Annotated in this window: 101 protein-coding genes and 5 pseudogenes (1 of these 106 only partly in view); 39 read left to right on the forward strand and 67 right to left on the reverse strand. The window is 61.4% G+C overall.

Annotation, left to right across the window (positions count from 1 at the left end; genetic code table 11):
• Window positions 1-132, forward strand: partial view of a tripartite tricarboxylate transporter permease gene (locus CQ13_RS07690; RefSeq protein WP_057842394.1) — the end only. 1,392 nt of this gene lie to the left of the window's left edge; only the last 132 of its 1,524 coding nucleotides appear in the window; its start codon lies off the left edge, out of view; it ends in the stop codon at window positions 130-132.
• Window positions 133-171: 39 nt separating this feature from the next.
• On the opposite strand, the gene CQ13_RS07695 is transcribed toward CQ13_RS07690, so the two are convergent.
• The 10 genes from CQ13_RS07695 to CQ13_RS42660 form a co-directional block, all read right to left on the reverse strand.
• Window positions 172-2,097, reverse strand: coding sequence for a potassium transporter Kup (locus CQ13_RS07695; protein WP_057842395.1), 1,926 nt, complete (start codon window positions 2,095-2,097; stop codon window positions 172-174).
• Window positions 2,098-2,254: 157 nt separating this feature from the next.
• Window positions 2,255-4,156: a potassium transporter Kup gene (locus CQ13_RS07700; RefSeq protein WP_057842396.1), complete on the reverse strand. Its 1,902-nt coding sequence runs from the start codon at window positions 4,154-4,156 to the stop codon at window positions 2,255-2,257.
• Window positions 4,157-4,309: 153 nt separating this feature from the next.
• Window positions 4,310-5,137, reverse strand: coding sequence for an OmpA/MotB family protein (locus tag CQ13_RS07705; RefSeq protein ID WP_057842397.1), 828 nt, complete (start codon window positions 5,135-5,137; stop codon window positions 4,310-4,312).
• Window positions 5,138-5,170: 33 nt separating this feature from the next.
• Window positions 5,171-5,944, reverse strand: coding sequence for a motility protein A (locus CQ13_RS07710; RefSeq protein WP_057842398.1), 774 nt, complete (start codon window positions 5,942-5,944; stop codon window positions 5,171-5,173).
• A 219-nt stretch (window positions 5,945-6,163) separates the two neighbouring features.
• Window positions 6,164-7,126, reverse strand: coding sequence for a Bug family tripartite tricarboxylate transporter substrate binding protein (locus tag CQ13_RS07715; RefSeq protein WP_057842399.1), 963 nt, complete (start codon window positions 7,124-7,126; stop codon window positions 6,164-6,166).
• A 39-nt stretch (window positions 7,127-7,165) separates the two neighbouring features.
• On the reverse strand, window positions 7,166-7,885 hold the full coding sequence (locus CQ13_RS07720) for an RraA family protein (protein ID WP_057842400.1): 720 nt from the start codon (window positions 7,883-7,885) through the stop codon (window positions 7,166-7,168).
• A 129-nt stretch (window positions 7,886-8,014) separates the two neighbouring features.
• Entirely contained in the window at window positions 8,015-8,896 is an 882-nt protein-coding gene (locus CQ13_RS07725) for a CDP-alcohol phosphatidyltransferase family protein (RefSeq protein ID WP_057842493.1), read from the reverse strand.
• Window positions 8,897-8,953: 57 nt separating this feature from the next.
• Window positions 8,954-9,652, reverse strand: a complete 699-nt coding sequence (locus CQ13_RS07730) for a phosphatidylserine decarboxylase (RefSeq protein ID WP_057842401.1) — start codon at window positions 9,650-9,652, stop codon at window positions 8,954-8,956.
• Window positions 9,653-9,709: 57 nt separating this feature from the next.
• Window positions 9,710-11,707, reverse strand: coding sequence for an ABCB family ABC transporter ATP-binding protein/permease (locus CQ13_RS07735; protein ID WP_057842402.1), 1,998 nt, complete (start codon window positions 11,705-11,707; stop codon window positions 9,710-9,712).
• The gene (locus tag CQ13_RS42660; protein WP_156433565.1) at window positions 11,700-11,921 is read right to left on the reverse strand and encodes a hypothetical protein; all 222 of its coding nucleotides are present in this window, start codon (window positions 11,919-11,921) and stop codon (window positions 11,700-11,702) included. Before CQ13_RS42660 ends, CQ13_RS07735 begins: the two co-directional genes overlap by 8 nt.
• Between CQ13_RS42660 and CQ13_RS07740 the strand changes: the two genes are divergently transcribed.
• On the forward strand, window positions 11,920-12,525 hold the full coding sequence (locus CQ13_RS07740; RefSeq protein ID WP_057842494.1) for an LOG family protein: 606 nt from the start codon (window positions 11,920-11,922) through the stop codon (window positions 12,523-12,525). The two genes, CQ13_RS42660 and CQ13_RS07740, sit on opposite strands and share 2 nt — an antisense overlap.
• A gap of 12 nt (window positions 12,526-12,537) precedes the next feature.
• Here CQ13_RS07740 and CQ13_RS07745 read toward each other — a convergent pair whose 3' ends face one another.
• The 4 genes from CQ13_RS07745 to cysS form a co-directional block, all read right to left on the reverse strand.
• Entirely contained in the window at window positions 12,538-12,915 is a 378-nt protein-coding gene (locus tag CQ13_RS07745; protein WP_057842403.1) for a VOC family protein, read from the reverse strand.
• A 155-nt stretch (window positions 12,916-13,070) separates the two neighbouring features.
• Window positions 13,071-14,669: a citramalate synthase gene (gene cimA / locus CQ13_RS07750; RefSeq protein WP_057842495.1), complete on the reverse strand. Its 1,599-nt coding sequence runs from the start codon at window positions 14,667-14,669 to the stop codon at window positions 13,071-13,073.
• On the reverse strand, window positions 14,666-15,178 hold the full coding sequence (locus CQ13_RS07755) for a GNAT family N-acetyltransferase (RefSeq protein WP_057842404.1): 513 nt from the start codon (window positions 15,176-15,178) through the stop codon (window positions 14,666-14,668). The genes cimA and CQ13_RS07755 overlap by 4 nt, the downstream gene beginning before the upstream one ends.
• A gap of 117 nt (window positions 15,179-15,295) precedes the next feature.
• Window positions 15,296-16,711: a cysteine--tRNA ligase gene (gene cysS / locus CQ13_RS07760; protein WP_057842405.1), complete on the reverse strand. Its 1,416-nt coding sequence runs from the start codon at window positions 16,709-16,711 to the stop codon at window positions 15,296-15,298.
• A gap of 303 nt (window positions 16,712-17,014) precedes the next feature.
• On the opposite strand from cysS, the gene CQ13_RS07765 reads away from it, so the two are divergent.
• Complete coding sequence (locus tag CQ13_RS07765) at window positions 17,015-17,323, forward strand: hypothetical protein (RefSeq protein WP_057842406.1); 309 nt, start codon at window positions 17,015-17,017, stop codon at window positions 17,321-17,323.
• 170 nt (window positions 17,324-17,493) lie between these two features.
• A complete protein-coding gene (locus CQ13_RS07770) occupies window positions 17,494-18,663 on the forward strand; it encodes a DUF2865 domain-containing protein (RefSeq protein WP_057842407.1) in 1,170 nt (389 codons plus the stop codon).
• 12 nt (window positions 18,664-18,675) lie between these two features.
• On the opposite strand, the gene CQ13_RS07775 is transcribed toward CQ13_RS07770, so the two are convergent.
• The 3 genes from CQ13_RS07775 to CQ13_RS07785 form a co-directional block, all read right to left on the reverse strand.
• On the reverse strand, window positions 18,676-20,424 hold the full coding sequence (locus tag CQ13_RS07775) for an NAD+ synthase (protein ID WP_057842408.1): 1,749 nt from the start codon (window positions 20,422-20,424) through the stop codon (window positions 18,676-18,678).
• 147 nt (window positions 20,425-20,571) lie between these two features.
• Entirely contained in the window at window positions 20,572-20,925 is a 354-nt protein-coding gene (locus CQ13_RS07780) for a diacylglycerol kinase (protein WP_057842409.1), read from the reverse strand.
• 1 nt (window position 20,926) lies between these two features.
• On the reverse strand, window positions 20,927-22,315 hold the full coding sequence (locus CQ13_RS07785; protein ID WP_057842410.1) for a class II 3-deoxy-7-phosphoheptulonate synthase: 1,389 nt from the start codon (window positions 22,313-22,315) through the stop codon (window positions 20,927-20,929).
• Window positions 22,316-22,486: 171 nt separating this feature from the next.
• On the opposite strand from CQ13_RS07785, the gene CQ13_RS07790 reads away from it, so the two are divergent.
• Window positions 22,487-23,398, forward strand: coding sequence for an alpha/beta hydrolase family protein (locus CQ13_RS07790; protein WP_057842411.1), 912 nt, complete (start codon window positions 22,487-22,489; stop codon window positions 23,396-23,398).
• A 7-nt stretch (window positions 23,399-23,405) separates the two neighbouring features.
• On the opposite strand, the gene CQ13_RS07795 is transcribed toward CQ13_RS07790, so the two are convergent.
• The gene (locus CQ13_RS07795; RefSeq protein WP_057842412.1) at window positions 23,406-23,669 is read right to left on the reverse strand and encodes a hypothetical protein; all 264 of its coding nucleotides are present in this window, start codon (window positions 23,667-23,669) and stop codon (window positions 23,406-23,408) included.
• Between the two features lie 75 nt (window positions 23,670-23,744).
• A complete protein-coding gene (locus CQ13_RS07800) occupies window positions 23,745-23,957 on the reverse strand; it encodes a hypothetical protein (protein WP_057842413.1) in 213 nt (70 codons plus the stop codon).
• Between the two features lie 191 nt (window positions 23,958-24,148).
• On the opposite strand from CQ13_RS07800, the gene CQ13_RS07805 reads away from it, so the two are divergent.
• Window positions 24,149-24,739 (forward strand): cysteine hydrolase family protein, encoded by a 591-nt coding sequence (locus CQ13_RS07805; protein WP_057842414.1) that lies wholly within the window; start codon window positions 24,149-24,151, stop codon window positions 24,737-24,739.
• 81 nt (window positions 24,740-24,820) lie between these two features.
• Window positions 24,821-25,897, forward strand: a complete 1,077-nt coding sequence (locus CQ13_RS07810) for a flavodoxin family protein (RefSeq protein ID WP_057842415.1) — start codon at window positions 24,821-24,823, stop codon at window positions 25,895-25,897.
• 130 nt (window positions 25,898-26,027) lie between these two features.
• Here CQ13_RS07810 and CQ13_RS07815 read toward each other — a convergent pair whose 3' ends face one another.
• The 5 genes from CQ13_RS07815 to CQ13_RS07835 form a co-directional block, all read right to left on the reverse strand.
• Window positions 26,028-26,879, reverse strand: a complete 852-nt coding sequence (locus CQ13_RS07815; protein ID WP_057842416.1) for a 3-hydroxybutyryl-CoA dehydrogenase — start codon at window positions 26,877-26,879, stop codon at window positions 26,028-26,030.
• 199 nt (window positions 26,880-27,078) lie between these two features.
• Complete coding sequence (gor, locus tag CQ13_RS07820; protein WP_057842417.1) at window positions 27,079-28,464, reverse strand: glutathione-disulfide reductase; 1,386 nt, start codon at window positions 28,462-28,464, stop codon at window positions 27,079-27,081.
• A 111-nt stretch (window positions 28,465-28,575) separates the two neighbouring features.
• Entirely contained in the window at window positions 28,576-29,121 is a 546-nt protein-coding gene (locus tag CQ13_RS07825; protein ID WP_028349790.1) for a DUF2059 domain-containing protein, read from the reverse strand.
• 24 nt (window positions 29,122-29,145) lie between these two features.
• Window positions 29,146-29,844 (reverse strand): ribose-5-phosphate isomerase RpiA, encoded by a 699-nt coding sequence (rpiA, locus tag CQ13_RS07830; RefSeq protein ID WP_156433566.1) that lies wholly within the window; start codon window positions 29,842-29,844, stop codon window positions 29,146-29,148.
• A gap of 94 nt (window positions 29,845-29,938) precedes the next feature.
• On the reverse strand, window positions 29,939-30,775 hold the full coding sequence (locus tag CQ13_RS07835; protein WP_057842496.1) for an SDR family NAD(P)-dependent oxidoreductase: 837 nt from the start codon (window positions 30,773-30,775) through the stop codon (window positions 29,939-29,941).
• A 71-nt stretch (window positions 30,776-30,846) separates the two neighbouring features.
• On the opposite strand from CQ13_RS07835, the gene CQ13_RS07840 reads away from it, so the two are divergent.
• The 6 genes from CQ13_RS07840 to CQ13_RS07865 all read left to right on the forward strand — a co-directional run bounded on the left by CQ13_RS07840 (window position 30,847) and on the right by CQ13_RS07865 (window position 37,575).
• Window positions 30,847-31,539 carry an HAD family hydrolase gene (locus CQ13_RS07840; protein WP_057842419.1) on the forward strand — a complete coding sequence of 231 codons (693 nt, stop codon included), beginning with the start codon at window positions 30,847-30,849 and terminating at the stop codon, window positions 31,537-31,539.
• A gap of 141 nt (window positions 31,540-31,680) precedes the next feature.
• Window positions 31,681-32,709, forward strand: coding sequence for a GTP 3',8-cyclase MoaA (gene moaA / locus CQ13_RS07845; protein ID WP_057842420.1), 1,029 nt, complete (start codon window positions 31,681-31,683; stop codon window positions 32,707-32,709).
• 214 nt (window positions 32,710-32,923) lie between these two features.
• Window positions 32,924-33,463 (forward strand): TRAP transporter small permease subunit, encoded by a 540-nt coding sequence (locus CQ13_RS07850; RefSeq protein ID WP_057842497.1) that lies wholly within the window; start codon window positions 32,924-32,926, stop codon window positions 33,461-33,463.
• On the forward strand, window positions 33,460-35,067 hold the full coding sequence (locus CQ13_RS07855) for a TRAP transporter large permease (protein WP_057842421.1): 1,608 nt from the start codon (window positions 33,460-33,462) through the stop codon (window positions 35,065-35,067). Before CQ13_RS07850 ends, CQ13_RS07855 begins: the two co-directional genes overlap by 4 nt.
• Before the next feature lie 241 nt (window positions 35,068-35,308).
• Window positions 35,309-35,890, forward strand: a complete 582-nt coding sequence (locus CQ13_RS07860) for a TRAP transporter small permease subunit (RefSeq protein WP_028349796.1) — start codon at window positions 35,309-35,311, stop codon at window positions 35,888-35,890.
• A gap of 29 nt (window positions 35,891-35,919) precedes the next feature.
• Window positions 35,920-37,575 carry a TRAP transporter large permease gene (locus tag CQ13_RS07865; RefSeq protein WP_057842422.1) on the forward strand — a complete coding sequence of 552 codons (1,656 nt, stop codon included), beginning with the start codon at window positions 35,920-35,922 and terminating at the stop codon, window positions 37,573-37,575.
• An 88-nt stretch (window positions 37,576-37,663) separates the two neighbouring features.
• On the opposite strand, the gene CQ13_RS07870 is transcribed toward CQ13_RS07865, so the two are convergent.
• The 4 genes from CQ13_RS07870 to CQ13_RS07885 all read right to left on the reverse strand — a co-directional run bounded on the left by CQ13_RS07870 (window position 37,664) and on the right by CQ13_RS07885 (window position 41,942).
• Window positions 37,664-38,752 carry a TRAP transporter substrate-binding protein gene (locus tag CQ13_RS07870; RefSeq protein ID WP_057842423.1) on the reverse strand — a complete coding sequence of 363 codons (1,089 nt, stop codon included), beginning with the start codon at window positions 38,750-38,752 and terminating at the stop codon, window positions 37,664-37,666.
• 172 nt (window positions 38,753-38,924) lie between these two features.
• Complete coding sequence (locus CQ13_RS07875; protein ID WP_057842424.1) at window positions 38,925-40,013, reverse strand: TRAP transporter substrate-binding protein; 1,089 nt, start codon at window positions 40,011-40,013, stop codon at window positions 38,925-38,927.
• 181 nt (window positions 40,014-40,194) lie between these two features.
• Window positions 40,195-41,328, reverse strand: coding sequence for an Mrp/NBP35 family ATP-binding protein (locus tag CQ13_RS07880; protein WP_057842425.1), 1,134 nt, complete (start codon window positions 41,326-41,328; stop codon window positions 40,195-40,197).
• 176 nt (window positions 41,329-41,504) lie between these two features.
• Window positions 41,505-41,942, reverse strand: coding sequence for a VOC family protein (locus CQ13_RS07885; RefSeq protein WP_057842426.1), 438 nt, complete (start codon window positions 41,940-41,942; stop codon window positions 41,505-41,507).
• Window positions 41,943-42,109: 167 nt separating this feature from the next.
• On the opposite strand from CQ13_RS07885, the pseudogene CQ13_RS07890 reads away from it, so the two are divergent.
• From CQ13_RS07890 to CQ13_RS07905, 4 genes and pseudogenes are all read left to right on the forward strand, one after another.
• Window positions 42,110-42,988 (forward strand): annotated as a pseudogene (locus CQ13_RS07890) (NAD(P)-dependent oxidoreductase); the annotation flags it as partial.
• Window positions 42,989-43,190: 202 nt separating this feature from the next.
• Window positions 43,191-44,795, forward strand: coding sequence for a sensor histidine kinase (locus tag CQ13_RS07895; RefSeq protein ID WP_057842428.1), 1,605 nt, complete (start codon window positions 43,191-43,193; stop codon window positions 44,793-44,795).
• A gap of 46 nt (window positions 44,796-44,841) precedes the next feature.
• Window positions 44,842-45,045, forward strand: coding sequence for a DUF1289 domain-containing protein (locus tag CQ13_RS07900; RefSeq protein ID WP_057842429.1), 204 nt, complete (start codon window positions 44,842-44,844; stop codon window positions 45,043-45,045).
• Between the two features lie 28 nt (window positions 45,046-45,073).
• Complete coding sequence (locus CQ13_RS07905; RefSeq protein WP_057842430.1) at window positions 45,074-45,628, forward strand: TIGR02281 family clan AA aspartic protease; 555 nt, start codon at window positions 45,074-45,076, stop codon at window positions 45,626-45,628.
• 38 nt (window positions 45,629-45,666) lie between these two features.
• Here the strand turns inward: CQ13_RS07905 and CQ13_RS07910 are convergent, their stop codons facing one another.
• Window positions 45,667-46,149: a MarR family winged helix-turn-helix transcriptional regulator gene (locus tag CQ13_RS07910; RefSeq protein ID WP_082637371.1), complete on the reverse strand. Its 483-nt coding sequence runs from the start codon at window positions 46,147-46,149 to the stop codon at window positions 45,667-45,669.
• 176 nt (window positions 46,150-46,325) lie between these two features.
• Between CQ13_RS07910 and CQ13_RS07915 the strand changes: the two genes are divergently transcribed.
• The 5 genes from CQ13_RS07915 to CQ13_RS07935 all read left to right on the forward strand — a co-directional run bounded on the left by CQ13_RS07915 (window position 46,326) and on the right by CQ13_RS07935 (window position 51,743).
• Entirely contained in the window at window positions 46,326-46,844 is a 519-nt protein-coding gene (locus CQ13_RS07915; protein WP_057842499.1) for a flavin reductase family protein, read from the forward strand.
• Between the two features lie 48 nt (window positions 46,845-46,892).
• The gene (locus tag CQ13_RS07920; RefSeq protein WP_156433567.1) at window positions 46,893-48,125 is read left to right on the forward strand and encodes an acyl-CoA dehydrogenase family protein; all 1,233 of its coding nucleotides are present in this window, start codon (window positions 46,893-46,895) and stop codon (window positions 48,123-48,125) included.
• Window positions 48,126-48,165: 40 nt separating this feature from the next.
• Complete coding sequence (locus CQ13_RS07925) at window positions 48,166-49,191, forward strand: amidohydrolase family protein (RefSeq protein WP_057842431.1); 1,026 nt, start codon at window positions 48,166-48,168, stop codon at window positions 49,189-49,191.
• 43 nt (window positions 49,192-49,234) lie between these two features.
• Window positions 49,235-50,611, forward strand: coding sequence for an MFS transporter (locus tag CQ13_RS07930; protein WP_057842432.1), 1,377 nt, complete (start codon window positions 49,235-49,237; stop codon window positions 50,609-50,611).
• 64 nt (window positions 50,612-50,675) lie between these two features.
• Complete coding sequence (locus CQ13_RS07935; RefSeq protein WP_057842433.1) at window positions 50,676-51,743, forward strand: maleylacetate reductase; 1,068 nt, start codon at window positions 50,676-50,678, stop codon at window positions 51,741-51,743.
• A 158-nt stretch (window positions 51,744-51,901) separates the two neighbouring features.
• On the opposite strand, the gene dusA is transcribed toward CQ13_RS07935, so the two are convergent.
• Window positions 51,902-52,897 carry a tRNA dihydrouridine(20/20a) synthase DusA gene (dusA, locus tag CQ13_RS07940; RefSeq protein ID WP_283807494.1) on the reverse strand — a complete coding sequence of 332 codons (996 nt, stop codon included), beginning with the start codon at window positions 52,895-52,897 and terminating at the stop codon, window positions 51,902-51,904.
• 133 nt (window positions 52,898-53,030) lie between these two features.
• Here dusA and CQ13_RS07945 point away from each other — a divergent pair, with 133 nt between their 5' ends.
• Window positions 53,031-54,125 (forward strand): site-specific integrase, encoded by a 1,095-nt coding sequence (locus CQ13_RS07945; RefSeq protein WP_057842434.1) that lies wholly within the window; start codon window positions 53,031-53,033, stop codon window positions 54,123-54,125.
• 63 nt (window positions 54,126-54,188) lie between these two features.
• On the opposite strand, the pseudogene CQ13_RS07950 reads toward CQ13_RS07945, so the two are convergent.
• Window positions 54,189-57,294 (reverse strand): annotated as a pseudogene (locus CQ13_RS07950) (DEAD/DEAH box helicase).
• 259 nt (window positions 57,295-57,553) lie between these two features.
• Here CQ13_RS07950 and CQ13_RS40665 point away from each other — a divergent pair.
• Window positions 57,554-57,965: pseudogene (locus CQ13_RS40665) on the forward strand (helicase HerA domain-containing protein); the annotation flags it as partial.
• A 322-nt stretch (window positions 57,966-58,287) separates the two neighbouring features.
• On the opposite strand, the gene CQ13_RS07960 reads toward CQ13_RS40665, so the two are convergent.
• The 4 genes from CQ13_RS07960 to CQ13_RS07975 all read right to left on the reverse strand — a co-directional run bounded on the left by CQ13_RS07960 (window position 58,288) and on the right by CQ13_RS07975 (window position 61,872).
• Entirely contained in the window at window positions 58,288-59,886 is a 1,599-nt protein-coding gene (locus CQ13_RS07960; RefSeq protein ID WP_057842436.1) for a trypsin-like peptidase domain-containing protein, read from the reverse strand.
• A gap of 261 nt (window positions 59,887-60,147) precedes the next feature.
• Entirely contained in the window at window positions 60,148-60,912 is a 765-nt protein-coding gene (locus tag CQ13_RS07965; RefSeq protein ID WP_057842437.1) for an ImmA/IrrE family metallo-endopeptidase, read from the reverse strand.
• Between the two features lie 4 nt (window positions 60,913-60,916).
• Window positions 60,917-61,345, reverse strand: a complete 429-nt coding sequence (locus CQ13_RS07970; RefSeq protein WP_057842438.1) for a hypothetical protein — start codon at window positions 61,343-61,345, stop codon at window positions 60,917-60,919.
• Window positions 61,345-61,872, reverse strand: a complete 528-nt coding sequence (locus CQ13_RS07975; RefSeq protein ID WP_057842439.1) for a hypothetical protein — start codon at window positions 61,870-61,872, stop codon at window positions 61,345-61,347. Before CQ13_RS07975 ends, CQ13_RS07970 begins: the two co-directional genes overlap by 1 nt.
• Before the next feature lie 144 nt (window positions 61,873-62,016).
• Between CQ13_RS07975 and mblB the strand changes: the two genes are divergently transcribed.
• From mblB to CQ13_RS07990, 3 genes are read left to right on the forward strand one after another with little or no spacing between them, the layout of a single operon-like run.
• The gene (gene mblB / locus CQ13_RS07980; RefSeq protein WP_057842440.1) at window positions 62,017-63,153 is read left to right on the forward strand and encodes an anti-phage 6A-MBL system MBL-fold protein; all 1,137 of its coding nucleotides are present in this window, start codon (window positions 62,017-62,019) and stop codon (window positions 63,151-63,153) included.
• A gap of 2 nt (window positions 63,154-63,155) precedes the next feature.
• Window positions 63,156-65,435, forward strand: coding sequence for an anti-phage 6A-MBL system cap2_3 protein (cap2-3, locus tag CQ13_RS07985; RefSeq protein WP_057842441.1), 2,280 nt, complete (start codon window positions 63,156-63,158; stop codon window positions 65,433-65,435).
• Window positions 65,436-65,442: 7 nt separating this feature from the next.
• Window positions 65,443-66,672, forward strand: a complete 1,230-nt coding sequence (locus tag CQ13_RS07990; RefSeq protein ID WP_057842442.1) for a patatin-like phospholipase family protein — start codon at window positions 65,443-65,445, stop codon at window positions 66,670-66,672.
• A gap of 244 nt (window positions 66,673-66,916) precedes the next feature.
• Here the strand turns inward: CQ13_RS07990 and CQ13_RS07995 are convergent, their stop codons facing one another.
• A complete protein-coding gene (locus tag CQ13_RS07995; protein ID WP_057842443.1) occupies window positions 66,917-68,620 on the reverse strand; it encodes a DUF262 domain-containing protein in 1,704 nt (567 codons plus the stop codon).
• Window positions 68,621-68,821: 201 nt separating this feature from the next.
• Between CQ13_RS07995 and CQ13_RS08000 the strand changes: the two genes are divergently transcribed.
• The 7 genes from CQ13_RS08000 to mauJ all read left to right on the forward strand — a co-directional run bounded on the left by CQ13_RS08000 (window position 68,822) and on the right by mauJ (window position 76,777).
• A complete protein-coding gene (locus CQ13_RS08000; protein WP_057842444.1) occupies window positions 68,822-69,430 on the forward strand; it encodes a hypothetical protein in 609 nt (202 codons plus the stop codon).
• Window positions 69,430-70,239, forward strand: a complete 810-nt coding sequence (locus tag CQ13_RS08005) for a hypothetical protein (protein ID WP_057842445.1) — start codon at window positions 69,430-69,432, stop codon at window positions 70,237-70,239. Before CQ13_RS08000 ends, CQ13_RS08005 begins: the two co-directional genes overlap by 1 nt.
• A 94-nt stretch (window positions 70,240-70,333) precedes the next feature.
• On the forward strand, window positions 70,334-70,828 hold the full coding sequence (locus tag CQ13_RS08010) for a hypothetical protein (protein WP_057842446.1): 495 nt from the start codon (window positions 70,334-70,336) through the stop codon (window positions 70,826-70,828).
• A gap of 699 nt (window positions 70,829-71,527) precedes the next feature.
• Window positions 71,528-72,433, forward strand: coding sequence for a hypothetical protein (locus CQ13_RS08015; RefSeq protein ID WP_057842447.1), 906 nt, complete (start codon window positions 71,528-71,530; stop codon window positions 72,431-72,433).
• On the forward strand, window positions 72,430-73,515 hold the full coding sequence (locus CQ13_RS08020) for a DUF3800 domain-containing protein (RefSeq protein ID WP_057842448.1): 1,086 nt from the start codon (window positions 72,430-72,432) through the stop codon (window positions 73,513-73,515). The genes CQ13_RS08015 and CQ13_RS08020 overlap by 4 nt, the downstream gene beginning before the upstream one ends.
• Before the next feature lie 421 nt (window positions 73,516-73,936).
• Entirely contained in the window at window positions 73,937-75,325 is a 1,389-nt protein-coding gene (locus tag CQ13_RS08025) for a hypothetical protein (RefSeq protein WP_057842449.1), read from the forward strand.
• 24 nt (window positions 75,326-75,349) lie between these two features.
• Window positions 75,350-76,777: a methylamine utilization protein MauJ gene (gene mauJ / locus CQ13_RS08035; protein ID WP_156433568.1), complete on the forward strand. Its 1,428-nt coding sequence runs from the start codon at window positions 75,350-75,352 to the stop codon at window positions 76,775-76,777.
• Between the two features lie 100 nt (window positions 76,778-76,877).
• Here the strand turns inward: mauJ and CQ13_RS08040 are convergent, their stop codons facing one another.
• On the reverse strand, window positions 76,878-77,951 hold the full coding sequence (locus tag CQ13_RS08040) for a UvrD-helicase domain-containing protein (RefSeq protein WP_057842452.1): 1,074 nt from the start codon (window positions 77,949-77,951) through the stop codon (window positions 76,878-76,880).
• Window positions 77,935-79,536, reverse strand: a complete 1,602-nt coding sequence (locus tag CQ13_RS08045; RefSeq protein WP_057842453.1) for an ATP-dependent nuclease — start codon at window positions 79,534-79,536, stop codon at window positions 77,935-77,937. Before CQ13_RS08045 ends, CQ13_RS08040 begins: the two co-directional genes overlap by 17 nt.
• 356 nt (window positions 79,537-79,892) lie before the next feature.
• Between CQ13_RS08045 and CQ13_RS08050 the strand changes: the two are divergent.
• Window positions 79,893-80,186, forward strand: a pseudogene (locus CQ13_RS08050) (DUF2130 domain-containing protein); the annotation flags it as partial.
• A 614-nt stretch (window positions 80,187-80,800) separates the two neighbouring features.
• Here CQ13_RS08050 and CQ13_RS08055 read toward each other — a convergent pair.
• Window positions 80,801-81,916, reverse strand: a pseudogene (locus CQ13_RS08055) (DUF2130 domain-containing protein); the annotation flags it as partial.
• Window positions 81,917-82,326: 410 nt separating this feature from the next.
• A complete protein-coding gene (locus CQ13_RS08060; protein ID WP_197427273.1) occupies window positions 82,327-83,019 on the reverse strand; it encodes a helix-turn-helix domain-containing protein in 693 nt (230 codons plus the stop codon).
• 247 nt (window positions 83,020-83,266) lie between these two features.
• Between CQ13_RS08060 and CQ13_RS08065 the strand changes: the two genes are divergently transcribed.
• Window positions 83,267-86,560, forward strand: a complete 3,294-nt coding sequence (locus CQ13_RS08065) for a DEAD/DEAH box helicase (RefSeq protein WP_057842456.1) — start codon at window positions 83,267-83,269, stop codon at window positions 86,558-86,560.
• An 11-nt stretch (window positions 86,561-86,571) separates the two neighbouring features.
• Here the strand turns inward: CQ13_RS08065 and CQ13_RS42670 are convergent, their stop codons facing one another.
• From CQ13_RS42670 to CQ13_RS08080, 4 genes are all read right to left on the reverse strand, one after another.
• The gene (locus CQ13_RS42670; RefSeq protein ID WP_156433569.1) at window positions 86,572-86,724 is read right to left on the reverse strand and encodes a hypothetical protein; all 153 of its coding nucleotides are present in this window, start codon (window positions 86,722-86,724) and stop codon (window positions 86,572-86,574) included.
• Window positions 86,725-86,736: 12 nt separating this feature from the next.
• Window positions 86,737-87,537, reverse strand: a complete 801-nt coding sequence (locus CQ13_RS08070; protein ID WP_057842457.1) for an HNH endonuclease — start codon at window positions 87,535-87,537, stop codon at window positions 86,737-86,739.
• Window positions 87,534-87,680 carry a hypothetical protein gene (locus CQ13_RS44290; protein WP_197427274.1) on the reverse strand — a complete coding sequence of 49 codons (147 nt, stop codon included), beginning with the start codon at window positions 87,678-87,680 and terminating at the stop codon, window positions 87,534-87,536. Before CQ13_RS44290 ends, CQ13_RS08070 begins: the two co-directional genes overlap by 4 nt.
• A 299-nt stretch (window positions 87,681-87,979) precedes the next feature.
• Complete coding sequence (locus tag CQ13_RS08080) at window positions 87,980-88,201, reverse strand: helix-turn-helix domain-containing protein (RefSeq protein ID WP_312010565.1); 222 nt, start codon at window positions 88,199-88,201, stop codon at window positions 87,980-87,982.
• Here CQ13_RS08080 and CQ13_RS08085 point away from each other — a divergent pair.
• Complete coding sequence (locus tag CQ13_RS08085; protein ID WP_156433570.1) at window positions 88,188-88,679, forward strand: hypothetical protein; 492 nt, start codon at window positions 88,188-88,190, stop codon at window positions 88,677-88,679. The genes CQ13_RS08080 and CQ13_RS08085 overlap by 14 nt on opposite strands.
• A gap of 32 nt (window positions 88,680-88,711) precedes the next feature.
• Here CQ13_RS08085 and CQ13_RS08090 read toward each other — a convergent pair whose 3' ends face one another.
• The 22 genes from CQ13_RS08090 to CQ13_RS08195 form a co-directional block, all read right to left on the reverse strand.
• The gene (locus tag CQ13_RS08090) at window positions 88,712-89,032 is read right to left on the reverse strand and encodes a DUF2274 domain-containing protein (RefSeq protein ID WP_057842460.1); all 321 of its coding nucleotides are present in this window, start codon (window positions 89,030-89,032) and stop codon (window positions 88,712-88,714) included.
• A 5-nt stretch (window positions 89,033-89,037) separates the two neighbouring features.
• Window positions 89,038-90,222, reverse strand: coding sequence for a TraB/TrbI/VirB10 family type IV secretion system protein (locus tag CQ13_RS08095; protein ID WP_347337017.1), 1,185 nt, complete (start codon window positions 90,220-90,222; stop codon window positions 89,038-89,040).
• 86 nt (window positions 90,223-90,308) lie between these two features.
• Window positions 90,309-91,334: a P-type conjugative transfer protein TrbG gene (gene trbG, locus CQ13_RS08100; RefSeq protein ID WP_057842462.1), complete on the reverse strand. Its 1,026-nt coding sequence runs from the start codon at window positions 91,332-91,334 to the stop codon at window positions 90,309-90,311.
• Window positions 91,331-92,035 (reverse strand): conjugal transfer protein TrbF, encoded by a 705-nt coding sequence (trbF, locus tag CQ13_RS08105; RefSeq protein ID WP_057842463.1) that lies wholly within the window; start codon window positions 92,033-92,035, stop codon window positions 91,331-91,333. Before trbF ends, trbG begins: the two co-directional genes overlap by 4 nt.
• Before the next feature lie 4 nt (window positions 92,036-92,039).
• Window positions 92,040-93,221: a P-type conjugative transfer protein TrbL gene (trbL, locus tag CQ13_RS08110; RefSeq protein ID WP_057842464.1), complete on the reverse strand. Its 1,182-nt coding sequence runs from the start codon at window positions 93,219-93,221 to the stop codon at window positions 92,040-92,042.
• Window positions 93,222-93,233: 12 nt separating this feature from the next.
• On the reverse strand, window positions 93,234-93,989 hold the full coding sequence (trbJ, locus tag CQ13_RS08115) for a P-type conjugative transfer protein TrbJ (RefSeq protein WP_063800046.1): 756 nt from the start codon (window positions 93,987-93,989) through the stop codon (window positions 93,234-93,236).
• 48 nt (window positions 93,990-94,037) lie between these two features.
• Complete coding sequence (gene trbE / locus CQ13_RS08120; RefSeq protein WP_057842503.1) at window positions 94,038-96,635, reverse strand: conjugal transfer protein TrbE; 2,598 nt, start codon at window positions 96,633-96,635, stop codon at window positions 94,038-94,040.
• The gene (locus CQ13_RS08125; protein WP_057842465.1) at window positions 96,629-96,886 is read right to left on the reverse strand and encodes a VirB3 family type IV secretion system protein; all 258 of its coding nucleotides are present in this window, start codon (window positions 96,884-96,886) and stop codon (window positions 96,629-96,631) included. Before CQ13_RS08125 ends, trbE begins: the two co-directional genes overlap by 7 nt.
• Window positions 96,886-97,257, reverse strand: a complete 372-nt coding sequence (locus CQ13_RS08130; RefSeq protein WP_063800047.1) for a TrbC/VirB2 family type IV secretion system protein — start codon at window positions 97,255-97,257, stop codon at window positions 96,886-96,888. The genes CQ13_RS08125 and CQ13_RS08130 overlap by 1 nt, the downstream gene beginning before the upstream one ends.
• A 20-nt stretch (window positions 97,258-97,277) precedes the next feature.
• Window positions 97,278-98,261, reverse strand: coding sequence for a P-type conjugative transfer ATPase TrbB (gene trbB, locus CQ13_RS08135; RefSeq protein ID WP_057842466.1), 984 nt, complete (start codon window positions 98,259-98,261; stop codon window positions 97,278-97,280).
• Window positions 98,254-98,808, reverse strand: a complete 555-nt coding sequence (locus tag CQ13_RS08140) for a CopG family transcriptional regulator (RefSeq protein WP_156433571.1) — start codon at window positions 98,806-98,808, stop codon at window positions 98,254-98,256. The genes trbB and CQ13_RS08140 overlap by 8 nt, the downstream gene beginning before the upstream one ends.
• Before the next feature lie 11 nt (window positions 98,809-98,819).
• The gene (locus CQ13_RS08145) at window positions 98,820-100,847 is read right to left on the reverse strand and encodes a conjugal transfer protein TraG (protein WP_057842468.1); all 2,028 of its coding nucleotides are present in this window, start codon (window positions 100,845-100,847) and stop codon (window positions 98,820-98,822) included.
• Between the two features lie 381 nt (window positions 100,848-101,228).
• Window positions 101,229-102,371 (reverse strand): nucleotidyltransferase family protein, encoded by a 1,143-nt coding sequence (locus CQ13_RS08150; RefSeq protein ID WP_057842469.1) that lies wholly within the window; start codon window positions 102,369-102,371, stop codon window positions 101,229-101,231.
• A 144-nt stretch (window positions 102,372-102,515) separates the two neighbouring features.
• Window positions 102,516-104,483 carry a relaxase/mobilization nuclease RlxS gene (gene rlxS, locus CQ13_RS08155; protein ID WP_057842470.1) on the reverse strand — a complete coding sequence of 656 codons (1,968 nt, stop codon included), beginning with the start codon at window positions 104,481-104,483 and terminating at the stop codon, window positions 102,516-102,518.
• A 295-nt stretch (window positions 104,484-104,778) separates the two neighbouring features.
• Window positions 104,779-105,318 (reverse strand): S26 family signal peptidase, encoded by a 540-nt coding sequence (locus CQ13_RS08160; RefSeq protein WP_057842471.1) that lies wholly within the window; start codon window positions 105,316-105,318, stop codon window positions 104,779-104,781.
• The gene (locus CQ13_RS08165; protein ID WP_057842472.1) at window positions 105,308-105,529 is read right to left on the reverse strand and encodes a helix-turn-helix domain-containing protein; all 222 of its coding nucleotides are present in this window, start codon (window positions 105,527-105,529) and stop codon (window positions 105,308-105,310) included. Before CQ13_RS08165 ends, CQ13_RS08160 begins: the two co-directional genes overlap by 11 nt.
• A gap of 153 nt (window positions 105,530-105,682) precedes the next feature.
• Complete coding sequence (locus CQ13_RS40670; protein ID WP_197427275.1) at window positions 105,683-106,312, reverse strand: DUF2285 domain-containing protein; 630 nt, start codon at window positions 106,310-106,312, stop codon at window positions 105,683-105,685.
• Between the two features lie 826 nt (window positions 106,313-107,138).
• The gene (locus tag CQ13_RS46395; RefSeq protein WP_283807496.1) at window positions 107,139-107,273 is read right to left on the reverse strand and encodes a hypothetical protein; all 135 of its coding nucleotides are present in this window, start codon (window positions 107,271-107,273) and stop codon (window positions 107,139-107,141) included.
• Window positions 107,274-107,545: 272 nt separating this feature from the next.
• Window positions 107,546-107,863 carry a DUF736 domain-containing protein gene (locus tag CQ13_RS08180; protein WP_057842475.1) on the reverse strand — a complete coding sequence of 106 codons (318 nt, stop codon included), beginning with the start codon at window positions 107,861-107,863 and terminating at the stop codon, window positions 107,546-107,548.
• A 1,160-nt stretch (window positions 107,864-109,023) separates the two neighbouring features.
• Complete coding sequence (locus CQ13_RS08185) at window positions 109,024-109,962, reverse strand: DUF2493 domain-containing protein (protein ID WP_057842476.1); 939 nt, start codon at window positions 109,960-109,962, stop codon at window positions 109,024-109,026.
• 351 nt (window positions 109,963-110,313) lie between these two features.
• Window positions 110,314-111,369 (reverse strand): DUF7146 domain-containing protein, encoded by a 1,056-nt coding sequence (locus CQ13_RS08190; RefSeq protein ID WP_057842477.1) that lies wholly within the window; start codon window positions 111,367-111,369, stop codon window positions 110,314-110,316.
• Window positions 111,369-112,325: an ArdC family protein gene (locus CQ13_RS08195; protein WP_057842478.1), complete on the reverse strand. Its 957-nt coding sequence runs from the start codon at window positions 112,323-112,325 to the stop codon at window positions 111,369-111,371. Before CQ13_RS08195 ends, CQ13_RS08190 begins: the two co-directional genes overlap by 1 nt.
• 563 nt (window positions 112,326-112,888) lie before the next feature.
• Between CQ13_RS08195 and CQ13_RS08200 the strand changes: the two genes are divergently transcribed.
• Window positions 112,889-113,137, forward strand: a complete 249-nt coding sequence (locus CQ13_RS08200; protein WP_057842479.1) for a hypothetical protein — start codon at window positions 112,889-112,891, stop codon at window positions 113,135-113,137.
• 48 nt (window positions 113,138-113,185) lie between these two features.
• Window positions 113,186-113,962, forward strand: a complete 777-nt coding sequence (locus tag CQ13_RS08205; protein WP_156433572.1) for an MFS transporter — start codon at window positions 113,186-113,188, stop codon at window positions 113,960-113,962.
• Between the two features lie 1,143 nt (window positions 113,963-115,105).
• On the opposite strand, the gene CQ13_RS40680 is transcribed toward CQ13_RS08205, so the two are convergent.
• Window positions 115,106-115,303: a hypothetical protein gene (locus tag CQ13_RS40680; protein ID WP_082637368.1), complete on the reverse strand. Its 198-nt coding sequence runs from the start codon at window positions 115,301-115,303 to the stop codon at window positions 115,106-115,108.
• Between the last annotated feature and the right edge of the window lie 40 nt (window positions 115,304-115,343).

The following is a 115,343-nucleotide window of genomic DNA, read 5'->3' on the forward strand; positions in this document are numbered from 1 at the left end:
CCGCTGCTGTTCTTCACGCGGCCGATTTCCGGCGCGTTGCTGCTCTGTGCGGCGCTCTCGGTCGCCTTGGCTGTCTGGCAGCACATGCGTCATCAGGCGCGAACACCGCGTGAGGGAGCGCCCGAGTTCTGATGCCGAGTTCGACTTTGCGATCGAGAGCTCGATGCCGTCCTAAATCGTGACCTGCGTTCCGACTTCGACCACACGTCCGGTCGGGATCTGGAAATAGTCGGTGGCGTCGTTGGCGGCGCGGCTGAGTCGGATGAAAAGCAAATCCTGCCAGCGCGGCATGCCGGAATGCGCGGCGGGCTTGAGCGCGCGGCGGGACAGGAAGAACGACGTCGACATGATGTCGAACTGCCAGCCGAGCTTGCGGGCGATCGCCAGCGTCTTCGGCACGTTGGGCGATTCCATGAAGCCGAACCGCAGCGTCACCTTCGAGAAGGTCTCGCTGAGCTGCTCCATCCTCACCCGCTCGGCATCGTCGATCCGCGGCGTCGGCGCGGTCTCGATGGTGAGGATGACGTTCTTCTCATGCAGCACCTTGTAGTGCTTCAGGCTGTGCATCAGCGCCGTCGGCGCGCATTCGGGGTCGGAAGTCAGGAACACGGCCGTGCCGGGGACCCGCTGTGGCGGACGCTTCTCCAGCATCGCTACCAGCTCGGCCAGCGGGAATTCCAGCTTGCGCGATTTTTCGAACAACAACCGGCTGCCGCGGCGCCACGTGTACATCAGGAGCATGACGATGCCGCCAAGCGCGAGCGGCACCCAGCCGCCCTCGAACACCTTCAACAGATTGGCGGCAAGGAAGGTGACGTCTAGAAACAGGAACGGGGCGATCAGGGTTGCGGCCGCGATCGGCGACCATTTCCAGACCCGCCAGATCACGACAAAGCCCATCATGGCCGTCACCACCATGGTGCCGGTCACGGAGATGCCGTAAGCCGAGGCCAACCCGCTCGACGAGCGGAACAGGACCACCAGCAAAATCACCGCGAGCAACAGCAGCAGGTTGATGCGGGGGATGTAGATCTGCCCGGAATGGGCTTCCGAGGTATGGCGGATCTCGAACCGCGGCAGCAGCCCGAGCTGGATCGCCTGGCGCGTCAGCGAGTAGGCGCCGGTGATGACGGCCTGGCTCGCGATCACGGTTGCCGCTGTCGCAAGCGCCACCATCGGGATCAGCGCCCAGTCCGGGAACATCAGGAAGAAGGGGTTTTCGATCGCCTTGGGGTCGGCGATCAGCAGCGCGCCCTGCCCCAGATAATTGATCGCCAGCGACGGCAGCACCATGAAAAGCCAGGCGGTCTGGATCGGCCGCTTGCCGAAATGGCCGAGATCGGCATAGAGCGCTTCCGCGCCGGTGACGGCAAGAAACACCGCCCCGAGGGTGATGAAACCGATCATGCCGTGATGGAACATGAAGGAAACGGCGTAGAGCGGATTGAGTGCGTGCAGCACTTCGGGATGCCGCATGATCTGCGGCACGGCTGCGACCGCGATGACAGCGAACCAGACGCACATCACCGGTCCGAAGAACGCGGCGACACGCGCGGTGCCGCGGGATTGCACGGCAAACAGCGCCACCAGAATGATGACCGTCAGCGGCACGACATAGTGTTCGAAGGTGACGGTGACGAGCTTGATGCCTTCGATGGCCGACAACACCGACAGCGCCGGCGTAAGAACCGCGTCGCCATAAAACAGCGCACCGGAGATGATGCCGAGCAGCACGATCGCCGCCCCGCCCTTGCCGACTGCGCGCTGCGCCAGCGCCATCAGTGCCAGCGTTCCGCCCTCGCCATTGTTGTCGGCACGCAAGAGGATGACGACATATTTCAGCGTCACCACCACGATCAGCGCCCACAGGATCAGCGAGAGCACGCCGAGCACGGCCTGCGGCGTGGCACCGGCCGCAGTCTCGCTGGCGGCGACCACCGCTTCGCGCAGCGCATACAAGGGGCTGGTGCCGATGTCGCCATAGACGACGCCGATGCTGCCGAGCATCAGCGCCTTGAAGGTGGCGGTGGAATGCGCTTCGCCATGACCATTGGCCGCGGGCGTTTCCGCCGCGGGGATCACAAACTGGACTGACATGAGATGGGGGGCCTCGGTTCCTTACCGCACTGCACAAGTGCAGAAGCGCAGCCCTATACTCCCGGGACGAATGGACAGGTTAGCCGGAATCCAGGCCTCCGGTATGCGCTTTCCGCATAGATGGCAGCAAAGGCTGCAGCCAATTTTCCATCTGAAATCAGATGGTTACTTGGGTACCCACTTCTACGACCCGCCCGGTCGGGATCTGGAAGTAGTCGGTGGCATCGTTCGCCGACCGGCTCATCGCGATGAACATATGATCCTGCCAGAGCGGCATGCCCGACTGCGCCGAGGGCTTGAGCGACCGCCGCGACACGAAGAACGAGGTCGCCATGATGTCGAACTGCCAGCCGAGCTTGCGCGCGATCACCAGCGCCTTGGGCACGTTCGGGGATTCCATGAAGCCGAACCGCAGGCGCACGGTAGAAAACTTCTCGCTGATGGCTTCCATCTTGACGCGCTCTGAAACGTCGACCCGCGGCGTTTGTGCGGTTTCAATGGTCAGGATCACGTTGTGCTCGTGCAGGACCTTGTTGTGCTTGAGGTTATGCATCAGCGCGGTCGGCACGAAGCTCGGATCAGAAGTCAGGAACACCGCCGTGCCCTTGACGATGTGCGGCGGGCGCTTTTCCAGGCTCTTGATCAGGTCCATCAAGGGCACCTCGATGCGCCGCGTCTTGGCGGTCAGGATCGCGGCGCCGCGGCGCCAGGTCCAGATCATCACTGCGACCGCAACGCCGAACAGCAGCGGCACCCAGGCGCCTTCCAACAGCTTCAAGAGGTTTGCGGCAAAGAAGCTCATGTCGACGACGACGAACGGCAGGATCACGGCCGCCGCCGTCGCCGCGCGCCAGTTCCACAGCTTCCAGATCACGACAAAGCCCATGATACCGTCGACCACCATGGTCGTGGAGACGGCGATGCCGTAGGCCGATGCAAGGCCGCTCGAAGTGCGGAACAACAGCACCAGCAGGACCACACCAATCAGCAGCATCCGGTTGACCCGCGGCAGGTAGATCTGGCCGGCATGGGCCTCGGAGGTGTAACGGACCTCGAAGCGCGGCAACAAACCGAGCTGCACCGCTTGGCGGATCAGCGAAAAGGCGCCTGTGATCACCGCCTGGCTCGCGATCACGGTCGCTGCAGTCGCGAGCACCACCAGCGGTATCAGCAGGATCTCCGGGACCATCCGGTAGAACGAGTTTTCGATCGCCGATGGATCGGACAATACCAGCGCGCCCTGTCCGAAATAATTGATCAGCAACGACGGCAACACGAAAAAGAGCCATGCGGTCTGGATCGGCTTGCGTCCGAAATGGCCGAGGTCCGCATAGAGCGCCTCGCCGCCCGTCACCGCCAGAAACACCAGGCCCATCGTCACCAGTCCGACGACGCCGTGGGAAAGCATGAACTGGATCGCATACCAGGGATTGATCGCCAGCAGCACCGTAGGATCGTCGCTGATGTGGACGAGGCCCATCACCGCCAGCGCCACGAACCAGATCACCGTGACCGGCCCAAAGAGCGAGGCGACGCGCGCGGTGCCGCTGCTCTGTACCGAGAATAGCACGACCAGAATGAAGATCGTCAGCGGCACCACATAATGTTCGAGGGCGGGCGTGACGAGCTTGAGGCCTTCGACCGCTGACAACACCGAGATCGCCGGCGTGATCATGGAATCGCCGATGAACATCGAGGCGCCGACCACACCGAGCGCCAGCAACACCCAGCTCCGCTGGCCCAATGCCCGCTGACCCAGCGCCATCAGGGACAGCGTACCGCCCTCGCCGTTGTTGTCGGCGCGCAACAGCAGCAGCACATATTTGGCGGTGACGACGATGAGCAGCGACCACAGGATCAGCGACAGCACGCCGAGGACAATGATGCGCGATACCGGCTGGCCTTCGGCCGCGTGGGTGGCGGCCTCGCGGAACGCATACAGCGGCGAAGTGCCGATATCGCCGAACACCACGCCGATACTGCCCAGCGTCAGGGCCCAAAAGCCGGAGGTGGCATGCCCATCATGGGCTGCTTCGGTAGATGTGACGCTGGCAGTCATGATGGAAGGGGAACGTTCTCGTCGTTGAATCGATCCGGCGGCTATCGGCGCTTCCGCGTTGCCTGTCAATCATCGCGCGACCATAGCACCACGCGCGATCCCGGGACTGGCGCAAAGCAGCCACAGCGCCGCGCTGGTATTATGGTAGTCGTATTATGGCTTCAGGTTAGGCGGAAGCGGTGGATTTTCGCGCATCAACGTGATGGTAACGCGACGGTTTGCCGGCAGCGTCGGATCGTCGGGAAACAGCGGCTGGCTGTCGGCCTTACCGCCGACCGCATAGATGTGGGATGCGGGCAGCCCTTCGCGTTCGAGGATCTGGCGGACGGCGTTGGCGCGGTCCGCCGACAGATCGAAGGCGCTATATTCGCCGCGTGACGGCAGGAAGCCGGCAGAAGTGTGGCCGACAATGTTGAGCCGCAGCGGTGTCGCCTTCAGCGGCACCGCCAGTTTCTGTATCAGCCGGCGGGTGCGGTCGTAGGGCACCTTGGAGCCATCAGCGAACATCGAGCGGCCATCCTGGTCGACGATTTCCAGATTGAGCCCCTCTTTGGTTTCCTCGAACATGATGTTCTTGGACATTTCGGTCAGTTCCGGCATGTCCTGCAGCGCCTGGCGCAACGAGGCCGCAGCGAGCGCGAACGCGCGATCGACTTTCAAGCGGGCGCCGTTTTCGCGCTGACGGTCCTTGTCGTCGGGCGTCGGGGTATTGGAGGCATCCTCGGGCGGAATATGCTCGACATTCTTCAGCTTCGGCCGCGTCGGCAGGCCGTCGGATTCGACGATTCCCGAATGCCGGGACTCGGTCTGCACGCCAAACGCCTCGCGCATCGAGCCGGCGACGATCTTGAGCTTCTGCTGGTCCTGGCTGGAGAACGCAACCAGCATCACGAAGAACGACAGCAACAACGCCATCAGATCGGCGAACGTCACGAACCAGCCGTGACCGCCATGCGCCTCTTCGCGTTTTTTCTTGGCCATGCTCTATGTCCGCGCCTTGATGCTAGCAGCCGATCAGGCCGGAACCAGTTCGCCTTCTTCGTGGCGATGCTTTTCGGGCAGATAGGCCAACAGCATTTCACGCACCAAGGCCGGGCTCTTGGAATCGCGGATCATCAGGATGCCGTCGATGATCAGCGTGCGGTTGGTTTCCTCGTCGATCAGCTTGCCATGCAGCTTGTCGGCGATCGGCAGACAGATCAGGTTCGCCACCAGCGCACCGTAAAGTGTTGCCAGCAAGGCCACCGCCATGAAGGGACCGAGCTTCGACGGGTCCGACATGTTCGAGAACATCTGCACCATGCCGAGCAGCGTGCCGATCATGCCGAACGCCGGCGCGCAGTCGCCGATGGCCCGATAGATCTTCGAACCCTCGTTCAGATGCATCAGAAAGTTGTCGCGATCGCGCTCCATGTTGTCGCGGATGAACTCGAGGTCGTAGCCGTCGGCGACGTAGCGGATGCCCTTGGCGAGAAACGGCTCGTCGGTCTCGACCTTCTCCAGTCCGACCGGGCCCTGCTTGCGTGCGATTTCCGCGATGCGCGCCAGTTCGTCGACCAGGTCGCGCGCCGAAAGACGGCTCATGGTGAAGGCGAATTTCGCGCCGAGCGGCATGCCGTGCAGGATCGCGCTGAGCGGAAAGCGAATCAGGGTTGCGGCGAACGAACCGCCGAAGATGATGATGACGGCGTGGATGTCGTAGAACATCCGGAAGTCACCGCCCATCAAGATCAGCGTCGACAGGACAACAATGCCGACGATCAGGCCAACGAGCGTGGTGATATCCATTCTGAACTCCAACGCGTACGCAAACTACCGGCCATCCTGACCGGTCGCGCGCTCCATTCGGAGCGGCGCAGAGGAACCCTACGACCGCGCAATTAAAGAGCCGTAAAGGTTAAACTCGAACAGGGATCGTAAAAACGCGGGGCGGCGGCCACACGATCGCAAGGAATCGCTAACCATAATGCGCCGGCACGCGGCTGGCATTCTCTCGCCGTCATTAGCTCACTGCGCCTGAATGCCGATGCCGGCTGACTTGATGATCGGCCACCATTTTTCGATCTCGGCCTTCTGGAAGGCGGCCAATCCTTCTGGCGTCTGCTGCGCGCGCGGCGCGACGTCGAGGCCGAGTTCGGTAAAACGCTTCTGGATCGCGGGATCGGCCAGCGCCTCTGTTGTCGCCGCATTGAGCTTGGCGATGATCTCTCTCGGTGTGCCCTTCGGCGCCCAGAAGCCGAACCAACCGGACATGTAGAGACCGGGCACGCCGCTCTCGTCCGCGGTCGGAATGTCCGGCATCGAGGCCGAGCGCGTCGGCGAAAGGTTGGCGAGCGCCTTGATCTTGCGGATTTGCGGCAGCGCCACCGCGCCCTGCACCACCAAGAGATCGACCGTGCCTGAGACGAGATCGGTCATGGCAGGCCCGGCGCCGCGATAGGGAATGAACTGCACCTTCTGCTTGGTCAGGTTCTCGAACAAAACGCCGGTGACGTTCGCCGCCGCATTCTGGTTGACGAAATTGATCTTGCCGGGGTTTTCCTTCATCCACGCCACGAGTTCGGCCAGCGTATTTGCCGGCAGGTCTTTCTTGGCGACCATGAGCTGCGGGTTGTTCGAGACGAGCGCGATCGGCTCAAAATCCTTTTCGAGATCGTAGTCGAGCTTGTAGATGATGCTGCCGACATGGGTATCCCACTGGCCGATGTCGAAGGTATAGCCGTCAGGCGCAGCGCGGGCGACGCGACCGACGCCAATACTACCGCCGGCGCCGCCGACATTCTCGATCACGACCGACTGCCCGAGCGTTGCCCGCATCCGCTCGCCCATGATCCGCGCGGCAGTATCGGTCGATCCGCCCGGCGGAAACGGCACGATCAGCGTGATCGGCCGCGAGGGATAGGTTTGTGCCTGCACGGCTGCGACACCGAGAAGGAACGATAGTGACAGTGCCGCCCAGAACCGTCTCATAGCGCTCCCCCTCGCCCGTTTGTCAGATCCGACTTTTCGTCAGTGAATCTCCGCCGAGCGCTTCAGTGCCTCTTTCAGTTTTTCCAGCGTGAAGTCCGGGCTGCGCGCGATCTCCAGGATCGGCGTCTCGCGCCGGCCGCAGAGTTCGGCGGCTTCCGGAATCTTTGCCGCGATGTCGATGGGGATCACGATGGCGCCGTGCTGGTCGGCGTGGATCAGATCGTCCGAATGCACCGTCATGCCGGCGACGCGCACCTCGCCACCCCAATGTTCGGCATGGACCCAGGCATGCGACGGTCCGATCGAACCGGCCAAGGCCTGGAAGCCCGGCGCCCATTGCGGGATGTCGCGGATCGAGCCGTCGGTGATGACGCCGAGGCAGCCGAGCGCCTTGTGCACGTTGCTCTGCACCTCGCCCCAGAACGCGCCATAGCCGGCATCGGCGCCGTCGATATCCTGGATCACGGTGATGCGCGGGCCGAAGCCGGTGCCGACATATTCGTAATAGGCGATGCGACGCTTCGCCTGCTCATCGGCGGGAAGCGTGGATTTGAGCACCGAGCGGATCGTCACCGTGCGGGCGTAGCCGACTATCGGCGGCAGGTCGGGGAACGGACAGACCAGCGGCTTGGTGGTGTAGCCGATCAGGCGACGCTCCGGCGCCACGATCTCCATCGCATTGCAGATCGTCGGGGTATCGTAGCGCGCCAGCGCCTCGAGGACGGAAGCAGACAGCGGGGCGGTAACGGCTTTGTTCACGGCGTTCTCTCCTGATTTTTTCGGCCCGGCTCTTTGAGGCCGTAGGTCGCTAAGCCCTATAGCCGAGATTGGGGGAGAACCCAATCGGCAGCGGCTCATGGCAGCCATATCGGAGAGTAGCGAGGACGCTCAGTTCAGCCGCGCCGGCCGTTCGTCCTCGGTCTCGCTGGGAGTCGGCGAGAATGTCCCCGGAGATGACGGCGTGGTTTCAGCCGTCGGAGCCGGCTGTGCAGCAAGGGCGGCGTTGCGCTCGTGGTCGCGATAGGATTTCCAGCCCCAGGGCAGGCTTACGAGGTAGAGCACCGAGCCGATCGACAGGATGTGCCAGGGATAGCCGATCAGCAGCGCGACGAAGAACACCACGGAGACGAAGACGGGCAGCACCATTTCCGGCGGCACGCGCATCTTCACCGTCTTGCCGGAGAATACCGGCAGCCGCGACACCATCAGGAAAGCGATCAGCAACGTATAGGCCGCGGTCAGCATTGCCGGCGGCTTGGGGACGCCGAGAAACGCCAGATAGAACGGCAGCATCGCAAGGATCGCGCCGGCCGGCGCCGGCACGCCGGTGAAATAGTTCGCCGCAAAAGCAGGCTTGTTCGGATCGTCGATGCTGGCGTTGAAGCGCGCAAGCCGCAGGCCGCCCGCGATCGCAAACACCATCGCCGCGATCCAGCCGCCATTGTTCAACTCCTGGAGCTGCCAGAAATACAGCATCAGGCCGGGCGCGACGCCGAAATTGACGAAATCCGCCAGGCTGTCGAGCTCGGCGCCGAATTTCGACTGGCCCTTGATCATGCGCGCCACGCGCCCGTCGACCCCGTCAAGCACCGCCGCGAATACGATCGCCGCGACCGCGAGCTCCATCCGCCCTTCGATCGCCAGGCGGATCGCCGTAAGCCCGGCGCAGATCGCGAGCAAGGTGATGACGTTGGGCACCAGCATCCGCACCGGGATCGGACGAAACCGGCGGCGGCGCAATTCAGGGTATTTGGGGTCCGGGATCAGCATGCCAATCATTATATAGCAAGCGCTGGCCCGGTTTGCCATTGGCAGCCGCCTGGCCAGTTAATCGGCGCGAAAGGTCCGGCCCTGCTCGGTCGAGCCGAAATCGGCCAAAATCGTCTCGCCGGCAATTGCCGTCTGGCCTTCCGAAACCAGCGATCTCGTACCTTCGGGCAGATAGACGTCCAGACGCGAGCCGAAACGGATCAGGCCGAACCGCTCGCCGGCGCCGATCGACTGGCCTTCGCGCACGAATGAGACAATCCGCCGCGCCACCAATCCGGCGATCTGGACCACGCCGATCCGGCCGTTCGTGGTCGAGATCACCAGCGAGTTGCGCTCATTGTCTTCGCTGGCCTTGTCGAGTTCGGCATTGATGAAGGTGCCGGGCCGGTAGGCGATACGGTCGATGCGGCCGGTCACCGGGCTGCGGTTCACGTGGCAGTTGAACACGCTCATGAAGATCGAAATGCGCGGCAGGGGCCGGTCGCCGAGGCCGAGTTCGGCCGGCGGCAGCACCTGAGCAACCATCGAGACGCGACCATCGGCCGGCGACACCACGATGCCGTCGCGCACCGGCGTCACGCGGACGGGATCGCGGAAGAACAGCGCACACCAGACGGTCACGATGGTGCCGATCCAACCCAGCGGCGTCCAGAGCCAGAACAGGATCAGGCTGGCCAGCGCAAAGCCGCCGATGAACGGATAGCCCTCCGGGTGGATCGGTGGGATCTGCGCGCGGATGGAATTCGCAATCGACATTAGGGCTCGCTGTTATCTGGCCGACTTCGCTGCCTTGGAAGTAGCGCCGTATTTGGATTATTCCGCGGCAGTTGCCAAGGGATCTTTGGCCAGGGGATCTCTGGCAGGCCCTTTGGACGGCTCGTTGAGCGGATCATCGACCGGCGGCGGGGCGCGGTTCGGCGCTTCGTTGCCGTCGTCGATCTGCGCGAGCTTCTCCCGCGCCGCCTCGGCTTCGCGCTGCCTATTCCACATGCTGGCATAAAGCCCGCCGGCAGCCAAAAGCCTGACATGGGTGCCGCGCTCGGCGATGCGTCCTTGATCCAGCACGATAATTTCATCGGCGCCAATGATCGTCGAGAGCCGGTGGGCAATCACCAGCGAGGTGCGGCCGCGTGAGACGCGCTCCAGCGCTTCCTGGATTTCATGCTCGGTGTGGCTGTCGAGCGCGGAAGTGGCCTCATCGAGGACAAGGATCGGCGGCGCCTTCAAGACCGTGCGCGCGATCGCCACGCGCTGCTTCTCGCCGCCCGACAGTTTCAGGCCGCGTTCGCCGACCTGGGTTTCGTAGCCCTTGGGCGAGTTGCGAATGAAGCTGTCGATCTGCGCCAGTTGCGCCGCCTCTTCCACCTCGGCATCGCCGGCGTCCCAGCGGCCGTAGCGGATGTTGTAGCGGATGGTGTCGTTGAACAGCACGGTATCCTGCGGCACCATGCCGATGGAGGCGCGCAGACTAGCCTGCGTGACGTTTCTGATATCCTGGCCGTCGATCAGGATTTTGCCGTTGGAGACGTCGTAGAGGCGGAACAGCAGCCGCGAAATCGTCGACTTGCCGGCGCCGGAGGGGCCGACGATCGCGACCGTCTTGCCGGCGGGCACCTCGAAGCTCAAGCCTTTGAGAATCGGCCGCTCCGGATCATAGGCAAAGCGCACGTCCTCGAAGCGCACATTGCCGGCGCTGACCACGAGCGGCGCGGCGCCCTCGACATCCTTGATCTCCGGATTGCGCGACAGCACGTTGAACATCTTCTCGATGTCGATGATTGCCTGCTTGATCTCGCGATAGACCATGCCCATGAAGTTCAGCGGCTGGTAGAGCTGGATCATCATGGCGTTGACCATGACGAAATCGCCGACCGTGTTGGTGCCGTTGCGCACGCCAAGCGCGCACATCAGCATGGTCGCGGTGAGGCCCATGGTAAAGATGACCGCCTGCCCGGTGTTGAGCACCGCGAGCGAGGTATAGGTCTTGATGCTGTTATGCTCGTAGCGCTCCATAGAACGGTCGTAGCGTTCGGCCTCGCGCGTCTCGGCGCTGAAATATTTCACCGTCTCGTAATTGAGCAACGAGTCGATCGCCTTGGTGTTCGCTTCGGTATCAGAGTCGTTCATCTTGCGGCGGATTTCGATCCGCCATTCGGTCGCGATGTAGGTGTAGTACATGTAGATCACGACCGTAACAGCGGTGACCAGCACATAGCGCCAGTCGAACTGCCACAGCAGCACCGCCATCAGAAGCGAGACCTCGACGATGGTCGGGATGAGCTGCAGGATCACCATCCGCACGATCACCTCGATGCCGGTGCGGCCGCGCTCCAGGACGCGCGTCAGGCCGCCCGTCTTGCGCTCCAGATGAAAGCGCAGCGACAATTCGTGCATGTGAACGAAGGTGATGTAGGCGAGTTTGCGCACCGCATGCATGGCGACACGGGCGAAGATGCCGTCGCGAAACTGCGTCAGCACCGCCATCAGCACGCGCACCGCGCCGTAGCTTGCGGTCATCAGCAGTGGCGAGGCGATCAGCCACAGCATCCAGTTCGAGGCCTCGACCGGTGCCGTGCCCATGCCGTTGAGCGCATCGATCGCCCATTTGAAGGTGAACGGCACCGTCAACGTCGCGAGCTTCGCGAGCAAGAGCAGCACCATCGACCAGACCACGCGCATTTTCAGGTCGGCGCGGTCGCCGGGCCAGATATACGGCCACAGATGAACCAGCGTCCCGATCAGGGTCGCCTTTTCGGGCGCGTTGTCGGCCGGCAGTTGGGCGATATCGGTGTGCGAATCAGGATCAACCATTGCTGTCGCGCCCAACGCAAGATGGCGCACCGGCCGCCGTCAGATGGTTTCTGATGATCTGCATATGTGCGTCATATAAAGCGTTTAACTCTCCCGTACAGCCTTGAAAGATAAATCTTTCCCCCGTTTGGTTTGATTTCGGGCCTATTTCTGCTGCATCAGCGAAATCAATCAGACTTGAGGTTTCCTGGGTGCAGTGCCACATGGTTTCCATGGATCAAATCAAAACTGTCTGTGTCTATTGCGGCTCCGGCGCCGGCTCCAGCCCCGGCTTTGTCGAAGCCGCCCACGCTTTGGGAAAGAGTTTTGCCGAGAACAATATCCGGCTCGTCTATGGCGGCGGCTCCGTTGGCCTGATGGGCGCGATCGCCCAATCCACCCTGGATCACGGCGGCCTCGTCACCGGCATCATCCCGGATTTTCTGAAGTCCCGCGAGCTCGCGCTGTCGCGCGTGCAGGAGATGATCGTCACGCCTGACATGCACGAGCGCAAACGGCTGATGTTCGAACGCTCGGACGCTTTCGTGGCGCTTCCCGGTGGCATCGGCACGCTGGAGGAACTGGTCGAGCAGATGACCTGGCAGCAACTCGGCCGCCATTCCAAGCCGGTGCTGCTCGCCAACATCGACGGCTTCTGGGAGCCTCTGATCGCGCTGCTGGCGCATATGCGCGCCACCGAATTCATTCGCCCGGCGCTTGACGTCGATATCCTCAAGGCCGAACGGGTCGAGGACATCGTGCCGCGCCTGCGCGCCGCCGCGGCGCGGGCGCCCGAAGGCGCCAAGCAGATGGCGCCGGAGGTGGCGCGGAGGCTTTAGGCCACCACGGCTTCACTCGCTCGGAAACGTCACGGCCTCGATGCGGTTGCCATCGGGATCGATGACGAATGCTGCGTAATACTTCACGCGATCGTGGGGGCGAATGCCCGGTGCGCCGTCGGAGCGGCCGCCGGCGTTGAGCGCAGCGGCGTGAAACGCATCGACATCGGCAGTTGATTTCGCCCGAAGGCAAATATGGGTACCGCTCTCGGGCGCGACTGGCGCCATACCGGCGCGCAGGTTGATCCAGAATTCGGGATAGGTTTTGCCAAAGCCGATGGTTGCTGGACGGGTGACGAGGCGTGAGAGGCCGAGGGTTGCGAGGGTTGCTTCATAGAAGCGTGCTGAACGTTCGAGTTCGCTGACGCCGACGGAGATGTGATCGATCATAAAATGGCCCCTGCTCTCTCCGCGTCATTCCGGGATGGTCCGAAGGACCAGACCTCAGGTGCGCAATTGCGCACAGGGGAATCTCGAGATTCTCAGGTGCGCAATTGCGCACCATAGTTCGATGCTTCGCATCGCCCCGGAATGACCGTATCACCTCACACCGGTGCGCCTGATTTCACAAGCTTGTAGATCACCGAGTCCATCAGCGCCTGGAATGAAGCGTCGATGATATTAGGCGAGACGCCGATGGTGGTCCAGCTCTCGCCGTTCTCATCCTCACTCTCGATCAGGACCCGCGTCACCGCTTCCGTGCCGCCATTGAGGATACGCACGCGGTAATCGATCAGCTTCAGGCCTTCGATGTATGTCTGGTACTTGCCGAGGTCCTTGCGCAGCGCGACGTCGAGCGCATTGACGGGGCCGTTGCCTTCGGCCGCCGAGATCAGCCGCTCGCCGGCAACATCGACCTTCACGACGGCGAGCGCCACCGTGATGCGCTGGCCGTTGGCGTTGTAGCGCTGCTCGACATTGACGTCGAACTGCTCGACCTTGAAATATTCCGGCACCCGGCCGAGCGTGCGCCGCGCCAAGAGATCGAACGAGGCATTGGCAGATTCATAGGCGAAGCCTGCCGCTTCCCGCTCCTTCAGCTCCTCGACCAGCCGCGCCAGCTTCGGATCACTCTTCTCATAGGTGATACCGGCGCGATCGAGTTCGGCCATCACGTTGGAGCGGCCGGCCTGATCGGAGACCAGCACCTTGCGATGGTTGCCCACCAGTTCGGGCAGCACGTGCTCGTAACTGTGCGGATCCTTCATCATCGCAGAGGCATGAATGCCGGCCTTGGTCACGAAGGCGCTTTCGCCGACATAGGCCGCGTGGCGGTTCGGGGCGCGGTTGAGCATGTCATCCAACGTGCGCGACACCTTCATCAGCGTCGCCATCTTCTCGTTCGTGACGCCGATTTCCAACGCGTCGGAGAACTCGTCCTTCAGCCGCAGTGTCGGGATCAGCGAACAGAGGTTGGCATTGCCGCAGCGTTCGCCGAGCCCGTTCAGCGTGCCCTGGATCTGCCGCGCGCCCGCACGCACCGCGGCCAGTGAATTGGCGACCGCCTGCTCGGTGTCGTTATGGGCGTGGATACCGACATGGCTGCCCGGGATCTGCTTGGTGACAGCGCCCACGATGGTCTCGATCTCGTGCGGCATGGTGCCGCCATTGGTGTCGCACAGTACGACCCAGCGCGCGCCGGACTCATAGGCGGCCTTGGCGCAGGCGAGCGCGAAATCGGCATTCTCCTTGTAACCGTCGAAGAAGTGCTCACAGTCGACCATCACCTCACGCCCGGCAGCCTTCGCAGCAACGACGCTGTCGCGGATCGAGGCGAGGTTTTCCTCGTTGGTGGTCTCGAGCGCCACCCGCACCTGATAAGCGCTGGACTTTGCGACAAAACAGATCGCATCGGCCTTGGCCTCGATCAGCGCGGCCAGCCCCGGATCGTTCGAGGCGGAACGGCCGGGACGGCGCGTCATGCCGAACGCGGTGAATTTCGCGTATTCGAGCTGCGGCTTTACGGCGAAGAATTCCGTGTCGGTCGGATTGGCGCCGGGATAGCCGCCTTCAACGTAGTCGATGCCGAGTTCATCCAGCATCTGCGCGATGATCTGCTTGTCATGCAGCGTGAAATCGACGCCGTTGGTCTGCGCACCGTCGCGCAGCGTGGTGTCGAACAGATAAAGGCGTTCGCGGCTCATGTCGGCGCTCCCGGCGCGGCGCTTGTCGCCAGCGTCTTCTGCATCGTGGTGTTGGCGAGCCATTCGCCGTTGAGCGAAACCGTGTTGCGCTGCTTGGCGGTATAGCCGCGCTTTGTGAACAACGGCTCGGCTGTATCGCTGGCATCGACCGTCAGGGTTTTCGCGCCGCGCGCGCCCGCCAGTTTCTCCAGCGCATCGACCAGCATCGACGCAACGCCCTGCCCGGCTACGCTCGGATGCACGTAGAGCATATCGATATGGTCAGCGCCCTTCAGCGAGGCGAAGCCGACCGGCGCGTTCTGGATAGTCGCGATCAGCGTCAACTGCCCGGCAAGCTTCTTGCCGAACGCGGCTTCGTCGTCGGCCGCCTGCGCCCAGGCTCCCTGCTGCGCCTCGCTATAGTCGTCGCCGGTCAGCCCCTCGATGGCGGCAACGAAGATCGCCGCCAGCATCGGAACATCCGCCGGCAGAAACGGCCGCAAGCCGGGTTTCGGCAATGCCTGTCCCATCGCGTCAAAGCACTCCGAACAGTCGCAGGGCCAGTATGACCGCAGCAACGATCAGCGCCCACTTGATGAAGACGTAATAGCGCCAGTGTTTTGGAAACGGCGTATCGGGCTTGTCCATCACGCGATCTCCCAGGTCGTTACAGGTTTTCCGTCCTTGTCCTTGCTGTCCTTGATGGCAACGCCCATCGCGGCGAGCTCATCGCGGATACGGTCGGATTCCTTGAAATCCTTACGCGCGCGCGCCGCCGCGCGATCTGCAATCAGGCGATCGACGTGCTCTGCATCTATACCGCTCGCCTGCTGCTTCCGCCCCTTCCACTCCGCAGCACTCATCGAGAGGAAGCCGAGCAGGCGGAGCGAGGCCGCAAACTCGCCGCGTTCACGCGCGCCGCCGGACGCCGCCGCGTTGCGCAGGCTGTGCAGGACAGCCATCGCCAGCGCCGTGTTGAGGTCGTCATGGAGCGCCTCGATCATAGCCGGCGACGGCTCGCTGGCGACGGCGTCGGCTGCGATCGCATACCAATCATCGAGCGTCTTCGCGCTCTCTTCCGCACCCTTCAGGGTCCAGTCGAGAGGCGAGCGATAATACGTCTTGAGCATGCTCAAACGCAGCACTTCGCCCGACCAATCGGCCAGCAGTTCCCGGATCGTGAAGAAGTTGCCGAGCGACTTCGACATCTTCTCGCTCTCGAGCTGCAGGAAGCCGTTGTGCATCCAGACATTCGCCATGCGATCGGAATGAAAGGCGCAGCAGGTCTGCGCGAGCTCGTTCTCATGGTGCGGAAACACCAGATCGATGCCGCCGCCATGAATGTCGAACTTCTCGCCGAGATGCTTCCAGGCCATCGCCGAGCATTCGATGTGCCAGCCGGGGCGGCCTTGCACCTTGATCCCGGCGGGTGACGGCCATGATGGCTCGCCCGGCTTCGACGGCTTCCACAGCACGAAGTCGGTATTATCGCGCTTATAGGGAGCAACATCGACGCGGGCGCCGGCGATCATCTCGTCGAGCGAGCGTTTCGACAACGCGCCATAGCGCGGCATCACGGAATTGGCTTCGTTCATCGCCTGCGGCGAGAACAGCACGTGATCTTCGGCGACATAGGCAAAGCCGCCGGCGACCAGCTTCTCGATGATCGCCCGCATCTCCGGGATGTGCTCGGTCGCGCGCGGCTGCACCGTCGGGGCCAAGCAGCCGAGTGCGGTGACATCGTCCTGGTATTGCTGATAGGTTTCTTCGGTGACCTTGCGGATCGCCTCGTTCAGCGGCACGCCGGGATAGTCGCGCGCGGCGCGGACATTGATCTTGTCGTCGACGTCGGTGATGTTGCGGACATAGGTCACGTGATCGGCGCCGTAGCGGTGGCGCAGCACGCGAAACAGCACGTCGAATACGATCGCCGCGCGACCGTTACCGATATGGGCGAAGTCGTAGACCGTCGGTCCGCAGGCATACATGCGGACGTTATCGGCATCCAGCGGCACGAACGGCCGCTTCTCCTTGGTCAACGTATCGTACAGACGCAGTTCCATGGCGTACCCATCCCTTGCGGCCGGGCGTCCAGTGATCTCATTTTTGAGAAAAGACGGCCTCAGCCAGCGAATCGCTAGCTAATAATCTCGCGGCAAATGGCGCAGATGGCGAGGAGACCGTTCATGGTTCCAACCATTGCGGTATCGCAAGCACGCCGTCAAGGCCTTGCTTGTGCCCGATTTGGGGGCGATCAGGCCGCCGAACCCCCGCCATTCGCAGCCGCCCTCGGCCTCATGGTTAATCATTATTAACACTTTGGGCCTATTTCTGAGGGCGGTCTCTTCCCGCCGCCGGTGCCATCCATGCGACTTTCCTCCGCACTCATTGCCTGTGCCTTCCTGCTCGCCGCCTCGGCCGCTGCCGCCGACAGCCGCGTCTTCATCGTGGCCAACCAGGCCGATGGTTACGGCGTCGACGAGTGCCTCGCCAGGGGCGACAAATGTGGCGCCCACGCCGCCCGCTCCTATTGTCAGTCACGGGAATTTGCGCAGGCGACCGCCTATCGTCGCGTCGAGCCCGACGAAATCACCAGCGCGGTTCCGATCGGCGGCGGCGACCGCTGCTCAGGCCCGGCGTGCAGCGAATACGTCGCCATTACCTGCCAGCGCTAAAGAGACCTGATCCTGCGATTTCAAGGGCCGGTTTGCCACACCCGCGCCCCGGAAACGACGTGACGCTGCCCCGAGAAGCAGCTATTGGATGCGGCCTTGGCCGCAGAACGCCGCCTTGGCCGCGTCATCAGGCTTTTTGAGCCGCGCGGATCAGCTCTCAATGGCCGGATATGCTGGAAATTCGCAACGCTTCCCTCTCCCTTCGAATTTTGACCTGCGCCATCCTGCTCGGCATCGCCGCCTCGGGCGCACCCGCTTTGGCGCAGACGAACGAAGACGCCATGGCGCAGATGAACCAGGACGCCCCGCCGCAACAGGGCGCGCAGGCCAATCCGATCTGCATCCGGCTCGAAGGACAATTGGCGACGATCGACCGCGGCGCGGGCACCGGCGACCCCGCCAAAGATGAACAGATCCGCCGGTATCAGGAAGCCGAGTCCAAGCAGCAGGCCGAGTTCGACCGGGTCACGCTGCAAGCCAAGCGCATGGGCTGCGACAGCTCGGGCTTCTTCTCGCTGTTCAACGGTCGTTCCGCCCAGTGCGGCCCGGTGAACAACCAGATTCAGCAGATGCGCGCCAATCTCGACCAGATCACCACCAGCCTGGAACGGCTGCGCAGCGGCGGCATCGGCGGCGCTGACCGCGAAAACCAGCGCCGCTCGGTGCTGGTGGCGCTCGCGCAGAACAATTGCGGCCCGCAATATGCCGCTGCCGCGCGCGGCCCTGGCAACTTCATCGACAGCCTGTTCGGCAACAACAATACGCTGCCGCCGCCGAGCGCCGATCTCGGCGCGCCATCCGGCACCTACCGCACCGTCTGCGTCCGCACCTGCGACGGCGCCTATTTCCCGGTCTCGTTTGCCACCGTGCAGGCCCGCTTCCAGGACGATGAGAGGACCTGCAAGGCGCTGTGCCCGGCGGCGGAGGCGAATCTGTTCGCCTATCGCAATCCCGGCGAAGACATCAACCAGGCGGTCTCGATCAACGGCCAGCCCTATTCATCGCTGCCCAACGCGTTCAAATTCCGCACCGAGTTCAACGCATCCTGCTCCTGCAAGCCTGCGGGCCAGACCTGGTCCGAAGCGTTGAAGTCCGTCGACGACCGAGCAGCGGTCGAACAGCAGGGCGACATTATTGTCACCGAGGAAAGTGCGAGACGGATGCAGCAGCGCGGGCAGTCGAAAGGCGCGCCGCCGCCCAAGAAGGGCGCCGCGCCCGCAGGCACCACCGCCGCCGCGCCTGCCCCGGCGACGGCTCCGGCTGATACGACGGCCGCGACCGACGACAAGGACAAGCCGATCCGCACCGTCGGCCCGACCTTCATCCCGCCCAAGCAGTAGGCGCCAAACGCCCTATCCTTCGAACGCATCCGCCGAGGCGCGGCCGGCGCGGGCGACCAGTTTTTCGTCGGGCGCAGGCAGCGCCTTGCCGTTGTCGCAGAAGCGGTTGGTGATGGGATAGCGGCGGTCGCGGCCAAAGTTCTTTTCCGTCACCTTGACGCCGGGCGCGGCCTGCCGCCGCTTGTATTCGGCGATGTTGAGCAGGCGATCGATCCGCGTCACCATTTCAGCCGGGAAACCGGCCGCGATGATCGTGGCCAGCGGCTCCTCGCGCTCGACCAGACGCTCCAGTATGCCGTCCAGCATCTCGTAGGGCGGCAGCGAATCCTGGTCGGTCTGGTTCTCGCGCAGCTCCGCCGTCGGCGGCCGAGTGATGATGTTGACCGGGATCACCTCGCCCGACGGCCCGAGCGCGCCGTCCGGCTTCCACTCGTTGCGCAGGCTCGATAGCCGGAACACTTCGGTCTTGTAGATGTCCTTGATCGGATTGAAGCCGCCGTTCATGTCGCCATAGAGCGTGGCGTAACCGACCGACATTTCCGACTTGTTGCCGGTCGTCACCACCATCGCGCCGGTCTTGTTGGAAATCGCCATCAAGAGCGTGCCGCGGGTGCGCGCCTGCAAATTCTCCTCGGTGATATCGCGCGGCAGGCCGGCAAATGGTCCGGAGAGGATTTTCTCGAAGCCGTTCACCGCATCGGCAATCGGCAGCACCTCGTAGCGGATGCCGAGTGCTTTGGCGAGTTTCGCGGCATCGTCGAGCGACACCTGCGCGGTGAAGCGGAACGGCAGCATCACGCCGCGGACCTGATCGGCGCCAAGCGCATCGACGGCGATGGCCGCGCACAGCGCGGAATCGATGCCGCCGGAGATGCCAAGCAAGACGCCCGGAAAGCCGTTCTTGCGGACGTAGTCGCGCAGGCCCAGCACGCAGGCGGCGTAATCGCCCTTGTCGCCCTCGAGCAGGGGCACTACGGGGCCCGAGCAGCGCCAGCCGTCGGCGCCCTTGGTCCAACGCAGCGTGGTGATGCTTTCTTCGAACGCGGGCAGTTGCGCCGCCACCGAGAGGTCGGCGTTGAGCGCGAATGACGCGCCGTCGAACACCAGTTCGTCCTGCCCGCCGATCTGGTTTAGATAGACCAGTGGCAGCCCGCTCTCGGTGACGCGGGCGACCGCGATCGACAGCCGGAGGTCGTTCTTGTCGCGCGCGTAGGGCGAGCCGTTAGGCACCACAAGGATTTCCGCGCCGGTCTCGGCGAGGCACTCGACGACGTTTTCGTATTCTTCTGATTCCTCGAGCCAGATGTCCTCGCAGATGGGGACGCCGACCCGAATGCCGCGGACAGTCACCGGGCCCGCGGCCGGCCCCCGCGCGAACAGCCGCTTTTCGTCGAACACGCCGTAGTTCGGCAGGTTCGCCTTGAAGCGCAACGCGGCGATGCTGCCCTGATCGAGCAGCGCGCAGGCGTTATAAAGCTTGCCGTCCTCGACCCAGGGCGTGCCGATTAGAACAGCCGGACCATCGCCCGCAGTCTCGCGCGCCAACTCTTCGACCGCGGCGCGGCAGGCGGCCTGGAAGGCGGGCTTCAGCACCAGATCTTCCGGCGGATAGCCGCAGATGAACAATTCGGGCAGCAGCAGGAGGTCGGCGCCATCGGCCGCGGCCTTGTCGCGCGCCGCGCGGGCCTTGGCGGCGTTGCCTGGCACGTCGCCGACCGTCGGGTTCAACTGCGCCAGCGTGATCGTAAAGGTGTCGGTCATGGGGGCGATGGTGCCTTGCACAAGAGCAAACTGCAATTGCTCGCTTTCATAGCGTTTTCAAGCGAAGTGGATACCGGTTCGCGTGAAGAAAACGCGTCAAAACAAAAACTTAGATATGCGGTTCTGATCCTGATCAGAACCGCATATCTAAATAGCGCCCATGCGCTCGGCGAGGGCGAACAGCCAGAACAGGCCGGCCATCAACAGCGCCACGCCGACCGCCGCCGACCCCATATCCTTGACCTGACCGATCTTCAAATCGTGATCGGTGGTCAGGCGGTCGGCGAGCTTTTCGATCGCGGTGTTGAGCAGCTCGACCACCAGGACAAAGGCGACGGCCGCGACCAGTTCCACGCGCCGCATCGTGGTCGTGCCGATCAGCCAGGCCAGCGGTACCGACAGCGCCAATGCGCATAGTTCCTCGCGGACGGCCTGCTCCGAGCGGATCGCAAAAGCGAGGCCGTTACGCGTGTTGATCGTGGCCCGCCAGAGTCGCAGCAAATCAAAGTCCCGCTGCGGCCGGCATCGGCTGAGCCTTACCGGCGCGTTCCTGCTTCAGCAGTTCGGCAATCAGGAAAGCCATATCGATCGACTGTTCGGCGTTGAGGCGGGGATCGCAGACCGTGTGATAGCGGTCGTTGAGGTCCTCGTCGGTGATGGCGCGCGCGCCGCCGATGCATTCGGTGACGTCCTGTCCGGTCATCTCCAGATGCACGCCGCCGGCATGGGTGCCTTCGGCGGCGTGGATCGCAAAGAACGACTTCACCTCCGACAGCACCCGGTCGAACGGCCGGGTCTTGTAGCCTGATGTCGAGGCAATGGTGTTGCCATGCATGGGATCGCAAGACCAGACCACAACCCGCCCTTCCCGCTGCACGGCGCGGATCAGCGGCGCGAGATGATCGCCGACCTTGTCGGAGCCGAAGCGGTTGATCAGCGTCAGCCTTCCCGGCTCGTTGTCGGGATTGAGGATGTCGATCAGCTTCAATAGCTCATCCGGTTTCAGCGAGGGGCCGCATTTCAGACCGATCGGGTTCTTGATGCCGCGGAAATATTCGACATGGCCGTGATCGAGCTGGCGGGTGCGATCGCCGATCCAGATCATGTGGCCCGAGGTCGCGTACCAGTCGCCGGTCGTGGAATCGACCCGCGTCATCGCCTGCTCGTAGCCGAGCAGCAGCGCCTCGTGGCTGGTGTAGAAATCGGTGGCGCGCAGTTCGGGATGGCTTTCGAGGTCCAGCCCACAGGCGCGCATGAAATTGAGCGCGTCCGAAATACGATCCGCCAGCTCCTTGTACCGGCGTGACTGCGGGGAATCCTTGAGGAAGCCCAGCATCCATTGGTGCACGCTGCCGAGATTGGCAAAGCCGCCGGTCGCGAATGCGCGGAGCAGGTTCAGCGTCGCCGCCGACTGCCGGTACGCCATCAACTGGCGCTGCGGATCGGGGATGCGCGCTTCCGGGGTGAAGGCGATGTCGTTGATGATGTCGCCGCGGTAGCTCGGCAGCTCGACGCCGCCAACCTTTTCCGTGTTCGACGAGCGCGGTTTTGCAAACTGCCCGGCGATGCGGCCAACCTTCACCACCGGCAGCGCGCCGGCATAGGTCAGGACCACGGCCATCTGCAGCAGCACGCGGAAGAAGTCGCGGATGTTGTTGGCGCCGTGCTCGGCAAAGCTCTCGGCGCAATCGCCGCCCTGCAGCAGGAAGGCCTCGCCGGCCGCGACGCGGGCGAGCGCCTTCTTCAGGTTACGGGCCTCGCCGGCGAACACCAGCGGCGGAAACGTAGCAAGCTGCGCCTCGACGTCGGCCAATGCCTTGGCATCGGGATAATCGGGGACCTGCAGCACCGGCTTGGTGCGCCAGCTATCGGGCGTCCACCGCTCGGACATGACGTTAACTCCTGAGCAAAAACCGCAACTTATCGAAGGTTACGAAGGCCGGGTTATACACAGGCCGCGGGCCGACCGCCAGTTAGATTTCCGGTAGTCCTGACAAGCTCTTGCGGCGAAATCCGAATTCGCATTTGTTATGGCCGCTCGCAAAGCTGGCAGGAGAACACGGTGGCCGAGCCGGGGCTGGACGACATATTTAGCGACAGCATCACGGTGCCCGCGACGGATGGATATCCCCTTGCCGCGACGCTGTTTCTACCCCGCGGGGCCAAACGCCATGCGGTCCTGGTCAATTCGGCGACCGCCGTTCCCCGCAAGCTCTACCGGGGCTTTGCCAGTTACCTCGCCCACCGCGGCTGCGCGGTTCTGACCTACGACTATCGCGGCACCGGCGACTCCAGGCCGCAGGCGCTGACCGGCTCCATCAGGCCGAAATCGCTGGTCGGCTTCAAGGCCTCGATGTCGGACTGGGCAGCCCAGGACATCACCGCGGCGGTCGCCTGGATGCGGGAGCGTTACAAGGCGCTGCCCTTCGCCTATGTCGGGCATTCGTTCGGCGGCCAGGCGCTCGGCCTATTGCCGAACAATTCGGAGATTTCGCGTGCACTCCTGATCGCCGCACAAGCCGGCTACTGGAAACTGATGACGGCGCCGGAGCGCTACCGCGTCTATGCCCTGCTCAATTTTGTCGGCGCTCCGTTGACCCGCGCGCTCGGCTACATGCCCGGCAAGGCCGGCCTCGGCATGGATCTGCCGAAGGATGCATTTTTGCAATGGGTCGGCTGGGTGATGAGCCCGCGCTATCTGTTCGACGATGCCAGGCTCGAAGCCGTGCAGAATTTCCCGAAATACCAGGGCGCGTTGCGTGCACTCTGCATGTCCGACGACCCCTGGGCAACGCCGCCGGCGGTCGAATTGTTGTGTTCGGGATTTACCTCGATCGCGCCTGAGATCATCACGGTGAGGCCTGCGGATACCGGCGTAAGCAAGATCGGGCATATGGGATTTTTCCGGCCCGAGCATCGCGACACGCTGTGGCGCGGGGCCGCGGAATGGATCCAGGCGGAGGTCCGCGCGTAACTTGCGATCAGCCCGCGCACCGGGGACATTGGCCGTCCGCGGCCTCGCCAAGCTGACGCGCGAACTCGCTCCTGACAGCTTGCACCGGCCAATGAGTGCCATCGCTCCTGACAATTTTTCTTGCGCGCTCGAAAGCATGCCTCTCGGCGGCGTCATCGCCGACGCGAATAATCACATCCCAGTGGAAAGGGCACGCTGCCGTGGCGCGCGTGGTCTCCAACGCGTGACGCACCGTTGCTGTCAGATCGTCGGCATCGACCTTCACGGGCATGAATGGTCCCTTCTCTGCGCGAGGTTGGCCAACGGGCAGTGAGACCACGCATATGGTTCGCCTGGCGGTCCGCGTTCACCTCACAACGGCGGCCGCGTCACCGTCGTCGCCGGGCAAGACGTATTCGACCGCCAGCAGCCCGCCTTCAACGATGAGAAACGCAACCGCGCCGCCTAGCCAGCCGAAGTACGCAATTGCGAAGCCCAACAGGAGCAGGGCACATGCGACATCCGCCAGGACCTTGCCGCTCCGCTCGATCGCGTCCTGTCCTCTGGAAAAATAAGCCATGGCCTTTCCATCCACGCATCATCAACCATGAATGCAACGTGGCACAAAGGTGGGAGTTCCGTTCACCCTCGGCCGCCGAGCCTCGGTCGAGACGTTACGCGCGCCTGGCAAGGCCACACCGTTCCCGGCCGGCTGTTGAAACCAGGTCCCATTTTCCGAATTAGCCTTCTCAATGAGGCGCGAGGCCACTCATGGAAGAAATTCGCGACGCCGCACATCTGTGCATCGATATGCAGAACATCTTCGCCAAGGGCGGCGTGTGGGAAACGCCATGGATGGAAAAGGTATTGCCGGTGATCTCGCAGATCGCCGCACGATATCAGGAGCGGACGGTATTCACGCGCTTCATCACACCCGAGCGGCCGGAAGACCGTCGCGGCCAGTGGCGCGTCTACTTCACCAAATGGGAGCGCGCGACGCGCCGCGATCTCGCGCCCCGCGCGCTCGACATCGTGCCGGCGCTGGCACGATATTCACCGCCGGCTCTGGTCGTCGACAAGCCGGCCTATTCGGCGTTCTTCGGATCGCGGCTCGGTCATCTGCTGGTCGAGCGGCATGTCGGCACCGTGGTGGTGTCAGGCGCGGAGACCGATGTCTGCGTGCTTGCCACGGTGCTCGGCGCGGTCGATCTCGGCTTTCGCGTCGTCATCGTGCAGGATGCGCTGTGTAGTTCCTCGGACACCGGCCATGATGCGCTGATGACCATGTACCGGACGCGGTTCAGCGAGCAGATCGAGCTGGTCAGCGCCGCGGAACTGTTCGACATGTGGCGTCCGGACTAGATGCTCCGGCCACGCCCCGGAACCGCCGCTCCGGCTCCAACGTTGAGACGGCAGTGATCATCTGCGCGAAAGGATCGACCCATGGCGGCGCCGGACGTTCGCAAGGAAATGCCGCCCGTCAAATTGCCGCGCGAGGAATTCGAGAGGCGTTATCGCGGCCGCTTCGTCGATCCGGTCTTCCAGCCGCTGCAGCGCGAGCTCGACGCCGTCGTCGCGGCGGCATGGGACGCCTATAGCCATTCCCGCAAAGCCCCGCTGACGCGCAAGGCGGGCGCGGGCTTCGCCGATCCCGAGTACGAAATCGCGGTGGACTGGCTCGCCGCACGCGAGGCCATTCTCGAAGCGCAGCGGCGCCACGACGATGCCGCGGCGCAGCCGCGCATGCTCATCATCAATGGCTCGGCACGGAGCGAGCATACCTGCCCCGGCGAGACATCCAAGACCTGGCGGCTGGTCAAGCTCGCCGAGCCGGTGCTGGTCGAAATGGGATGTGCGGTCGACATTCTGGATCTCTCGCGGCTAACATCGGAATATGGCCGGCAGATTCATCCCTGCAAATCCTGCGTCGCCACCGCGATGCCGCTCTGCCACTGGCCCTGCAGTTGCTATCCGAACTATTCGCTCGGCCAGACCGACGACTGGATGAACGAAATTTATCCACTCTGGGTGGCCGCGCACGGTATCCTGATCGTGGCGCCGGTGAACTGGTACCACGCGCCGACGCCGCTGAAGGCGATGATGGATCGCCTGGTCTGCGCTGATGGCGGCAATCCCGATCCGACATCCACCCACGGCAAGCACGCCGACCAGGCCAAGGCGCTCGAACTGAAGGGATGGCCCTATCCGCGGCATCTGGCCGGCCGGCATTTCGGGCTTGTGATTCACGGCGACAGCGGAGGCGCGGAGACGCTGCGCCGCTCGCTGTCGGATTGGCTGACCGATATGGCGCTGATCTCGGCCGGCCGCACTGCCGAAGCCGAGGGCTATGTCGGCTACATGGAGCCCTACGCCACCTCGCACCAGGCCTTGGACGAGGACCACGAATTCCACGACGAGGTGCGCAACGCGGCACGCGCGCTGGGGAATGCAGTGAAGCTCGCGCGGGCGGGGAAGCTGGAGAATCCGGCCAAGGGTCTTGTCGAGCCTGATCCGAAATGACCTCGTAGGATGGGTTGAGCACTTGTCCGCCGTAGCTCGCCAGAGAAGGCGGAAGCGATACCAATCATCTCTCCGCGGAGGCATCGATGGGTTTCGCTGCGTTCTACCCATCCTACATGCTATCGCTCCTCTACTTCCCGTAACTATAAAACCCCTGCCCGGTCTTGCGGCCGAGATGACCGGCGGCGACCATTTCCTTCAAGAGCGGCGCGGGGCGGTATTTCGGGTCGTTAAAGCCCTGGTAGAACACCTCCATCACCGACAGCATGGTGTCGAGACCGATCATGTCGGCGAGCGCCAGCGGGCCGATCGGATGGTTGCAGCCGAGCTTCATGCCGGCGTCGAGGTCTTCCGCCGTCGCGAGCCCCTCCTGCAGCGCGAAGATCGCCTCGTTGATCATCGGGCAGAGGATGCGGTTGACCGCAAAGCCCGGGCTGTTCTTCGCCGTGATCGACACCTTGCCGATCCGCTTTGCAAAGGCTTCCGCCTTGGCATGGGTATCGTCGGAGGTTTGCAAGCCCCGGATCAATTCCAACAGCGCCATCAACGGCACCGGATTGAAGAAGTGCATGCCGATGAAGCGGTCCGGCCGGTCGGTCGCCGCTGCAAGTTTCGTGATCGAGATCGAGGACGTGTTGGTCGCGAGCAGCGCCTGCGGCCGCAGTTTTGGGCAAAGGTCCTTCAGTATCTTGACCTTCAGGTCCTCATTCTCGGTCGCCGCTTCGATAACGAGATCACAGGTGGAAAACTTCGCCGTGTCCGTGGTCGTCGTGATGCGTGCCAGCGCCGCCTGCCGGTCGGTGTCAGTCATCTTCTGCTTGTTGACGAGGCGCTCAAGACTGTTGGCGACCACAGACATCCCGCGGGTCAGCGCAGCGTCGGAGATGTCGGTCATGACCACGGGAAGTCCGGCGGCGGCGCACACCTGCGCGATGCCATTGCCCATGGTGCCTGCGCCTACGATACCGATCTGCTCAATCATTATTCGCCTACCTCTATTCTTGAATGCTGGGTTACGTCGTTATCAGAATGCGGCGGATGTCGGTAGTCCGAGCCCATAGGATGGGTGGAGCGACTTGTCCGCCGTAGCTCAACGAGCGTAGGCGGAAGCGATACCCATCATCCGTGTTGCGCAGCAGATGATGGGTTTCGCAAGAGCTCAACCCATCCTACGATTCTGCCTACTCCGCCGCCTGCCTCACATACCTCGCCGTCGGCGTCCGCATGGTCACCAATTCCTCGGCCGCCGTCGGGTGCAGCGCGATCGTCGCGTCGAAATCGGCTTTGGTCGCCTTCATCTTCACGGCGATAGCGACCGCCTGGACGATCTCGGCCGCGGTGTCGCCGACGATGTGACAGCCGAGCACGCGGTCCGTCGTGCCGTCGACCACGAGCTTCATCAGCACGCGGGTGTCGCGGCCGGACATCGTCGCCTTGATGGGGCGGAAATCGGCCTTGTAGATGTCGACATGGCTCACTTGCGCGCGCGCCTGCGCTTCGGTCAGGCCCACGGTGCCGACCTCGGGCTGCGAGAACACCGCCGTCGGAATGGTAGCGTGGTCGACTGCTACCTGCCTCTTGCCGAACACGGTGTCGGCGAAGGCATGGCCTTCGCGGATCGCGACCGGCGTCAGATTGAGGCGATGGGTGACGTCGCCGATCGCATAGATGTTGTCGACCGACGTCTTCGACCACTCGTCCACCGCGATGCCGCCATTGGCTGGGTTGATGGCGACGCCAGCTTTCTCGAGCCCGAGATTGGCGACGTTCGGGTGGCGGCCGATAGCGAACATCACCTTCTCCGCGGCGATGCTCGAACCGCTGGATAGATGTGCGGTGTATTCGTTGCCGTGCTTGTCCACTTTATCGATGGTGCAGCCGGTGATGATCGTAATCCCCTGCTTCTCCATCTCGGCGCGCACGTGCTTGCGGACGTCCTCATCAAAACCGCGCAGAATGTTGTCGCCGCGATAGATCACGGTCACGTCGGAGCCGAAGCCGGCAAAGATACCGGCGAATTCCAGCGCGATATAGCCGCCGCCCTGGATCACGATGCGCTTCGGCAGTTCGGTGAGGTGAAACGCCTCGTTGGAGGAAATCACGTGCTCGATTCCGGGGATCTCCCGCCCATGATTAGGCGCGCCGCCGGTCGCGATCAGGATGTATTTTGCGGTGACCGTTTCACCGGTCAAGAGGCGCAGCGTGTGGGCGTCTTCCAGCACGGCGCGCGTCTTGACGATGCTCGCGCCTGATTTCTCGACATTGGCGGCGTAGATGCCTTCGAGGCGGGCGATCTCCTTGTCCTTGTTGGCAACAAGTGTGGGCCAATCAAAGGAGAATTCGGGAATGGTCCAGCCGAAGCCTTTTGCGTCCTCGATCTCGTGGCGGACGTGCGAGCCGAGCACGAACAGCTTTTTCGGCACGCAGCCGCGGATCACGCAGGTGCCGCCCATCCGGTATTCTTCGGCAACCATGACCTTTGCGCCATGGCCGGCAGCGATGCGGGCGGCGCGAACGCCGCCCGAACCACCACCGATGACGAACAGATCGACGTCGAACTCAGCCATCTCAACCCCGCCCGAAGTCGTCCGTTTGCTCTCTTATATTTGACGCGTTTTCTTCATGCGAACCGGAAGTCCACCCTCGAATCAAGTCCGAGGGCATGCTTCGCTTGAAGATCAGATATCCTTGCCGCGCTTCTTCATCTCGGCGCGGAACTGGCCGTTGATGACTTCAGCAAATTGCTGCGCCCACTGGTTCATGTAGGACATGCTGAACTGAATGGCGCGGGGCTCGTTCGCGAGCAGCTTCTGGCCGAGCGGCGACTTGTAGAAGGTCACGAGGTCCTTCAACTCTTGCTCGGTGAACTCATTGGCGTAGACCTGCGCCATGCCTTCGCCGATCTCCTTTTCGCGGCCGGCGAGATTCTTGGCCACGATCACGGCGACCTCGTTAAGATCCTTCTGATAGTTCAGATTGCTCTGCATCAGCACGTTCTTGGTCTGCTCGACGAGATTGGGAACGGCGTTGGCGTACATCGCGGCCGCATTCTTCATCGCCAGGATTTCCTTGGCGGCGGCGATCGCCGCCGGTGAACCGGGCTTGAGTGGCGCGGTCGCAGGCGCCGCCGGCGCGTTCTTCTGCTGCGCGCCAGCCGGAGCGCCGGTCAGGGCCAGCCCCACCGCAAGGCCGGCCGCCGACAAAATCCGTGAAAGCCTCTTCATTCCAATTCTCCTCGATTACCGGCGTTACCGCCGCTCAACTACGCGAATTCCCTGGGCACCTGCCAGGACGGCGGTGCTGGCCAGACCAATGAACAACCCGTGCTCGACGACCCCCGGGATCAGGCTCAACTGGCCCGCCAGACGCGGCGCATCGGCGATACGCCCGAGATGGGCATCGACAATCCAGTGGCCGCCATCGGTGACAAAAACGTGGCCGTCCTTGCCCTTGCGGAGCCCCATTTGCCCAGAAACACCGCTTTGGGCAAATGCCGCGGCCATGGCCCGCTGGGTGGCGGCCAGCCCGAACGGAATCACCTCTACAGGTAGGGGGAAGCGGCCGAGAACATCGACCCATTTGGTATCATCGGCAATCACGATCATGCGATCGGACGCCGCCGCCACGATCTTCTCCCGGAGCAGCGCCCCACCGCCACCCTTGATCAGGTTGAGGGCGGGATCTAGCTCGTCGGCACCATCGACGGTGAGATCGAGCCGGTCGACTTCATCGAGCGTGGTGAGCGGAATTTTGCAGGCCTCGGCCTGGGCGCGGGTCGCTTCCGAGGTCGGCACGCCGATCACCTTCATCCCGCCGGCAACCCTCTCGCCGAGCAGTTCGACAAAATGCTTGGCGGTCGAGCCGGTGCCGAGCCCGAGCTTCATGCCATCCTGCACATGCTCCAGCGCCCGTGCCGCGGCTTGCCGTTTAAGTCCATCCATATCCACGCTGACGATGCTCCCAGAATCCGCCGATCCGCGGGCGCATGTCTAGCGTCGTTTTGGCCTTGGGAACAGCGCCTAAAGTCTTGCATAAGCAGGATTATGACCGCGAAACCCCATCCATCGCTGCCAAAATAGCGGCGAAACGCGGCTCGACCTCGGCACGCATGCCGGGATGAGTGAAAATATAGAGTTCATCGTCCCGGATTGCGGCGAGCACGCGCGCGGCAACCGCGTCGGGTTCTAGTCCCGCATTGATATTCCGCGCAATCTCGGCGACCAAAGCCGCCGCCGGGCTCGCGGGCTCGAGCGGCGGCGGTTGACCGTAGCGTTCGGGTCGATTGCGTCCGCTCTCGCCGATGCGGGTACGCACATAGCTCGGACACAGCACGCTAACGCCGATGCCATGCGGCTTGAGCTGTATGTTAAGGCCCTCAGACATGCTGACGACTGCAAATTTGCTCGCCCCATAGGGGCTGAATCCCAGGCCGCCTTGCATGCCGGCCATCGATGCCGTGTTGACGATATGGCCGCCCTCGCCATGCTCGCGAATATGCGGCAAGAAACTTGCGATACCGTGCAGCACGCCCATCAGATTGACGTCGATTACCCATCGCCAATTGTCGAGCGAAATATTGTCGATGCCGCCCCCCGCAGCGACGCCGGCGTTGTTACAGAGCACATGGACGTTTCCGAACGCATCGAACGAAGCTTGCGCCGCGCGCTTGACGCTTTCGGGATCCGCGACGTCGCAGATGATGCCGCGGATGCGGGGGGCGAATTCATCGAGGCGCTTCATCGCTTCCAGGAGCGCGTCTGATTCGATATCGGCGAGCATCACGTTCATGCCTGCTTCCGCAAACGCACGGCCGAGCGCAAATCCTATGCCGGCGGCGCCACCGGTAACGAAAGCTGTTTTGCCGGCAAATTCGCGCATGGCCATGTCTCCCCCAGAATTTGGCCCTTCCCTACTTGCATGAAGGCCCGCCTGCGGATAGCGAATTCCGGATGAGCCTTCCCCGCACTGTAGTCTTCGACCTCGACGGTACGCTGGTCGACACCGCGCCCGACCTGATCGCCGCGCTCAATTTCGTGCTCGATCGCGAGGGATTGCCGCCGGTGCCGCTGCGTGCCGCGCGCAACATGATCGGCGCGGGCGCCCGCAAGCTGATCGAACGTGGGCTGGAGCTGGAGGGCCGTGCGACAAGCACCGACGACATCGACCGTCTCACCAGGGACTTTGTCGATTATTACGGCGCCCATATCGCCGTGGAATCGCGCCCCTTCGAGGGCCTGGAGGCTGCCCTCGACGATCTCGAGGCGCAGGGCTGTCGTTTTGCGGTCTGCACCAACAAGCTGGAATGGCTGTCGAAGCGGCTGCTCGACGAACTGGGCTTGAGCGGACGTTTCGCCGCGATCTGCGGCGCCGACACGTTCGGCGTCTCCAAGCCCGACCCCGTGATCCTGCAGCAGACGGTGGCGCGGGCCGGCGGGGATATTGGCGCGACCATCATGGTCGGCGATGCGGGACCTGACGTCGGCGTCGCCAGGCGGGCCGGCGTTCCCGTGATTGGGGTCGAATTCGGCTACACCGACGTTCCGATCGCCCAGCTTAAGCCCGACCGGCTGATCGGGCATATGCGCGAATTACCGGCCGCCGTGGATGGGCTCAGCGGCCGCTTTACGGGTTTAACCGTTTGATTTTACAGCTATTATTGGATCGCCACAGATCCCCCCACTCTGCCCCGCGGCCCCCTTTGAGAGGTTGCGATTGTAGGCGCCTTACAAGGTGCCTAGATTATGCTAGCGAACCAGCACGCGGCCCCTTTAGAGGCAGTTTGAATGAGCGGCTTCCCGTCACCCGATCAGCTGATACGTCCGATGGTCGATCCCTTCGGCCGGACCATCCGGTATCTGCGCGTGTCGGTGACCGATCGCTGCGACCTGCGCTGCTTCTACTGCATGTCCGAGGACATGACGTTCCTGCCGAAGAAGGATCTCCTGACGCTGGAGGAACTCGATCGGCTGTGCTCGGCCTTCATCGCCAAGGGCGTGCGCAAGATCCGCCTCACCGGTGGCGAGCCGCTGGTCCGGCGCAACGTGATGTCGCTGGTACGCTCGCTGTCGCGGCATCTTGGAAGCGGCGCGCTCGATGAGCTGACGCTGACCACCAACGGCTCGCAACTGGCGCGCTTCGCGGCCGAACTGCGCGACTGCGGCGTCCGCCGCGTCAACGTCTCGCTCGACACGCTCGATGCCGCACGGTTCCGCGCCATCACGCGCTGGGGCGATCTCGACAAGGTTTTGGCCGGCATAGAGGCCGCGCAGGACGCAGGACTTGCGGTCAAGATCAATGCGGTGGCGCTGAAGAACGTGAACGAGGAAGAGATCCCCTCGCTGATGGAATGGGCGCACGGCAAGGGCATGGCGTTGACGCTGATCGAAGTCATGCCGATGGGCGACATCGGCGAAGGGCGGATCGACCAGTACGTGCCGCTGTCGCTGCTCCGTGCCCGCCTTGCGCAGCACTACACGCTGACCGATCTCGACGATGACACCGGCGGCCCCGCCCGCTACGTGCGCGTCACCGAGACCGGCGGCAAACTCGGCTTCATCACGCCGATGACGCATAATTTCTGCGAGTCCTGCAACCGCGTGCGGATCACCTGCACCGGTACGCTGCACACCTGCCTCGGCCATGAGGATGCCTCCGATCTGCGCAAGCCGTTGCGGGCCTCCGCCGACGACGACCTGCTTTCGGCAGCGATTGATCGCGCCATCGGGCTGAAGCCGAAGGGCCACGACTTCATCATCGACCGCCGGCATAATCGCCCGAGCGTCTCGCGCCACATGAGCGTGACGGGCGGCTAGTTACCGCAGCCCCATATCGTCCAACGTATTTTCCGATTGACGCTGTTGCAGCGCGCTGGAATGGTGCGGCTGCTTCACGCCAGCATGGCTGGACAGGCCACCGCACCTGAACGGAGCGGCAAAGACGGCGGAAGCGCAAAAAGGGGGGAGGACGATCGATGCAATCGATCGCGACATCGGCGATGGCGTCGTGGCCACCGCCCGGGCAGGTATTATGCGGCCGTTGTTAGCACTCAGTGCCGGCATCGATCTGCTCAACGAAAAGATCGGCAATCTCTGCAACTTTCTGGTCCTCGCAGCGTGCACGGTCAGCGCCGGCAACGCGATGATCCGCTACGCGTTCGGCTATAGCTCCAACGGCTGGCTCGAACTGCAGTGGTACATGTTCGCCATCTTCGTGATGTTCGGCGCCTCCTACACCTTCAAGCGCAACGAGCATGTTCGCGTCGAAATCTTCTATTTGATGCTCTCTGAACGCGGCCAGCTCTGGCTCGACCTGATCGGAACGCTGTGCTTCCTGATCCCGGCCTGCCTGCTGCTGACCTGGCTGTCCTGGCCGTTCTTCCTGCAAGCCTACGCCGTCGCCGAGGAATCCAGCAACGCCGGAGGCCTGTTGCGCTGGCCGATCAAGCTCGTCGTGCCCGCAGGCTTCGTGATGCTGGCGCTGCAGGGCGTCTCGGAGGTCATCAAGCGCGTCGCCGCGCTGCAGAATCTCGTGACCATCGATGCCAGGTACGAAAGACCGGTGCAATGATCACGCTGGAAATGATGCCGCCGCTGATGTTCGGCGGACTTATTCTGGCGATGCTGATCGGCTTTCCCGTCGCATTCACGCTGGCGGCGGTCGGATTCTCATTCGGCTTTCTCGCGATCCATCTCGGCTTTTTCGACTTCAGCTTCATGCAGGCGATTCCGGGCCGCATCTTCGGCAGCGTGCTGGCCAACGAATTGCTGCTGGCGATCCCTTTCTTCACCTTCATGGGCGCGGTCCTCGAACGATGCGGTCTGGCCGAAGACATGCTGGATTCGATGGGCCAGTTGTTCGGCCCGGTGCGCGGCGGACTAGGCTACTCCGTCATCATCGTCGGCTTCATTCTCGGCGCGATTACCGGCACGGTGGCGGCGCAGGTCATCGCCATGGCACTGATCTCGATGCCGGTGATGATCCGCTATGGCTACAACATGCGCTACATCACCGGCGTGCTGGCGGCCTCGGGCACCATCACCCAGTTGGTGCCACCGTCGCTGGTGCTGATCGTGTTGGCCGACCAGCTTGGCAAGTCGGTCGGCGACATGTATCTGGGCGCCTGGGGACCATCGCTATTCCAGATCGCGCTGTTCGCCGGCTACACCTTCCTTCTCGGCATCATCAAGCCGGATCACGTGCCGCCGGTGCCGAGGTCGGCGTTGACGCTGACCGGCTGGCCGCTGTGGCGAAAATGCCTGATGGGAATCATCCCCTCGGCGGTGCTGATCTTCGTCGTGCTCGGCACCATGATGCTGGGCCTGGCGACGCCGACCGAAGCCGGCGCGATGGGCGCCGTTGGCGCCGTCGTGCTTGCCGCAATACATCACAAGGAATTCAGCGCGGCCGGCAACGGGATTCTGCTGATCGGCATCGTCGCCGCAGGCGTCGGAACGATTCTCGGAATCCTCTACACGGGCAGCTTTCTGTTCAAGATCGCCTTCGCAATCACCTATCTCGCCGTGATCTGGATTTGTCTGGAAGCCGTGCGCATTCCCGACCTCCGCGACCTCATCCGTCAGGGCTATCAGTCGACGATGCGCCTCACCTCGATGGTGGTGTTCATCCTGATCGGTTCGACCTGCTTTTCCGTGGTGTTCCTCGGCGTCTCCGGCGGCGTCTGGCTGGAGCACATGCTGACCTCGGTACCCGGCGGGGTCTGGGGCTTCCTGATCTTCATCAACCTGTTCATCTTCTTCCTGGCGTTCTTCCTCGACTTCTTCGAGATCGCCTTCATCATCCTGCCGATGGTTGCGCCGATTGCGCAAAAGGTGCTGGCGCCAGTGGTCGGCGCGGATGCGGCTTTGATCTGGTTCGGCGTGATGCTGTGCGTCAACATGCAGACGTCGTTCCTGCATCCGCCGTTCGGCTTTGCGCTGTTTTACCTGCGCGGCGTGGCGCCCAAGGAAGTCAAGAGTTCCGACATCTATTGGGGAGCGATCCCCTGGATCGGCCTGCAAGTCATCATGGTCGCGCTGGTGATCGCTTTCCCCTGGACCGTTACCGTGTTGCTGGACAAGCCGGTGAGCGCGGAGGACATCAGCAAGATCAGAATCGAGGTTCCGCAGATCGAATTGCCGCCGCTGGATTTGGGTCCGCGCAAGCAGCAGTAGCAGTTGCGCTGGCAAACAATGACTCGTTGACCAAGTCGTGCCCACAGCCTGCCGCCTAAGCCAAGGCGCAATGGTAATTCCGCAGACAAAATATTCCCCTTCAATATCAACAAACTTCCGATTGACGGCAGCAGCGAGCGCTGGTTTGGTGCATCGGCTTCATGCTAGCTCGGCAGGATAAGCCGGCTGCGCCCAACGGCGCGGTCAAGACGGCAGAGGCGTCAGTCTGGGAGGGTCATCGTTGCAATCGCTCTTGAAATTGAGCCGGGGAATCGACGCGTTCACGCGGTGGACGGGCAAACGCCTGGCGTGGCTCATTCTGATAGCCGTGCTCATCTCGGCCACCAACGCGATCGTGCGCAAGACTTTCGACGTGTCGTCGAATTCCTGGCTGGAGCTGCAGTGGGTGCTGTTCGGCGTTGTCTTTCTGCTGTGCTCGCCGTGGACGATGCTCGACAACGAGCACATCCGCATCGATATCGTAAACAACCTGTTTTCCAAGCGCTGGCGGGATATCGTCGATATCATCGGCCACGTATTTTTCCTGATGCCACTCTGCATCGTGATGATCATCACCGGCGGTCCGTTTTTCATGCGCTCGGTTGAAATCAACGAACAGTCCGGCAATGCCGGTGGTCTGCCACAGTGGCCGGCCAAATCGCTGATCATCATCGGGTTCGTGTTCCTGTTCGCTCAAGGCATTTCCGAACTGATCAAGCGAATCGCCGTGATGCGCGGCCTGATTCCGGATCCACACGCATCGCAGATGCATGCTCTCGAAGCCGAGGTCGAACACCTCGTCGAGGCGATCGAAAAACGCTGATCGTCGGCGCGCGATCTCAGGGGGACTAGATGACTGCTTTTCTCATCGCCAACATGGCGCCGATCATGTTCGCGTCACTGGTGATTATCCTGCTGCTGGGCTATCCGGCGGCATTTTCGCTCGGCGCGGTTGGACTGATCTTCGCCTTCGTCGGCATCGAGCTGGGCGAGTTCCGGCCGGACTTCCTGCAAGCGCTGCCTGAGCGCGTCTACGGCGTGATGAACAACGACACGCTGCTCGCCATTCCGTTCTTCACATTCATGGGGCTGGTGCTCGAACGGTCGGGCATGGCCGAGGATCTGCTCGATACTATCGGACAATTGTTCGGCACGATCCGCGGCGGCCTCGCCTATGCCGTCATTTTCGTCGGCGCGTTGCTCGCGGCGACCACAGGTGTCGTTGCCGCTTCCGTCATCTCGATGGGCCTCATCTCGCTGCCGATCATGTTGCGCTATGGCTACGACCGAAGGATGGCGTCCGGCGTCATCGCCGCTTCCGGTACGCTGGCGCAGATCATTCCTCCCTCTCTCGTCCTGATCGTGATGGCCGACCAGCTCGGCAAGTCGGTCGGCGACATGTACGAGGGCGCGTTCATCCCGGGAATGGTGCTCGCTGGCTTGTATGCCGGCTACGCGTTCCTGGTAAGCATGATCTTTCCCAAGGCTGCTCCGGGTCTGCCAGTGGAAGCGGTCGGTTTCCGTGAGCCTGATGGCAGCCGCGGACTTTGGTCGCTCGGCGTCCTCTTCATAGCGAGTTGCGTTTTCGGCTGGTTCATGATGCGCCATTCGGAATCGCGCGGCGCCGATTACGTCGTGCTCAGCATGTTCTATGGCATCCTGTTCGCCTTCTTCGTGGCTGTGGTGAACTGGTTGATCCACAAGGTTTCCGGCTTCCGCTTTCTCTCCGCGATGGCGCAGCAAACCACGTTCGTGATGGTACCGCCGCTATTCCTGATCTTCCTGGTGCTCGGCACCATCTTCATCGGTGTCGCCACGCCGACCGAAGGCGGCGCGATGGGCGCGGCCGGTGCACTCATTCTCGGCGCCGCCAAGCGCCGGCTGAGCTGGGATCTGATCCGGCAAGCGACGGAATCGACGGCCAAGCTGTCGGCCTTCGTGATCTTCATCCTGATCGGCGCGCGCGTTTTCTCGCTGACGTTCTACGGCGTGAACGGCCACATCTGGGTCGAGCATCTCTTGACCTCCCTGCCCGGCGGCCAGATCGGCTTCCTCCTTTTCGTCAACGCCCTCGTCTTCGTCCTGGCCTTCTTCCTCGACTTCTTCGAACTGGCCTTCATCATCATTCCGTTGCTCGGACCCGCGGCGGAAAAGCTCGGCATCGACCTGATCTGGTTCGGCATCATCCTTGGCGTCAACATGCAGACGTCGTTCATGCACCCGCCGTTCGGCTTCGCGCTGTTCTATCTGCGATCGGTGGCGCCGAAGGAATCCTATATCGACCGCATCACCGGCAAGCGCATGGATCCTGTGACGACCGGCCAGATCTATTGGGGCGCGGTGCCGTTCGTCGTCATTCAGGTCGTCATGGTGGTGCTGGTCATCATGTTCCCGGGGATGGTGATGCACTACAAGGGCGCGGCGTCGACCATCGATCCGAACTCGATCAAGATCGAGGTGCCGCAGATCGAATTGCCGCCGCTGGATTTCGGGCAGCCCAAACAATAGCGCCCCGGCTCACATCATCCGCTTCCCCCAAACAAAGAACCCCGGAGCTTTCGCTCCGGGGTTTTTTGCTTTGGCAAGTTCGACGAAATCAGCCCTGCGAGTGACGCGCCATGAAGCCGTCGTATCCGAGTTCGGCCACCTGGAACCACTGATAGCCGTTGTTCGAGAACGACGTCAGCGATTCATACACCTTCTTGAAATCGGCGTTGCTGGCTGCGACTTCGCTGTGCAACTCCTTCGCCGCCTTGTAACAGGCTTCCATCACCGGCGCCGGGAACGGGCGCAGCTTGGCGCCGGCTGCGATCAACTTGCGCAACGCGGGCGGATTGGCCTGATCGTACTTCGCCATCATCCAGTTGTTGGCGTAGTGGCCGGCCTGCTCGAGAACCGACTGGTAGTGTTTCGGCAAGGCGTTCCACTTGTCGAGATTGACAAAGGCCAGCAGCATCGGGCCGCCTTCCCACCAGCCGGGATAGTAGTAGTTGGGTGCAACCTTCGCGAAGCCGAGCTTCTCGTCGTCGTAGGGGCCGACCCACTCCGCGGCATCGATGGTGCCCTTTTCGAGCGCCGGGTAAATGTCGCCGCCCGCGATCTGCTGCGGGACGACGCCAAGCTTCTGCAGCGCACGACCGGCAAAGCCGCCGATGCGCAACTTCAGCCCCTTCAGGTCCTCGGGCGTCTTGATCTCCTTGCGGTACCAACCGCCCATCTGCGCGCCGGTGTTGCCGGCGAGCAGCGATGTCACGTTATACTTCTTGTAGAATTCGTTGAGCAGATCCCTGCCGCCGCCAAGCATGTACCAGGCCTGGTTGAGACGCATGTTCGGCCCGAACGGCACCGCAGAGCCGAAGGTGAAGGTCGGATCCTTGCCGAAATAGTAGTATGATGCGGTATGGCCGATCTCGACGGTGCCGTTCTGCACGGCGTCGAGAACCTGCAGGCCGGGGACGATTTCACCGCCGGCAAATGTCTGGATCTGGAATTTGTTGTCGGTGGCTTCGCCGACCATCTTGGCCATCAATTCGGCACCGCCATAGAGCGTGTCCAAGGACTTCGGCCAGCTCGTCGGCATGCGCCACTTGATTTCGGGCAAGCCCTGCGCAATCGCGGGCGCTGCGATCGTTGCAGCACCTGCCGCACCCAAGCCGGTTACTTTGAGAAAATCTCTTCGCTTCATATTTCATCCCTTTTGGTTGTGCCGGTCAGCCTTCGTCTCGAGGCTTGGGATCGAGCATGGAACATCCGGCCGCCAATTTCCATAAGTAATTGGATGGAAACGCGAAAAAGCCCGACCTTCTTGCGAAGGCCGGGCTTCCTCGTAAGCTGTTGGGATAGGTATCGGGCTCCGATCAGCCGCGCGTGCGCGAACGGATCATGAAACTGTCGTAGGTATATTCGGCGACCTGCCACCACAGATACTGGTCGGAGCGATAGGCCTGCATCGCGTCGATTGCCTTCTTGAAGTCCGCGTTCTTGCCGGAGATTTCGGCCCACAATTCGTTGGTCGACTTCAGGCAAGCTTCCAGCACTTCGTTGGTGAACGGACGAAGCTGCGTGCCGCTGGCGACGAGGCGCTTCAACGCCGCCGGATTCTGCATGTCGTAGCGCGCATTCATCCAGGCGTTGGTGTTCGCTGCGGCATTCGTAAGGATCGCCTGATAGCCCTTCGGAAGTTCATTCCACTTCTCCAGATTGGCGAAGGCGTGAACCGTGGGGCCACCTTCCCAGAAGCCGGGATAGTAGTAGTACTTTGCGACCTTCGCGAAGCCGAGCTTCTCGTCATCGTACGGGCCGACCCACTCCGCGGCATCGATGGTGCCCTTTTCGAGCGCCGGATAGATATCGCCGCCGCCGATCTGCTGCGGCACCACGCCCAGCTTCTGGAGGACCTGGCCGGCAATGCCGCCGATGCGCATCTTGAGGCCCGACAGATCGGCAACCGTCTTGATCTCCTTGCGAAACCAGCCGCCCATCTGGGTGCCGGTGTTGCCGCAGGGGAAGCCGATCACGCCGGACTTCTTGAAAAACTCGTTGGCGAGTTCGTTACCGCCGCCTTGCGCCAGCCATGAGTTCTGCTGGCGTGCATTGAGGCCGAACGGCACCGAGGCAAAGATCGCAAAGGTCGGATCCTTGCCAACATAGTAATACGAAACAGTGTGGCACATCTCGACCGTGTTCTTGGAGACGGCGTCGAGCGCCTGCAGAGCCGGTACCAGCTCGCCGGCCTGGAAGACCTGGATCTGGAACTTGTTGTCGGTCATCTCGGCAACCTGCTTCGCCAGGTACTCGCCACCGCCATAGATGGTGTCGAGCGACTTCGGGAAGCTCGACGTCAGGCGCCATTTGATCTCAGGCGACGATTGCGCGATCGCCGGCGAGGCAACGGCTGTCGCGGCAGCACCGGCCGCTGAAACCTTCAAAAAATCACGACGCTTCATTCAAGCTCTCCTTCGGGTCGTTTCCCAAATTTCCTCGAGCGTTCCTCCGGCGGGACGAATTCCACGGCATCCGGGGCGCTCTGGCGGGGGCGCTTTAACACGGAAGTTCGCGTTCGAAAACGCGACAAAGGCATGACTGCACTGATTAAACGAAAGTCGTATGGGCGAGAACAAAGCAGCTTCAGGCTGCGGCAATCGCGCCCTGAAGCTGGTCGCGAACCTTGGTCCCGATGGCCCGGTAGACCGCGGCATGCGGGCCATCAGGCTCGCTCGCCACAACCGGATTACCTTCATCCGAGGTGGTCCGGATCGACATGTGCAGCGGGATTTCGCCCAGGAATGGGACACCCAGCCGCTCCGCCTCATGGCGCGCGCCGCCATGGCCGAAAATGTCCGAGCGCGTGCCGCACTCGGGACACTGGAAATAACTCATGTTCTCGACAATGCCGAGCACCGGCACGTTGACCTTCTTGAACATCGCAAGCCCCCGCCGCGCGTCGATCAGGGAGAGGTCCTGCGGAGTTGAGATAATCACCGCTCCCTTCAGCGGCACGTTCTGCGCCAGGGTCAATTGCGCGTCCCCCGTACCGGGCGGCATGTCGACGACGAGAATATCGAGCGTGCCCCACGCCACGTCACGCAGCATCTGGGTGATCGCCGACATCACCATCGGCCCGCGCCAGATCATCGCGGTGTCTTCCTCGACTAGGAAGCCGATCGACATGATCGAAAGCCCGAAACGCTTGATCGGAATCATTTTGCGGTCGTCGTTGAGCTGCGGCTTCTCATTGATGCCGGTGAGCCGCGGCACTGAGGGGCCGTAAATGTCGGCATCGAGCAGCCCGACGCGCAGGCCGAGGTCGCGCAGGCCAAGCGCCAAATTGAGCGCGGTGGTCGACTTGCCGACACCGCCCTTGCCCGAGGCCACGGCGATGACGGCGGCAACGCCAGGAATTTCCGCCTGCTTCGACATCGGCGACGCCGCGCCCTGCGGCGGGCGGTGGGCGGAAGCGGGTTGCACGCCATGCGCATGCCGATGCGCCGCGGGCGCGGCCTGCGGAGCACCGGGCTTGCGCTCGGCCGTGAGCGCGATCATCGCCGTGCTGACACCGGGGATCGCGCGCACTGCAGCTTCGGCTTGCGCGCGCACGCTTTCCCAGGCTCTAGCCTCGGCAGCGTCGACATTGATGGAGAAGAACACCTTGCCGTCGGTGACCGAGATCGCCGACAGCACGTTGGCATTGGTCAGTGGCGCGCCGCGCGGCGAGGCCACCCGGCTGAGGGCATCGAGAACCTGTTGCTGTGTTACCCTCACTCGCGCATCTCCTGAAGCCCTTGCAGTTCCGAGCGAGAACCGGGCCCTACTCGCTTGTTTTGACGCGCATTCTTGCCGCGAACCCGACCCGCTCCGGACCAAGTCCGAAAGCGGAGCCGCGTTCCAAGACGCTATGCCAGTCTGATGCGACCCATAGAGCGGTTCAGCACAAAAGGCTATCTCGCTCCTACGTCATCCCGCCGCTCCGCGGGGCCGGCAGCCGCCTGCTCCTTCGCCGCCTCGTAGTTCAGCTCGATCATCACGCCATTGGGGTCATTGACGAAGATCTGCCAGAGGTCACCGCCCGGAACCTGCCGGGAGTCGTACGCCATGCCCTTCTGCTCCAGCCGCCGCTTCATGCCGTCAAAGCCATAGCTGGCAAACGCGACATGGTGGACAACGCCGGAATCGGGCTTTTGCGGCTCGTCGGTCTTGGAAATATCGACGAGGTGCACCACCGCCTTGCCCTCGCTGTACATCCACGCCCCGGGAAATGCGAAGTTGGGCCGGGCGCCCTTTTCCAGGCCCAGAATGTCCTCATAGAACCGGACCGTATCGGCAAGGTTGCGGGTCCGGATGTTGAAATGGTCGAGCACGCCCACGCTGACGCCCATGCGATGTCACTCCCTTTTTTGTGAGGTTCTTGAGGAACCTATCCTAGCACGAATCCGGCCCCGCCCACCAACGAAGGCGTTGCCCTCCCCTGCGCAGCGGTTATGGTGCGGCTCCTCCAAAAACACCATCCGGCCGGCCCAACGTCGCCGGCGAAAACTCCAAGGTAACTCACATGGCTAAAGTCGCTTTTCTCGGTCTCGGCGTAATGGGCTTCCCCATGGCAGGACATCTGGCGAAAAAAGGCGGCCACGAGGTGACCGTGTACAACCGGACCGGGGCCAAGGCGAAGGAGTGGACGGACAAGTTCGGCGGGCGCACAGCGCCCACGCCGAAGGCCGCAGCCGAAGGTCAGGATTTCGTGATGTGCTGCGTCGGCAACGACAATGACCTGCGCGCGGTCACGATCGGCACTGATGGCGCCTTCGCCGGCATGAAAAAGGGCGCGGTATTCGTCGACCACACCACCGCCTCCGCCGAAGTCGCCCGCGAGCTCGATGCCGCTGCCGTCAAGGCCGGCTTCAAGTTCATCGACGCGCCGGTGTCCGGCGGCCAGGCGGGTGCGGAAAATGGCGTGCTGACGGTGATGTGCGGCGGCAAGGAAGACGCCTATGCCGCTGCCGAGCCGATCATTTCCGGCGCTTACGCAAGGATGTGCAAACTGCTCGGGCCCGCCGGCGCCGGACAGCTCACCAAAATGGTCAACCAGATCTGCATCGCAGGTCTCGTCCAGGGCCTGTCGGAAGGCATTCACTTCGCCAAGAAGTCCGGACTCGACGTTGCGGCCGTGATCGAGACCATCTCCAAGGGCGCGGCGCAGTCCTGGCAGATGGAGAACCGCTACAAGACCATGAATGACGGCAAGTTCGACTTCGGCTTCGCCGTCGAATGGATGCGCAAGGACCTCTCGATCTGCATCAGCGAGGCCCGCCGCAACGGCGCCAACCTGCCGGTGACCGCCCTCGTCGATCAGTTCTACGCCGAGGTCGAGAAGATGGGCGGCAAGCGCTGGGACACGTCGAGCCTTTTGGCCCGGCTGGAACGGTGAGTTAAAGAAACAGGTTAAGACAAAGCACAAAGCCCCCGCTTCTTATCCTGTCAGAAGCGGGGGTTCCGTCTGCCCGACAGGTTAATTTTAACTTCCCGTTTACGAGAATTTTTAGCTCTTTAAGTCATCGCTTAATGATTTAGCGGCACAGATAGACAATGCAAAAGCCCGTGCGGTTCGCGGGCAGGATTTGTGTTGTTCCATGAGTAAGCCCGCAGAGAAGCCCGAGGTTGTCCAGCTTCCGGCAGAAGCGCCGGTCGCACCAGCGGTCAACACCCGGCGCGTGGCGGCGCAGCGTGTGCGCGAGGCGCGCGATCGGTTAACGTCGACCAGCGGGACCCGCCCCGCCTTCGATACCGAGTTGCTCCGACAATACGCCCAGACCCGCGTATCGGCTTCCTTCGTGGTCATGCTGCTGGTGGTTGCGACCGGCGTGCTGTTCGGCCTCTGGAAGTATACCGTGCCGGCCGCGGTCTGGACCGTCGGCATGCTCTGCATCCATGCCACCATCATTCGCAACTGCAAGCGCTTCCTCAGCGAGCCGCCTACGCTCGCCGCCACGCGCAAATGGCAAACCCGCTTCGTGCTGCTCGACCTGCTCTACGGCCTGAGCTGGACGGCGATCCTGCTCGATCCTGCCGGCCTCGACGTCGTCTCGAACACGATGATGATGTTCTTGATGCTGCTGGTGATCGCGGTGTCAAGCATGCTGGCCGCGACGCTGCCCATTGCCGCGGTGGCGGCAACCGCGCCGGTGACGGCTGCGATCGCGCTCAATTTCGTGATGGGCGGAACCTTCGACAATTACGCGCTCGCGTTGCTGGCAGTCGCCGCCGAATGCTATTTTGCGCTGCTTGCCCATCAGCTTCATTCGACGACGCTGGAGACGATCGAAGCGCGCGCCGAAAAGGATGCGCTGATCGGCGAGCTCGAACAGGCCAAGGCGATCTCGGACGAAGCGCGGCACCGCGCCGAATCCGCCAACGTCGCCAAGTCGCGCTTTCTGGCGCAGATGAGCCACGAGCTGCGCACGCCGCTGAACGCGATTCTCGGATTCTCCGAAGTGATGAAGAGCGAGATTTTCGGCGCGCACGCCGTGCCGGTCTACAAGGAATATTCCGCCGACATCCACAATTCGGGCGTCCACCTGCTCAACCTCATCAACGAGATTCTCGATCTGTCGCGGATCGAGGCCGGCCGCTACGAACTCAACGAGGAAGCGGTGTCGCTCGTGCATGTCGTCGCCGACTGCCACCATCTGTTGAAGCTGCGCGCGACCAGCCGCGGCATCACAATTCACGAGGTGTTCGAGCACGGCATGCCCAGGATCTGGGGCGACGAGCGCGCCACGCGCCAGGTCGTTCTCAATCTGCTGTCGAACTCGATCAAGTTTACTCCGCCGGGCGGCGATATCTGGCTCAAGGTCGGCTGGACTGCGTCCGGTGGACAATATCTCAGCGTCAAGGACACCGGCTCCGGCATTGCCGAGGACGAAATCCCGATCGTGCTGGCTTCGTTTGGCCAGGGCTCCAACTCGATCAAATCGGCCGAACAGGGCGCGGGCCTGGGCTTGCCGATCGCCAAGAGCCTGATCGACATGCATGGCGGCACCTTCACGCTGAAATCGAAACTGCGCATCGGAACCGAAGTCATCGTCACGTTCCCGCCGGAGCGCGTGATGAGCGCGCTGGCGCCGATGGCCGAGGACGCCCCGCCCCTGCAGCCGGACCCCGCAGTCAGCGCGGCCGTCGAGGACAAGCGGCGGCCGCGTCACAAGCCTATCATGAGTGCGGGCACGGGGTTGTAGTTGCAAGTGCTTGCGCGAATGAAGCAAACCACTTCACTATCCAGGAATGAGCAAAGAAACGCCGTGTATCGCAGTCTGTATAATGGATCCCGAAACCAAACTCTGCTTCGGCTGCGGACGAACGTTGCCGGAGATCGCGCGCTGGCACCGCATGGAAACGGCGGAGCGATTGGCCGTGATGAAAGGGCTTGCGACGCGCATGGTGGATGCGGGCCTGGTTCCGATGCCGCCGCGCACCGAACGCGGCTGATCACCGGAGGAAACGGCGGAGGCGCCCAGTGATCCGCATCATGCTCGTTCTGGCGATGCTCGCCGCCACCGCCGGCGCCGTCGTCGCCTATGGCGATCCGAACCAGATCGCGCGCGCCAGCAACTCGGTCACGAAAATGCTGTGGCAACAAAGCCTGAAGCCGGCGCCCGCTGTGGAGATCGCACGCGGCAAGGCCGGCGAATTCGCGCTGCACGCCAAGATCAACGGCGTCAAGGCGCCGATGGTGATCGACACCGGCGCGACGTCGGTGGTGCTGACCTGGGAGACGGCGAAGGCGATTGGCCTGCCGATCGAGATGCTCGAATACAACGTCGAACTCGAAACCGCCGGCGGCCACACCAAGGCGGCGCGGCTGACGCTCGATCGCCTCGCAGTCGGCGGCGTCGTCGAGAAATCGATCCCGGCGCTGGTGGTGCCGCGCGGGCAGTTGAAGACCAACCTGCTCGGCATGAGCTTTCTGGACAGGCTGGAAAGCTGGGGCGTGCAGGCCGACAAGCTGAAGCTGCACGGCTATCCCGAGGTGGCGGCTAGCTCGAAACGCGATCGCAGGGCAGCGAAGTAACGCTGGCGGATCGCCAGCCGCGACTTGCCCGCAAAGCATCAACCCTTCGGCCTCGCCGCCTTGCGCGCCTTGTTGACTTCCTCGATTTCGGGCTCGATCGAATTCAGGCTCTCGTAGATTTCTGCGAGCACCATCTTCAGGTCCGAAACGTTCTTCGACGGAAAATTGCGAACCGCCACTTCCTCGAAATGGATGGCGATCGGAATCAACTCTTCCACCAGCGTCCGCCCCTTGGGCGTGAGGTTGATCGCGACCGTGCGCGCGTTGTCCTTCAACCGCGTGCGCGTTACGAGGCCTCGCCGCTTCATCTCCCCGATCAGGCGCGACAGCGTCGATATCTCGATCGTCGTCATGTCGGCGAGATCGCCGAGGCGCTGATCGCCTTTCTCCCAGAGCGCGGCCATCACGCGGTACATGGGTAATGTCACGCCGTAGCCCGCGATGCGCCGGGAAAACAGGTCGCCCATCCGCACGCCGACGCGATTGAGCATGTAGGGCAAGGAATTCGTTAGCCGGTACAAGATCTTGCATCCCGCTTTGGTGCAACTTTTGCACTCATCCAATAGCCGGGCGCCGATCATTTTTCAAGGCAATTGTTGCATTTGAAAATTTCCGATTGACTTGTCATTTGCAAATGCAATTATTGTTCACGAAAATTAAGCCGCCGATCAAGAGCGGCCGTTCAGTGGAGGAAACCATGTCGCTGGATTCGGCATCCGACGAATTGCGTGAGACGTTCAAGCGCGCGTTGCGGCGATTTCCCGCGGCGGTTTCGGTGATCACGTCTGCGGACCAGAACCGCCGCCACGGGATGACGGCGACCGCGGTGACGTCGCTGTCGCTCGACCCTCCCTCGCTGATCGTCTGCGTCAACCAACAGACGCTGCTGCACGACATCATGCTGCTGGCGCGCCGGTTTTGCGTCAACGTTCTGCGCCGCGACCAGATCACACTTTCATCGGCCTTCAGCGGCGCGGTGCCTTCGGACGAACGGTTCGGGCTTGGCGACTGGATGACCTCGCCCGAGGGCGTCACCTATCTCGCCGACGCGCAGATCAACATCTTCTGCAAGAAGGCCGCCGCCGTTCCCTACGGCACGCACACGATTTTCATCGGCGAAGCCGAGACCGTGAACGTGCGCGATCCGATCGAACCGCTGATCTACCAGGACGCGACCTACTGCTTCTCGGTGCCCCACGACAGCCAGGCTGCGTGATCCGCCAAGCCGCCGCCTTCCAGCCCATCGAAGATACGGAGCAAACCAATGGTATCAGTCGCCCAGTTGAAGGATGTATCTGCGCCGCCGGCCGCTCGCCCCGACATTGGCGAGTTGCGGAGCCGCGTGGCGCAGATCGCGCCGCAGATCAAGGCACGCGCCCACACCACGGAAAAGGCGGGCCGCGTGCCGGACCAGAACATCACGGCGCTGCGCATGATCGGCTATTTCGATATCGTCAAGCCGGCGATGTTCGGCGGCTACGAGCACGATTTCGACGTGCTGGTCGAACTGAACATCGAACTTGCGAAAAGCTGCGCCTCGACGGCGTGGGTCGGCGGCCTGCTCGCGGCCCATCAATGGCTGATCGCGGGATTTCCGGAAATCGCGCAGCGCGACGTCTGGGATGATAATCCAGATGCGCTGGCCTGCGGCTCCTATGCGCCGGCCGCCAGGGCGATCGAGGTCGACGGCGGCTATCGCCTCAGCGGGCGCTGGTCGTTTGCGAGCGGCTGCGACAATGCGCAATGGTCGTTGTGCGCGGCGCTGCTACCGTCGAAGACCGAGAGCGGACAGTTTGCGCCGGCCTTCCTGCTGGTGCCGGCCTCCGACTACGTCATCGACGATACATGGAATGTCGTCGGCCTCAGCGGCACAGGCAGCAAGACGCTCGTACTGTCAGACGTGTTCGTGCCCGCGCACCGCCTGCTGTCGTTCGCCGACACCACATCCGGCAAGACGCCGGGCGCCACGCTGCATGCCGCCAATCCCACATTCTCAATCCCGATGCTGTCGAACATTCCCTCCTGCCTGGCATCTACCGCAGTCGGCGCCGCCGCCGGGGCGCTGGAGGACTATCTTGCCGGTACCTCGAGGCGAATTACGCGCGGCGCGGTGGCGGGCCACAACAACCGCATGGCGGATTTCCCGACCATCCAGTTGCGCGTTGCGGAAGCGGCCGCTTCCGTCGATGCGGCGCGTGAAGTGCTGCTGCGCGATCTCAGGGACCGTGCGGCGACGATTCGCGACGGCAGGCCGGTCTCGGTCGAGGACCGCATCGTCAGCCGCCGCGGCCAAGCCTTTTCGGTTGCGCTGGCCATCCGCGCCAGCGAAGCGCTGAACGCCTCGACCGGCGGGCTCGGCCTCGATCTTTCCAATCCCGTGCAGCGCGCCTGGCGCGATGCCAATGCCGTCGGCCGCCACATCAGCATGAACTGGGACGCCGTCGGCACCATGTACGGCCAGCTCGCGCTCGGGCTGACGCCCCAAGGTCAATACTAAGGGACAGTACCAACCAACATCAGACATCAGCGAGGACGACATGCAGGGCAAGATCGCACTAGAGGAACATTTCGCCATCCCGGCCACGCTGATGGACTCAGCGGGTTTCGTTCCGGACTCCTATTGGCCGGAGTTGAAGGACCGCCTGCTCGATATCCAGGACAAGCGGCTGGCGCAGATGGACCGCCACGGCGTTGAGATGATGATCCTGTCGTTGAACGCACCGGCGGTTCAGGCGATTCCCGACGTCGTCCGCGCCAACGAGATTGCAATCCGCGCCAACGATTTCCTCGCCGAACAGGTGGCAAAACGGCCGTCGCGATTCCAGGCCTTTGCCGCACTGCCGATGCAGGCTCCCGATCTCGCGATCGCCGAACTCGAGCGCTGTATCAAGACGCTCGGCTTCCGGGGTGCGCTGGTCAACGGCTTCTCGCAAAGCGGCGACGGCAAGCGGCCGGTCTATTACGACCTGCCGCAATACTGGCCGTTCTGGGCAGCGGTGGAGCAGACCGGCCTGCCTTTCTATCTGCACCCGCGCAATCCGCTGCCGGAAGACTGCGCGATCTATGAAGGGCATCCATGGCTGATGGGACCGACCTGGGCGTTCGGACAGGAGACCGCGGTCCATGCGTTGCGTCTGATGGGATCGGGACTGTTCGATGCCTATCCAAAATTGAAGATCATCCTCGGCCATATGGGCGAAGGCTTGCCCTACAGCATGTGGCGCGTCGATCATCGCAACGGCTGGGTCAAGGCACCGCCGAAACACAAGGCGGAAAAGAAGATTTGCGACTACTTCAACGCCAACTTCTTCCTGACCACGTCGGGCAATTTCCGCACGCAAACGCTGATCGATTCCATTCTCGAGATCGGAGCCGATCGCATCCTGTTCTCGATCGACTGGCCGTTCGAGAACGTGGACCACGCCTCCGACTGGTTCAACAGCGCCAGCATCAGCGAGAACGATCGCCTGAAGATCGGCCGGCGCAACGCCATCGACCTGTTCAAGCTCGATCTCGGCGACCTGGCCGTCGTCGAGCACAGCATTCATCAAGCCGCGGAATAAGCGGCCTCAAACGACATAGTCACCATCTGGGAGGGATACGGCCATGGCCGCGCAGGCAATCGATCTTCACGAAGAACTCGCCGAAGCAAAGGTAGGAAAATTTCACTGGCGCCTCGGCGCCATCATGGGACTGCTAACGCTGTTTGACGGATATGACACGTTCAACCCGGCTTACGTCATTCACTACGTCGCAAAACCGTGGGGGCTGCAGGCCGGCCAGGCAGGACTGTTGATTTCCAGCGGCCTGGTTGGATTCCTGCTCGGGGCCGCCATCCACGGCATCATTGCCGACCGGCTCGGCCGCCGCGGCACCCTGCTCGGCGGCTTGTGGATCACCAGCATCTTCACGCTGCTCACCGCGACCTCGGCAGACTCGTTCCTCTCCTTCTGCATCCTGCGGCTTCTGACCGGCATCGGCCTCGGCGTGCTTCTGCCGCTCGCGACCACCTACATCAACGAGCTGGCGCCGCGGCGCGTGGCGAACACGTTTGCGCTGTGGGGCGTCGCACTTGGTTGGGCGCTCGGCGGCACCCTCGCCGGTGTCGCCGGCGTATTCGCGACGCCGCTATTCGGCTGGACATCGCTGTACTGGATCGGCTCGCTGTCGTTCCTGCTGCTTCCCTTCATGCACTTGATGCTTCCGGAATCGCCAAAGTTTCTCGCCCTTCAGGGCCGTACCGATGAAATCCGCGACATGCTGACCAAACTCCGTCCGGAGCGCGCCAGCGTTTACGCGTCGGCCGAAATCGCCGTCGGGCAGACCGAGAAGCCGGTCAATTCGGTGGCGGCGCTGCTGCAATCCAAGTATCGCCGGACGACGTTCGCGATCTGGGCGTCGGCCTTCCTCAGCCTGTTCTGCATCTTCGGCCTGTCGGGGTGGATTCCGACCGTGATGATGCAGCGTGGAGAAACCTTTGCTGCAAGCTTCGGCTTCGGCGCGCTGATGCAGATCATGTCGTTCGTCGGCGCTCTCGTGCTCGGGCATCTCGTCGACAAGTCCGGCAGCAGCCGTGGGCTGATCGCGACCTGGTGGGCGATTGGCGGCCTCGCGGTGCTCTCGCTCGTAGTGATGAACGACCACATCGTCAACATCACATCGGTCGCCGCCGCCGGCTTCTTCATCATCGGCGCGCAGTTCGTGCTGAACAATTTCACCGCGGCTTCCTATGAGACCGGCGTGCGCGCCACCGCAGTCGGAATGGAGCTCGGGGTCGCCCGCGTCGGCGCCATTCTCGGCCCGTTCGTCGCCGGCGCGCTGCAGCAATATTACCAGAGCCCGACGCCGATGTTCCTGTCGATCGGCGTCTCCGCGATTGCCGCCGGGATGATTATCCTGCTGGCCCGCCAGCCGGTGAGCGCACCATCTGGTAGCCTTGAAGAGGCCGCTGGCTTGCGCAAGGTTGCACAGCCCGCCTCTTGAGCCGAAAGTCCGGCTCCGGGGCGGCCTGACCCTGGAGCCGGCCATTCGTCCGCAAGGAGCAACCATGCAAGGCTTCACCTACCAGAGCGCGCCGATGCGGGTGGTGTTCGGCACCGGCACGCTGCGTCAATTGCCCGATGAATTGTCCCGCCTCGGCGTTACCCGCGCCGTCGTGCTGGCGACCCCGCGGCAGAAAGATCTGGTCGCCGGCATCCGGGAGATGATCGGCGAACGCTTCGCCGGCGTCTTCACCGGAGCGGTCATGCATACGCCCGTCGAGGTGACGGAACGGGCGATGGAAGTCGTGCGCGAGATTGAGGCCGATGGTGTCGTCGCGATCGGCGGCGGTTCGACCACCGGCCTCGGCAAGGCGATCGCCTTGCGCACCGATCTGCCGCAGATCGTGCTGCCGACCAGTTACGCCGGCTCGGAGATGACGCCGGTGGTCGGCCAGACCAGCGGCGGGATCAAGACCACGCAATCGAGCCCGAAGATCCTCCCCGAGATCGTGATCTATGACGTCGATCTCACCGTGACGATGCCGGCAAAACTATCGGCGACATCGGGCGTCAACGCCATTGCGCACGCGGTCGAGGCGCTCTACGCGCGGGATCGCAACCCCATCATATCGCTGATGGCGCAGGAAGGCATCGGCACGCTGGCGCGGGCGCTGCCGAAAATCTGCGCTGAGCCGAGCGACAGGATCGCGCGCACCGACGCGCTCTATGGCGCCTGGCTCTGCGGCGTCTGCCTCGGCGCGGTCGGCATGGCACTGCATCACAAGCTCTGCCATACGCTGGGCGGGCTGTTCAATCTGCCGCATGCCGAGACCCACACCGTCGTTCTCCCGCATGCTCTCGCCTACAATGCACCGGCCGCACCTGAGGCGATGACACGCATCGCCTCAGCACTTGGCGTGAGCGATCCAGCGCTCGGCCTCCACGATCTGGCGCGAAAGCTTGCCGCGCCGCTGTCGCTGCGCGAGATAGGCATGCCCGAGAGCGGCATCGATCAGGCCGCCGACCTCGCCGTGAAGAATCCGTACTGGAATCCGCGCCCGATCGAGCGAGAGGCGATCCGCGAATTGATCACGCGCGCCTGGCGCGGAGACGCTCCACAAACCGCCCAATGATCCCCTGGACTCGGACGTCGTGTTCGGCGTCAAGGACAGCCTGGTCCGGGAATTCGCCGGAACGGCGGTCGACGGCCGCGCGATGGCGAGCCTATTATCATCTGAACCACGATTTCGGCCTGGAGGCGGATTCCGAAACGCGCCGCGCCGCCTAGGCTTTACGCCGCGACCGGCTCCGCCGCGCGATCCTCGACCAGCGCGATCGCGTCCCGCAACACTTTGACGCCTGCGCCCGGCCTGACGCCATTCTCCGCGAGATGGCGACGAAAAGCGCGCGCGCCGGGCACGCCGTGAAACGCGCCGACGAAGTGTCGCGTCATCGAATGCAGCTTTGCTCCTCGCGCCAACTGATCTTCGATGTAGGGCAACATCGCTTCGAAGACGTCTTTCATCGTCGCGTGAGGTGCCGCCTCGCCGAATAATTCCGGATCGACGTCGAGTAGGCGCCACGGCTCCTGATAGGCCGCCCGTCCCAGCATCACGCCGTCGACATGGTCGAGATGCCGCTTGGTCTCGGCGATACTGCCGATGCCTCCATTGATGACAATGGGCACATCCGGCAGCACGGCCTTGAGCCGGTAAACCCGGTCGTAATCGAGCGGCGGGATGTCGCGGTTTTCCTTCGGCGACAATCCGTTGAGCCAGGCCTTGCGGGCATGGACGATCAGCGCGTCCGCGCCGGCCGCAACCACGCCGCGCGCCAGCACGTCGAGCGCCACTTCCGGGTCCTGATCGTCGATGCCGATCCGGCATTTGACTGTGACCGGAATCTTGACCGCGCGCTTCGTGGCAGCCACGCCCTCGGCAACCAGCGCCGGCTCCGCCATCAGGCAGGCCCCGAAGCGGCCATCCTTCACGCGGTCGGACGGACAGCCGACATTGAGATTGATTTCGTCGTAGCCAAACTCCTCGCCGATCCTCGCGGCGGTAGCGAGATCATCCGGAACGGACCCACCGAGCTGCAGCGCCACCGGATGCTCACTCGGATCGAAGCCGAGCAGCCGCCTCCGGTCGCCATGAATAATGGCGCCGGTCGTCAGCATCTCCGTATAAAGCCGCGCGCGCCCGCTCATCAGACGGTGGAACACGCGGCAATGCCGGTCGGTCCAATCCATCATGGGCGCCACAGAAAAGCGATAGTCTTGCGATTCCAATGATTTACCCTACACTCTCAATGGGATGAAAGAAGAACGTGTGCACTCCAAACTAGACGAAATTGCACACATTTGTACCCGTTTTGACCTCTCGGTGCACACATAGTGCACACGAAAGCCGGAGTGCACACGCGTGGCGACCTTCACTCAGTTGGCATCTGGAAACTGGCGCGTCCAGGTCCGCCGCAAGAGCCGTTATGTGGCCGAGACGTTCCGACGACGCAAGGACGGCGAAGAATGGGCGCTCGAGATGGAGCGCAATATCGACCGCAACGGATCGTCCAAACCACGCATGGTCCGGAACGTTCGCACATTTGGCGATCTGATCGACCTGCACGACGAAGACATGCGCGAAGTTGGAAAGCCCCCCCGCCGGTCAAAAGCCGCCGTGATGGCATCGCTTAAGACTGAGCTCGGCAGTGTGAAGCTGCCCGCGCTCAATCGAGAGCGACTGATCGAGTTTGGAAGGAAGCGCGCCAAGCAAGGCGCTGGCCCCGCGACCTTGTCGGTCGATTTGTCATTCATCCGCACAATCATTACGCACGCCGCCGCTGTGCACGGCATCGAGGTTTCAGCCGAGGAAGCCCGCCTCGCACGCGTCGCGTTAAGCCACCTAAATTTGGTTGGAAAGAGCAAAGAGCGTGACCGACGGCCCACACAAGACGAACTCGACGAACTAATCGAATACTTTGAGACGAATCCCCGGCAATTCATACCGATGGGACGGATCGTCAGATACGCCGTGGCAACGACTTTGCGCCAGGAAGAGATCTGCAAACCCGAGTGGCCGCTGGTTGATATGAAGAAACGATTGGTGGTTATTCAAGACAGAAAGGATCCGAGGCATAAGGACGGAAATGACCAGAAAGTACCTTTGCTCAATCTAACGGGCTATGACGCTTGGGAGGTCGTGCTTCAGCAGCGGATTGTGACTCGAGGCTATGGACGGATCTTTCCCCATAACCACAGATCCGTCAGCGCGGCATTCACCCGAGCCTGCGACCAATTGAAAATCGAAGACCTGCACTTCCACGATCTGCGTCATGAGGGAACAAGCCGTCTGTTCGAGGCAGGGCTTCCGATCGAAAAGGTAGCGCTGGTCACCGGCCACAAAGACTGGCGACAGCTCCAGCGCTATACCAATCTTAAGGTTGAGGACCTTCTTAAGCTGCAGCACGCGCAGCAGCCGTCGATGGAAGAATTCATTGAGACGCTTGCAGCCTCCTAGGGGCCAGCACGCGGGACGTCGCGAACATTCGTCCATCGGATGTTATGGAACGGCTTTAGCGAACTACTCGTCCAGCGACTCAAGGAAGTCGCTTATTCGTTCGAACGGCTTCGCATTGCGATTGCCGATATAGACCACGCGATCGCCATCGCGCTCCAACGACTTCGCTCTCGACTTGCGAAGCCGACCAGGGAGGAAGGTCGCCGCAACAGCCTCGGGGCCGACGTCGAACCTCATAATGCCGCGCCGCTTGCAATCTAGCCTCAGCCTCGCCGCCGCGAAAAAATCGCGCGCGGCCGGCGGCAGTCTGCCGAAACGACGCGCGGTTTCGTCCTCCAAATCCTCCAGATCATCCTCGGTGCGGCATCTGGCAATACGGCCATAGATTTCCAAGCGAACAGCGTCCGACTGTACGTAGCCCGTGGGCAGCATATCGGCGATCGGCAGGTTCAGATCAGGCACCCACAGATCGGCGCCACCGTCGGCGCCCTTCTCCGACGCCCGCTTGAGAAGATGGCTATAGAGCATTGGCCCGAATACCTGCAGATGGCCAGACTGCTGTTCAGAGAAGAGGTCTCCGGCGCCTCGGAGATCCAGATCACGCTCGCTGATGGCAAAGCCGGCGCCGGGCTTGCTGAACTCCTCCAGCACGGCCAAACGCTTCTCGGATTGTTCGGAGTTCGACTCGGTCAACAAATACGCGAAAGCACGCGTGCCGCCTCGGCCGACGCGCCCCCTTAGCTGATGAAGCTGCGACAGACCAAACTTCTCCGGCCAGCAGACGACGATGGTGTTCGCCCGGGGAATATCGAGGCCGCTCTCCACGATATTGGTCGCGAGGAGCACGTCCGCGTTACCATCGACGAAGCTCATCATTCGATCGTCGATATCTTCGGCAGGCAACCGACCATGGAGACATACGATGCGAAGGTCCGGAGCCGTCAACTTCACTCTTGCCAGCATCGGCTCCAAATCCTGGATACGGGGGCAAATCAGGAAGCTCTGCCCGTGGCGTCTCTGCTCACGCAGCAAAGCCGCGACGATCGCGGCGTCCGATAGCGGAGCAACCTTGGTGACGATAGGCAGCCGATGAACCGGCGGCGTAGCAATAATGCTCAGGTCCCTGAATCCTGCAAGACCCGCTGCTAGCGTGCGCGGTATCGGCGTGGCGCTCATCCAAAGGGTATGAACGCCCTTCGCAAGGCCTGAAAGTTTTGCCTTCTCCGCCGCACCGAAGTGCTGCTCCTCATCGATGATGACGAGGCCGAGGTCGGCAAACCTCAAGTCAGTCGAGGCGAGAGCTTGTGTGCCAACAACGACTTTCAGTTTGGCGCGACGGAGTTTTTCTTTCGTATCTCTTATCTCCGCTGCCGACGCAGCCCGCGACAAATTCGCCACTTCGATTCCGAGCGGGCCGAACCGTTTGCGAAACGTCTCGACAATGCTGTCTGGCCAGGACGGTGGTCGGAACCGCAACAGCGACCTGTTTTCCAGACAGCGCGACAGCCGCCGCCGCCCGCAAGGCGACCTCAGTCTTGCCGAAGCCAACATCACCGCAGACCACCCGGTCCATCGGGTGACCAGCCGCCAGATCGTCCAGCACGTCCCGGATCGCCTTGGCCTGATCAACCGTCGTGAAATAGGGGAAGCGCGCGACGAATCTTTCATAGGCCGGCCCCGGAGCGACCAGCTTGGGAGCACGCCGGCGGCGTCGTTGGGCGATATGTTTCGCAAGCTGCTTGGCCGCTGCTTCGATTTCCTGCTCAGCCTCGCCACGCCTGTTCCACCACGTGCTGCCATCGGCCTTGTCCAACGTGAGCTTGCCGGGCTCTGCGGCGTAGGGCCAGATCAAGGCGAGATCGGCAGGCGGAACAAGCGCCGCATCATCCCCGGCGAATTCGAGCCTGATCATCTCGCGGTTTGTGCCGTTCCCCATGTCGACGGTCTGCAAACGATTAAGCAAAGCCAAGCCACGCTGGAGATGAACGACGGCCGCGCCGCGCTCGGGAATATCCGGGTGATCGAAGGCGCTTGTCCAGGCTTTGGCCATCGGTTGCGGATGATGGGCGCGGCTACCGAGCACGTCAGACGCGGTCACAACCAGGGTCGGCTTTTTGCCAGGAGCGACAAAGCCAGCGTCGAAGTCGGCCAGCAGCGCGCCCTCGCGACTTCTGGCCTCCGCCGCCTCGTCCCAATTGACGAAACGCTCCGCCCTGACCCCACTCATGCGCTCCATGGCGCGCAGATCGTCTTCGACCGCGGCGACGAAGAGCAAACGAGATCCGGCGCGATCCGCGTCGGCTACGAACGCGCGAAGCGCTTTCCTCGACGCAGCAACCTTCGAGAAGTCGGGCGTGGCCACAAACGCCGCGTTGGCAGGCAGCACACTCATGCGCTTCTTCAGTTTCTTCCAGTCTCCTCGCCCCAGATACTCGCGTTCCGAATCCCTGCGGCCGGCGGCCTCCTCGATCGTACTCAACCAGCTGTCAGCGTGGGCCGGAACTTTTGCATCCGCGATCCATCGTGCCCGATCGCAATAGTCCGCGAAGGTAGCCCGCTGCGCCCGGCTACCGCCCAGCGCGAGGCGTTCCGACATCGGATCGATAATCAGTTCCTTGAAATCGGATATGACGTCATGCTCAACCGGGTCGACGGCAACAATTCTGCGAATCGCACCGCCGGAATGCTCGATCCGGTACGGCCCGAGAGCACCCGCCGGGAAGATCTCGAATGTCTTGCCGTGAAAGAGCGCGGTGCCGGGATATTCTGCCTCTTCGTCGAGATCGTAGCCCAATTCCTCCATGCGGGCCTCGAGGTCCTGCTCGGCATACGAGGCTTGCACCTTGAGGCTTAGGCTAATGCGCGACCAACTCGCCGGCAAAGGCAACCGCTCCATGATCGCCTCTGCCGTCGAGACGAGCAAGATGGGCTTCTTTCTTCTGGCAAGACGGCGCAAGACCGAACTCCGCCTGCCGGCGATCTCGCGCGACGGTTCCAGCCCATCGAACGGCAACGTATTCAATCTGGGGAATACGAGAACATCGAGCGATGGATCGAGTGCATGGACGATACCGCCGAGCCGCTCGGCCCTGTTCTCGTCTTCAGCGAGAAACACCAACCCATCGCGACCGGACTTTTTCCACTGCTCACGAAGATGGAGCGCCAACATGCCGAGGGGCGAGGACGTCGAGATCGCGGAAACCGCGGCTTTTCTGCCTTTCTTGGTCGCGCTTTTCCTGATCGCACCGCGGGCGCTGACCTTCTTGCTTTTCTTCACGAGACTTCCATCGTCTTTCGAGAACCTAGGTGCTGCGAATCGCCGGCAAAATACAAGTTATCCACTTTCTACGCTTCCTTGGATTGCCGCGCTCGACCCGATGCGACCAGATTGATAGACCCGCTTTCCAAGGTGAGATTTGAGTCGGAATATGACCGTTGCCATCGAGATTGGTCCGACCGCAACGGGAGAGTCGGCGTCATTAGACCTTGAGGAACTTCTGGCGACACGTCTGCAAGGCAATTCCGGATCCGGCAAGTCCCATCTGTTGCGGCGGCTGCTTGAACAAAGCGCACCGTGGGTACAGCAAGCGGTCATTGATCCCGAAGGCGACTTCGCTACGCTGGCGGAGCAGTACGGTCACGTCGTCATTGACGCGGAGGAACACACCGAGCGCGGCCTACAGATAGCGGCTGAGCGTGCCCGCGTCCATCGCGGTCTCCACCATTCTAAATCTGGAAGGACTCGACGCCGAAAACCAGATGCGGCGTGCCGCGGCTTTTCTTGGCGGCTTGTTCGATGTTGCACGGGACCACTGGTATCCGATGCTGGTGGTTGTCGATTCGCCGAGGGAGTCTTCCATCCTGCGCAGCACAAGCGCCAAGTCATATGGTTTGTGTTCGCAGTCAATGGGTAACTGCCTCACTGAGCCGTTGCATAACTGCTCATGACGCAAATGCACACCCCTGCCCTCAACTGGTAAGCTTTGTGTAATTACCTTATCAGTTGGACAACTGACTCCATTTGCGACCAAACCCCCTATCAGTCGACCACCGACCTACTTTCCCTCATTCCCTGAAGCTGACCACGATCTGGCTAGCACCCGATCCGCCAGGCCGCACACTCGCAAGGTGCAGTGTCCGCGCCGGACGGCAAGCGGCGTAGCTACGACCCGCTCAGCCAGTCGGTCAGCACTTTGTAGTGCACGGCGAAATCTCTGGCCTCGCTCGGCCCGCCTTTATGATTGATTCCGGCGACCGCACCGTCCTCATCGAGCAGCGGACCGCCGGACATGCCTTGCGAGAGTTTTTGCGTCACCTCGATCAGCTGAACTGCGCTTTTGGTGGGCAACGACGTTATCGATCCGGATCGGACGTTGATTTTGTCGCCTGGGCCAAAGCTCGGAAATCCGAGCGCCGTCGTGTTGTCGCCGGCTTTGAACGTGCGCTTGGATATCTCGAATTCGTAGTACTCGATGGCCGGAATTTCGTGCGAGAGAACCGCCAGATCGCGGTGTGCATCATTCTTGGCAACCGTCACCTTGAATTTATTCGAAGGCTTGCTGGGGTGATAGACCGCGATCTCGGTCGCCCCCTCCACGCAGTGCCATGCCGTAACGAGACCTCCCGATTTCAAGAAGAACGCCGTGCCCTGCGCGCTGCCCTCCGCTGCGTCGTCGCCCCAATGCTCGACCACCCACACCGCACGCTCTCTGACCTCGAAAATCGTGGGCAAAATTTCGAGTTTCTCGGATGGGAAGAGCTTGTTGTAGCGCGAGGCCAGACCGCGGAAAATCGGATCCGAAGGTCCTTTGATGTGCCCTACCCAGGATATCCGTCCGCGAAGATGCGATACGATGCTCGCTTCGCGACCATACTTGTCCTTGAGGGCCTTCTGAGCGACCGCAGCGCCCTGCTTTTCAACCACGAACAACGCCGCGCGGATGTTTCGCACGAATTTCCGGTCCACGTTGACGCGCTCGTTGATCTTAAGGCCCGTCACCGTTCGGCGCGAATGCTTGTCGGCGTAGTGAACCTTCTGCGGATTGATCGCGAAGCCGTTGGACCGGAAAGCGCCGCGAAGCCGATCCTTGAGTAGATCGGGCGAGAAATTCCCGGCCGGCGGCGGGGGTCCTTCAAACAGCGGTGTCAGAGGCTGGTAGCTGGAGAACGTGATGTCGTCGGCATACCGGGTGTAGATGCAGCGGCTCTCCTTCGCGATCATCTGCAATTCCTTGTCCATCCGGAAGCAGATCATGTTGGAGATTACCGGACTGCTAGGTGCACCCTGTGGCAGAACGCCCTCGTTGCAGCAGATTCGCGCCAGGATCTCAGCGACTCGACCGTCGATGCCCAGCGCGCTCATCAGGCCGGAGACGCGTCCTTCCGTAATGGCCGAAAAGAAGCCTTGGATATCCAAGTTCATCACGAACTTGCTCCGGAGATGAGCCGTAGCGTTCGTCTTGACCGAGCGACCGTTCACGAAGCCATGAACGGGATTCCTCGGTCTGTATATCGGCGCGAGCGAGGACGCGATCTTGGTCTGCAGCATCTTCAGTCGACGGTCCGGCGCGCTTATGACGCGCTTCTTTCCCTCGCCTTTCGAAATCTCGAATTTCTGATACATGCGGCCGCGAAACCACCAGATGTTCTTGAGTTCGGCTGTCGATAGGGCAAGAAACTTCAGCAGTTCGGCTTCGCTCGTGAGCTCGTTCGGAACGGTGATCCAGATCGGAGTGACGAAGAACGATGCGAGGCTAGGCACGAGGTCTCCCTTCCAATCACGCCAGGCATCCAGCGAGCAACGTGGCGCGCACGATCCTTGATTAGACTTTCGCTCTTACGCCGCAGTTACGACAGCGCGTATGCGAGGGGAGACCTCGTAGAGTCAATAATAGCAGTGCGTTCCGGGAACGCCACACGTCAGTAACGGAAATTCACATACATATTTGCGTCGTTCCTGTCGGCATGGCTTCCGATCAAGGTTATTGAAGAGAGATCGCAGCAACTCGCGAAATCGTTCGCATCACCCGTAGATATCAATCATCTTGGGATCAAGTATCCGTAGAAGCGTCAGCGCTTCGCCCTCTATCGTCCGGACGCTTTGGACCCCGACGTCGAACTGCTCGATATGTCGGCGATCGAACCAATAGCTCGCCGGCTCTTTCTTGATGGGGCCGACTCGGTTGACGCCTGCGAGCGACACACTCACGCTCGATCTCAGGTCGATATCCTCCCGAACCCTCAAGCTTCGGACCGTGATCCCCGGCCATTGCCATTTCGTGCCGGCCAGATCCTGTGCGATCAGGATCAGAGGCTCGCGCGTCATCCGCATGATCCGGATGCCGGTCGCGGCTAGACTGGCCGAGAATTCGCGCGCAAGTCCGACTATCGCGTCGAGCGACGTCTCTCCGATCGAATGAAGCTTCGGCTTGATGAGGTATGGCGGAAGGATGAGGTCGGCGGAATAGACGTCGGCCATCCGCTCGGCATTTCGCGAGCGCTCGTCCAAGGGGCGCCCGATGTCGTGTGAGCGGCAGACGAACGACTGACCTCGGTGGTGATGCCAATGCCCGAGTTCATGACCGGTGCTGAACCTTTTCCGGTTCGGTCTCGCTCCATCGCTCACATAGATGATCGCACGGTCCTTGAAACCGATGATCTGAGCCTCGCAGCCGACGAGCCGCCTGTACAGGACCTGCGCGCCGACGCAATCGGCGATGGCGAGGAGGTCGATTTCCTTGGCCTCGGAAACGCCGAGTTCGACGAGGAGTTGTTCGGCCGGCCGCACCAGGTCATTCCTTCAAATTGCCGGACTCGTCGATAAGCCCCAGCCGCAGACAAGCTTCGAGGAAGCTGTCGAGATCGTCGTCGGATTCAATGCGTCGGTTTCGCGCCGCTATGGTCATGTCGCCGGTGACGTCGACCCTTTTCGTGACGGCAGAGTGGATCTCGCGCTTCTTCGCCGGGTCGAACGATAGGACCGAAGCGCTGAGGAAGGGTTGAGATTCGTGCGGACGCTGCCGGGCGGTCGCGAATTTCCGACGCTTGGCGGCGATTTCCGGATCCTGGAAAACAGCGTCGAAGCTTTCTAGCAAATCGTTCGGATCCATGCCCAAGGCGATCAGATACTCGTCCAATGCGGATCCTTCGAGCGAAAAAATCTCCCGCTGAATTTCTTCCAGGAGCTCTTCGCGAAACGAGAGTTCACGATCGGTCTCCATCACAATTTCCCTTCCTTGTAGAGGGAAGCACCCCACTTCTTCATTCTCTTCATGACGGTTTCATAGTTCGTTACGTCCCACCCAGTTTCGGCAAGGATTTCCGCCCGCGTCGCATTGTCGCCCAGGAGGATCAGCAGCGTTTCCACCTCCTCGTCCTTGCAGATCTTGAAGATCTGCTCGCGGAGATACGCATCCTCCTGGGAAGGCCCCAAATCCTGCGCAAGTTCGATCGGGTCGGGCGCATCGACGGATGCGGCGACGAGCCGTTTTCCCTCGACACGACGGACGGTGGCGCTTCGGCGCCGATCGTTGGACGCGATACTGTTCACAGCGCCCGACAGCACTTCGAACGCATCTTCTCCGGCCTTCGAATCCGGATTCAGCCAACGTGCCCGAGCGCCTTGAAGGAGGTCATCCGCTTGCAAGGTGGTTCCGCGCGCCTTCACCCGCGCCAAGGCGGCCAGCTTCTTCCGCTGGTCCGCAGTGAGCGTCAGCAATGCCGCCGCTTTGGGAGATTGATCGGTCAATCGGCTTCCTCCAAAGCCATAGCTCGCGAATCGAGCGAAGTCGGAAATAAGATTTAGCGAAATTTCTCGTCCGACTTCGCGCCGGTCGCGAGCTTTGGACGGTAGGAGCTCATTCGAGCCGGAATACCATTCTGAGAGACCGATATGACAGCCAAACTGACCTTTCATCCTCTCGGCAACGCCGACTGCACCCGCATCGACATGGCCAACGGCCGCAAGATGTTGGTCGATTACGCCGACATGCGCAATCCCGCCGACATGTGGGATGCCCGCATCGACCTGCCCGAGGTGCTCAAGGCCGACCTGCGCGCCACAAAGCGCGATTACTACGATGTGGTATGTTACACCCATCTCGACGACGACCACTGCTGCGGTTCGGGCGACTTCTTCTGGCTCGAACATGCCGCCAAGTACCAAGGCGAAGGCCGGATCAAGATCGACGAGTTGTGGGTGCCGGCCGCGGCGATCCTGGAGGACGGTTGCGAGGATAGCGCCCGCATCATCCGTCAGGAGGCGCGGCACCGGCTGCGCGTCGGAAAGGGCATCCGCGTCTTCTCGCGCCCGACCAAGCTCAAGGAATGGCTGGAGAAACAGGGGCTGACGTTGGAATCGCGCGCGCACCTCATCACCGACGCCGGCCAGTACGTGCCCGGCTTCTCGATGTTCGGTCCCGAGCGCGTCCAGTTCTTCATCCATAGCCCCTTCGGCTGGCATCAGAACGAAAGCGAGATCATCGACCGCAACCAGCACAGCGTGGTCTTTCAGGCGACGTTCCTGGAGGGACGCCGCGAGACCTGCGCGCTGTTCATGTCGGACATCAACTACGACTCGATCAACCAGATCGTGATCACGTCCAAACGCCACGGCAACCAGGACCGGCTGCTGTGGGATATCTTCAAGATTCCGCACCACTGCTCCTACAAGTCCATCGGGCCGGAAAAGGGCGACGACATCACCAAGCCGACCGACGAGGTCAAGTGGCTGTGCGAGACGCAGGGGCGCGAGCGCTCCATCATGATGTCCACCAGCTGGTCGATCCCGTCCAAGGGCAGCGACGACGACCTCGATCCGCAGCCGCCGCATCGCCAGGCCGCGGCCTATTACCGGTCGGTCGCCGATCTCAAGGACGGCCAGTTCAAGGTCACCATGGACCTGCCCTCGAAGAGCAAACCCAAGGCGAGCACCATCGAGATCACCGACCGCGGGGCCCAGTTGTTGCTCGTTTCCGCCGCCGCCGCCGGGGCGGTGAGCGTCGCGGCGACCCCGGTGCGGGCGGGCTAGGCGTGGCGATCCATACCTGGTGGACCTCCTTCGGCGAGGCGACGACGGTCGACGGCGTCGCCTCCGGTCCGGCGCGTTCGTTCGTGGATGCCGCGCTCGCCGGACTCCCGGCGACCACGCTCGTCGAGATCAAGGAGGACAAGACGACCGGGTATGTCGGCGTCCATGTCGAGATCGACGTCGAACGCCCGCAGGACCTCGCCTACCCAATCCGCGCCCGAGAGCCGATCGGCATTCTCTTCTCATCGCCACATGTCCGGCCGACAGTTCTGGCGCTGCGGAGCGACTTCCCGCACACCATGCATCAGAACGGCGTGCCCGAAGAAATGCCTTTCTCACTGTGCGTCGACGATCGGCCGTGGCCGGAAGCTCGTCTCACCAATACGCCGACCGAATTCTCGCGGCTCACCCAGCTTTGGCTCGCCAAGGCGGCGCGCGGCGAGCTGCACGATCCGGCGCAACCGCCGGATCCGCTCTTCTACGGCGCGGACATGGCCCTCGTTCTGCCGCGCGGCGTCTTCGAGGCCGGCTCCGCGACCTCCGAGTTCGCAGGCTTCGTGCGCACCGACAGCCAGGGTCTGGTGTTTGCCATTCCGTCCAAGCAGGCCCCGCCGGGCGGTATCGCCCTGACGGTGATGGCCTTCTCGCTACCGCCGCAGGTCATGACATCGATCCGCCGCCTGCCTCGGACCCTCGAAAGCCTAGCGGCAGAACTCGCGCCGACCGGCCTCAAGCTGCTCGACGAGATCAAGGATAGATTGAAGGCATGGACCGGCATCGCGGACGACGGCGCCAGGCGGATGGCCTGCCGGCTCGCCATCGTCGTCGGTCTCCCCGTGACCACCGAAGAGGGTCGCGGCGCCGACGACTTCCGAGCCTTCATCACCACCAACACCGCGGGTGAGATCGGCGTCCTTCTGGGCGTGTTGCACGCCAACAACAGCAACGTCGGCAAGGGCTACGTCCGGGCATTCCCCGAAACGCCGGTCGCCGGAGCTTCGTTGCCTGTCGCACCGGCGCAGGTCCATTTCGCTTTCGATCGGGATCTCGCTGCATCGATCGCCGGCGCCGCAGCCGCGGACCGAAGGAAGGTCGTCATGATCGGCGCCGGGTCGCTTGGCTCACAACTCGGCATAGATCTCGCGCGCGAAGGCGCTTTCGAGTGGACCATCGTGGACGATGACGTGCTGTTGCCGCACAACTTGGCTCGCCATGCGCTGTTGGCCGACGAGATCGGCGCGCCAAAGGCCAACGCGCTGGCCAGGCAGATTACGGCGCTGTTGAACGAGCCCCAATCCGCGATCGTCGCCGACGTGCTTGCGCCGAATGCGGATCGGCAGAAGGCCCTCGATGCGGCCTATGCCGTCGCCTCAGTCATCATCGACGCATCGGCTTCGGTCGGCGTCGCCCGTCATTTGAGCGATCTGCCGTTTGCCGCACGGCGCGTCTGCGCCTTCTTCAATCCTTCGGGCACCGCCGTCGTCCTGCTTACGGAAGACGTGCGGCGCGACGTCACGCTGCGCGATCTCGAGGCACAATATCACCGTCTTATCCTGACCGAGCCGTCTCTGGCCGATCATCTCGATGCTTCGCAAGGTGGCGTGCGCTACAGCGGCTCGTGCCGCTCACTGACCAACAGGATCCCGGCGACCCGAGCCGCGTTGCTGAGCGCGCTGGCGGCAAGGGGCATAGCCGACTCGCTTTCGAGCGATGATGCCAAGATGACAGTCTGGACGCTCGGCGCGGACGGTTCGGTCTCCGTCGTGCAGCGGAACGGCGAAACCGTCACGCGCGCCGAGATCGGTGCCTGGCAGGTGAGCTACGATCGCGGGTTCTTGGATCAGCTTTCCGCGCTACGCGACGGGCGCTTGCCCAACGAGACCGGCGGAGCCATCGTCGGCATCGCCGACTTTAGCCGCAACTCTCTTCACCTCGCCCATGCGTTTCCCCAGCCGGAGGACAGTCTCGGCAGCCCGACGCGTTTCGAGCGCGGCGTGGTCGGCCTGGCCCAATCCATCGACGACGTCGCCCGCCGGTCGATGCACCAAGTGCGGTATCTCGGCGAATGGCACTCCCATCCGCGTTATGCGAACGCGCGTCCGAGCGACACTGACATCGCCCAACTCGCTTATCTGGGCAGCGAGCTCGCGGCGGACGGGTTGCCCGGCCTGATGGCCATCGCAGCACACCACGCGGACTTCTCGCTTCTCAGCTTCGACCCGTCGCTCTGCCGGCAGGAACGGCGCATCCTCAGGGTGGCCATTCACCCTGGGCATGATTGAGTTTCGGATGGAAGAAGCGATCTCGCCCAAAATCGGATTGGCTCTCTCGGGGGGCGGCGCCCGGGCGATGGCGTTCCATCTCGGTTGCCTGAGAGCGCTCGATCGGCTCGGACTGCTGCATCGGATCGACGTCCTTTCCACCGTATCCGGCGGCAGCGTCATCGGTGTCTTCTTCCACGCGCACGAGGGCGACTTCGCTTCGTTCGAAGCGAAGATGCGGGAGGTTCTGTCTCAAGGCCTCGCCAAGCGCATGTGCCGGAAACTGTTCAGCCCGCTCGGCCTCAGGGTGACCGCAGCCTTCGCGCTGATCGGCGCCGTGGCCGTCGTGGTGGCACTGATCAGGACGATAGTCGGCTTACTCAAACTGATAACGCCTTCGTCGCTCGCGCTGCATTTCGAATCCTTCGACGTCAGGTCGCCCCTTCACCGCTTCGCGAGTCGAGCCAGTCTGCTCGAAGCGGTGCTGGACGAGCTGCTTTTCGGCGGTGCTTCGATGAGTGACCTGCGGCCCAAACCTCATCTGGTCGTCAATGCCACCGAGCTCAGAACCGGTTCGGCCTTCCGGTTCGGAACCAAGCAATCGGGCTCTTGGCGTTGGGGCAAGTTGCATCAAAACGACGTCTCGGTCGCGTACGCCGTCGCCGCGTCGGCTGCCTACCCGCTGTTTCTTCCGGCCTTCGACGAAACATTCACGTTCGACGACAAGGGAACCCTACGAACCGAGCGCGTGGTTCTGACGGACGGCGGGATCTACGACAATCTGGGTCTCGGCTGCCTCTGGCCCGATCGCTCGCCGGACGTCAGCCTGAACGTGACGCCGGTCGATACGATCATCTGTTGCTCAGCGGGATACGGCTTGCGGCAAGAGCCTCCGAGCCAGTTCTTGCTAGCGCGGATGTCGAGCGTCTTCAGCGCGCTATTCGACCGCACGCAGAACGCCTCGATCCACCGACTGCACGAGGTGCAACGGACCGGGCAGATCAAGCACTTCATTTTTCCCTATCTCGGCCAACCCGACCGGAATCTTCCAAATCCACCGGCTGATCTGGTGCGCCGCGAAGAAGCGCACGCCTATCCGACGAACTTCAACGCAATGACTTCCGACTGGATAGAACGCCTGAGTTTGCGCGGCGAGCAGCTGACGCTCTGCCTGGCGCGAGCCTACCTTCCTCATCTGATCACGTCACGTTGCGGCGGCTCCCATGGAACGGAATCTGCATGCGACCAGGCTGGGTGACGAGACCTATAGCTTCGGCATAGTCAGCGGCCGCCCACCGAGACAGTCGTGGTTAGAGAATCCGAGTGAAACATCAGTAAATTTCGTTATCAGTAGGCCCACCTGTCAACACTGATAAGCTTTTGCTCGAAAGCTTATCAGTCGGCAGATGGTTCCCGCGAGCATCCGGCATCGTGCAACGGCTATGACGATGTCACTTCACTAATAGCCTCGTTGGGCCAATTGCGACCTTGGGCCAGCGCTTCTAGTGCCCCCGAACCATCTCGGCTCTCTTGCGAAGGAACGACTCGTAGTCAGCGCGTATCTTGCTTTCTCGCTCCGCTGTCGACGAGATGGCTGCATATCCACCCACGTTCAATTCATCGAAGGGGACAACGTGAGACCGCAGCCTGTCGCGGACGACCGCCTCCCCTAGGTCAGCCCGGTCGATTCTTTCGGCCAGATACTTCAATGGCTCTTTGGCGGAAATGTTTCGATTGGTGTTCATGGTGATAAGGACGCAGTTTAACGCACGGCTGCGCTCTTTCTCGTGCAGATGACCGTCGTCGCGAAGTAGTGAGTCCGGGAACAGGTGATGGTATTCACGGTTTTTCAGCCGTTCGCGTGTCGCCTGATTACCGTCGGCAATATCGAAGGCGCCAGCTTTTATCGACAGACCAAGTATCGCCCGCGCAAGAGTCTCCTTGCGCTTAGGCCACCCCGCGTCAATCAGCTCTTCAATTGACGGCAGCGCGTACTCAGTCTCGCTGAAGATCGGGGCAGCATTCCGGAGTCCCTTCTTCAGCAAGAAGTCCCGGAGCGCGCGGTAATCCTGCAGCGACCTGGTGGACGAAGCGTTTTCATAACGCGATGTAATAAAAGAGCGCCACAGATACGCACGTATCACGCCGCGTGCGTTACCGTGCTCATCAAGCGCCTTGGGCAGGTCCCGGTGGAGCGCAGCGAGAACCGGGATAACCGTAACGGTGGGAAGCCGCTGATCATCATAAATTCCCTCTTCTTCGAGTACCTGGACAGCCCATTTGATGCCTGCAGCGATCTCCTCCCAGGTCGCATCGACACTGGACAGGTCAAGCTGGAAGAAACTGGCCTGACCAGGGGTCTTGTCAGCGCGCAAGGCTGCGGTCTGAAGCGCAATCTGTTCCGGCGAAGCATAACTTTCCAGAGAGGGGCACTTCTCCCGCAGATCAATCATGAGAGCGTGCATCGACTTTCCGGACCGCGCCTCAAATTGCGCGACGATAATGTCGAACGCATTCAGCGGCACAGCCGACGTGTTCATCTTGACGAAAACGTCGAGGGCAGTTGCTGCTTTGGTCCCCGCATCCAGTACAAGCATCGGCAGGTTGAACCGCTTCATCTTGTCCTGGAGGTCACGCAACGCGTTTTCGAGCCCGCGGCTTGCCTGCAGATCACCTTTGACGGCCTCGTCACACCAATCCTGCCGCCGGGCCGAGACGTCCGATGGCTGAAGCAAGGACACTGGCGCGAGCCCGCGCAAGTAAACCTCGACCGTATTGTCCGCCCACAAGGGAAGACTCCGGCCATCCTTGCTCGTCCAACGCTTGACCCGGACCAGTCGCGATGGAAGCACCCCGTCTTCATCAGGCTCAGGCTCATTGAGCTGCACGAAGAACGTGACGTCGGGATAAGAGTCGTGGAGGCTGCGCCAAAGCGCTGTGAGGCGTTGTTGACCATCCAGAAGATGCTCGGTGCATCGCTCGACCGGCGCGGGCGCGCCTGCAAGCGGTCGAGTCATAAACGGCTCTTTTTCTCCGATTTCGAGCACAAGGGTCGAGCCGATCGGCAGCTCGCGCAAAATCGAGTCGATGAGCGAGGCGACGTTGTCGTAGTCCCACGCCTCAAACCGCTGGAATCTGGGCAGCCGCACCTGCCCGGATCGGACCCTGTTGAACCAGGTCTCAATGTTTCTGTCTCTCGCTTCCATGGCGGCCCCCACAATCTCCGATGGTTACCAGAAAAAAGACCCGTCGACAGAGATATCATCCGCGCCAGCGACAACTCCATAAACAAACTTGTTTACATAAGCAACTTGACTATTTCCGCGAAGTAATGGAAATACACCACTCAGTTCTCGGAGCACAATGTTGTCATGACCAATGTTTATAGGTCACCAGAAAAGGTAACAATGAAGGGCGCCTTATTCGGCGCGGCGATCTCGGCTCTGGAGAAAGACGGCTGGAAGGTTGCGAGGGTGACGGGAAGCGGGAAATCTAGCGTCCGCCGGATCACCAGGGGCAAGGACAGCAAGGTCGTCTCGATCCGCACCACTCAGGATCGCTCGATCGCATTCCCCCGGATAGAGGGCGACAAGAGCTGGCGCACACTTGATGAGGTTGATGCCGTGGTCGCCGCCTCGGTCGACGACAAGGAAAACCCTCAGTGCGCGAACATTCACCTGCTGCCCGGCGATGAAATGCGCGACCGCTTCAACCGGACTTACCAGGCCAGGCTGAAAGCAGGCCACACAATTCCGATCGGCCGCGGTGTCTGGCTTTCGCTGTATGCGGACGAGAGCACCAACCCCGTCCATCACGTCGGTGCCGGCGCCGGCAACAAGTACCCGCCGTTTGCCAAGGTGCCGCTTGACGCCGCAGCGCTGATCTCGGCCGAGAGCGAGGTTGACGAAGAGGAATCCAAGGCGGACGAAGGCCTGACAATTGCAGAAGCCAAGCGCCGCCTGGGCATCACGTTTGGTGTCGACCCCTCCAGCATCAAGATCATTGTCGAGGGCTGATGAGCGCACTGATCGATGTGTGGGATACCGGCACCTTCGATCAGGAGCTGATGGCAACACTGGTCGCGAACAAGCAGCTGATCCACGATTACCTCACGACAGATCGCCGGCAGTTCGAGGAGCGTGAGGCCGCTGACCGCTGGATGCCGCACGCAACCAACCCGTATGCCAGTGATTACATGGCTTTCGTGGAGGCGGTTGGCCAGGACATCATGCAATCGTGCACAATCCGAGCCTGGCACTACACGCGACTGGTCGATGATGAGGTCCGCATCATTCAGGAGAACGGCATCTATCCAGGAACGCTGGAAACGCTGAAGCTGAGACTCGGCGCGCTGGTAACAGCGGGATTGATAACAACCGCCGACGCAAAGGCTCTCTACGCCGCGAGCCCATGCCATCATCCCGAGCAGAAACCTGGTCGGCTGGGTAAATTCTGGCTGGCATCCGATCCCATCGCTACGGACGATGGTGGCGTTGAACTTTTGCTCGGCAACTGGGGCGGCGATGCGACGTATTTCTGGCTTGATGATCCACGGTTGGAAAAGCTCGTCTCAGAGATCGGCCGCCCGCGCACCCTCGAAATTGCAGTACCGATCGCCAGCACGCCCCATTGCTACCGAGCTGGCAAGGCTGTGGTGGCCGCCTACGCGCGCACACTAGGCTGCCGACCTGATCGTGGCGCTTTCGATCTCTACTCGACGACGCCGCTTGGCCCCGCATCCGTTCTCGCTATACACAGCGCGGGCGATAAAAGCTTTCTGGCGATGGCTCAAGGTTATCCTGCCCGATTTCTGCTTGACCGGTGACGCCTGAACAATGGCCAGATTGGTAGCAGCTGCTCGCCCTTGAATTGCTCAAAAGGGACCGTATCTGATCTGGTCCAGGGAAACGGAGCCGCGCATGAGCTGGGTAAGCTATTACGGGGACATCACCGAACGCCAGGTTCAGAACGGCGCCCGAGTCATATTTGAAAACTACACGCATCTGGCCAGGCACAACAACAACAACAAGCTCAGTCCGAAGGGCAAGGAGCTTGCCGAGACGGCTGAATTTCTTGAGATGTCGCGCGAAAAATTCATCGCGCTGCGGCAGTGGATGCAGGAGATATCCAAAACAAGCCGCGAACGCCTGGCGCAGGAAGAGACGCTTGTCTACGCATTGAACGAATCTAGAGACCGCGTGCTGGCTGCCCAGTACGTATCAACGGGCGAAGCTGCTGAGATTAGCAGGGCCGTGCCGGGTGATCTCTTAAGTCTCGATGACTCGTATGGCGGCCTGCTCGTAAGCGGCCGCTATGTTTTCGTTTCCGATTTAGTAGTTCAGGAAGGTCTGAGGAAATACGAGCCTGATGATGCGCTGCTGAACGGCCTCATCACCGAACGCCTCGCCGCTTAGATAGGTCTTCGGTGTACGGCCTACGCCTGCGGTAGCCGCAAGCAGCTGAAGCTATTCCGTCGCTAGCTGATAACCGTTTACCACTATCCGTCTCAGAACTGATTAGCTTTCTGCGAAACCTTATCAGTCCGCCGACTGACTCCATTTGCGACCAAACCTTATCAGTTGGCTAACTGACTCCGTTTGTTCGGAAACAACAGAGTCGCTTCGGCCGCTATAAGCTTAGAAATGGACATGATGCCCGCGGAATCCCGCTCGCTAGGGTTTGCGATAAGTGCGAGGAAGAGAAGCTCTCCGGTTATCGGCCGGAGGTTTTGAACAACCCTAACTACGAAGCTGACGAACCTATCGACGGTGATGAGTGATGCTTCGCAACTGGTATCGCTGCAACGGTGACCACATCATGGCAGTGGACTCCCTAGAAGCCAGGGAGCCGGTGCCGTAGCGCGAGCAGTCATCAGGAGAGATGTGGAGGCGGCGCGGAGCGGCTAGATGCCTTGCCCGCGCGAGGGCCGGAAGCCCTTAGCGATTCAATGGATGAAAGCGAGCGGCTCGCCGCTCACCGCACGGCTTGTGCGAAGGATTGAAGCCGGGTGGCCGGGGCGCCTTCGCAGCCCGGTTCACGAAAGCCAGCTCCGCGGGAGCGGACGCGCCGAAAACCCTCTGCTATAAGGCGTGAAAGCAGAAAGAGCCCCGCGCATGTTGCCTTTTATCGTCGCCCAGAAGCTCGATCAGGGAGTGACTAACCCCATCGTCGCGCGCCTCACCTTGCAGAATTTCGAGATATTGCAGAACTGCGCGATTTCGAAGGAGAAGGCGGAGAAAATTCAGAGCCTCTATCTGAATGACCTCACGCCAAAACTGCTGCGCTGTAGGCAGATCCTCGACAAACTTCGCGCGGAATCCGAAAAGCGCGCGGCCTCGCACAAAACACCCGGCAAAGGCGCGGTTTCCGTGACGCTGCCCCAGGTCATGCAGCTTGAGGAAGAATGCCGTAGTTATCTTTATGAGGCGAAGAACTTCCTGCGTGATCTGCTCCAGGTCTTCAATCTCCTGTTCGGAACCAGCTTCGAGGAAGCGAGCGAATGGACGATGCCGAAAAAGCCGCGCCCGTCCGTGATCGCTTATGCGGAGGCAAACTTCCAGGCTCAGCCCGATCATATCCGCTACTTAAAACAGCTTCCGGCCTGCACTGCGCCTTTTGTCTGGATGCGAAACGCGGTGGAGCACCCCGGCGGGCATAGCGGCACTCTTGTCATCCGGAACTTTCGTTTCGAGCCGGACGGCACGCTCACGGCTCCCGACTGGCGGCGCGACAAGGACGGCACGACCGAATACGGGCCGATTTCCATCGTCGAGGACATGCGGATCAGCGTTGAGAATTTTCTTATCCTCGCAGAAGATGTCCTGGTCATGTGGGCCGTGGATCACGCCGCGATCCCCGGCCTCATCGAGATGAGTGTCATACCGGAGAAGGCACGCAACCCGGCCTGTCCCATCAAGTATAAGATGAGCCTACGGCAAGGCGCCCTCGGCGGGCTTGCTAACCAGGCGTCCCAGCCCTCGGCTGGCGGAGGCGTTCAAGCCGGGGACACCCGCGCGTGAAAACATACTATGTCGACGAGACCGGCTTCACCGGGGAAGATCTACTCGCGGAAGATCAACCGATCTTCGTTCAGGCAACCAACAACTTCACTTCGGACGAGGCGGACGCGCTGATTGCTTCATGCTTTGGCGGCATCGGGAGCGCGGAACTCAAATACAACCGCCTCGCGCGGGGTGGCCGCCACCACGACAGGATCGTCGCGTTCATTCGCGCCTTGGCAAATGATCCGCTTCGTGTCGGCGCCTGGGTCGCGCATAAGGAGTATGCGCTCATGACGCTGGTCGTCGACTGGTGGATGGAGCCGCTGGCGTACCGGCACGGTCTCAACCTCTACAAGGATGGAGGAAACCATGCGATGGCGAATATGCTCTATTCGTGCCTTGAGGGGTTTTGGTCGCCCGCCTTCCGAAGAAAGCTGCTGCTTCACTTCCAGCGCATGTTCCGAACGCGGACAATGGAGCGCTATGAGGAATGCCGCCTGCTCGTAGAGAAGGAAAAGCGGAGAGTGAGCGGCGACCGCGAGGAAATCCTGCGCTACTTTTCGCTATCGTTCCTCCTGCTGGGCTTCGAGCACGTAACCAATGTTCCAGAGCGGGTCCTCGACATCGCCCTTACCGGTCTCATCCAGATCGGTCATTCATGGAACGGACGGCAACCCGGCCCGTGGACGCTGGTACATGATCAGTCATCGAACATGGCTAAACAAAAATGGATTTGGGACGCGTACTCGGCCAGCAGCTTGCCACCGGCACGTTTTGAGGCTCCCGGCGTAACCGCGCAGTTTCCCATGAACGTGACCCAGACGCGTTTCGGCGACTCGCTGCAAGAAAAACAACTTCAGATTTGCGACGTGCTGGCGGGCGCCTGTTCGGCATACCTTCGCTTCGGCCGCAACGATGTACAGGACCATGCCTATCGTGAGCGGCTGCATGAAGCAGGCATTGATACCCTTATCCTCGCGGGTCTCTGGCCTAGTACGGACGTAACCCCGGAGAGCCTCGGACGAAAAGGCTGGGACGGCAATATCGCGCTGGAGTGGCTAACCGAAAATATGCGAGCGAAAGCACCGATAAAACCATAGGGCATCGCTAGGCCATCGTAGACGGCTGCTTCTGGCAGCACAGGCGAATCACCTGAGCGATGGGTGCTAGGATTGACCGAGCCGCTCGGCTTCGTCGGGCGGCAGGTTATTCAAACGGCCTTTAAAGGCCCTTCAAAGCCCTTTCAAAAGCATCCATGCTCAAAAAGCCGCGTGTGGTTGACGACCGGCAGAAAACGGGGGACAAAAAGAAATCCCCCCGCGACGCAGTTCTAAAGGCTCTTAATGGAGAATTGCGCGATGCGTGAGCCAAGGTTCGGAGTCAGTCTGTGGGGACTCAGGATTAGTGCCGTCGGCGCGCTGGCGGTTTGCGCCGCTGTATTGATCTTTTTTGCGGCTCTGGTGGCATGGCGCTTCTAGCCGGCCCATGATGCCAAGTAGGTAAAACATCCGAAGGTGTTGCATGCCGAAAATCGAGAGTGGAAAGCCGCTGCACTGCGTCGAGCTCGTTACGGGCAAAAGCCTTACGGGAACGGTCTTGATCTCGGAAGACGAACTCCGCGCCGACATCTACAGCTATACCGGTCATTTTCACATCAATGGCGAGCAACCGGTCTTTCTTCAAACCGAGAGGAATGAAATCGTCTCCCTGCATTCCAACGTCACGACGATTCCAGGCACGAGTTCGCGCAACATCGCGCCGCTGCGAGAAGCGCGTAGGCAAGAAATTCTCTCGAACGTTGCCGTCGTGGGCCATGATTCGTGGCAAGCCGAGGATGGGGTCAAGCGGGTCTCTTTCCAGGTGAAGCACACGAACCAATTGATGCGCCACGAGAGCAAGGTCAAAGCGATCGGCCGTGCCCGGTTCCCGACAGAAGAGCACCTCACGATCTTCAACGATGCCGCCCAAGGCATGAGGGTTCGCGCATGGTATGGCGCGACCTATGGCATGGAGTTCGAAGGGCCGAAAGAGCTCTGGACGATGTTCGGACTCGAATTCGATGAGCCCCAAGGTATCCGGGATTACATCGGACACGTATCGGACTATGTGAACTTTCTGTCGTTCTGCTTTGGCGTTCAGCTCAAGCCGTCGTCCATCCGGATCGATCGCCTTTCCTTCGCGCAGATGATGGAGGCCATCGAAAAGCACGAATATCCTGGCGACCACGAAGTTCACTATATTTGGCCGGAAGCAGAGGCCGACAACCGCGATCTCTGGGTCGGCGGCTCGCCAGTGCGATGCTGGGACGATAAAGAGCTCGCCTCCTTCCGGGAGTGCCTCATTGCATGGATGAACCGGGCGGCGGCATGGCGGCGGCCGAACGCGCTCATGATGACGAGCTTCGGCTTGAAGAACGTTGTCTCATCGGAGCGTCTGCTCAACGCGTGCCGCTGGTTTGAAGATATCCCGATCGCGAAAGCGCAACCCGTGCTGTCCGGGTCGGATGTCAACGCGATCGCGGCCGTCGCCGCCGCGAAAGCGCAAGAACTCGGTCATGAAGCCGCCATCGGCGAGCGGGTCGCGGGCGCGATCCGGTGGATCAGGGCGGAAACAGCCGAACAGCAGTTCAGCCGTCTCGTCGGCCTGTTCGAACGAAAGTTCGGCAAAGGTGTCGTGCCAGACGAGGCCGTCGAGCACCTTAAGCGCGCCACCTACTTCAGAGGCAAAAGCGCTCATGGCCATTTCAATCCGGAGAGCGATGCCCAATTCCGAGCCTTTTCAAAATCCACGCGGGCGATGGAGTCGCTTTGCTATCTCTTGACGGCGCTCGAGCTGCCGATTTCCGAAGAGGGACGTTCACGGGTCGGGTCGAATTCCGTGCTCCGGGACTATCGCATGGCCTATGACTAGAGTGCCAACGGAAAGAGAGTTGCGATGTATGCCAAGAATCTTGCCCGTATCCTAGGCCTCCTCTGTCAGAACAGCGATGTCTCGCACAGCACGCCGCAGGAGCTCGATGAACGTTTCGACTCCCTGCGCCGGTACGGCCGGCTCCCGCGCGGACGCGAGCGTCGTGAGGAGAAACTCTCTCACCAACACATTGCCGCTGCCGTTTTTGGGCTCGTCCCAACGCATCCCGGCTGGGCGGGGCATGTGGCCATCGTCCTGGGCGGACTACGCCCCGTAGGAGGCTCCGGCGCGTCCTTTTTCGAAGCAGAGACCATTAGCGACGTTGTCGCCACGCTCCTGACAAACGAAGAAGCCCGGAAGAGCTTCATCCGCATGACGCTGACCGTCGCCGAGACCGGCATCAACAGCAATGGCGGGGCGGAAGTCGTTTATCAGCGCGACGGGCAAAAGCGCCAAGCGCATTTCGTGCAAAAGGAAGCCGTTTCGCTTCTATCGGCCGGGAGCGAGGTCGGTTTCGACCCGGACCGCCAAATGAATGCGCCCGCAATGCGCGCGATGGCGTTTACGAATGAGTTCTTCCGCCGCCTCGCGCAGGAATGTGAGCTCGCCGAGCGCTTTCCCGCGCCTGTCGAGGGCGATGGCTCGGAATACGATGCCGAAGACGCCGAGCGGAAACGCTACCAGAAACTCGGCGTGCGCAATAATTCCCACTTCCTTCATATCGGGGTCGATAACCAGGTCACATGGCCCAAAGAGGAGCGGCTTATCACCTTCGACCAATACCAGCTGGTTCTCATGCCGAAGACCAAGGAGCATGTGCAATCGGTGCACATCGATCTCGTGGCCAACCGTGTCGACGAGCGAACGGCGATGACGGTCATCAATCGCTTCCTTAGCGTGATGGCATGGTGCGACGATAATTTTGCAATCGCAGGATTCGGCTGGTCGGGGAATCCCGTCCCGGTTCCGGTAACCAAGCGCGACCTCGCCTTCACGACGGCGCATGAATACATCTTCGACCGGAAGATACCGGGCTCCGAGGAAGCGCGGCGCGCGCTCGCACTCTTCCGGGAAGCGCGCAATGCCCAACAAAACGGATTCGTCAGCTACGCGGTGCTGAACTACTACAAAATTATCGAGATCCGGAATCCTGGCAAGGAGGCGGCGCGCAAATGGTTTCTCGCTAATTTCGAGGCGTTGCGCGCCACCTCGAGGAACAACGTTGACATTAGCCGCTTCCTCGCTTTGTGTGGCAACGAACCGCCACACAAATACATTCACGATTCCTGCCGCATTGCGGTGGCGCATGCAGGCAAGCACTCAAAGTCCGATCCCGACGATGCTCACGAGATTGTTCGCCTGCACACGGCCGCCCGCGTCATGCACCTGCTGGCACGCCGCTTCATCGAGCAGGAATTTGCGATTTCGGACGTGATGTACTCGAGCGATTGACCGCAGTCTTCTAGGGAAAGCCCGGCGCGAAGCGGAAGCGGCCATAGGCACAACACCGAGATAAGGTCGACCGACGCGTCGGCAAAATGGACTTCTAATCTCAAGGTTGGAAGATGGAGATACCCGGCACGGCAACGTCGCCATCATGGATAAATGCCACGCTTTGGAAGGCTCGCGTAATCCCGACGTAAACTTCATCTGCGGAGCCCGCGACATGAGCCGGATTGCCGGTCGTCAGCCATTTTGTGATTCCACCATAGGGCACGATCAACACCCGCTCGAAACCCAAGCCCTTTACCATGCCAAAATTCTCGGCTTCGAGACCCGCGCCGAAACGGCGATCTAACCGGAGAAGCTGTGGCGCGTGGCGCCTTCGGTATTCATCGACATCCACCCGACGAACCGCAAACACGCCGTCATGCGCCGTTTGCCGCTCGTTCTTGGATTCTGCTGTGGGAAGATCAGGAAAAATCATATCGGCAACGTCGCAGATGGCCTGAATGCAGCGGCGGCTCTTGGCCAGAAAAGTCACGTCACATAAACCCGCCTTCTTCCAGGCTTCGGCCTTTACTAGGAAGCCGCGCCCGCAGAATTTCTTATTCTTCGGGGCGTAACTCGTGCGATAGGTCGATTGCCGAACGTCACCAACCAGGGTGACCCCGATGGGCGAGCGAAACAACGCTTCGAGCACGTCGATATCGAATCCGGCAAGATCTTGGACTTCGTCCACGAAAATATGAGCGTACATGTCCTTGAGGCGGGCCAGCACCCGTCCGCCGCTCGCCGTATTGCACAGCAGAGCAAATTCCCCGAGGCGGTCGGAATAGACCTCATTGTCGCGATCACAGTAGTACCCGGCGACGTCGGTTTTCTTGACATAGGTGCGCGTGGCTCCTTTGGCAAAGTGGACGCCGGCAATTCTCTCATCGTGGACGCAGCCCTGGTAGGGACGCGCCAATTCATGCAAAACGAAGGTGTACCAAGGATACACCGTTATTTCAGGCGGGATGCATCCATTTAGCTGGATGATCTTTCGATTGATTTCCTCGACGTTCTTGAGCGTAAACGTCGTGATCGCCACCTTCCGCGGGCGCATGGCGAGCGCGTCTGTGACGATCTCAGTCGTCTTGCCTGCCCCGGCAGAAGCGAGGACGACCTTATTCGACGGCGGCATTGATGTAGCCGGGAAACGCCAAAGTTTCGCTTGTATCAAATAACTTGAGCGCAACGTCCGTCTTGTTGGCCGGCTTGGTCATATAGGCGATCAGTTCTTCCGATGTCCCGTAGGAAGTCCCCAATATCCCGTTGAGGGTCCCGAGGTTATTCGCCTTGAGCATCTGCGGCTCCAGCGTCGGATAGGCCTCATCGGTATCGTAGCGGATGCTGATCGGTCCGGGGGCCAGGTAGTCCGCGTACTTGGCCTTGAGGGCAGCCACATCGCCGTCGTTATCCGTCACAACATCCGTTTTGATGCCCAGCCGTTTCGCGATCTCAAGAAAACGCTTGAACGCGAGCCCTTTGACGGAAATGACGTCGACGCCCTTTTCAAGCGGACTCGCACCGTGCTTGGCATGAAATGCCTTCTGGACGATGAGTTCGTCTGACGGGCCTTCGACGAGAATGCTTCTTTTGCTCAAGAGCAGCCGTAGCGTGTCGTGCCCCGGCAGTTTCTTGAAATATTCATAAGTATCTTGGGAAAGGTCATTCAAACGGATGGACACGCCATCTCTGAATAGAATGACGTTGTTTATGCCAAGCTTGTTCAGGACAAAGCTAGAATGCGTCGTAATGATAAGCTGGCGGGCGCCCGCCTTCTTCGTGATGGCATTGATTAGCCCATGAAGGCGCGGGTATGACAGGTGGTTTTCGGGCTCCTCGATCAGGAAGACATTGGCCCCCGAGCCGTTCTCAAGCGCGAGCTTGATTTTGACGGTATTTTGCTCGCCCTTGCCGACAAGCGTGATCGGTACGTCATCCAGGCTCGGCATCACAGCCGCTTCCCATCCTCCGCGCGCCGTGGGATCAAGCGTCATCGTGAGAGTCTTTTCGGATATCTCGCCGTGCCGCTCGGCGAGCTTCTCGTTGATCTGCTGGATACTGTCGTCGCCAAGAAACAGCTCCCTGAGCTTTCGGTAAGCAACCGATAGCTGGACCTGCTCCTTCGTCGGCAGCGCTTCGCGGATTAGGCCGGTGACGTAGCGATTGGCCCCGGTTACTGTCGTAATCCGGCTTGCATCCACGATAACCGGAGATAGCGGGATATGGCGCGGCAGAACGGCCTTGCGCGCGAATGAGTAACAAACGGCCTGGTAGTATTCGACCGGGATGGAGCGGACGTCTTTCGGCTTCGCGATGTAATTGACGTACGCGTCCTTGTAAGCGTCGTTGAACCCGATGGAGTAAATGATGCCCGAGGCCTCCGCTGGCTTCTCGGAATGATTATCGCCCCTGAATTCGGCAAGCCCCGGGATATCGCTGAAGAACAATTCGATCGTAATGCTCGGAAGCAGCGCGGGCTTGCCTTCGTGGAGGGCGAACAAATAGGCGCGTGTCGCTTGCATGGAAAAGAGAAACGGATGCAGCTCTTGGGCGATCGGCCGCCCGTTCAGCGACCCTGTCAGCGCGAGGCTGATGGCTTCAAGAAGGGTCGATTTTCCGGCTTCGTTGTCGCCGACGAGAATATTCAGGCCGTCCTGGAAGGTGATATCGCAGTGCGCGAGCGAACGGTAGTTCCTAATCTTGGCCTTCGTGATGTGCATATGGATGTAGTACCCCCTTCGCTCCCCTGACGGAGAGTGTCGGACGAACCGGACACATGCAACCCCTACGCGAGCCCGCGCACCTCTAATTTAGTTGCTTGCCCCACCGGGGAATGGCCTGAGACGCTCCGGCGGCCCGGTTCACGAATGTCCACGGCAACGCCACAAGCGCCCCAAGCAATCTTTCACAAGCGAATACATACAAGCGCGGCTAGTCGGGTGCGGGACCGGTCGGGAGGACCCAATCGTGACCAGCTTACTCCTTGAGCCTTGCAAGGAGCTTTTCCTAACACAGAGCGCATCGATGCACCGCGCTCATGATCCGAAGATGATCGGCCACGACCCAAAGCGGAAAAGCGCAGAATATCGACATCACCCAGTTCGAAAACCAGTTGGAGACGTTCAAAACCGGGTTCGCCAAGAACTACGACCTGGCCTCCCGAAACTTCCAGACGGCGATCACCGAGATTGATAAATCTATCGATCATCTGCAGAAGACGAAGGATGCGTTGATCGGGGCGGACCGCAATCTGCGCCTTGCGAATGACAAGGCGCAGGACGTGACGATCAAAAAGCTGACCCGGGGCAACCCCACGATGGCGGCGAAATTTGCGGAGCTCAAAAGCCATACCGCTGAAGCTGCGGAGTAAATCCTAGGCCAGGTCAGGCAGAACATACCGTGACGTAACATGGTGTGATCACATTTACGATTTAAGGTTCGGCGCCGGAAGGCCGGCGCTGAATCGAAGATATGGCCGAGCCAGGCGACGGATTAACGCGAGCGACCGTGCAATTAAAAGGGCTGCGTAGAGATTGCGAGTGACCAATAAATGGTCGCAACGGACCTATTCTGGCACTGATAAGGTTTCTAACAAAGGCTTATCAGTGAATGTGGCCAGGTTCGATGCTTCTCGGGCGCGCCATCCTCGCGAACGTGTTGTGGTCCCAAAGAGCCCGCTATCGGAGGCAAAAAACTTGCAATTATCGAATATTCCTGGCGTTTCGCACGATGCCGCCGGTAATCTCTATCCGATCATTTCGGATATGCCGCCGTGCGGTTCTGAGGCCGAGCCGATCAACGAGCGCTTCGGGAAGCTGGCACACACGAGGTCTACCGCGTAGCCTGCAATCTCGTGAACGGCTTGCCGCTGCGCTACCTGAATGACGAGTCCCGTCGCGACGAGAAGGCCGCTTCGCGATGAGGATGCATTGAGAGGTCTTCCCGATCTCCGACCTAGGCAGAACGCATCAATGATCCGTGAGGTTTAACGAGCGCCAGCTCGGTCCGGTACTTCAGGGAATTTAGAGAGGCGTTCCGCAGCAGCGTGATCATCGGCAGGAAGAACTGCGGCCGAATGACATACATCTTCGGATAACGGTGGAAGACGTCGACGATACCCGTGTTGTATAGTTCGCTGTCGGGTTCGAGCAACGAGACCAGGATGGCATATTCGCAGCCCTTCTCGGTGCGATCCCGGTCAAGTTCCTTGAGGAAGTCCTCGTTCTTACTCTTCGTCGCGGTTCTATCGCTCTCGTTCTTCATCTCGAACATGATCGAGATGATCTCGGTGCCAGCCTCGTCCGAGTCGCGGAAAATGTAATCGCCCTTGCTGCCGGTCCGGGCGTCGTTGTCTTTCTCAAAATAGGCTCGCGGAAACGCCATCGACCGCACCCGGTTGAACTCGGTCTCGCAGTGCTGCTCAAGGGTCTCACCAACCATCTTGGTTGAGAGACGGGCCTTCATATCTTTGAGGCGCTCGATCGCGTCATCACGATCCTTGATCTGGGTTTCATACTTGTCCTTGAGCGATTGCTCAGAGAGTTGCTTTTCAAGCTGTATCTGCTTGATGCCGTTTTTCAGTTCATCGCGCTCTTTCTCGATGGCACCGACGGCTTCGGTCACGGCGAGCTTTTTCTCCAGCTCGACGGCCTGGAGCTTAGCCTTCAGCTGTTGGATTTCCTCTTCTTTGGCAGCCGAGATCTTGTGCAGCTCGCCGGCCAGGAGTGCCTCGGCAAGCTCTGATGCAGCTTTCTTCTCCCGTTCCGCTTGCGCGAGCGCGTTCGCCAGCGTGTCGCGCTCCTTTTCGACCGCACTGAGTGCTTCGGTAACCGCGAGCTTCTGAGAGACCTCACTCGCCTCCAGCTTGGACTTCAACTCGTGGATTTCGGTGTCCTTGGCAGCCGCGGTCTTCTGCAAATCGCCGCTGACCTGGGCTTTGGCCAATTCAACAGCGCTCAGCTTGTCGCGCTCGGCCAATTCCAGCCGTTCGTGGAGCTGCTGTGCGAAATCGGCATCACGGACCTGCTTTAGGATATCCGCGTAACCTGACTCATCGACCTTGAAGGCCTTGGCACAGTGGGGACAGATGATCTCGTGCATGGTTCCTGTCCGGATCTGGGCGGCTGCTGTTGTCATTCAAGCAAAGGCTAGCGCCGGCAGAATCGCCCTACCGCCATTAGAACAAAATTAGAACAAGGAAATTTGGAGGGTCAAGTCGGAAGCAGCGATTTTGGGCATTATGACCTGGGAATCCCCCGGTTTCCGATGAAGCCCGCGGCTTCAGTCGAACTGGCAGGTGAAGACTCCGAGGGCCCTTGGAATGTGCGTGTGGTCTGTTGCGGCATGAATTCCGGCCCTATCACACGACCCAGCCGGACAGGATAGGCCGACACCAAGGAAAGAATGCCGAGATTGAACCGCAAAACTCAGTCACACCTTGTCCGGACGCCAAACCCGACGTCTGGAAAGCGCTTTCCATAACTTGCTTGGCGGCTTGCCCCCCGCCTCCGCTAGAAAAGCTTGGTCTTGCGCGGCACATAGAGGTGTTCGAGCTTTTTGGTCGCCGGGACGACCACCAGGTAGCTCAGGGTCATCGACATCGGAGTCTTGTCGGCCCAGTTCTCACCAACGAATTTGCGGTCATACTTGGCCGTGTAGACGATGGCGCCCTCGGCCTTCAGGGCTTTGAGCATATCATCGAGCTCGTTGGCGAATGTCAGGCTGCTGGCGGCGGAGAGATCATCGAGCTCGCCTACGTCGCGCACATAGTCGGCGAACGTGGCGGCGATTTCCTTGGTCTCGCGGTTGAGATCAGGGCTTATGTCGAACAAGGCCGCGTCGTTGCCCTGGGCGAACCGGATGGCTTCCTCTCCAGAGCTGACGAGCTGCGCCGCGAGGCGCGTCTGGTCGGGATGCTGGTCATCGACCTGCTTCTGCTGGATGACCCTCAGGTCATCGAAGAAGCCAAGCACTGTCGCGGCAAACTTCGGATCGTCGAAGATGTCCTGGTCGCCGTATCCCAGCGCCTTGGCCAGACTGCGGCGCGAGCCGATCTGGACAGTCTCGCCGGCCTCGAAGCGTTGCACAGTCCGCACGGTGATGCCGGCGGCCTCGGCCAGCGCCTCTTGCGATAGATGCTGGGCTTCGCGAACACAGCGCGCCCAGAGGCCCAGAAGTTTGGGGTCAAGCAAAGTGGTTGTCATGAAGTCCTCCTGTGCGAACAACATAGGCGCGCGCGGCGAGGTCGAACACGACAGAATGCCGACAATTGGCCGACACTCCACGTAACCAGCTGACTAAATTGATTATTTTCAGGCTACCACGCGACTGCGGTCGCGCACCTTCCACAGCCTGAGGATGCTCGTTCGCCCGCACTCCCTTTCCGGTGTATTCTATCGCCGGGGAATCGGAAATGGCTGAGGAAAGCAGTCTCGGGGCTGCCAACATATTATGAGTTTATTTAGAAAATGGACGCGGCCTGTCCGGCTGCTGGCCACGCCTGAACGTCGGCTGAGCGCCGGGAAAAACACCATCACTCAGAGCGCTTTTCAGCAAGCGGTGGTTTCGGCCGACTTTTTCGAATCGCAGCATTCCGGGCACGACCTCATCAAAACGAAGCTGAGCGCTCCCTTCGATGAGATGCTGGTGCGCTTTCCGAAGGTGCACCGTGTCACCACTCCCCTGCCCGTGCTGACCGCTGTGGACCCCGAAGACTACAAGCAGTCATCCTCTCCGCTCGAATTGACATGGGACCGGCTTGGCGCCCTGGAGACGTGGGCCGATAGCCCCGAAAAGGTGCTGGATTCCTGGCGAAACCGCTTCATTTTCGCCGTCGAGGATCTCGACCACGGCCATCCCGGTTTGCGTCTGCCGCAGATCGGCGCCCTGCACGCCATCGCGGCGCACTTCTCAGTGGGCAGGGAGTTCGAGCCCGCCACCGTCGTCCTGCCCACGGGAACGGGCAAGACCGAGACCATGCTTGCCGACCTCGTGTACCGACGCGAGCGCAAAATGCTCGTCCTGGTGCCAAGTTCGATCCTGCGAAACCAGATCGGCGCCAAGTTCTCGACCCTGGGCGTGTTACCTGCCGCTGGCGCCATACCCGTTGAAGTTGCTCGGCCGTTCGTGACCAAGATTACGAAGGGCATCAGCACGGTGGGCCACGCCGAGGCCATCGTGAATGCATCGAACGTCATCATCGCCACTCCCGACATCCTGAAGGCATCGGCCCCTGACGCGCTGCGCCGGCTGCTGGAAGGCTGTTCGACACTGGTCGTCGATGAAGCCCATCACATCACCGCGGCGACCTGGAGCGAGGTGCGGGACCGCTTCACAGCGAAGAAGATAATCCAGTTCACCGCGACACCATTCCGTCGCGATGAAAGGAAGGTCGACGGCAAGATCATTTTCAATTTCAAGCTCGGCGATGCGCAGGAGGCGGGCTACTACCGCCCCATCAACCTCAGAAGTGTCGAAGAGTATGGCGACCAATCGACGCGCGATCAGAAGATCGTCGCCGAAGCCGTTGCCGTCCTGAGACGTGACCGGAAGGAGCTGGGCCTGGACCACTTGCTGATGGCGCGGACCCGGACCAAGGAACGCGCTGAGGAAGTGTGGAAGCACTACCGCAAGCTCGCACCGGAAATGAAGCCCGTGCTGGTCTATTCGGGCCCCGGCCGCAAGACGGGGAACGCAAAGTCGATGGCGCAGCTTTATGACCGGGGCGTCAACGGGTCCAGGATCGTCGTCTGCGTCGACATGCTGGGCGAAGGCGTAGACCTTCCGAACCTAAAGATTGCTGCCTTGCACGATACCCACAAGTCCTTGGCCGTCACGCTGCAGTTCATTGGCCGCATCACCCGCAAAGGCGACGACAAGACGATCGGTGAGGCCACCGTTGTCACCAACATCGCCGACCCCGAGGCCGAAAGAAAGCTGGGCGACCTTTACGCGGAAGGAGCCGACTGGGACAAAATCATCAAGCGGCTCAGCGAGGAACGGATCGAGCAAGAACTGCGGCTCCAGGATGTCGTGGCTGGGCTCAAAAGCAAAGGCACCCTCCACAATCAGCTGTCGCTCTGGAACCTGCGGCCCCGCTTCTCTACTCAGATCTACCGCACACGCTGCCTGGCCTTGTCGCCGACCCTTTACACGCAAGTGCTGAAATCAAGGGACGAGAGCTGGTACGCACTGGACGAAGCCCAAAACCTGATGGTGGCGGTCGTCCACCGTGAAGAGCCGGTGGACTGGGGCAATTATCAAACCCTTGAGGAGACCAACTACTACCTCCTGGTGATGCGGTGGGACCAAGCAAACCAGGCCCTGTTCATCTACGCGAGTGACTACGAAGCCTTGCGCACCGAGCAGCTGGCCGCGATCGTGACCGGCGACAACACCCGCTTGCTCTCCGGCACGCCGATATTCCAGATTCTCAACAACGTGGAGCTACCACTGGCCAAGAGCCTGGGGTCGTCGCGCGTCGGCGCGATCAGTTTCACGTCCTACTTCGGACCAAACGTCACGGAGGGCCTGGCCAGCATTGAGAAGGCGGAGTCCGAGCTGAACAACATCGCCTGTATTGGGTATGAGAACGGCGATCGCGTGCTGTGGGGCGGTGCCAAGCGCAAAGGCAAGGTCTGGCAGCAGCGGGCCGGCACCCTCGCCGAATGGGTGGAATGGTGCGGCAGGACCTGGCAGAAAGTCTCCGCGGAGAAGGCATCCGCGCCCAACATCACCGAAGACTTTCTGAGGCCGTTGCGGCTGACATCACCGCACAACTCCTATCCGATCGCAATCGAGTGGGGAGAGCACGCCCAGAATGCCTTTTCGGATCAGTTCGTGTTTTTCGGCACGACGAGCATTCCGTTGTACCTGGTCGATCTGGAGGTTGCCGCGGTCCAGCAGGATGGGTCGATCGATATCCGGCTCTCGTCAGAGACGTTGAGCGCTACCTACCGGTTGAGCATTTCGAACTGCTTTCCGGCCGGCTACCGACATACGAAGGTCTCGGGGCCAGATGTCGGCTTCAAAAAGAAAAACAAGGAGGTCGTGCCGCTCGACGAGCATCTCGCGGTCGATCCATTTGTCGTAAGGTACGCTGATGGGACCTACTCCTACAATTGCTATCACATCCCGACCAGCCTGAACGCAGGCCGTTTCCCAGCAGCGCGACTCGAAACCTGGCCCTGGAAGAATATCCCGCTGAACCGGGAATCCATGGGCAAATCCCGCGACGCCAACACCATCCAGCATTACGCCTTCCAACGCCTCAAGGCCGATTTTGACCTGGTCTTCAACGACGACGGTTCGGGTGAAGCAGCCGACCTCGTCGGCCTGAAAGAGGCTGACGAGAAGACCATCCGCCTCTGCCTCATTCATTGCAAAAACGCCTACAAGGGCGTCATTTCGCAGGATATCCAGAATTTTTATGTGCTTTGCGGACAGGCGCAGAAAAGTGTGACTGTCAAGCACCACGGGATGTTGCGGCTCTACAATGATCTCAAGCGCCGCCACGAACTCTGGATGAAGGATGGCCACACGCGCTTCCTCAAAGGCGACATCAAGCAGTTAGCCTATTTCAGGGACAAATCCCGTCGCGCAACGGTCGAGTTTGAAGTCATCATCGCGCAGCCGGGTGCATCTGCAGCTGCTCTCAACGATGATGCGCTGCTGCTCCTCGGGACGACGGAGTTATACCTGAAGAAAACAGCGGCTGCGAGTTTGCGCGTCATTGTTTCGCCTTAGCGCGCCTCCGGTCAGGCTATGCCCCTGCTGACCCGGGCAATCGACCCAATCAGCTCGGCACCACCGCAAGCCCGGAATTGCACCGATACCGGATCCTTGTCGCGCAGAAACAGCTCCATGGCCGTCCCCAGCTTGCGCCGTGCTACGTCAAGCTTGGCAAGCATTGCGCGCATCTCTCACACAGTCGCCTTCAGGCGACGTGCTTCTACTATTTTGACTTTGGCCATCATTTCGGCTTCCATTTCATCGCGGCGCTCCCCAAAGTGAACCTCGCGGTGCTCACCAGGGCAGATGGCAATGACATTGGTCATCCTGTCGGCGCCGTCGTTTGCTAGGGCCAGAATATGATGGCACTCCAGGTATCGCGCCCCGTTCGCACACTTGAAGCCCAGCTTTCCGCAAAACTCGCACTTCCCAGCGGCTCGCATTCGAACAGCTTCCCTGACCTGTGGATCACGCGCATATCGCTTACCGGTATAGTTGGTATACGCCGGGTCGTCGGTTCCGAGGTCGTCAATGGCATCGTCGAACGCAACGCTATCCAATCCTGCTAAACGTCGCCTGCGTTCAGCCGATGGCATGAATACGCCGAGATGTTTCCAGGCACTCTCACCACTTTTGTCCTTCAATTGCTCCAGCGCCAAAGCGATTGCTTTGAAGTCTGCGTTGGTAAAAGTGTGCCCTAATGAACGCTTGATGATGCCTTCCCTTATTCCTGGCTCGATATAATCGGCGGTCCAAGCATTCGGGTTGACCTTGTTATTCGAATCCAACACCGTGACGAGCGCGAGCAGCGGCACGTCCGCTAAGGCTGCTGCAGCATCTAGCAAGTTACACACCTGCGCTATGGCGCGAGCGTGATTTCTGGGCCGCCCAATGCTTTCGGCTGCGGTCTGATAAGTAAGAAACTGATGGGAAGCTGCGGCGGAAACAATGACCGGCAGAAGCATGCGGGCAGTCTCGTATTGCTTGGTCATGCCACCTTGTCCTCCTTGTCAGCACCACGCATGACGATCTTCAACGCGTCATCCGGCAACGGTCGCTGCAGAGCCTTCGCCTCGTCCCACAGGGCGTGCATCCAGACGTCCCGCTCCTCGTCGGTGGTCAGGATGACCGGCATCGGTTTCCTGTGCCACCCCTTTGATTGACTAAGCCAACGATTTTCATGTGCCCACCCTAACGTCAATCAAAACATCGGGCCAAACGCGAACTGATAAGCTTTCTCTCAAAACCTTATCAGTGCCAAAACCGACTGCGTTCATCGGCGACAGTTATGATCGAAGTGATCTCCCGGTAATTGTCTCCACAAAACGAGAATATTCGCGAACAAGGTTGGAGACTTTTGGCGCGCGCCAGTTCCTTAGAAACTGCTCGCTCCGCTGCGCCGGATCCACGATCCCCGCCCGCACGCGGCTCAAATCATCGCTTTAGTAGGTCGCCCGCGTCCACGCCCAGCGCCTTTGCAAGCTTGCCAAGCATGGTAACCGAAGCACTGTAGGTGCTGGTCTCCAGCTGGCTGATATAGCTTCGATCTACCTTCGCTCGAAATGAGAGTTCCTCCTGGCTCCAGCCTTTTTCATGCCGAAGCCGCCGAAGGTTCTTTGCAACAATGTCTCGCATTCCGTCCATGAAAGACGGCATGCTTCTTGTTGAGCATACTCCTCAATTGAGTATACTCAACAAAGAGAATTGCAGAGGCAGTATCCGTATGAATGGTCTTGAGATAGTACGGCTAGAGCCGTTCGCGGAAGTTGCGGGGGATACCTATCGATTTGGATACCGTCTCGCCGGAGTCAGCGATTGCGTCTCAACGGTCGAACTGCCTATCCAAATCGTAGAGCAAACGGTGCTGACGAGAGCTTCGTTAACCGTGAGGATTTGCCCGGACGGAACGGTAATTCCACTGTTGTTACATGCTGCGGGCACCACCCTAGTTCCGTCGACCAACGTCGAGTCGCTCGACGTTCTAGTTCAAAGAGCCGTAAATACTGAAAATCTTCGGATGGAAGAAGCGACTGTTTCAGACCTAAATGCCCTCCTGCAGCGACTTGAGTGTTCTATCAGTCTCGTGAAGAATGCCATCAGCCAGATATCAAGCGAACCGATCACTCCGGTCTAGATGACGGAAATCTCTGGGTCGCCTCCTCCCTGTTAGTGGGGCCGGTAGGATGGCTCCTTGCTCTTGCTGGAGCTTTCCCCCGGCTCTTTCTCGGTAGACTGATTATTGAGACTTCGTCGGGGCGTACCAATCATCGGGTCCTTTGCGCCGCCTGCCCGGCTGGCTCGCCTGAAATCCGCATCACCATCAAGAAACGCCTCCAGCATAAACGGTACGAGATCGGCCACCTCTTCCCGTGTACCGTAGGTCTCTGCGTAGAGATCGGCGTAGTCGCGAAGCCGCGCCGCAAGGTTCGGCGTTAACGTCGTGCTGAGCTTGACCGGGGTGCGGTCGGGCAGTTTTGAAAGCTTCATCGGCACTACGCCTTGGCCGCCGTCTGAATGTCTTGATACGGCTTCAGCACCAGATCCTTTGAAACAATTACACGCAGCGGCCAGCCTGGCCGCACCGTGATGGTGGGCTGTACATCGAGTTCACGTTCGATGAGCCGCTGACCTGCCCTATTGGTCGTCTGCTGAACGCTTTCGCGCAGCGCCTTGACCAGGTCGCTTTCGTCGCTGCCGAGCGAGAGCTGGGTCCCAACACCAATAAGCGTCGCCAGGCCAATCCCCTTGAGCAACTGCCAGGTATGGAAATCCACCTCGTCCTCGAGACCTGCGTAGCCCGCGACATCGGTCGCCGGGAGGTTCTCGATCACGATCGAATTTCCGTTTGGCAGGATAAGCCGTGTCCAGACGACCAGCGCCCTCTTCTGGCCGAAGGCCACAACGCTGTCGTACTTGCCAAAAAGCCGCGTCCCCTGCGGGATCAGAAGATGCTCGCCAGTCACGGTGTCGTAAACGTTTTCCGTTACCTGCGCGATCGTCGATCCTGGCAGATCAGAATTCAAACCAGTAATCAGGCTCGCCGGAATGATGGATCCCGCCATGATCGCGTAAGGCGACGGCGCGGCTGCGAGGGCGTGCGGGTTGGTGGTTTCCTTGTCGGCTTTGGCGCTAACGAAGGCGAGCTTGCGCGCCTGGGACGATGGAATAATTTCGCCGGAGCGGTCATTCAAGCCCTGGGCCCTTGCAAGGAGATCAGCCGTCGTCGGAGGGTTATCCGCGAGTGCCGGACGAAATGCCGAAGATGGCTCAGTGGTTGCGACCGCAGCCACCGGCTGCTTGCGCCGGTCCTGCTTGTCGGACAGGCGAAATAGGAGGCCCGACTCCTTGGCCTGCTGCGCAATACGGGCCTGGCGGATGCGCTCAGCCCGTTCAACATCCTGCTCCGGATTGGCCTGGAACGGCGTTTCCGATGGTCCTGCCCCCAGTTTCTTCTCACTCTCGGCGAAGGCGCGACCGACATCGCCGGGCGAAGGTGGGCCGAGCTTCGGCGGCAAGTCTTGATAGGATTTAGGCAGCTTGGTGAGCCCGTCAGCAGTCTGCTTGCGGTCGGTATTGTACAATTCAGTTCGTTCGGTGGGTTTGAACATCCGAGGCGGACTGAGCGCAATGATCGTCGCCCCCGCGATCAACAACGCGGCGACCGCGCAGCCAATCATCAGGGTGCGTTTGTTGAGACGGCGGATCGGCCGCGGCCGTGCCCGCAATTCCAGCCGTTCCGGTGGCACCTTGTCGGAATCCTCGGTCATGATGCGCCTCCGGTGCTGAAGATCTGTGAGACCGGGCGCGCATCGGTGCGAATGATCCGGACGGTGCGCTGGGGATTCTCGCCAAGGCGGAGCTCGGCGGCGCCGAACATCCGGTCGACGATGTAGTAGGAGCCTCGCACGCGATAATTGACGAGGTTAGGCCGGCCATCGGCGCCGGCGACGAACAGGGGCGGCGCTTCGCCTTGCGATAGACCCGACGGCATCTGAATAAAGACCTTATGGCCATCGTCGAAGGCGCGAAGCGGCCGCCACGGCGGATCGTCCCCCTCGATCCGATAGCGGAAGTTCAAGCTGTCCAGCCGCACGCCGCGATCAGCGACGCGTTGTTCAGTCTCCTGCGCCGCCTGGTTCTGCTTGCGAAGTGCGACCAGACTGTCGGTCGGATACGTCCATGAGATTGAGGCCATGTAGGTTTGCTTGGTGGACACGAGTTCGAGGTGGTAGGTGCGCCGGTCGGTCAACACCACGAGATTGGTCTGAATATCCGGCAGCGTCGGCTTGACCAGGATATGAACCCGCCGTGTGCCCGCCTGCCCGCTTATGGTGTCAGCGATGACCCACCGCACTGTGTCGCCAGTCGAGACATCGATCAGTTCCTCGGCTGGCTGCAGCACGATGGTGGAGACCTTCTCCGGGCTGGTGTAGAGCCGATAAAGCGCGCCTTCGGTCCACGGATAAACTTGAATGGCATTGATGTAACCGGCCCGGGTCGGTTCGATCCGTGCGGCCTTGTTGGCAGTGGCTATCGCCTGCTCCGGCGGAACCTTCTCTCCCTTGACGCCTTTGGTCGGCCAAGGCTTGAGCTGACCGGGCAGCGGCAACACCTTGGGTACCTCGACAACCTCGACCGGCTTGGGCGGATCAGCCTCTGGAAGAGCCTTCTCAAACGTCATTTCGTCGTACGGCGCCTCGAGATTCAATTTCGTGGCGCAGCCCCCAAGGGCGAGCGCCAGCGCAAGGATGCTTACGGACGCGCGGCTCTTCATGGCAAAGGACATCATTTTGCGTCTCCGATCAGGTCGCGCGACCAGTTGAGGGAATGAACGTAGAGACCGAGCGGATTCTTCCGCAACGTCTCGGCGCTGGTTGGAGGTTTCAGGATGACTGTCACGACGCCGGTGAAGCGCTCGGTCTTTGCGACCGCGCCGTTCTCGTAGGTATTCTCCTTCCAGCGAATCTCGAAACTTTCGCCGGATGCACGGACGACCGAGATCACGTCGGCGGTTGCGGTTTTCGCGCCGATCTTGGTGAAGGGGTCGGCTTCGCGGGCATACTCGTTAAGAGCCTGCGCCCCGCGATCGGTGACAAAGTCATACGCTCGAAGCCAGTTCGTTCGTACGATGATCGGGTCAATCGACAGCGAGCGGACATTTTCGACGAAGCGCGCTAGAAAGTGCGCGATCTGGGCATCGGACGGCTGGTAGGTCGCAAATGCCGGACCGACAGCGCGCACTTCGCCGTGGCGATCAACCTCGACCACATAAGGCACTACTCCGGACCGGCCAATCACCGTCGAAAGTGTGAGACCTAACAAAGTTGAAAGCGCTGTAGCGGCTAGAGCAGCAAGCCGCCAGTTGCTGGCCTGGACGCGGGCCGAGCCCAGCCGTTCGTCCCAGACCTGCTGCGCCTTCTGATAGGGCGTGACCGGCTCAGGTGTATTGCCATAGCGGACCGATGGGCGGTGGAAAGGATGAGACGCCATACCCTTAGTCCTCCCCCAGCTTGGGACCGGAAGAGTGTCCACCTTTGTCGCCTTCCTTCAGGGTTTGACTGGCAACGCGCGCCGCATCCTTGATCTGCTGCCCTCGACGGAATTGGCTGGCCAGACCCGACGATCTGCCGCTGGATGAAGCGGATTCTTGCCCGCCAGGTGCGCCCGATTTCGCAGGCTGAGAACCCTGGCGAGTGGCTGCCACATCTGCAGCCGAGCTAGCTTTGCTTGCAGACGTGCCAGCAAGTGACGCAGCGGAACGGAGCGCGCCCACCGATCCACTCGCCGCCATCCGCAACCCGCCGAGCGCCAGCGCACCGCCGCCGATCGCTACAGCCCCTGCGCCCGCAACCGTGCCGGCAGCAGAACCGGCGCCGAGTTGGGGCGCCCCCGACACCAGACCCGCCGCGACGCCGGGCCCAAATATGCCGAGCCCGAACAAGGAGAGCGCGGCAAGCAGCAGGCTCATGGCGGAAACAATATCGACCGGCCGGGTCAGCGTCGTGGAAAGCTCACCAAAGATCGTCGATCCGATCCCGATGATGATCGCAAGCACCATCACCTTGACGCCGGATGCGATCACATTGCCGAGCGTCTTTTCGGCGAGGAAAGACGTTTTGCCCCAGAGGGCAAACGGCACCAGGATGAAACTCGCAAGCGTTGTCAGCTTGAACTCGATCAAAGTGACGAACAGCTGGACCGAGAGGATGAAAAACGCGAGCACGATCACGATCCAGCAAAACAGCAGGATCAGAATCGTCGGCAGATTGGTCAGTATGTCGAAGCCCGAGAACTGGCCGGTTTCCTCCAGCAGCGGATGTGCTGCGGTGAATCCTGTCGAGGCCACGAAGCCCGGCCGCATCAGATCCGCCGCGCTCAGCGAACCGCCGCTTGCCTTCAACCCGATGCTTGAGAACGAACTGAAGACGATGCCGGCAAGCGACTTGAAGTTGCCAATGATGAAGGCGAATGCCCCGACATAGAGCACCTTCTTGGCAAGGGTAACCATGATGTGATCGTCGGCACGCAGGCTCCACGCAAGGCCCGCAAGCGTCAAATCAATGACAACCAGCGTTGAACTCAGAAACGCAACGTCGCCGCCGAGAATTCCAAAGCCGGAATCGATATAGCGCGAGAATGTATCGGTGAAACGGTCGATGACCGCGAGATCAGCCATGGTCCCCCTCCTTTAGCGTCCGCCGGTGTAAGCGCGACCGTCTCCAATGAACCGGGTAAAGCGCTCGCGCCCGGCCTCCGCGGAGGCCTGCTGCTCGACAGCTCGCAGGGCTTCGGCCCGAGCTTGCGTCGCGCCGAGCGCCTGGGCCTGCAGCAACTGCTTGACCTGAAGCGCCAGCAGTTCGTTACCGGACTGCTGCGCCTGCAGGGACCCGACGGCGCCCGAAGAATTCGCCATCAGGGTACGGAGCGTCTGCCCGTCCTGGTCGAGCGCGGAGGCAATCATCGCCTGGGTGACCAGCGTTTGTTTCAGCGCCTGATAAGTGTTGTCCCAGCGGGCTGTCGCGTCCTGCACCATCCGGTTTGAGGACACAGCTGCGGTATATTGGCGAGGATAAAACCGCTCAAAGTCGCCTTGGGTTTTCTGGACGTCGAATGAGATGCCCTTGGCCTGGGCGATCAGGTTGTTGATCTCGTTAATCTTCGAAGTGAGTTGGCCAACGACGCTGCTCGGCAGGCTCGTCAGGTTTCTCGCGCCGTTGATCAGCATCTGGGCTTCGTTTTCAAGGCTCTTTATCTGATTGTTGATCTGATCCAATGTCCTCGCGGCGGTCAGAATATTCTGGCTGTAGTTCGACGGATCGAACACCACGATTTGCGCCCCAAGCCGTCGCGAACCATTGACCGCAACGACCAGTGCCAGTCCGACTGCGACGACGCTGGTCGATACTTTTCGTGGAACGGTTCTGCCGAATAGCTTTTCCAGCATCAGATGAACTCCGGATGAGAGGGAAGGGATTGCAGTAAACGCGTGGGATCACGCGTCCCTGACATGTTCGAAGGTGCTGATCAGATTGGCCGCCCACTGAAGATCTCGGGCGGCGAGGTAGTGTTCCGCGAATTGGCTGTGGCCGAATTTGGCAAGTAGCGCCTCGATCAGGCGCTGATCATCGGGCGATGAAGCCGCCGCGAAGGCAAGCGCAATTGGACCGAGCCCAAGCTCGAACAGGCGATTTCCGGCGCGCGATTGCAGGTAGTAGTCCCGCTTCGGAAAGGCTTCCGCGATCAGGCGCACTTGCGTGTCGTTAAGGCCGAAACGGCGGTAGGTCTCCGACTGCGCTGGCTCTAGTGCCCGAGGGTTTGGCAGGAATATCCGGGTTGGGCAGGACTCGATGATCGCCGGCGCAATCTGGCTGTCGGCAATGTCACTGAGCGACTGGGTCGCGAAGACCACGGCGACGTTCTTCTTGCGGAGCGTCTTCAGCCATTCGCGGATGCGATCGACGAATAACGGATCGTCCAGGAACAACCACGCCTCATCCAGGACCAGAAGCGTCGGACGACCATCAAATCGCGCCTCGAGTGCATGAAACAGGTAGGTCAGCACGGGCGCCACCAATCCAGGCAGCGCCATCAGTTCTTCCATCTCGAACGTCAGCACATCGGCGCTGGACAGCCTGTCCGCGTCGGCATCAAGAAAGCGCCCGTAAGGGCCTTCCAGCGTATAAGGCGTCAGCGCCTGACGCAGTGCGTCGCGTGCGAGCAGCGCCACAAGCCCGGTCATGGTGCGCTCGGCAACTGGCGCCGACCCAAGGCACTTCAAGGCCGACCAGATCGTCTCCTTGACCTCGGGCGTGATCAGTACCCGTTCATGGGCAAGAACGCCGCACAACCAGTCAAGCGCCCAGAGCCGCGCTCCCTCGTCGTCGACATCGCGGAGTGGCTGGAACGCTAGTCCGCCCTTCACCCCCAACTCATACCAGGCGCCGCCGAGCGCAAGCGTTGCCGCTCGGGCCGAACGACCCTTGTCGAAGATCACGAGCTGAGATCTTTGATAGCGGCGGAATTGAAGAGCCAATACCGACAGAAGGACAGATTTACCGGCGCCCGTTGGCCCAACGATCAGGCTGTGGCCGACATCGCCGACATGCAGCGTCAAGCGAAACGGCGTCGCGCCCTTGGTTTTTGCCAGGAGAAGCGGCGGTCCATCCAGATGTTCGCAGCGCGCCTCGCCTGCCCAAACGGCAGACAAGGGGCACATATGAGCGAGGTTGAGCGTATGGACGATCGGCTGACGTAGATTCGCGTAGGCCTGCCCCGGCAGGCTGCCGAGCCAGGCTTCCACCGCGTTGACGTTCTCCCGGATCGTGGTGAAGCCGCGGCTGTTGATGGCTCGTTCGACCGCGCGAATCTTTTCGTCGGCGGCGTAGGAATCTTCGTCGTGAACCGTGACCGTCGTCGTGATGTATCCGAATGCCACGAGATCATCGCCGAGTTCCTGGAGCGCCGCGTCAGCGTCGACTGCCTTGTTGTCGGCGTCGGTGTCGAGCAAGGCTGCCTGCTCGTTGAACATCACCTCCTTCAGGATGGCGCCCAGGGATTTGCGCTTAGCGAACCATTGCCGCCGGTAGCGGGAAAGTGCTGCCTGGGCTTGCGTCCGGTCGAGCGGCAGGAAGCGCGTCGCCCATCGATAGGCGACGCCAAGCCGGTTCAAATCGTCGAGTACCCCAGGAAACGTGACGGCCGGAAAGCCCAGAACGGTCACTGTGCGAAGGTGGCTGCGGCCGATCGCTGGTGAGAGACCGCCGGTCAGCGGCTCATCGCTCAGGAATGCGTCCAGATAGGCCGGAATCTCGGGAACACTGACGGGATGCCGCTTCGTCGAGACACAGCTGTGCAGATAGGTCAGCGTGTCCTTGTCGTCGAGTGCTGCGATTTCCGGCAGAACCGACGAGAGCAGATCGATCGCCCTATCGGTCTCCTGGATGAAGCGCTGGAGATGCTCCTGGTACGGGCCCGCGCGGTCCGGCCGCGCTGCGCGTTGCGCCGGCTGACCATCGCTCACGCCATTATGTCCCGGCGCATCGTGGTCGGCCACGAGCTGCGAGCGAGTGGCCTGCTCTCGCCGAAATAAGCGAGACAACAGCTTCGGGCCGGCCGTTTGATTGCCCGGATTTTCCAGAAACAGAGCCTCCAGCCTCGAGACCCGCTCGACCGGCGGCAGGTACATGAATGTGAGATGCGAGACGCTCTCAAAATGTTGGCCCCCGTGACGGGAGGGGTCACTCCATGCCGTATCAGCCGTTCCCTCAAAGGACGCGCGTCGCTCCTCGTCGACCAGCCAGGACACCGCATCGGGAAATTGCGACCGCGGATAGTCCGAGGCGGGTATGCGGGTGGCGTCGAAGAACAGCGCCCAGCCAGAGCCAAATCTTTTCAGGACATTGTTGACGCGGGACGCAGCGCTCATCAGTTCCGCTTCGGTTGCGCTGTCGAGATCTGGACCGCGGTAACGAACCGTGCGCTGGAAACTGCCGTCCTTGTTCAGGACAATTCCGGGCGCAACCAGACAGGCCCAGGGCAGCCAGTCGGCCAGCCGATGTGCGTGGGAGCGGAATTCGCGCAAATTTAGCATGCGAGCCATCCCTTGTGTTTGGTGTGGCGGACAGCGACTTCCACAAAGGCCGGATCGCGCTTGGCAAGCCAGACGGCGACGCCGTGCCCTACGATCCAGAGCGCGAGCCCCGCGAGCCAGAGCCTTAAGCCGAGCGCGAGCACAGCCGAAACCGTGCCAAGCAGGATCGCGGCAGCGCGCGGGGCCCCCCCAATCAGGATAGGTTCGGTCAGCGAGCGGTGAAGAACGAGTTCAAAGCCCTCCCGCCGCATCAGATCAGCGCTCCGCCGCCGAACGAGAAGAACGACAGAAAAAACGAACTGGCCGCAAAGGCGATGGACAGGCCGAACACGACCTGGACCATTTTTCGGAAGCCGCCGGACGTATCGCCAAAGGCGAGCGAGATCCCCGTCACCGTGATGATGATGACAGCTACGATCTTTGCGACCGGCCCCTGCACAGATTCCAGAATGCGCTCGAGCGGCGCTTCCCACGGCATGCCGGAGCCCGCCGCCCAAGCGGCCGACGTCGTCAGGAACGTGACAATGGCGCCGGCGCCGATGTCGACGATGACAGGTTGGGCAACATAGCGAAGCCGTGCAAGGCAACCACTCGCGGCTAATACTTGCAGTCTGAACGTCATGAACTCTCTCCAGGTCCTGTTCAGGGATGATTGGCGGGGGTCGGCAGGCCGGGCGGTATCTCCAGGACGTAGTCGCCTGAAAGATCGAGGCCTTTGACCTCAACAATTGTCTCGATGCGGCGTCCGGGGCCCCGTCCCTTGATGAAGACGATGAGATCGATCGCTTCTGCGATCAGCCGGCGGGGAACGGTCGTTACCGCTTCCTGGATCAGTTGCTCGATCCGATAGAGTGCCGCACGCGCGGAGTTGGCGTGCACGGTTGCTATTCCACCGGGATGGCCGGTGTTCCAGGCTTTCAGCATGTCGAGGGCTTCCCCTCCCCGAACCTCTCCGACCACAATCCGGTCGGGGCGCAGCCTAAGGGTCGACCGCACGAGATCGGCAAGCGTTGCGACGCCGGGTTTGGTCCTCAGCGCGACCGCATCCTTGGCGTCGCATCGAAGTTCGCGGGTATCCTCGATGATGACCACGCGCTGGTCGAGACTTGCGACCTCGGCCAGGAGCGCATTGGCGAGCGTGGTCTTGCCCGAACCGGTCCCGCCAGCGACCAGGATGTTGCGCCCTTCTGCGACAGCCTCGGTGAGGATTTTTGCCATCGCCGGCGAGGCAATCTGCGCTCTGACATAGTCTGACAAGTGGAACGTGGTTGTTGCGGGCTTGCGGATGGCAAAGCAGGCCACGAGCGCCACCGGTGGCAACAGCCCCTCGAAGCGCTCGCCGGTTTCGGGCAGTTCGGCAGAGACGATCGGAGACGATCCGCTGGCCTCGGCGCGGACGTGGCTTGCAACGAGACGGATGATCCGCTCGGCCTCGTGCGGCGTCAGGACCACGCCGGTGTCGGCCCGTCCGGAACCATGGCGGTCGAGCCAGAGCCGGCCGTCGGGATTGACCAGAACTTCAACAACGTCCGGCTCATCAAGCGCTAGTGCGATTGCCGGGCCCATGGCAGTACGCAGCATGTTGCGGCGGCGCTCACGGGTTTCGGGCGAGAGGAGATCAGACATAGCCGACCTCCTCTCGTCCTTCCGGAGGATGCTCCGGCGGCTCACCCGTTGCTTCAGTTGCACGGGGGTTGGTTTTGTCTCCTGCGGTCGGCTGGCCCAACGGCGCCCCCTCCTCCAGATTTCGCAAGAACAGGTCCGGATTGGAGGTACTGACCCTGTCCATCACATCGGCCACGAGCCGGCCGCCCGAGGCGACGCGTTTGCCGACTTGGGCAACGAACATCTCGAAGCGCTCGCGTCCCAAAGCGCGCGCGGCGTTCTGGTCACCCGACGGCAATGGCGGCGTGATGGTGAGGTAGTAGCGGACAAATAGCGCAATGGTTTCCGCCGTGATCGAATGATCGCGATCCATCCGATCGAGCTGCCGGCTCAAACGATCGAGGCGCCGCACCAGGGCTGCATCGCCGCTCTGATCGCGCTCCGGATTGAGAAAGCGGTCGAGGGCTGCGTCAACAATCGCCGACTTGCTGGTTCCTGGCCGGCTGGCTGCCTGCGCAAGACGCTTGGCGACGTGATCAGAGACATAGGCAGACAGTTTCGGTTTCATGACTTGGTCCATCAAAAAGCTGGAAGCAGATCGTCGTCGTCGCGCGTGACTGCATGGGCGCGGCGAACCGTTTCCGACTGGCTGGCGGCGCGCTGCATCTGGCTGCGATCGGAGGCCGCGTCGGAATCGTCTTCAAAGAGACGTTCCTCGCCGGAAGAAGCCTCGCCGACGCCACGCGCAGGCTCATCGAACAGGGGCAGTTGCTGCTTGAGCCCGCCCTCCTCCTCGGCGTCCTGCATCAGATCGCGGAACGGAAGCGTTGCCAGCCGGAGATCGACCTGCCGGAGCTGGTCCTGCCAATCATGGGCTCTCGAGGGTGGGCGATCAGCGTAAAGGCCGGCATCAAGCCGCGGCGTCGGAAGCAGCCGCCCGGTGAAGTTTGCGTCCTCATAGTGCCTCAGCTTTTGAGCGCGGACGGGCGCAAGGCCGGACACGAGCACGATTGCCTCCCCCTGAGGGAGCTGCATCACCTCGCCCGGCGTCAGCAGCGGCCGCGCCGTCTCCTGCCGGCTGACCATGACGTGGCCGAGCCAAGGCGCGAGGCGATGGCCGGCATAGTTACGTTGCGCCCGCAGTTCCGTGGCGGTGCCGAGTGCGTCCGAGATGCGTTTGGCCGTACGCTCATCATTAGCGGCGAACGCAATCCGCACGTGGCAATTGTCGAGGATGGCGTTGTTCTCGCCGTAAGCCTTGACGATCTGATTGAGCGACTGCGCAATCAGGTAGGCGCGGATTCCGTAGCCCGCCATGAACGCCAGCGCACTCTCGAAGAAATCCAGCCGTCCCAGCGCAGGAAACTCGTCGAGCATCATCAGGAGCTGTCGCTGCCTCGGCGCTCCTTCATTTGTGTTCAACGTTTCGGTAAGGCGGCGGCCGATCTGATTGAGGATCAGCCTGATCAATGGCTTGGTGCGGCTGATGTCGGAGGGCGGCACCACGAGATAGAGCGTGACTGGCCTGTCGGCCGCAACAAGGTCGGCGATCCGCCAGTCGCAGGCCTCGGTATTGCGGCCGATGGTTGGATCCCGGTAAAGCCCGAGGAAACTCACCGCGGTCGACAGCACGCCGGAGCGCTCATTCTCGGACTTATTGAGCAATTCCCGCGCGGTCGCCGCGACCACGGGGTGAACCTTCGGTGCGTCCGCCGTGCCAAGATGGTTGGTCGCCATCATGATCCGCAATGTCTTCTCGAACGATTGGGCGGGATCGGCGAGGATTTCGGTGACGCGGGTGAGAGTCTTGTTCTCCTCGGCGTAGAGAACGTGAAGGATCACGCCGACGAGCAGCGCGTGGCTGGTCTTTTCCCAATGGGTACGGCGCTCAAGCGCGCCTTCAGGATCAACCAGGATGTCGGCAATGTTCTGAACGTCGCGGACTTCCGCAGCGCCCTTGCGCACCTCGAGCAGCGGATTGTACCGGGCACTGCGTGTGTCGGTCGGATCGAACAACAAGCAGTGCGAGAAACGAGACCGCCAGCCGGCTGTCAGGTGCCAGTTCTCGCCCTTGATGTCGTGAACCACGGCCGACGAGGTCCAGGAAAGCAAGGTCGGCAGCACCAGACCGACGCCCTTGCCCGAGCGCGTCGGCGCAAAGCACATCACATGTTCTGGACCATCATGGCGGAGATAGTGGTCGTCGATGCGACCGAGGAAAACGCCCTTGGCCCGGAACAGTCCGGCACCAGCGATTTCCTTATGTGTCGCCCAGCGAGCCGAGCCATAGGTCGTGACCAGCTGATTTTGCCGGGCGCGCCAGACTGAATTGACAACCGCAAACAGCGCACCTGCAATTCCGCCACCGGCGGACATGGCGCCGGCGCGCTCGAATATCTCGGGCGCGTACGCTTCGTAGGCATACCACCACTCGAACAGCCGCCATGGCAGATAGACCGGATAGCCCGACAGTGTGAACCAGGGTGAGCCAAGGCCGTCCTGATAGCCGAGCGCGCTGGCCGTCCACTGCGTCGCGCCCCACGCCGAGGTGATAACGATGCCGAAGACAACGGCGATCTGTCCCACATAGATTTTTGCCGGAAACATTCCCTGCCCCATTCACAGCGCGACGTGAACAGCGCGATGAAAAGGACGAGAACGATGCACATTCAATCGAAATAAAAATCGTGGCTCGCAACGAAATCCGCGCTGATCAAATGCGAACTGAAGTGATCATGCGCGCTGCAATGTCAGCCCATGTCAGGAAGCGCTTCAATAGAATGTGAGCAGCGTGACAACGCTGGCTTACGCTTCCAGCATCTCCCAGGCGGACAATGGATTGCTGGGACATTCCGATCGGAACGTCGCGACTCGGGTTCTCCACGACCGGCGATCCTTCGATTCTATTCGAGATCCTGAATTTTGAGGCCACTCAGTCAATCTACCGACGGCAGCTCGGACCGCTGCGCTGGGCCTGTAATCCGCCTGTCATTTTGGGCGGAGCGTAGCGGTATCGGTTGGCTTCTCTGCAAGATCGTAATCGGCGAGCTTGGAGCCGAGTTCGGTCACGCCCTTGGCAAGTTCGGTTCGGAACGAATTCTGGAAGCCGTCGTCGTAGGTCGCGATGCTGGTGCGGATCGCTGCCCTCCAGTGATCGCCGCGGTCCCAGGCTTCCGTAAAGCTCGAGGCAAGATCAGCGTGCTGCCGGTTCGCGATCATCGCTTCGATGATTGACCGGGCCTGAAGCCGGTCCTTCGAACTCTTTGCGGTTGCGTCGCGATCCTCCTTCCGGCGGGATCCGACAATGAGTTTGTGGATGGCGTATCGCTCCGGTGATGGGATGAGGACCGGCACGCCTGCACCGTGCAGCAGCACCGCGCGGATGGGCTCGTAGATCAGGTAGTCGAGGAAGCGGAGCGGGAGTGCCGCCGCCCCGCCCAACGCTGGCATCGGCACTGGCTTGCCTGCCTGATCGTCGGACCACTGATTGGGCGTCAGGAACTCCACCTTGAATTTGCCCCTCGAGACGAACTGGGTGGAGACCCTGCCATCTGCCTGGCTCGGAATCTCGCGAAAGGTCGGATCGACCTGTCGAAGCACCTCCAGGATGGGTGGTATAGAATCCTTGATAGCCACCGAAATTTCGTGGAATTGCGCAAAGTCGGCATCGCCGGTCTGCATGGCGACCGCATCAAGGCGTGTACCAAGCACGGCAGAGTAGCATTGGTAGGCAACGGTTCCGACGAGCACGCCCCTCATACGGAAGAAGCCGGCCTTCGCCAGTGCTTCCACCACCTGGCCAGTCATGGGCAGCGGGCGCGGCAGGTGGGCCTCGCGCGTCAGTGTGGAAACGAGACGCCGGCGTCCTTTCAGATCGGCCTTCAGATCCTTGAACGCCTCGACCCTTTTGGTGATTTCGGGATCGTCAACCGGACCAACGTAGCGGCGATCCTGAGCGCCGCCCTCGGGCTTGGGCGTGTCGAAGTACCAATACTTCTTGCCCTTGACCTCGACGGCCACGAATCTGCCGTTCGCGGAGAACTCGGAGGTGAAGCTCTCGTCGAGGCTGCGCTGGACAAGTTCGGAATAGAGCGTCTGGTAGGTGATATCGAGGCGCTGGGCGGGAGCCATGGCGGATCATCCGTTATACTATTTATGCGGAAATAGTATAACCGCTGGAACTCAAGGGCAAGATCGTTATACTAGTATCGCTAAAATAGTATAACTTTCTTATATATCAATGTTTTACCAGGACAATTTGGTGCTAATCTGGACCTATAAGCCCAAGCCGCGCTTTTGTCCGATCGACCATGAAATCCCCTCGCCGCCGACGACGCCGGTGACGGCCTGCCCCTTGGCCCGCTCAAGCACTGGCCGCCATGGCACGAGACTGAAGTCGCGCGCCCGCTCGATCAGCGCGAAGCGGCCGCTGTTAAGCGTCAGCGTACGGCGATAGGTACCTATGATCCGGTCGCCCGGTTTGGTCTCGGCGTAATCAAGACCGGTCTCGCGCGTCATGCGCGCGCCGACCTCGGCTAGTTCTCGCCGCTCCAGCGTTTGAAGCAGACTGCGCGCGTAAGCGATCCGTCCACCCTGCTCGCGCGCAAGGCCTTGCTCCAGCAACCACTGCCGCCGCAAACGAAGCGCGCCCTCGAACTCCGGTCCCAGTCCCGTCGATGCAATCACCTCCGGCGATCTGGCAACGAGTTGCTTGTCGAGCCACGTCGCGCCGGACGCGCCCGGCAATTCGTCAAGGCTTTGCCAGGACAACACGGTGATCCGCGCGGGGTTGCGCGATCGCTGCGCGGCCTCGAACTGACCCGCGCGTTCGAGGTGATCCGCACCAACGGACCAGTCGCCGTTACTTGAGCGCTCGACGAGGCTTTGCCGCCGCATAGCTTCCAGCCGGCGGACATGCGACTGAATGAACTCCCCGGAGGCCTTCGGATCGAACTCCCGATGCAGTTTGGTGCTGTAGACGCCACGGTTGCGGCCGGCAACCTCCGCGATGGTCCGGTCGACCTCGCGCGGGCTGACGTCGCGCGCGCGAATCTCGACGATCGTTTTTCGGATCAAGGGTTCGTCGGTGGCCTGCCGGACTCCGAGATCGGCGTAATGGGTTCGCCCATCGATCCCGTCCACGATCACGTATCGACGGTCGTGCAACTCATCGGAGACCCCTTCTGCGACCAGCCGCCCGATCACCCGCGCGGCGCCGGACTTCCAATCGAAGATCACATGGTCGCCGGCCGCACGGTGGATTCCTGCGGCGGTCAGATCGCGATGCATCGTCTTGATGATGTCGCCGCGCTCGCCCATCCGCCGCAGCGCCGGCTCCATCTCCGGCATGACCCGCCAGACGCCCGGCGCGGCTTCCTCCGCCAGGCCCATCTGCTCCAGCGTTCGTAGCCGCCCCATCCGCATCGCGTACCGCCGCGGATCGCGCTCAGCTTTGGCGGCAAGCCTCAACGTTTCCCCATCCGCGTCCCGCAGGATAGCACGATCGAGCCGGGTGAGCCGCTCGGCGCCCACTTCGTTCTCTAGCTTGCGTAATGCCTCCAGTTCGCTCTCAGGTCCCAACTCGCGGGTGATGAGCTCGCTGGCCCGCGCGCGGATGCCATAAGCGATGTAATCGCGCGCGATCACAAGATCCTTGCCCTGGTCGTCCTTGCCGCGCACCACAATGTGGCTGTGGGGATGACCGGTGTTGAAGTGGTCGGCCGCCACCCAATCCAGCCGGGTGCCGAGGTCGGCCTCCATCTGCTGCATCAAGTCGCGCACAAACGGCTTGAGGTCGGCAAGCTCATTGCTGTCTTCCGGAGCGACGATAAACCGGAACTGGTGACGATCTTGCTCTCCCCGCTCCGCGAATGCCTTGCCGTCGGCGTGGTTGCTGCTCGCGTCATACAACTCGCCGGGGTCGCCTTCGCGGGTCACCCCGTCGCGCTGCACATAGCGCAGATGCGCCCTGACGGCGCCGTTATCGCCCGGCTTGATGCGGACAATGCGCGCCTTGATGACCACGCGGCGCGCACCCGCCGAACGATGGCTCGCCGACACCGTTCCCTGGGCGTGACCGCGGCCAATCCGCGAGCCGGTAAAAGCCGAGCTTCGGCGCGGCCGTTCTCCGCCAACTTTTGCGGCGATCTTGCGCACGCGTTTGACATAGCCGACGGTCTTGCGGCCGCGGCGGTTGCCGATGCGCCCGAGCTTGACCCTGAATTCATCGTCGATATCCGACATCGCCGCCCTCTGCGCTGGAGCATGTGCGTGCTCTCTCGCCTTGTCGCAAGACGCAGACCTCGTTGGCGACAATGCCGTTACGGCTGGCGACAAATCCTGGATGTGCAGACAACGACTTAGGCGCGCTCTGGCGCCAGTGCTTTTATCTTGCCCTCCCGCTTCGCTCGTTCGCTCGTTCACCCGTTGGTCTCAATGGAAGAGCTTGCTTGACCGCAGGTTCGCGATCTGCCCGAACGAAAGCTCAGCGGCATACCGGGGAAGGTGCGCGCACGCACGATCGCTGTCATGGGCAACTTCAAATATCTGGATGCCAGGTCCAGAGCGGATGCGCCACGCCCAGGACGTCGCAGCGCAGCACCGGGCCGAAGTATCGCGAGTCGAACGAATGAGGGTGCGGCTGAAGCAGGAAAAATTCTCCTTCAACAAGCCGCAAGCAGCCTTCCCAGGTTGGCAGGGGCCGTCCCCCTCGATCGTTCTGAAGCACCTCTACAATGACTTTTCCATTGACCAGGACCGATTCGATCGGCGCTTTGGCGCGGCACACTTCATCGCCGCCGGCCGCAGCCACCTGCTTCAGAAGAGGTACCGGCCCCGGCAAAACGCCATGCGCGATGATCAGGAGTTCAATAGCCGGCGGCGGTCTGAACAGCGCCAGTTCACCGTGCGCGGGCAGCCGTTGCTCCAGATAGTAGAAGCCGAGTGGCGCGCTGCCCGAGGCATTGTAGATCAACAGCGGCATCCCGTTCGCGAAGGAAATCAGCACTGCGATGATGCTGGCGCACATGGCCGAGAGCACGGCCAGTTGGCGCCAGGGACTTGCGCGATCAATCAGCATCGGAGGTTGACCTCCGCTTATTGGCTTCCGAATATTCGATGAGGTCTTCGATGTGGTAGCGGACATAGCGTCCGTGCTTGCGGTAGGCGGGCCCTCTTCCGTTCACCCGCATTTTTTCAAGGGTATTCTTAGTGAGGCGCAGCCAGGCGGCAGCCTCTACCGTGTTGAGAAACGGCTTATCGGACCCTTGGTCGTCGTCACTCTTCGTCATTTCCAATGCTCCTTATCATCTACCTCGTCAAGCACGAGGCGTGAGAAGAAGCGTCGTCACATTGGCAACCTGATTGGGAGTGGCGAATGCGGCAGGGTCTGTTTCGCCATCCCGAGAAAGCAAGTCTCGTCAAGCAGCCGCGACAAGAAGCGGCTAGCTCAGGAGATCGCGATAGCCGCCCTTCATCAATTCGGTTCCCTTGGCAACAAGCCGTCGCGTGCGATCCTTCAGGAATTGACTGTGCCCGTGCCATTCCTCCGCAACCTTTTTCTCCCCGAAGATCGTGATTGCAATCTGGCGGTAGGTCTTGCCCCCCAGGCTTTCATCGAGCGCGATCAGGGCGTGATGCAGACGTTCGTCGCTTGCGAACGGCGGCGTTTGTATTGTCCTCTGGCCAGGCTCGGTGAAACGCTTCAGCCGCTTCAGAAGCTCGATTTGCGCGGAGAGGTCGCCGAGGCCATGGAGCTCGAAGACCGGCGCAAATGGCGCAGTTAGGGCAGGAAGACCGCGGATTTCGAGGGGGACATGAACGCCCGCTCCCTTCACCAACACCAACGGGACCTTGTCGACACCGATGACCGCCGTTCGATTGAACTTGAAGTCCGCAAGCGTGGACGGCGGCGTGTTTTCGTTGCCATTTCGCATTTGGGCGTTGAGGCGGATCACCCGCTTCAGGGCATCGACGTGCCAGAACACCGGTGCCTGCCGGGCACATAGCGCGGGGTCGGCAAAGGCATAAAGTCCCCATCGTTCGGCGCGCGGAAAGCGTCGCCGCAGCCGCAACAGCCACGTCCCATCACTAAGTCTGATGTACGGCAGACGTCGAGGAACGGAGCCTCGCCACTCGGCGATATAGTCTTTGTTCCGGCGCAAGAACTCCCACGCCCAGTCGCATGCGTCATAGCCTGCCGGATCAAGGCGAGCGACGCCATCGCGCGTACGGCGGTGCGAAGACATGACGGGATGGTTCAGGGCCTGCCCCAAGCTAGAAAGCACTTCGGAGCGCTGATCGTTTCGGCCAAATGGGGCAACAGAACGGCCCATCGGGTACTTTCAGGCGCCGATTGCATCAGTCCGCCAGTGTCGAGATCATGCCCGCGCAGGTTTCTGCTGGCGTTTCTGCGGATCGCCCAACACCGGATCACATAATGCCAATCGGCCGTGGTTGCGAGAACCCTTCTCTCGCCCCCGTGCTGGCCCCACGGCAGACACTCGAACGCGGTAGCCCCACGAACAAGACGTCTCAATGTCAATCTTGCATATTCCGTGGTACGCTTTCTCGTGTGCGGGCCGATTCCGGTCTGCGCAGTAAGCGATCTCATTTGAGATTTAACGGAGGGGCATATGGCCAAGAAAGCGAAGAAGGCGAAGAAGACCACCGTGAAAAAGGCCAAAAAGAAGAAGATGAAGAAGTAAGTCTTCGACGACCTTCTGCTCGTTCCGAGCAAGATGCCTGCTGCGGCAACGTTTGCAATCGTCGACCTCGCTTTGGTCTGAATGGAACGATCAATGGTTGGGCCGGACCGCATGGCGCCTTGGGCACCGTGCAGTCCGGCCCTCAAATTCTTATAGCCTTTCCGGCAGCTCTGCCCTGAGTTGGCCGAGGCCTTTAATGAAACCCATTCATCACCGTCACGACCTTCGATAGCAGGACGCCAGTCGACATTAGCGCGGCAAGGCTGATGATCATTTGCGCCAGGCAAGTGCGCTTAAGCGTCACCGCTTGTGGATCGGGAAACAACATGAACGGACTCGCCATCGTCAGCTTCAGTGAAGCGGTGAACGCGTTTGTAGTGGCCGAGAAATAGGGTGAGTCGCGCCGATCGCGATGCAGTATATTTGCCGCCCATAAGGTTGACTCTTCACCGACTCGGCTGCGGCAAACTCGGGGCACGAATTGAGACGCCGCGCCGAATCGGTCGGCCTAAGTTCAGGTAAACAAAAGATTAACGGCTTCCGTCGTACGGCTAAAAGGCCCCGCCCGAGTGGGTCGGGCGGGGCTCGGTGGAGAGAACCTCAGTCGCCGTTCTTCCGCGGCCGCGACCAGAGCAGGGCATGACCATCGTCTTGATCCTCGAACAGGTTCGCGTAGATCGGCGCGTTGAACGAAGGATCATCGAGCTTGAGCGAAAGGTAGTCGCGGCCCTCCTCTGAGCGCTTCGACCAGGCTGCCCCGATCTCGGCCCGGCCGACGTAGACGCGGTGACTGGGCGCGTTCTCGTTTGTGCGGTTGGGCTCGGCGACGATGCGGACGCCCTTCGCTTGCACGCTCAGGGTGACGATCTCGCCCTGAAAATCGTTGCCGACCTTCTTAAAGGAACCGATGTTAGCCATGTCACTTCTCCTTGAGTTTTCGAGCCCGCGACCACCGCGGCCTCGATGGTGATCGAGAGGCCGAATGACGATCGGCGACGCACCCGCTCGCGGGCCGGAGCGTAGCGGAGGACGCTAGCCGCAAGACTTTCTTGGCTCGCGAGGAATGGGCGTGAGCCCAGGGGAAGAAAGTCTTAACGGCGGCGTTGCGGCTCAGACGATCGAGGCGGAGCCGGTCTTCGGCCAGATCAAGCCATCAAGAGGCAAGGTGCGTCCGTGCGCTGAACAGCCTTAAGGAGACGGGCGGCGGACGTCGGTCGTCCTGTACAAGAGGTCGAGAGGTTCAGGCGAAGAAAGGAAACAACGTGCGGGAAAAGTCGGGCGTCGGCCGCCCCGAAATAGCCGTTAGAGAACGCCCGCCTCGACACTCACAGGGTCGCGAATGATCGGCATAATGGCCGTGTACTACTCTGAGGAGACCGCCTCTCGCTGCGATACCCGTCGTTGGCGATTTCGACGCACCTAACGATTGAGGAGAACCCTGGGCGCCGAGCCGAAGGGCTATAACCGTCCTGGCCGCGAGAACTCGCCCTGCCCTGACTGACTGAAGATGGCCAAGTTCGGCCAAGACGGTCATGCGCGCCTGTGTCACCGATGAAGATCGAACCGATGCAGCCAAAGATCTCGCGCCAGAGCGGGGATGGCATCCCAACGTACGATATCCGAGGATCACATGATAACCGGCAATGGCCGCCGGAATGGCAAAGACTGCCGCGATGACGGCGCGCAAGACGAATGACGGCGCCAGGGCGAAGGTGATCTGACCGATGAGGAGCATCAAGCGCGGCGGCAGCGATGCCGACGAGCAACGCGCCGATGGTGCCTGCGCACTATGAAATACCATCACGCCGGCAGTGAACCTAACCAGGAATGGAAGGGCGTCTACAGCGAGAGCAAAGATCGGAGCAGAATAGGCCGATGCGAAGGTATTGAGGAAGTCCGAGAGTAATTCGCGCCTTCCACCACCACCTCGACGCGAGGTTACTCAAGCCGGAACTAGTTAGAAGTGCGGCTCACTGTCTAACCACGTTCGAGGTGGCGAATATGCTCGGGTGGCGCGATTGCGTCGGTTACGACGCTAGCCCTATGCAGGGAGATTTCGAAATCGGCATGGACGGCGCTCACGCGCCGCCATCGCCAAACTTCCAGACCGGGATGCCGAGCCGTTTCGCCTTGTCGGCGAGATTGCTCTGGATGCCAGTGCCGGGGAAGACCATGACGCCGATCGGCAGAATCTCCAGCATCGCGTCATTGCGCTTGAACGGTGCGGCCTTGGCGTGCTTGGTCCAGTCTGGCTTGAAAGCAATCTGAGGCACCTTGCGATTGGTCGCCCATTTGGCGGCGATCAGTTCGGCGCCTTTCGGCGAGCCGCCATGCAGCAGCACCATGTCAGGATGCTTGGCGTGGACCTTGTCAAGTCGATCCCAGATCAGATGATGGTCGTTGAAGTCGAGCCCACCGGTCAGGGCAATTTTGGGGCCGGCCGGCAGCAACACTGCGGTCTCCGCCCGGTGTTTGGCGGCGAGGAAATCCCTGGAGTCGATCATCGCCGCAGTAAGCTTGCGATGATTGACCAGCGATCCAGAGCGAGGACGCCAGGGCGAGCCGGTATGGACCTGGAAGCTCTCGATGGATTGATCGCGGAAGAGCTCCATGCAGTTACGACGTTCGACCAGCGTGATGCCTTCGGCCGTGAGCCGCTCGAGTTCCACCGATCTGATTTCCGAGCCGTCCTGCTCACGCTGGCTCTTCCGCTGCGCTTGCTCGTTGCTGTCGAGCTCGCGCTCGATGCGTTCTGTTGCACGGTGGAACAGGTTGACCGTCGACCAGAGCAGGTCATCGAGATCCGGCTCGAGGCGAGTGTCGCTTAGGGTTGCGACGAGGGCGTCGAAGATATCGGCGACAGCACCCGCGATCATCTTGCCTTCGGGAAGCGGCCTCGGGTCTGGCTCGTCGTTGAAAGGACGGTAGCCAAAGAGCTGAAGTTCGCTAATGACGTGATCCATCGGGAATGAGCCGTGCGTTGGTTCGAAATCGATGTCGTTGCGATCGGATGTCATGGTCGAGGTCCTTTGCCCGGATCGGCCGCGCCAATCGCGGCCTTCGTGGCGATCACCTGACGGCGAGCGGAACGGACCAGAAGCCGAAGCGAAGCGAAGGGCCGCAGCGATAGCGGAGGATGGCGAAGTCCGGCTATTTTGTTTCGCGATGCAAAGGCGCGTGGCCGGGGCCCCGCGAAGCTTTCTTCGTGGGGTGAACACCGCCGGCGGAAAATAGCCGGGCGCAGCCATTGCCGGTCCGGTCCGAATGCTGTCCGATCGCCCTCTAGAAGGCCAGGGCGCGACCTCTCCTCGGCGCAGCATGGACCTCCCATCGACCTGCCGTGAAGACGTCGGTAGCAACGCCAGCTTTTATCCCCTCTCCGCCATAACCAAGAAGCGGGTAACGTCCTGCGGCGCGAGTTGAATGCGCATGGCCGCTCGAAGCTCGTGGATGCCGAACGTGCGGAGATCGTCATTAAAATCTCCCAACCGAGAAGACAAAGCGATCGCCACGATACCAGCAGCCTCCGAGCGCAGCCTGAGGGCGGCCGTCGCCGCGTCTCCCGCCGCATCCGCATCCCGGACGATGTAGAGGCGACGCAGCGTCGGCGGTAGCCGCATGGCAGCGAGGTGATTGGCCGATAGTGCGGCGGCCATTGGCAAGGTAGGCAGTGCGTAGCGCAGCGACAAGATGGTTTCGATCCCTTCGCCCGCGACAAGCACATCATTCGCCGTACCGAAACGAACTGCGTTGCCGAGCAGATCGCCCATTGCCCTTCGTGGTGTGTCGATCGGCGCCTTGCCGAGCCGGATCGGGTCAAAACCCTCAGGATTGAGCCAGGTCCGGTGCGCGCCTGTTATCCGGCCATCGAGATCGGTGACGCGGGCAATCATTGCAGGCCAAATCTCGGTCCGCGCGTCCTCATCCGGCCGATAGTAGCAGCGTGGTTGGAAGCGCAGGCTCGCTCCGTAGTGCAGCTCGAAAATGGCGCGTCCGCGCAAATATTCCTCCACGAGGGTTCCGTCGATCGGCCGAGATATCGCAAACAGCCGCCGCGCCGCTTCCGGCGATCCTGCCTTTACTGTTGCGCGGACCGGCTTCGTTGGGAGATCCGGGTGCGGCCGAGGCAGCTTAAGGAAGCGCGTTGCCTCGTCCACGACATCGCGGAATTCTATGAAGCCGCAGGTTTCGCGGATGATGTCGAGGAGATCACCGCGTTCGCCCGTGGCGGCGTCGGTCCATTTGCCCGCAGGTCCCTTCGGAGATTTTTGCAACCGCACGAACATCGAGCGGCCTGGCGTGTTGCGGACGTCGCCGACCAGCCAGTAGCGCCCCACGCGCCGACCATTGGAGAGATAGTGGCGGCACACCGCCTCGGCCTCGCGCGCGAGGCGGTGTGCCAGTTCGGAAGCGTCGAACAGCATCACGCGGCCTCGCAGCGCGCGGGTTCTTCCGCCGGGCTCGAGGCGAGATCAGGCAAGAACGCGAGCAGATAATCTGCGACTTTGCTCGCCTGCGAAGCGGCGCGGACGATCGCGCGATTGTCTTCGCGGAGCACCTCAAGCCACGAACTAATGTAGTCCGCATGCCGCACGGTCGGCACGATGCCGAGCGAAGCACAGCAGAATGCAGCGGATATCTCCGCGATGATTTCCTCGAAGGCATATTTCTTGGTGCCGTAACTTCCGGATAGATCCCGGTTGAGCCGTGAGGAGTGGCCGCTGGCATGAGCCAACTCGTGCAGAGCCGTGCGGTGCCAATTGATCGGCTCAAAGTAGGCAGCCGGACATGGCACCTGAACGTAGTCCTCAGAAGGACAATAGAAAGCTCGGTTACCGCCGATTCGAAGATCGATGCCGCTGGTACTAATCAGCGCTTCGACTTGCGGCTCGATCATGTGAGGTAACGGGAGAGGCGCCATAGTCGACACCTCGGCTGGCAGCCCTTCACATTGGTCGGTATTGAAGACCGTAAAACGTTTCAGAAAGTTAATCGCTTGGGCTTCGTCGGCCGCCTCAATCGCCCGCTTCCTCTCCTCTTCGGGCACGAAGCGGTCAGCATAGACGACGGTCGTTCCTCGCTCTCCTTTGCGGACCTGGCCACCCAGCGACAATGCCTGCCGGAAGGTGAGCCAGCTCTGGCCGGAGAAGCCCCGCTCGACCACAGCGCTCCAGAGGATCAGGATGTTAATGCCGCTATATCGCCGATGTGTTGCTGCATTGTGAGGCATGGCAAGCGGCGCCTTCGCCGCGGCCGTTCCCCACGGCTGGACCCAGGGCACACACCCCGCCTCTAGTTCGGCAATGAGTCTATTCGTGATCTCGTCATAAAAATTGGTCCGGCTGGGGCTGCTCTGCGAAACTTGGTTGTGCCTGGACATCGCGGTTCTCCGCGACGGGCACCGCGAGCCTCTCTCGCGGCTATACACCCGTCACGGCAATCCAGGCCGCCACTCTGACTCTCTGGAGATCTCCTCGTCTCGGCCATCTCGGTGCGTCTCGACCGTGAATGCGATCCAGAGTCCCAGCCTTCTTGCAGCCCAGGTCGTGGAAACCGGTGTGGCCTCCGTCAATGCCCGGCGAGTGGGTTACTCGATAAGGCGACGAAACTTATGTTGCTGACATCGAAATCGTGCGCGAGTATCGCGGCGTTCTGACACTAAGTGCGAATTGCGATCCGATCGAAATGCGTAGCATGGGCACACGCCGATCACGCGCGGGCGTTGCCTGATTGTGGGCGCAGGGTCAATTTTTTGTGGCTCTCAGTCCCCGAGACTATAGACCTCGGCAGCATGGACGGACGGCCTCAGTTAGTTTGCTGTAAGCGCGGCCTGGACCGTGAAATCCTCTTGCAGCAGTTGGCGGTAGCCCATCGCAAGTCTCCCAGGACGCCGCGCGCATTGCCAACAAAGGAAGTGCCTTCAACCTGGATTAAGTCCAAATCATGGACCACCTCGGCTTGCCTTGGGACGAGGCGGTGCTGCGGCACGCCGAGTATCAGCACGCGCTCTTCGACCATCCGTACGGCCACCCGGCGGCCGAATCCGCTGGCAAACCGCTGCACTCGGGCCGGCTCGGTCGCTACGCCGAGGATCTGACGCGCGCTCAGATCGCGGAGTTCGAGCGGATTGCCGGCAGTGAACTGGCCCGGCTGGGCTATCTATCGGCACCGACATCGACCGTTGAAGCGTGAGCCGCGCCCACTGTTCCGCCGCCCTGCTCCTACTGCCGCGCAAGCGCGGTGGCAGCCGGTCCGTTCCTGGCCGGCTGGCTGGTGAGCACGTTCTCCGCGCCGACCGCGATCCTGGCCGACTCGGCCTCGTTCCTGCTCGCCGCCGCGTTGCTGTCGCTCGTGCCGATGCGCGCGGCTGCCGGCTCAGCGGCCGGGTCGACCCAGCTACTCGGCCAAATGGCCGAAGGGCTGACCACCGTGTTCGGCACCCCGATTCTGCGGGCAGTCACGTTGGCCACTGGCACCTTCATCTTTTGGTACAACGCATATTCGGCGGTCTTCCTGCTGCACCTGACGAAAGATCTGGGGTTAGAGGGCGGGACTGTCGGCGTGGTGCTCGGCATCGGTGCACTCGGTGGCGTCGTCGGCGCGGTCACCGCACCGTGGGCGGGACGTGCGATCGGGCTTGGGCCGTTGCTGACGGTTGCGCTGGCGCTCGGCGCTGGAGGCATGAGCTTGGCGGCGCTTCTCTCCCAGCCGTGGTGGGCCGCGGTAGTGTGCGTGGCACTGTCTCAGTTCCTGCTGTCGGTTGGCCAAGGAATTTACAACGTGCAGCAGGTCCCTATTCGATATGCGCTGGCCCCGCACCGGCTGCAGGGCCGGGTGAACGCGAGCATCCGGAGCGTGGTGTGGGGGCTGGCGCCACTGGGCGCGCTGGTCGGCGGTGCGGCGGGTGCCGCATTGGGCCTGCGTGCCACGTTGCTGGCAAGTAGCGTGCTGGGCGCGGCGTCGGTGCTGTGGATCTGGCGGTCGCCGCTGCGCCACACGCACAGTTTGCGTCTCTGACCAGCGGGCAGGACCGCTTATGCAGATCAAAACACTGGACGAGCTTGGCCTTCACTCGGGCCGGCTGACTGTGTGGCGGATCAACGTGCCCGGGTCCTGACCCTGGCGCCCCGACCCGCGGGCGACGGTCTCACGTTGCTTCCACTTCGCGATAGCCTTCTGGCCCTCGCCTGCGTTCAGATGCTCCCGGGGCCAACAAAGATGCCGGAGAGTAATCTAGCTGCCCATCGACTTCTGGATCATCTCATAGACGATCAGTCTAAGCCCCGATCATCTACCCACCGCGCCGCATGTCCCGCGACGAGAGCGGGACGCTACATCAACGTGGGCACGAGCAAGTTCGGCTAGATGGTCGCCGACGGCCGCATGCCACGCCCCAAGCGCGTTAACGGTCGTGTGATTTGGGACCGCTTACGGCTTAACACGACAGTCTCTGATTTGTCTGAGGAAAAGGCGCCACCATTGCGTGCGATGCCGCCGCCATTCCTGTGGACACAGAACTATCATTAGGAGGGACAACGAAACAGGCTATGTTGGCTTCGCCCTCACCGCGGAAAACAAAGACCCTAAAGAGCTGAAGAGCTTCGGCGACTTCGTCAAGTTAGAGGAGGTAGCGATCGGTCTCGGCGGCGCTTTCGTTCCCAGAAAGGCGGAATCGGTGCGGCCGCTTGCGCTTTAAGCAGCCCGCCCTTCTTCGCCGTATTTGCACGTCGCCAGGATGGGCAGGACGGCAGATCCTCAGTGCGGACCAATGGACTCTAGCAGTTTCGCACTGATCAGTGAAGTTAGCCCAATGTTCGACTTTACCTCAGCAACTCCGATTGGTTTGAGACCCGCTCCTGAAAGCCGATCCCGAAGAGGGCACGAATACGATGCATCAAGTTGTACACGCGGGCGGCGATTATATCGGCGAACTGGCCGACGCCAGCTGTGCAAGCGGGCCGACCGCCGCGCGAGACTCCGATCCGTGCCCTATTTCGCAGAAGCCGCGATGATGACCCGCAGAACAACCCGTGAGCTCCGCTCCAAAAAATCGACTCCCGCTCAATGGCTTGGACAGCTCTTCACGGACGACCGCCAGGGACCAAGCGATAGGGGCCGACACCTTGTGCGGCTCGGAGCCAGTCCCCTTTCGATGAGCACCTAAGCTCGCGGAAGCGATACCTCTTCTCGAGTCATCGTCTGCGCATCGTAAATTCTTACCTGAAGCATTGGAAAGCGCTTCTTCAGATCTTCTGCCCCTGTCTTTGCTCCGACTTTGGTCGTAAATTCGGCTTTCAATCGACCATCCACTTCAAGCGCGTAGCCTGACGTGGGCAGTTCGTGGGCGGTAGCAACCATTTCGTTTCTCCCTCGCATTGGGATTGTTGGAGGATAATAG

Source organism: Bradyrhizobium retamae, from assembly GCF_001440415.1.
Lineage (GTDB): Bacteria > Pseudomonadota > Alphaproteobacteria > Rhizobiales > Xanthobacteraceae > Bradyrhizobium > Bradyrhizobium retamae.

Bases quoted from the DNA above. Each gene is read 5' to 3' on its own strand.
- CQ13_RS07695 (WP_057842395.1), bottom strand. From the start codon at position 2,097: ATGTCAGTCCAGTTTGTGATCCCCGCGGCGGAAACGCCCGCGGCCAAT.
- CQ13_RS07700 (WP_057842396.1), bottom strand. From the start codon at position 4,156: ATGACTGCCAGCGTCACATCTACCGAAGCAGCCCATGATGGGCATGCC.
- CQ13_RS07705 (WP_057842397.1), bottom strand. From the start codon at position 5,137: ATGGCCAAGAAAAAACGCGAAGAGGCGCATGGCGGTCACGGCTGGTTC.
- CQ13_RS07710 (WP_057842398.1), bottom strand. From the start codon at position 5,944: ATGGATATCACCACGCTCGTTGGCCTGATCGTCGGCATTGTTGTCCTG.
- CQ13_RS07715 (WP_057842399.1), bottom strand. From the start codon at position 7,126: ATGAGACGGTTCTGGGCGGCACTGTCACTATCGTTCCTTCTCGGTGTC.
- CQ13_RS07725 (WP_057842493.1), bottom strand. From the start codon at position 8,896: ATGCTGATCCCGGACCCCAAATACCCTGAATTGCGCCGCCGCCGGTTT.
- CQ13_RS07730 (WP_057842401.1), bottom strand. From the start codon at position 9,652: ATGTCGATTGCGAATTCCATCCGCGCGCAGATCCCACCGATCCACCCG.
- CQ13_RS07735 (WP_057842402.1), bottom strand. From the start codon at position 11,707: ATGGTTGATCCTGATTCGCACACCGATATCGCCCAACTGCCGGCCGAC.
- CQ13_RS07740 (WP_057842494.1), top strand. From the start codon at position 11,920: ATGGATCAAATCAAAACTGTCTGTGTCTATTGCGGCTCCGGCGCCGGC.
- CQ13_RS42660 (WP_156433565.1), bottom strand. From the start codon at position 11,921: ATGGAAACCATGTGGCACTGCACCCAGGAAACCTCAAGTCTGATTGAT.
- CQ13_RS07745 (WP_057842403.1), bottom strand. From the start codon at position 12,915: ATGATCGATCACATCTCCGTCGGCGTCAGCGAACTCGAACGTTCAGCA.
- cimA (WP_057842495.1), bottom strand. From the start codon at position 14,669: ATGAGCCGCGAACGCCTTTATCTGTTCGACACCACGCTGCGCGACGGT.
- CQ13_RS07755 (WP_057842404.1), bottom strand. From the start codon at position 15,178: ATGGGACAGGCATTGCCGAAACCCGGCTTGCGGCCGTTTCTGCCGGCG.
- cysS (WP_057842405.1), bottom strand. From the start codon at position 16,711: ATGGAACTGCGTCTGTACGATACGTTGACCAAGGAGAAGCGGCCGTTC.
- CQ13_RS07765 (WP_057842406.1), top strand. From the start codon at position 17,015: ATGCGACTTTCCTCCGCACTCATTGCCTGTGCCTTCCTGCTCGCCGCC.
- CQ13_RS07770 (WP_057842407.1), top strand. From the start codon at position 17,494: ATGCTGGAAATTCGCAACGCTTCCCTCTCCCTTCGAATTTTGACCTGC.
- CQ13_RS07775 (WP_057842408.1), bottom strand. From the start codon at position 20,424: ATGACCGACACCTTTACGATCACGCTGGCGCAGTTGAACCCGACGGTC.
- CQ13_RS07785 (WP_057842410.1), bottom strand. From the start codon at position 22,315: ATGTCCGAGCGGTGGACGCCCGATAGCTGGCGCACCAAGCCGGTGCTG.
- CQ13_RS07795 (WP_057842412.1), bottom strand. From the start codon at position 23,669: ATGCCCGTGAAGGTCGATGCCGACGATCTGACAGCAACGGTGCGTCAC.
- CQ13_RS07800 (WP_057842413.1), bottom strand. From the start codon at position 23,957: ATGGCTTATTTTTCCAGAGGACAGGACGCGATCGAGCGGAGCGGCAAG.
- CQ13_RS07805 (WP_057842414.1), top strand. From the start codon at position 24,149: ATGGAAGAAATTCGCGACGCCGCACATCTGTGCATCGATATGCAGAAC.
- CQ13_RS07810 (WP_057842415.1), top strand. From the start codon at position 24,821: ATGGCGGCGCCGGACGTTCGCAAGGAAATGCCGCCCGTCAAATTGCCG.
- CQ13_RS07815 (WP_057842416.1), bottom strand. From the start codon at position 26,879: ATGATTGAGCAGATCGGTATCGTAGGCGCAGGCACCATGGGCAATGGC.
- gor (WP_057842417.1), bottom strand. From the start codon at position 28,464: ATGGCTGAGTTCGACGTCGATCTGTTCGTCATCGGTGGTGGTTCGGGC.
- CQ13_RS07825 (WP_028349790.1), bottom strand. From the start codon at position 29,121: ATGAAGAGGCTTTCACGGATTTTGTCGGCGGCCGGCCTTGCGGTGGGG.
- CQ13_RS07835 (WP_057842496.1), bottom strand. From the start codon at position 30,775: ATGCGCGAATTTGCCGGCAAAACAGCTTTCGTTACCGGTGGCGCCGCC.
- CQ13_RS07840 (WP_057842419.1), top strand. From the start codon at position 30,847: ATGAGCCTTCCCCGCACTGTAGTCTTCGACCTCGACGGTACGCTGGTC.
- moaA (WP_057842420.1), top strand. From the start codon at position 31,681: ATGAGCGGCTTCCCGTCACCCGATCAGCTGATACGTCCGATGGTCGAT.
- CQ13_RS07850 (WP_057842497.1), top strand. From the start codon at position 32,924: ATGCGGCCGTTGTTAGCACTCAGTGCCGGCATCGATCTGCTCAACGAA.
- CQ13_RS07855 (WP_057842421.1), top strand. From the start codon at position 33,460: ATGATCACGCTGGAAATGATGCCGCCGCTGATGTTCGGCGGACTTATT.
- CQ13_RS07865 (WP_057842422.1), top strand. From the start codon at position 35,920: ATGACTGCTTTTCTCATCGCCAACATGGCGCCGATCATGTTCGCGTCA.
- CQ13_RS07870 (WP_057842423.1), bottom strand. From the start codon at position 38,752: ATGAAGCGAAGAGATTTTCTCAAAGTAACCGGCTTGGGTGCGGCAGGT.
- CQ13_RS07875 (WP_057842424.1), bottom strand. From the start codon at position 40,013: ATGAAGCGTCGTGATTTTTTGAAGGTTTCAGCGGCCGGTGCTGCCGCG.
- CQ13_RS07885 (WP_057842426.1), bottom strand. From the start codon at position 41,942: ATGGGCGTCAGCGTGGGCGTGCTCGACCATTTCAACATCCGGACCCGC.
- CQ13_RS07895 (WP_057842428.1), top strand. From the start codon at position 43,191: ATGAGTAAGCCCGCAGAGAAGCCCGAGGTTGTCCAGCTTCCGGCAGAA.
- CQ13_RS07900 (WP_057842429.1), top strand. From the start codon at position 44,842: ATGAGCAAAGAAACGCCGTGTATCGCAGTCTGTATAATGGATCCCGAA.
- CQ13_RS07915 (WP_057842499.1), top strand. From the start codon at position 46,326: ATGTCGCTGGATTCGGCATCCGACGAATTGCGTGAGACGTTCAAGCGC.
- CQ13_RS07920 (WP_156433567.1), top strand. From the start codon at position 46,893: ATGGTATCAGTCGCCCAGTTGAAGGATGTATCTGCGCCGCCGGCCGCT.
- CQ13_RS07925 (WP_057842431.1), top strand. From the start codon at position 48,166: ATGCAGGGCAAGATCGCACTAGAGGAACATTTCGCCATCCCGGCCACG.
- CQ13_RS07930 (WP_057842432.1), top strand. From the start codon at position 49,235: ATGGCCGCGCAGGCAATCGATCTTCACGAAGAACTCGCCGAAGCAAAG.
- CQ13_RS07935 (WP_057842433.1), top strand. From the start codon at position 50,676: ATGCAAGGCTTCACCTACCAGAGCGCGCCGATGCGGGTGGTGTTCGGC.
- CQ13_RS07970 (WP_057842438.1), bottom strand. From the start codon at position 61,345: ATGGAGACCGATCGTGAACTCTCGTTTCGCGAAGAGCTCCTGGAAGAA.
- mblB (WP_057842440.1), top strand. From the start codon at position 62,017: ATGACAGCCAAACTGACCTTTCATCCTCTCGGCAACGCCGACTGCACC.
- CQ13_RS07990 (WP_057842442.1), top strand. From the start codon at position 65,443: ATGGAAGAAGCGATCTCGCCCAAAATCGGATTGGCTCTCTCGGGGGGC.
- CQ13_RS07995 (WP_057842443.1), bottom strand. From the start codon at position 68,620: ATGGAAGCGAGAGACAGAAACATTGAGACCTGGTTCAACAGGGTCCGA.
- CQ13_RS08000 (WP_057842444.1), top strand. From the start codon at position 68,822: ATGAAGGGCGCCTTATTCGGCGCGGCGATCTCGGCTCTGGAGAAAGAC.
- CQ13_RS08005 (WP_057842445.1), top strand. From the start codon at position 69,430: ATGAGCGCACTGATCGATGTGTGGGATACCGGCACCTTCGATCAGGAG.
- CQ13_RS08010 (WP_057842446.1), top strand. From the start codon at position 70,334: ATGAGCTGGGTAAGCTATTACGGGGACATCACCGAACGCCAGGTTCAG.
- CQ13_RS08015 (WP_057842447.1), top strand. From the start codon at position 71,528: ATGTTGCCTTTTATCGTCGCCCAGAAGCTCGATCAGGGAGTGACTAAC.
- CQ13_RS08025 (WP_057842449.1), top strand. From the start codon at position 73,937: ATGCCGAAAATCGAGAGTGGAAAGCCGCTGCACTGCGTCGAGCTCGTT.
- mauJ (WP_156433568.1), top strand. From the start codon at position 75,350: ATGTATGCCAAGAATCTTGCCCGTATCCTAGGCCTCCTCTGTCAGAAC.
- CQ13_RS08040 (WP_057842452.1), bottom strand. From the start codon at position 77,951: ATGCCGCCGTCGAATAAGGTCGTCCTCGCTTCTGCCGGGGCAGGCAAG.
- CQ13_RS08045 (WP_057842453.1), bottom strand. From the start codon at position 79,536: ATGCACATCACGAAGGCCAAGATTAGGAACTACCGTTCGCTCGCGCAC.
- CQ13_RS08060 (WP_197427273.1), bottom strand. From the start codon at position 83,019: ATGACAACCACTTTGCTTGACCCCAAACTTCTGGGCCTCTGGGCGCGC.
- CQ13_RS08065 (WP_057842456.1), top strand. From the start codon at position 83,267: ATGAGTTTATTTAGAAAATGGACGCGGCCTGTCCGGCTGCTGGCCACG.
- CQ13_RS42670 (WP_156433569.1), bottom strand. From the start codon at position 86,724: ATGCTTGCCAAGCTTGACGTAGCACGGCGCAAGCTGGGGACGGCCATG.
- CQ13_RS08070 (WP_057842457.1), bottom strand. From the start codon at position 87,537: ATGACCAAGCAATACGAGACTGCCCGCATGCTTCTGCCGGTCATTGTT.
- CQ13_RS44290 (WP_197427274.1), bottom strand. From the start codon at position 87,680: ATGCCGGTCATCCTGACCACCGACGAGGAGCGGGACGTCTGGATGCAC.
- CQ13_RS08085 (WP_156433570.1), top strand. From the start codon at position 88,188: ATGAAAGACGGCATGCTTCTTGTTGAGCATACTCCTCAATTGAGTATA.
- CQ13_RS08080 (WP_312010565.1), bottom strand. From the start codon at position 88,201: ATGCCGTCTTTCATGGACGGAATGCGAGACATTGTTGCAAAGAACCTT.
- CQ13_RS08090 (WP_057842460.1), bottom strand. From the start codon at position 89,032: ATGAAGCTTTCAAAACTGCCCGACCGCACCCCGGTCAAGCTCAGCACG.
- CQ13_RS08095 (WP_347337017.1), bottom strand. From the start codon at position 90,222: ATGATTGGCTGCGCGGTCGCCGCGTTGTTGATCGCGGGGGCGACGATC.
- trbG (WP_057842462.1), bottom strand. From the start codon at position 91,334: ATGATGTCCTTTGCCATGAAGAGCCGCGCGTCCGTAAGCATCCTTGCG.
- trbF (WP_057842463.1), bottom strand. From the start codon at position 92,035: ATGGCGTCTCATCCTTTCCACCGCCCATCGGTCCGCTATGGCAATACA.
- trbL (WP_057842464.1), bottom strand. From the start codon at position 93,221: ATGGCTGATCTCGCGGTCATCGACCGTTTCACCGATACATTCTCGCGC.
- trbJ (WP_063800046.1), bottom strand. From the start codon at position 93,989: ATGCTGGAAAAGCTATTCGGCAGAACCGTTCCACGAAAAGTATCGACC.
- trbE (WP_057842503.1), bottom strand. From the start codon at position 96,635: ATGCTAAATTTGCGCGAATTCCGCTCCCACGCACATCGGCTGGCCGAC.
- CQ13_RS08125 (WP_057842465.1), bottom strand. From the start codon at position 96,886: ATGCGGCGGGAGGGCTTTGAACTCGTTCTTCACCGCTCGCTGACCGAA.
- CQ13_RS08130 (WP_063800047.1), bottom strand. From the start codon at position 97,257: ATGACGTTCAGACTGCAAGTATTAGCCGCGAGTGGTTGCCTTGCACGG.
- trbB (WP_057842466.1), bottom strand. From the start codon at position 98,261: ATGTCTGATCTCCTCTCGCCCGAAACCCGTGAGCGCCGCCGCAACATG.
- CQ13_RS08140 (WP_156433571.1), bottom strand. From the start codon at position 98,808: ATGAAACCGAAACTGTCTGCCTATGTCTCTGATCACGTCGCCAAGCGT.
- CQ13_RS08145 (WP_057842468.1), bottom strand. From the start codon at position 100,847: ATGTTTCCGGCAAAAATCTATGTGGGACAGATCGCCGTTGTCTTCGGC.
- CQ13_RS08150 (WP_057842469.1), bottom strand. From the start codon at position 102,371: ATGGCTCCCGCCCAGCGCCTCGATATCACCTACCAGACGCTCTATTCC.
- rlxS (WP_057842470.1), bottom strand. From the start codon at position 104,483: ATGTCGGATATCGACGATGAATTCAGGGTCAAGCTCGGGCGCATCGGC.
- CQ13_RS08160 (WP_057842471.1), bottom strand. From the start codon at position 105,318: ATGCTGATTGATCGCGCAAGTCCCTGGCGCCAACTGGCCGTGCTCTCG.
- CQ13_RS08165 (WP_057842472.1), bottom strand. From the start codon at position 105,529: ATGACGAAGAGTGACGACGACCAAGGGTCCGATAAGCCGTTTCTCAAC.
- CQ13_RS46395 (WP_283807496.1), bottom strand. From the start codon at position 107,273: ATGTTGTTTCCCGATCCACAAGCGGTGACGCTTAAGCGCACTTGCCTG.
- CQ13_RS08180 (WP_057842475.1), bottom strand. From the start codon at position 107,863: ATGGCTAACATCGGTTCCTTTAAGAAGGTCGGCAACGATTTTCAGGGC.
- CQ13_RS08185 (WP_057842476.1), bottom strand. From the start codon at position 109,962: ATGACATCCGATCGCAACGACATCGATTTCGAACCAACGCACGGCTCA.
- CQ13_RS08190 (WP_057842477.1), bottom strand. From the start codon at position 111,369: ATGCTGTTCGACGCTTCCGAACTGGCACACCGCCTCGCGCGCGAGGCC.
- CQ13_RS08195 (WP_057842478.1), bottom strand. From the start codon at position 112,325: ATGTCCAGGCACAACCAAGTTTCGCAGAGCAGCCCCAGCCGGACCAAT.
- CQ13_RS08200 (WP_057842479.1), top strand. From the start codon at position 112,889: ATGGACCACCTCGGCTTGCCTTGGGACGAGGCGGTGCTGCGGCACGCC.
- CQ13_RS40680 (WP_082637368.1), bottom strand. From the start codon at position 115,303: ATGGTTGCTACCGCCCACGAACTGCCCACGTCAGGCTACGCGCTTGAA.